84 protein-coding genes and 1 other RNA gene are annotated in these 106,483 nt (G+C 55.2%); 43 read left to right on the top strand and 42 right to left on the bottom strand.

The window, feature by feature from the left end; all coding sequences use genetic code 11:
- Positions 1-103 precede the first annotated feature (103 nt).
- Together B2T33_RS07870 and B2T33_RS07865 are read right to left on the bottom strand one after the other, a co-directional pair.
- Positions 104-742, bottom strand: coding sequence for an MlaC/ttg2D family ABC transporter substrate-binding protein (locus B2T33_RS07870; RefSeq protein WP_286791644.1), 639 nt, complete (start codon positions 740-742; stop codon positions 104-106).
- Between the two features lie 9 nt (positions 743-751).
- Entirely contained in the window at positions 752-1,537 is a 786-nt protein-coding gene (locus B2T33_RS07865) for an MlaA family lipoprotein (protein WP_232308390.1), read from the bottom strand.
- 300 nt (positions 1,538-1,837) lie between these two features.
- On the opposite strand from B2T33_RS07865, the gene B2T33_RS07860 reads away from it, so the two are divergent.
- The 4 genes from B2T33_RS07860 (at position 1,838) to metH (ending at position 7,606) form a co-directional block, all read left to right on the top strand.
- Positions 1,838-2,815 carry an ArsR/SmtB family transcription factor gene (locus tag B2T33_RS07860; RefSeq protein ID WP_286791643.1) on the top strand — a complete coding sequence of 326 codons (978 nt, stop codon included), beginning with the start codon at positions 1,838-1,840 and terminating at the stop codon, positions 2,813-2,815.
- An 89-nt stretch (positions 2,816-2,904) separates the two neighbouring features.
- A complete protein-coding gene (gene metF / locus B2T33_RS07855) occupies positions 2,905-3,798 on the top strand; it encodes a methylenetetrahydrofolate reductase (protein ID WP_008889564.1) in 894 nt (297 codons plus the stop codon).
- Between the two features lie 53 nt (positions 3,799-3,851).
- A complete protein-coding gene (locus B2T33_RS07850; RefSeq protein ID WP_040822979.1) occupies positions 3,852-4,916 on the top strand; it encodes a homocysteine S-methyltransferase family protein in 1,065 nt (354 codons plus the stop codon).
- Positions 4,917-4,954: 38 nt separating this feature from the next.
- Complete coding sequence (metH, locus tag B2T33_RS07845) at positions 4,955-7,606, top strand: methionine synthase (protein ID WP_197145625.1); 2,652 nt, start codon at positions 4,955-4,957, stop codon at positions 7,604-7,606.
- 76 nt (positions 7,607-7,682) lie between these two features.
- Here the strand turns inward: metH and B2T33_RS07840 are convergent, their stop codons facing one another.
- Complete coding sequence (locus tag B2T33_RS07840; protein WP_197145624.1) at positions 7,683-8,927, bottom strand: multidrug effflux MFS transporter; 1,245 nt, start codon at positions 8,925-8,927, stop codon at positions 7,683-7,685.
- A 296-nt stretch (positions 8,928-9,223) separates the two neighbouring features.
- Here B2T33_RS07840 and B2T33_RS07835 point away from each other — a divergent pair, with 296 nt between their 5' ends.
- Positions 9,224-11,017, top strand: a complete 1,794-nt coding sequence (locus B2T33_RS07835) for a chloride channel protein (RefSeq protein ID WP_064779615.1) — start codon at positions 9,224-9,226, stop codon at positions 11,015-11,017.
- Between the two features lie 69 nt (positions 11,018-11,086).
- On the opposite strand, the gene B2T33_RS07830 is transcribed toward B2T33_RS07835, so the two are convergent.
- Complete coding sequence (locus B2T33_RS07830) at positions 11,087-11,674, bottom strand: hypothetical protein (protein ID WP_197145623.1); 588 nt, start codon at positions 11,672-11,674, stop codon at positions 11,087-11,089.
- A gap of 314 nt (positions 11,675-11,988) precedes the next feature.
- Between B2T33_RS07830 and wecB the strand changes: the two genes are divergently transcribed.
- The 3 genes from wecB (at position 11,989) to B2T33_RS07815 (ending at position 16,535) form a co-directional block, all read left to right on the top strand.
- A complete protein-coding gene (gene wecB / locus B2T33_RS07825) occupies positions 11,989-13,095 on the top strand; it encodes a non-hydrolyzing UDP-N-acetylglucosamine 2-epimerase (RefSeq protein WP_197145622.1) in 1,107 nt (368 codons plus the stop codon).
- A 122-nt stretch (positions 13,096-13,217) separates the two neighbouring features.
- Entirely contained in the window at positions 13,218-15,578 is a 2,361-nt protein-coding gene (locus tag B2T33_RS07820; protein ID WP_286791645.1) for an ATP-dependent helicase, read from the top strand.
- 75 nt (positions 15,579-15,653) lie between these two features.
- Positions 15,654-16,535, top strand: coding sequence for a 50S ribosomal protein L11 methyltransferase (locus B2T33_RS07815; RefSeq protein WP_197145621.1), 882 nt, complete (start codon positions 15,654-15,656; stop codon positions 16,533-16,535).
- Here B2T33_RS07815 and B2T33_RS07810 read toward each other — a convergent pair.
- Complete coding sequence (locus B2T33_RS07810) at positions 16,532-17,287, bottom strand: sulfite exporter TauE/SafE family protein (RefSeq protein WP_197145620.1); 756 nt, start codon at positions 17,285-17,287, stop codon at positions 16,532-16,534. The two genes, B2T33_RS07815 and B2T33_RS07810, sit on opposite strands and share 4 nt — an antisense overlap.
- Positions 17,288-17,801: 514 nt before the next feature.
- Between B2T33_RS07810 and B2T33_RS07805 the strand changes: the two genes are divergently transcribed.
- Positions 17,802-18,887, top strand: a complete 1,086-nt coding sequence (locus tag B2T33_RS07805) for an HD domain-containing phosphohydrolase (protein ID WP_197145619.1) — start codon at positions 17,802-17,804, stop codon at positions 18,885-18,887.
- Between the two features lie 19 nt (positions 18,888-18,906).
- Entirely contained in the window at positions 18,907-22,485 is a 3,579-nt protein-coding gene (locus tag B2T33_RS07800; RefSeq protein WP_286791642.1) for a PAS domain S-box protein, read from the top strand.
- 49 nt (positions 22,486-22,534) lie between these two features.
- Here B2T33_RS07800 and B2T33_RS07795 read toward each other — a convergent pair whose 3' ends face one another.
- Entirely contained in the window at positions 22,535-23,272 is a 738-nt protein-coding gene (locus B2T33_RS07795; protein ID WP_064789440.1) for an SDR family oxidoreductase, read from the bottom strand.
- Between the two features lie 138 nt (positions 23,273-23,410).
- Here B2T33_RS07795 and B2T33_RS07790 point away from each other — a divergent pair, with 138 nt between their 5' ends.
- The 3 genes from B2T33_RS07790 (at position 23,411) to mgrA (ending at position 27,105) form a co-directional block, all read left to right on the top strand.
- Entirely contained in the window at positions 23,411-23,686 is a 276-nt protein-coding gene (locus tag B2T33_RS07790; protein ID WP_008889577.1) for a hypothetical protein, read from the top strand.
- Positions 23,687-23,918: 232 nt separating this feature from the next.
- The gene (locus tag B2T33_RS07785) at positions 23,919-25,943 is read left to right on the top strand and encodes an aminopeptidase P family protein (RefSeq protein ID WP_286791641.1); all 2,025 of its coding nucleotides are present in this window, start codon (positions 23,919-23,921) and stop codon (positions 25,941-25,943) included.
- A 109-nt stretch (positions 25,944-26,052) separates the two neighbouring features.
- Positions 26,053-27,105 (top strand): L-glyceraldehyde 3-phosphate reductase, encoded by a 1,053-nt coding sequence (gene mgrA / locus B2T33_RS07780; protein WP_286791640.1) that lies wholly within the window; start codon positions 26,053-26,055, stop codon positions 27,103-27,105.
- Positions 27,106-27,186: 81 nt separating this feature from the next.
- Here the strand turns inward: mgrA and B2T33_RS07775 are convergent, their stop codons facing one another.
- On the bottom strand, positions 27,187-28,095 hold the full coding sequence (locus tag B2T33_RS07775; RefSeq protein ID WP_008889580.1) for a LysR family transcriptional regulator: 909 nt from the start codon (positions 28,093-28,095) through the stop codon (positions 27,187-27,189).
- A gap of 140 nt (positions 28,096-28,235) precedes the next feature.
- On the opposite strand from B2T33_RS07775, the gene B2T33_RS07770 reads away from it, so the two are divergent.
- Positions 28,236-29,234: a DMT family transporter gene (locus B2T33_RS07770; RefSeq protein ID WP_286791639.1), complete on the top strand. Its 999-nt coding sequence runs from the start codon at positions 28,236-28,238 to the stop codon at positions 29,232-29,234.
- A 12-nt stretch (positions 29,235-29,246) separates the two neighbouring features.
- On the opposite strand, the gene B2T33_RS07765 is transcribed toward B2T33_RS07770, so the two are convergent.
- From B2T33_RS07765 to B2T33_RS07660, 22 genes are all read right to left on the bottom strand, one after another.
- On the bottom strand, positions 29,247-29,798 hold the full coding sequence (locus B2T33_RS07765) for a thermonuclease family protein (RefSeq protein WP_286791638.1): 552 nt from the start codon (positions 29,796-29,798) through the stop codon (positions 29,247-29,249).
- A gap of 7 nt (positions 29,799-29,805) precedes the next feature.
- Complete coding sequence (locus B2T33_RS07760) at positions 29,806-30,198, bottom strand: hypothetical protein (protein WP_286791637.1); 393 nt, start codon at positions 30,196-30,198, stop codon at positions 29,806-29,808.
- A gap of 28 nt (positions 30,199-30,226) precedes the next feature.
- Positions 30,227-32,335: an NAD-dependent DNA ligase LigA gene (gene ligA / locus B2T33_RS07755; protein ID WP_286791636.1), complete on the bottom strand. Its 2,109-nt coding sequence runs from the start codon at positions 32,333-32,335 to the stop codon at positions 30,227-30,229.
- A 49-nt stretch (positions 32,336-32,384) separates the two neighbouring features.
- Positions 32,385-34,055, bottom strand: a complete 1,671-nt coding sequence (gene recN / locus B2T33_RS07750; protein ID WP_197145610.1) for a DNA repair protein RecN — start codon at positions 34,053-34,055, stop codon at positions 32,385-32,387.
- Positions 34,056-34,315: 260 nt separating this feature from the next.
- On the bottom strand, positions 34,316-35,140 hold the full coding sequence (locus tag B2T33_RS07745; RefSeq protein WP_197145609.1) for an outer membrane protein assembly factor BamD: 825 nt from the start codon (positions 35,138-35,140) through the stop codon (positions 34,316-34,318).
- Positions 35,141-35,363: 223 nt separating this feature from the next.
- Complete coding sequence (lpxC, locus tag B2T33_RS07740) at positions 35,364-36,332, bottom strand: UDP-3-O-acyl-N-acetylglucosamine deacetylase (protein ID WP_083996922.1); 969 nt, start codon at positions 36,330-36,332, stop codon at positions 35,364-35,366.
- Positions 36,333-36,667: 335 nt separating this feature from the next.
- Positions 36,668-38,323 carry a cell division protein FtsZ gene (gene ftsZ, locus B2T33_RS07735; protein ID WP_197145608.1) on the bottom strand — a complete coding sequence of 552 codons (1,656 nt, stop codon included), beginning with the start codon at positions 38,321-38,323 and terminating at the stop codon, positions 36,668-36,670.
- A 191-nt stretch (positions 38,324-38,514) separates the two neighbouring features.
- Positions 38,515-39,726: a cell division protein FtsA gene (gene ftsA, locus B2T33_RS07730; protein ID WP_252723966.1), complete on the bottom strand. Its 1,212-nt coding sequence runs from the start codon at positions 39,724-39,726 to the stop codon at positions 38,515-38,517.
- A 272-nt stretch (positions 39,727-39,998) separates the two neighbouring features.
- Positions 39,999-40,862: a cell division protein FtsQ/DivIB gene (locus B2T33_RS07725; RefSeq protein ID WP_197145606.1), complete on the bottom strand. Its 864-nt coding sequence runs from the start codon at positions 40,860-40,862 to the stop codon at positions 39,999-40,001.
- Positions 40,850-41,764 (bottom strand): D-alanine--D-alanine ligase, encoded by a 915-nt coding sequence (locus B2T33_RS07720; protein ID WP_286791635.1) that lies wholly within the window; start codon positions 41,762-41,764, stop codon positions 40,850-40,852. The genes B2T33_RS07725 and B2T33_RS07720 overlap by 13 nt, the downstream gene beginning before the upstream one ends.
- A complete protein-coding gene (gene murB, locus B2T33_RS07715; protein WP_197145604.1) occupies positions 41,761-42,705 on the bottom strand; it encodes a UDP-N-acetylmuramate dehydrogenase in 945 nt (314 codons plus the stop codon). Before murB ends, B2T33_RS07720 begins: the two co-directional genes overlap by 4 nt.
- A gap of 7 nt (positions 42,706-42,712) precedes the next feature.
- On the bottom strand, positions 42,713-44,122 hold the full coding sequence (murC, locus tag B2T33_RS07710) for a UDP-N-acetylmuramate--L-alanine ligase (RefSeq protein WP_197145603.1): 1,410 nt from the start codon (positions 44,120-44,122) through the stop codon (positions 42,713-42,715).
- Entirely contained in the window at positions 44,119-45,318 is a 1,200-nt protein-coding gene (murG, locus tag B2T33_RS07705) for an undecaprenyldiphospho-muramoylpentapeptide beta-N-acetylglucosaminyltransferase (protein ID WP_197145602.1), read from the bottom strand. The genes murC and murG overlap by 4 nt, the downstream gene beginning before the upstream one ends.
- A gap of 154 nt (positions 45,319-45,472) precedes the next feature.
- Positions 45,473-46,612 (bottom strand): putative lipid II flippase FtsW, encoded by a 1,140-nt coding sequence (ftsW, locus tag B2T33_RS07700; RefSeq protein WP_008889595.1) that lies wholly within the window; start codon positions 46,610-46,612, stop codon positions 45,473-45,475.
- The gene (gene murD / locus B2T33_RS07695) at positions 46,609-48,015 is read right to left on the bottom strand and encodes a UDP-N-acetylmuramoyl-L-alanine--D-glutamate ligase (protein ID WP_197145601.1); all 1,407 of its coding nucleotides are present in this window, start codon (positions 48,013-48,015) and stop codon (positions 46,609-46,611) included. The genes ftsW and murD overlap by 4 nt, the downstream gene beginning before the upstream one ends.
- Before the next feature lie 12 nt (positions 48,016-48,027).
- Positions 48,028-49,116 carry a phospho-N-acetylmuramoyl-pentapeptide-transferase gene (gene mraY, locus B2T33_RS07690; protein WP_197145600.1) on the bottom strand — a complete coding sequence of 363 codons (1,089 nt, stop codon included), beginning with the start codon at positions 49,114-49,116 and terminating at the stop codon, positions 48,028-48,030.
- Between the two features lie 45 nt (positions 49,117-49,161).
- Positions 49,162-50,571: a UDP-N-acetylmuramoyl-tripeptide--D-alanyl-D-alanine ligase gene (locus tag B2T33_RS07685; protein ID WP_197145599.1), complete on the bottom strand. Its 1,410-nt coding sequence runs from the start codon at positions 50,569-50,571 to the stop codon at positions 49,162-49,164.
- Between the two features lie 59 nt (positions 50,572-50,630).
- A complete protein-coding gene (locus B2T33_RS07680; protein WP_197145598.1) occupies positions 50,631-52,091 on the bottom strand; it encodes a UDP-N-acetylmuramoyl-L-alanyl-D-glutamate--2,6-diaminopimelate ligase in 1,461 nt (486 codons plus the stop codon).
- The gene (locus B2T33_RS07675; protein WP_008889600.1) at positions 52,078-53,796 is read right to left on the bottom strand and encodes a peptidoglycan D,D-transpeptidase FtsI family protein; all 1,719 of its coding nucleotides are present in this window, start codon (positions 53,794-53,796) and stop codon (positions 52,078-52,080) included. The genes B2T33_RS07680 and B2T33_RS07675 overlap by 14 nt, the downstream gene beginning before the upstream one ends.
- Positions 53,793-54,224: a cell division protein FtsL gene (ftsL, locus tag B2T33_RS07670; protein ID WP_064779592.1), complete on the bottom strand. Its 432-nt coding sequence runs from the start codon at positions 54,222-54,224 to the stop codon at positions 53,793-53,795. Before ftsL ends, B2T33_RS07675 begins: the two co-directional genes overlap by 4 nt.
- Positions 54,221-55,207, bottom strand: coding sequence for a 16S rRNA (cytosine(1402)-N(4))-methyltransferase RsmH (gene rsmH, locus B2T33_RS07665; protein WP_197145597.1), 987 nt, complete (start codon positions 55,205-55,207; stop codon positions 54,221-54,223). Before rsmH ends, ftsL begins: the two co-directional genes overlap by 4 nt.
- Positions 55,204-55,707, bottom strand: coding sequence for a division/cell wall cluster transcriptional repressor MraZ (locus tag B2T33_RS07660; RefSeq protein ID WP_064779590.1), 504 nt, complete (start codon positions 55,705-55,707; stop codon positions 55,204-55,206). The genes rsmH and B2T33_RS07660 overlap by 4 nt, the downstream gene beginning before the upstream one ends.
- A 546-nt stretch (positions 55,708-56,253) precedes the next feature.
- Here B2T33_RS07660 and B2T33_RS07655 point away from each other — a divergent pair.
- The 4 genes from B2T33_RS07655 to B2T33_RS07640 all read left to right on the top strand — a co-directional run bounded on the left by B2T33_RS07655 (position 56,254) and on the right by B2T33_RS07640 (position 59,519).
- Complete coding sequence (locus B2T33_RS07655) at positions 56,254-57,030, top strand: EF-hand domain-containing protein (protein ID WP_286791634.1); 777 nt, start codon at positions 56,254-56,256, stop codon at positions 57,028-57,030.
- 94 nt (positions 57,031-57,124) lie between these two features.
- Positions 57,125-58,186 (top strand): magnesium/cobalt transporter CorA, encoded by a 1,062-nt coding sequence (corA, locus tag B2T33_RS07650; protein WP_197145596.1) that lies wholly within the window; start codon positions 57,125-57,127, stop codon positions 58,184-58,186.
- A 95-nt stretch (positions 58,187-58,281) separates the two neighbouring features.
- Positions 58,282-58,830: a cysteine hydrolase family protein gene (locus B2T33_RS07645; RefSeq protein ID WP_197145595.1), complete on the top strand. Its 549-nt coding sequence runs from the start codon at positions 58,282-58,284 to the stop codon at positions 58,828-58,830.
- Positions 58,831-58,898: 68 nt separating this feature from the next.
- Complete coding sequence (locus B2T33_RS07640; protein WP_197145594.1) at positions 58,899-59,519, top strand: pyridoxamine 5'-phosphate oxidase family protein; 621 nt, start codon at positions 58,899-58,901, stop codon at positions 59,517-59,519.
- 79 nt (positions 59,520-59,598) lie between these two features.
- Here B2T33_RS07640 and rnpB read toward each other — a convergent pair.
- From rnpB to B2T33_RS07615, 5 genes are all read right to left on the bottom strand, one after another.
- Positions 59,599-59,994, bottom strand: an RNA gene (gene rnpB, locus B2T33_RS07635) — RNase P RNA component class A.
- A gap of 61 nt (positions 59,995-60,055) precedes the next feature.
- On the bottom strand, positions 60,056-60,808 hold the full coding sequence (locus B2T33_RS07630) for an N-acetylmuramoyl-L-alanine amidase (RefSeq protein ID WP_286791633.1): 753 nt from the start codon (positions 60,806-60,808) through the stop codon (positions 60,056-60,058).
- Between the two features lie 5 nt (positions 60,809-60,813).
- Entirely contained in the window at positions 60,814-61,686 is an 873-nt protein-coding gene (locus tag B2T33_RS07625) for a DMT family transporter (protein ID WP_286791632.1), read from the bottom strand.
- A 179-nt stretch (positions 61,687-61,865) separates the two neighbouring features.
- Positions 61,866-63,689 (bottom strand): ATP-binding cassette domain-containing protein, encoded by a 1,824-nt coding sequence (locus B2T33_RS07620; protein ID WP_286791631.1) that lies wholly within the window; start codon positions 63,687-63,689, stop codon positions 61,866-61,868.
- Between the two features lie 123 nt (positions 63,690-63,812).
- Positions 63,813-64,550: a TerB family tellurite resistance protein gene (locus B2T33_RS07615; RefSeq protein WP_064779582.1), complete on the bottom strand. Its 738-nt coding sequence runs from the start codon at positions 64,548-64,550 to the stop codon at positions 63,813-63,815.
- A gap of 270 nt (positions 64,551-64,820) precedes the next feature.
- Here B2T33_RS07615 and B2T33_RS07610 point away from each other — a divergent pair, with 270 nt between their 5' ends.
- The 3 genes from B2T33_RS07610 (at position 64,821) to B2T33_RS07600 (ending at position 69,738) form a co-directional block, all read left to right on the top strand.
- Positions 64,821-66,818: a methyl-accepting chemotaxis protein gene (locus B2T33_RS07610; protein WP_286791630.1), complete on the top strand. Its 1,998-nt coding sequence runs from the start codon at positions 64,821-64,823 to the stop codon at positions 66,816-66,818.
- 327 nt (positions 66,819-67,145) lie between these two features.
- Positions 67,146-69,089, top strand: a complete 1,944-nt coding sequence (locus B2T33_RS07605; RefSeq protein ID WP_286791629.1) for a methyl-accepting chemotaxis protein — start codon at positions 67,146-67,148, stop codon at positions 69,087-69,089.
- Between the two features lie 139 nt (positions 69,090-69,228).
- The gene (locus B2T33_RS07600) at positions 69,229-69,738 is read left to right on the top strand and encodes a winged helix DNA-binding protein (RefSeq protein ID WP_063088853.1); all 510 of its coding nucleotides are present in this window, start codon (positions 69,229-69,231) and stop codon (positions 69,736-69,738) included.
- 66 nt (positions 69,739-69,804) lie between these two features.
- On the opposite strand, the gene B2T33_RS07595 is transcribed toward B2T33_RS07600, so the two are convergent.
- Positions 69,805-70,557, bottom strand: coding sequence for an SDR family oxidoreductase (locus B2T33_RS07595; RefSeq protein ID WP_286791628.1), 753 nt, complete (start codon positions 70,555-70,557; stop codon positions 69,805-69,807).
- A gap of 270 nt (positions 70,558-70,827) precedes the next feature.
- On the opposite strand from B2T33_RS07595, the gene B2T33_RS07590 reads away from it, so the two are divergent.
- The 6 genes from B2T33_RS07590 (at position 70,828) to B2T33_RS07565 (ending at position 79,885) form a co-directional block, all read left to right on the top strand.
- On the top strand, positions 70,828-71,802 hold the full coding sequence (locus tag B2T33_RS07590) for a TRAP transporter substrate-binding protein (RefSeq protein ID WP_008889616.1): 975 nt from the start codon (positions 70,828-70,830) through the stop codon (positions 71,800-71,802).
- 141 nt (positions 71,803-71,943) lie between these two features.
- Positions 71,944-72,456 carry a TRAP transporter small permease gene (locus B2T33_RS07585; protein ID WP_197145586.1) on the top strand — a complete coding sequence of 171 codons (513 nt, stop codon included), beginning with the start codon at positions 71,944-71,946 and terminating at the stop codon, positions 72,454-72,456.
- Between the two features lie 9 nt (positions 72,457-72,465).
- Positions 72,466-73,767 carry a TRAP transporter large permease gene (locus tag B2T33_RS07580; protein WP_197145585.1) on the top strand — a complete coding sequence of 434 codons (1,302 nt, stop codon included), beginning with the start codon at positions 72,466-72,468 and terminating at the stop codon, positions 73,765-73,767.
- A 69-nt stretch (positions 73,768-73,836) separates the two neighbouring features.
- Positions 73,837-77,478, top strand: coding sequence for a hydantoinase B/oxoprolinase family protein (locus tag B2T33_RS07575; protein ID WP_197145584.1), 3,642 nt, complete (start codon positions 73,837-73,839; stop codon positions 77,476-77,478).
- 328 nt (positions 77,479-77,806) lie between these two features.
- The gene (locus B2T33_RS07570; protein WP_008889620.1) at positions 77,807-79,483 is read left to right on the top strand and encodes an FMN-binding glutamate synthase family protein; all 1,677 of its coding nucleotides are present in this window, start codon (positions 77,807-77,809) and stop codon (positions 79,481-79,483) included.
- A gap of 48 nt (positions 79,484-79,531) precedes the next feature.
- The gene (locus B2T33_RS07565) at positions 79,532-79,885 is read left to right on the top strand and encodes a VOC family protein (RefSeq protein WP_197145583.1); all 354 of its coding nucleotides are present in this window, start codon (positions 79,532-79,534) and stop codon (positions 79,883-79,885) included.
- A gap of 33 nt (positions 79,886-79,918) precedes the next feature.
- Here the strand turns inward: B2T33_RS07565 and B2T33_RS07560 are convergent, their stop codons facing one another.
- The 3 genes from B2T33_RS07560 to B2T33_RS07550 form a co-directional block, all read right to left on the bottom strand.
- The gene (locus tag B2T33_RS07560; protein WP_197145582.1) at positions 79,919-80,176 is read right to left on the bottom strand and encodes a YjhX family toxin; all 258 of its coding nucleotides are present in this window, start codon (positions 80,174-80,176) and stop codon (positions 79,919-79,921) included.
- 233 nt (positions 80,177-80,409) lie between these two features.
- The gene (locus tag B2T33_RS07555) at positions 80,410-80,886 is read right to left on the bottom strand and encodes a GNAT family N-acetyltransferase (protein WP_197145581.1); all 477 of its coding nucleotides are present in this window, start codon (positions 80,884-80,886) and stop codon (positions 80,410-80,412) included.
- A 157-nt stretch (positions 80,887-81,043) separates the two neighbouring features.
- Complete coding sequence (locus B2T33_RS07550; RefSeq protein WP_252723964.1) at positions 81,044-82,078, bottom strand: sensor domain-containing diguanylate cyclase; 1,035 nt, start codon at positions 82,076-82,078, stop codon at positions 81,044-81,046.
- A gap of 249 nt (positions 82,079-82,327) precedes the next feature.
- Here B2T33_RS07550 and B2T33_RS07545 point away from each other — a divergent pair, with 249 nt between their 5' ends.
- Both B2T33_RS07545 and B2T33_RS07540 read left to right on the top strand, forming a co-directional pair.
- Entirely contained in the window at positions 82,328-83,035 is a 708-nt protein-coding gene (locus B2T33_RS07545; protein ID WP_063088864.1) for a TIGR00266 family protein, read from the top strand.
- A gap of 276 nt (positions 83,036-83,311) precedes the next feature.
- The gene (locus tag B2T33_RS07540; protein WP_286791627.1) at positions 83,312-84,745 is read left to right on the top strand and encodes an FAD-linked oxidase C-terminal domain-containing protein; all 1,434 of its coding nucleotides are present in this window, start codon (positions 83,312-83,314) and stop codon (positions 84,743-84,745) included.
- Between the two features lie 35 nt (positions 84,746-84,780).
- Here the strand turns inward: B2T33_RS07540 and B2T33_RS07535 are convergent, their stop codons facing one another.
- Together B2T33_RS07535 and B2T33_RS07530 are read right to left on the bottom strand one after the other, a co-directional pair.
- Entirely contained in the window at positions 84,781-85,869 is a 1,089-nt protein-coding gene (locus B2T33_RS07535; RefSeq protein ID WP_197145579.1) for a lipid A deacylase LpxR family protein, read from the bottom strand.
- Positions 85,870-86,141: 272 nt separating this feature from the next.
- On the bottom strand, positions 86,142-86,978 hold the full coding sequence (locus B2T33_RS07530) for a DUF2189 domain-containing protein (protein WP_120224508.1): 837 nt from the start codon (positions 86,976-86,978) through the stop codon (positions 86,142-86,144).
- Between the two features lie 46 nt (positions 86,979-87,024).
- Between B2T33_RS07530 and B2T33_RS07525 the strand changes: the two genes are divergently transcribed.
- The 8 genes from B2T33_RS07525 to queG all read left to right on the top strand — a co-directional run bounded on the left by B2T33_RS07525 (position 87,025) and on the right by queG (position 97,562).
- Positions 87,025-87,309: a hypothetical protein gene (locus B2T33_RS07525; RefSeq protein WP_197145577.1), complete on the top strand. Its 285-nt coding sequence runs from the start codon at positions 87,025-87,027 to the stop codon at positions 87,307-87,309.
- A gap of 135 nt (positions 87,310-87,444) precedes the next feature.
- Complete coding sequence (locus tag B2T33_RS07520; RefSeq protein WP_286791626.1) at positions 87,445-91,020, top strand: AsmA family protein; 3,576 nt, start codon at positions 87,445-87,447, stop codon at positions 91,018-91,020.
- A gap of 170 nt (positions 91,021-91,190) precedes the next feature.
- The gene (locus B2T33_RS07515; protein ID WP_040822812.1) at positions 91,191-92,717 is read left to right on the top strand and encodes an inorganic phosphate transporter; all 1,527 of its coding nucleotides are present in this window, start codon (positions 91,191-91,193) and stop codon (positions 92,715-92,717) included.
- 231 nt (positions 92,718-92,948) lie between these two features.
- Positions 92,949-93,494 carry a VUT family protein gene (locus tag B2T33_RS07510; RefSeq protein WP_064779569.1) on the top strand — a complete coding sequence of 182 codons (546 nt, stop codon included), beginning with the start codon at positions 92,949-92,951 and terminating at the stop codon, positions 93,492-93,494.
- 120 nt (positions 93,495-93,614) lie between these two features.
- Positions 93,615-94,667 carry a tRNA preQ1(34) S-adenosylmethionine ribosyltransferase-isomerase QueA gene (gene queA / locus B2T33_RS07505; protein WP_286791625.1) on the top strand — a complete coding sequence of 351 codons (1,053 nt, stop codon included), beginning with the start codon at positions 93,615-93,617 and terminating at the stop codon, positions 94,665-94,667.
- Between the two features lie 6 nt (positions 94,668-94,673).
- On the top strand, positions 94,674-95,816 hold the full coding sequence (tgt, locus tag B2T33_RS07500) for a tRNA guanosine(34) transglycosylase Tgt (protein WP_197145574.1): 1,143 nt from the start codon (positions 94,674-94,676) through the stop codon (positions 95,814-95,816).
- 3 nt (positions 95,817-95,819) lie between these two features.
- Positions 95,820-96,287, top strand: a complete 468-nt coding sequence (queF, locus tag B2T33_RS07495; protein ID WP_120224514.1) for a preQ(1) synthase — start codon at positions 95,820-95,822, stop codon at positions 96,285-96,287.
- A gap of 120 nt (positions 96,288-96,407) precedes the next feature.
- Positions 96,408-97,562, top strand: coding sequence for a tRNA epoxyqueuosine(34) reductase QueG (gene queG / locus B2T33_RS07490; protein WP_286791624.1), 1,155 nt, complete (start codon positions 96,408-96,410; stop codon positions 97,560-97,562).
- Here queG and B2T33_RS07485 read toward each other — a convergent pair whose 3' ends face one another.
- On the bottom strand, positions 97,563-98,348 hold the full coding sequence (locus B2T33_RS07485; RefSeq protein WP_286791623.1) for a phosphodiesterase: 786 nt from the start codon (positions 98,346-98,348) through the stop codon (positions 97,563-97,565).
- A gap of 75 nt (positions 98,349-98,423) precedes the next feature.
- On the opposite strand from B2T33_RS07485, the gene B2T33_RS07480 reads away from it, so the two are divergent.
- Both B2T33_RS07480 and asnB read left to right on the top strand, forming a co-directional pair.
- A complete protein-coding gene (locus B2T33_RS07480) occupies positions 98,424-98,696 on the top strand; it encodes a ribbon-helix-helix domain-containing protein (protein ID WP_197145571.1) in 273 nt (90 codons plus the stop codon).
- Between the two features lie 11 nt (positions 98,697-98,707).
- Positions 98,708-100,567, top strand: coding sequence for an asparagine synthase (glutamine-hydrolyzing) (gene asnB / locus B2T33_RS07475; protein ID WP_286791622.1), 1,860 nt, complete (start codon positions 98,708-98,710; stop codon positions 100,565-100,567).
- Here asnB and B2T33_RS07470 read toward each other — a convergent pair.
- On the bottom strand, positions 100,535-101,614 hold the full coding sequence (locus B2T33_RS07470) for a response regulator (protein ID WP_064779562.1): 1,080 nt from the start codon (positions 101,612-101,614) through the stop codon (positions 100,535-100,537). The genes asnB and B2T33_RS07470 overlap by 33 nt on opposite strands.
- 279 nt (positions 101,615-101,893) lie before the next feature.
- Between B2T33_RS07470 and B2T33_RS07465 the strand changes: the two genes are divergently transcribed.
- The 4 genes from B2T33_RS07465 to B2T33_RS07450 all read left to right on the top strand — a co-directional run bounded on the left by B2T33_RS07465 (position 101,894) and on the right by B2T33_RS07450 (position 106,194).
- On the top strand, positions 101,894-102,769 hold the full coding sequence (locus B2T33_RS07465; RefSeq protein WP_064779979.1) for a MurR/RpiR family transcriptional regulator: 876 nt from the start codon (positions 101,894-101,896) through the stop codon (positions 102,767-102,769).
- A 22-nt stretch (positions 102,770-102,791) separates the two neighbouring features.
- Positions 102,792-104,180, top strand: a complete 1,389-nt coding sequence (locus B2T33_RS07460) for an aspartate aminotransferase family protein (protein WP_286791621.1) — start codon at positions 102,792-102,794, stop codon at positions 104,178-104,180.
- Positions 104,180-105,010: a 3-keto-5-aminohexanoate cleavage protein gene (locus B2T33_RS07455; RefSeq protein ID WP_197145568.1), complete on the top strand. Its 831-nt coding sequence runs from the start codon at positions 104,180-104,182 to the stop codon at positions 105,008-105,010. The genes B2T33_RS07460 and B2T33_RS07455 overlap by 1 nt, the downstream gene beginning before the upstream one ends.
- A gap of 206 nt (positions 105,011-105,216) precedes the next feature.
- Positions 105,217-106,194, top strand: coding sequence for a TAXI family TRAP transporter solute-binding subunit (locus tag B2T33_RS07450; RefSeq protein WP_008889649.1), 978 nt, complete (start codon positions 105,217-105,219; stop codon positions 106,192-106,194).
- Positions 106,195-106,483 lie beyond the last annotated feature (289 nt).

The raw sequence follows: 106,483 nt of genomic DNA, 5'->3' as shown, positions 1-106,483 counted from the left end.
AGGCCACCTTCGGGTGGCCTTTTTTTTATGCCCGGATGCGAGATGCAAAAAAGCCACCGTCGCAAGGATGGTGGCTTTTGTATTCGGATATTAAGGCAGGCTATCAGAGGCCGGTTTTTGCCTTGAGTGCAGCGGTCAGGGCGCCGACATCGTCATTGTTCTGTTGGATGACCGATGTGAACTCATCGCGTTGGGTGATGCCCATGCTCAGACCTTCGATGGAAACATCAATGATCTTGTAGCTGTCATCAAATACCCGCATTCGCCAAACAATGTTTACCGGCGGGCCGTCCGGGCGGACGAACTGCGAATCGACAAAGGTGTCCTTGTTCTTCTGGGTCTCATCACCGACGACAAACTGTTCGCCGTTGAATTCCTTGAACTGGTTTGCGTAGTTGAGCGCCAGATAGTTCTGAAGCAGTACAGAAAACTCCTCGATCTCCGCTTCGGAAATCGAACGCCAGTAACGCCCCAGAACGAAGCGCGAAACGACATCCATTGCAAAATAGCGGTCCATCAGGGACACGAACTTTTTGCGGCGAACGTCGTCAGCAAGGCTTTGATCGGTCAGTTCATTCATGGCCTGGTCAGCCATGCTCTGGATGACATTTGCTGCGCTGGTTTCGACAGCGACTTCGGCAACAACGTTTGAAGACAAATCCGTTGCCGACGCCGGACCAGACCAAGCGGCTGCGATGGCGATCATCGCGGCGGTTGATATGGCGATTTTGCTGTTTACCATGACCGGCTCTTACTTGCTTGCCGCTTCGACAGCATCGTCGAAGTCAAAAGATGCACTTTCGTCTTCTACAGCGAATTCTGGTGACGGGCCACCGTTGCGAATCATCTTATTGCGTTGCTGACGATAGAGGCTGCGCAGGGCTGCGTAATAGTCGATAGACGACTTTTGCAGTTCGTTCAGCTGATTGATCGTCGCGTAACGATAATGCAGGGCTGTAAGGCCGACCGAGCCAAGATAAAGGGCTTCGGCGGTATCGCTATTCTGTGCGCCCCATGTCAGCGGGTTGGCGACATAGTCAACACCGATGCCGGCTGTATCACGCAGGTTGGACGGGCCAAGCAGCGGAAGCACAATGTAAGGGCCGCCGCCAATGCCGTAATGGGCAAGGGTCTGACCAAAATCTTCGCGACGGTACGGGATGCCGAAATCAGATGCGACATCATTGAAACCAAGGAAACCAAGCGTCGAGTTCATGATGAAACGCTGGAACGAGGCAGCGGCCTGGTCCGGGTCACCCTGCAGCAACGCGTTGAACGAGTTCAACGGTTCGTTGATGTTGCGCACGAAGCTCGCGACGGAGGTTTTAACAGGTTCCGGGGCAATGTCGCGGTACCACATTGCAGCAGGATACAGGACCATGAAATCGACCGCGCCGTTAACACCGTGAACCACGCGGTTCACCGGTTCAAGCGGATCATAATCACTCGTGTCCTGAGCGGGTTCTGTCGATGCGCACGCGGTCAGCAAAGACAGCGATCCTGCGGCACAAAGCGAAAGCAAAGTTCGAAACTTCATTATTTTTAGCCAACCGATGTTCGATACACAGACTTCCCCGACCCGAAACGCTTTTGATGCAGAACACCAAAAAACGTTACCGATCAATCCCCTGCTCGAAGGGCGATCATGTAACGCGCACGCCTCAGATATCCATTTGGTTAGCATAGGGTGAAATTAAACACCAGCATACAAAAAGTTGATCAGGATCAAGCAGTTTTCAGGTGTGGCATTTAGGCAACAAGTTTTCACGCGAAAATAGCGCTTGAACAAATATAAACATATCTTTATATCTTTCTTGTCAACGTGGAGGGCATTGGTATGGAACAGGTTCTGGCAAGATTGCGCGCAGCTGCTGAAGCAACGCGGCTTCGCTTGCTGGCGATCTGTGCCGAGTGCGAATTGACCGTCAGCGAAATCACCCAGATCATTGGTCAGAGCCAGCCGCGCGTCTCCCGACACCTTAAATTATTGTGCGAGGCAGGCCTGCTTGTCCGGTTCCGCGAAGGGACTTGGGTCTTTTATCGTACACCGCATTCCGGGCCGGGTGCCGACCTTGTGCAGCCTGTGCTGGATCTGCTGCCAAAAGATGACGAGACGCTTGCACTTGACCGTGCCCGTCTCGATCAGGTGAAGGCAGAACGTGAAAAGATCGCGACTGAATATTTCCGCGCCAATGCCGAAGACTGGGATCGGATTCGTTCGCTGCATGTCGACGAGGCAGTTGTTGAAAAAGCATTGCTTGAGGCGGTGGGTGATCTGACCGGTGGCCGGATTCTTGATGTTGGAACAGGCACCGGGCGTATTCTTGAGCTTCTCGGGCGCAACGCCGAAGAAGGCGTTGGCGTTGATATGTCACGCGAAATGTTGGCTGTTGCCCGTGCACGCCTGCAGCGCGCAGACCTGTCCAACTGCCTTGTTCGGCAAGCCGACATGTACCAGTTGCCTTATCCCGGCGGCATGTTTGACGTGGTGACCCTGCATCAGGTGCTGCATTTCGCTGAAAAGCCCGAGGCGGCCCTTGCCGAGGCAGCGCGCGTTTTGGCCCCCGGGGGCAAGCTTGTCATTGTCGACTTTGCCCAGCACGAACAGGAAGAGCTCCGCGAAGAACATGCGCATCGACGTCTTGGTTTTGATGATGGGTCCATCAATGACTGGTTCCGCGCCAGCGGTCTTGAGCCTGGCAGCGTTGTCAGTTTGCCGGGTAAGCCACTGACGGTTCGGATCTGGATGGCTCGCCCGATGTCGGCCCATGCAGCGGACAAAGTTCAAAGAAATTCAGAAAAGGCTGCGGAATAACGCGCAGCATGTATTGAAAATAACCAGATAGAAAGACCGACCCAAGGGCTCAGCCTGCGGGAAAGCGAAGACAGGATTGAGATATCGATATGATGACGGTTCCAGAAATCAACGCAGTACGCAAACACCTCAAGGTTTCGTTCGAATTCTTCCCACCGAAAACCGAGAAGATGGAAGAAACCATGTGGCGGTCGATCCATCGGCTTGCGCCGCTCAATCCGTCTTTTGTTTCGGTGACCTATGGGGCCGGCGGCACCACACGTGATCGCACACATGGCAGTGTCACCCGTATTCAGGGTGAAACCGGTATTCCGGCCGCCGCCCATTTGACCTGTGTCGGTCATACCAAGGAAGAGATCGATCAGATCGCGCGCAGCTACTGGAACGAGGGTATCCGGTCCATCGTTGCCCTTCGCGGGGATCTGCCGGATGCGGGCGACAAGTATGAGCCGACCCCGGGTGGCTACGCCTATGCGGTTGATCTGGTTGCCGGCCTTAAGGAAATTGCCGATTTTGATATTTCGGTCTCTGCCTATCCGGAAACGCACCCGGATGCGCCGAGTTCAGATTTCGAGATTGATTATCTCAAACGCAAGATCGATGCGGGCGCCAACCGGGCAATTACCCAGTTCTTCTTTGATAACGAAACCTATCTGCGGTTCCGTGACAAATGTGTGGCTGCGGGCATCGAGGCGCCCATCGTTCCGGGCATTTTGCCGGTGACAAACTTTGCGTCGCTCTTGAAATTTGCCGATATGTGTGGTGCTTCTGTGCCGCAGCGTTTGCATTGGCGTTTCGAAGGGCTTGATGAAGATCCCGATACCCGTCGCATGGTCGCATTCCACGAAGCCATTTCGCAGGTGGAAGGTCTGATCAGCGAAGGTGTGACCGACTTCCACTTCTATACGCTTAACCGTGCCGAACTGACATATGCCATCTGCCATGCGCTGGGCATTCGCGGAACCGAACAGGTTGCAGCCTGAAACTGGTTTTGCCCTGTAACCCGGACGCATGAAGAATTGATTGGATGAAAAAGATGAATGATCGCAAGGAACGCATTGCCCTGCTGCGCAAACGGGCCGAGGAAAAGATACTGATCCTTGATGGCGCAATGGGCACGATGATCCAGAAGCACAAGCTGACCGAGGAAGACTATCGCGGCGAACGCTTTGCTGACTGGAAGCAGGACGTCAAAGGTAACAACGACCTTTTGTCGCTGACCCAGCCGGACATCATCAAGGACATCCACCTGCAGTACATCGCGGCCGGTGCGGACCTGAACGGGACCAACACGTTTAGCGCGACGACCATTGCCCAAGCCGATTACGGCATGGAAGACTTGGCCTATGAGATCAATTTCGAAAGTGCCAAGATCGCGCGTGCCGCCTGTGATGAATGGGAAGCCGCCCATCCGGGGGATGTGCGCTTTGTAAATGGTGCCATCGGCCCGACTAACCGTACGGCATCGATTTCGCCGGATGTGAACAATCCCGGCTTCCGCGCCATCACCTTTGATCAGCTCAAAGAGGCATATAAGGAAGCCACGACCGGTTTGCTGGATGGCGGGGCGGATACGCTGCTGGTGGAAACCATCTTTGATACGCTCAATGCCAAGGCAGCTTTGTTTGCCATTGACGAGGTTCTCGACGAACGCGGTGAAGATGTTCCGGTACTGATTTCAGGTACGATCACCGATGCATCCGGTCGGACGCTTTCGGGGCAGACGACAGAGGCGTTTTATAATTCCGTGCGCCATACAAAGCCGTTTTCGATTGGTCTGAACTGCGCACTCGGTGCCGCACAGCTGCGCCCGTATGTTCAGGAACTGTCGCGCATTGCCGAATGCCGCGTTTCCGTTTACCCCAATGCAGGCCTTCCGAACGAATTTGGTGAATATGACCAGACCGATGCCGAGATGGCAGAATTGGTCAAGGAATGGGCTGATACTGGCATGGTCAATCTGCTGGGGGGCTGCTGTGGTACGACACCGCCGCACATCAAGGCGATTGCCGATGCGGTGGCAAATGCCAAGCCGCGCGTTGTGCCCAAATTTGAGCCAAGAATGCGTCTGTCCGGCCTTGAGCCGTTTGATGCTGCGTAAATCTGATATTGATAGCTGAAAAGAGATCGAAAAGACCCATGACCGACATTTCCAGATTTATCAATATTGGTGAGCGGACCAACGTCGCCGGATCGCTGAAATTCAAGAAGCTGATCGTCGAGGAAGATTACGATGCAGCCCTTGAGATCGCCCGTCAGCAGGTCGAAAACGGCGCGCAGATCATCGACATCAACATGGATGATGCGATGCTTGATGCCGAAACGGCAATGGTCAAGTTCATCAACCTGATTGCGGCCGAGCCAGATATTGCCCGCGTGCCGATCATGGTCGACAGTTCCAAATGGAACGTGATTGAAGCGGGTCTGAAGTGCCTGCAGGGCAAGGGTATTGTTAACTCGATCAGCCTGAAGGAAGGCGAAGAACCCTTCATTGAACAGGCCAAAAAGCTGCGCCGCTATGGCGCGGCAGTTGTCGTCATGGCCTTTGATGAAAAAGGTCAGGCCGATACGGTTGATCGCAAGTTTGAAATCTGCAAACGCAGCTATGACGTGCTGGTCGATAAGGTTGGCTTCCCGCCAGAAGACATCATTTTCGATCCAAACATCTTTGCCGTCGCGACCGGTATCGAAGAGCACGACAATTATGCTGTCGACTTCATCGAAGCCTGCAAGCTGATCAAAAAACACCTGCCATACGCCAAGATTTCCGGTGGTGTTTCCAACGTTTCCTTCTCGTTCCGGGGCAACAACCCGGTCCGCGAAGCGATGCACTCGGTGTTCCTGTATCACGCCATCAAGGCGGGACTGGATATGGGGATCGTCAATGCCGGTCAGTTGGTTGTGTATGAAGAAATCCCGGCAGAACTGCGTGAACGCGTCGAAGACGTCATCCTGAACCGTCGTTCGGATGCGACCGACCGTTTGCTCGAAGTTGCCGAGAAATACAAAGGCACAGGCGGGCCTGAGAAAAAGGCCGACCTTGAATGGCGTAAAAAGCCGGTCAAGGAACGTCTGGCGCATGCCCTGATCAACGGTATTGCCGAGTTCGTCGAAGAAGACACCGAGGAAGCCCGTCAACAGGCAGACAAGCCGCTGCATGTGATTGAAGGTCCGTTGATGGACGGCATGAACATCGTTGGTGACCTGTTCGGTGACGGCAAGATGTTCCTGCCGCAGGTGGTGAAATCCGCGCGTGTGATGAAAAAGGCGGTGGCCTATCTGATTCCCTTCATCGAAGAGGAAAAAGATGGCAAGCACGAAACCAACGGCAAGATCTTGCTAGCGACCGTTAAGGGCGACGTGCATGACATCGGCAAGAACATCGTTGGTGTGGTGCTGCAATGTAACAACTTCGAGGTCATCGACCTTGGCGTGATGGTGCCGACCCAGAAAATCATTGAAACCGCCAAGGCCGAAAAGGTCGACATGATCGGTTTGTCGGGCCTGATTACCCCGTCGCTTGAAGAAATGACCTATGTCGCGGCCGAAATGGAACGCGAAGGGCTGGATATTCCGCTTCTGATTGGCGGGGCGACAACGTCGAAGGTCCATACCGCGGTTAAAATCGCGCCGAACTATCTGAAATCGTCTGTGGTGTACGTCATCGACGCATCGCGTGCCGTTGGTGTTGCCAGCAATTTGCTTTCAAAAACCAATGGCGAACGCTTTGCTGAGGAAATTCGCAACGAGTATATCGCGATGGCTGAAAAGCATGCAGCACAGCAACTGCAGAAAAAGCGTTTCTCGATTGTCGACGCACGTGCCAACAAGGTTCAGCTCGATTGGGACAACTTTGAAGCACCGGTTCCGCTTAAACCCGGTATCACCCTGTTTGAAGATTTTGATCTTGAAGAACTGGTGTCGCGCTTTGACTGGAAGCCGTTCTTCGAGACCTGGGAACTTCATGGCCGTTTCCCCGACATCCTGAAGGATGAAAAGGTCGGCGAAACGGCGCGGAGCCTTTATGCGGACGCGCAGGAAATGCTTAAAAAAATCGTTGCCGAAAAATGGTTCAAACCCAAGGCGGTTGTCGGTCTGTGGCCAGCCAACTCGATAGGCGATGATATCGAAGTTACCCCGGCGCCAGAGAAGAATGAGGCGGTGATGCTCCATACCCTGCGTCAGCAGATGTATCGCGAGAACAACAAGCGTCCGAACCGCGCGTTGGCCGACTATATCGCGCCAAAAGACAGCGGCAAGACCGACTATATCGGTGCCTTCGTTGTTACCGCCGGGCCAGAAGTCGAAGAAATCTCTGCCAAGCTTGAAGCAGAGCATGATGATTACAATGCCATCCTGGTCAAGGCGCTGGGCGACCGTTTTGCCGAAGCCTTCGCCGAGCATATGCACGAGAAAGTTCGTAAGGAGCTTTGGGGCTATGCACCGGACGAGGCGCTTGGCAATGATGATCTGATTGCCGAAAAATATCGCGGTATCCGTCCGGCACCGGGTTATCCGGCCTGCCCGGAACACACTGAAAAGGGCATTCTTTGGGATCTTTTGGACGCAGAGAAGAATGTTGGTGTGTCGCTGACTGAAAGCTATGCCATGACACCAACCTCTTCAGTGAGCGGTTTTTACTTTGCCAACCCGGAAGCCAAGTATTTTGGCCTTGGTAAAATCGAACGCGATCAGGTGGAAAGCTATGCCGAGCGCAAGGGCATGACCCTGGCAGAGGCAGAACGTTGGTTGGCACCGAACCTGAATTACGATCCGCGTCAGGCGAAATAAACGCCTGTCCGGTCGCAAGGAAAAGCCCCGCAGACTGCACTCTGCGGGGCTTTTTTGTGTCCAGGAATGTCGGTGCCTAGTGGCTTGCCCGACAGAACTTGCCGCGTTCAGTGATGCCAACAATCACAATGCCAATCAGGCCAAGCACGAAGTAACCGACCAGAAGCGGGATGACAGTGCCATTGAACTGCTGCCCGATAATCCCGCCGGCAATGACGCCGATCAACGTGCTGTAAACACCGGTGATCGAGGAGGCAGTGCCGGCAATCGCCCCGACCGGCTCCATCGCAAGCGAGTTGAAGTTCGGCATGGTCAGCGAAAAACAGAACAGGATTGTTGTGAGGCCGATGCCAAAGACGAACAAGGGCGGATGCCCGTCAAACCAGAGCGCAATGAGAACATTGATCAGGCTGCTGGCGGTCAAGAAGAACAGCGCGACATGAGAAATCTTGTGCATGCCGATCTTGCGTACCAGGCGCGCATTGATAAATGACGAGAAACTCATGCAGGCGGCAATCATGCCAAATGCCAGCGGGAACCAGACACCAAGCCCGTAAACCTCGGTTTCAAAGATTTGCTGAGCCGATCCGATATAGGCCATCAGGCAGGCAAACATGACGCCCATCGCCGTGGCATAGCCGAATGTCTGACGATTGGTGACGGTGGTTTTGATGTCGCGTGCGATCCGTCGCATCGACAATTTATGCCGATATTCCGGATGCAGGGTTTCAGGCATACGCAGCAGGTACCAGCAGACAATCGCAATCGCGAGGACCAAGGTGCTGACGAAAATCATATGCCAGTTGGCCAGGGCTAAAATCAGGCTGCCTGATGCCGGGGCGAACACAGGCAGAATGATGAACACCATCATGACAAACGACATGACGCGGGCCATTTCGCGCCCTTCGAAACAATCGCGCGTGATCGCCATGGTCAAAACCCGCGGTGCAGCCGCGCCAAGACCCTGCACGAAACGTGCAATAAGAAGGTGCTCATAGCTGTCGGCAAAGATCGCCATCACGGTGCCGATGCAATAAATGCCAAGTCCTGCGATCAGGGTGGGGCGGCGACCAAAACTATCGGCAAGCGGGCCATAAACGATCTGCATCAGGCCAAACGCGATCATGAAGACATAAATCAGCATCTGCATGCGGTTGCCGTCTTCGATGCCAAAGTCTTGCGCGATTGGGCCAAAGGCCGGCAGCAGATTGTCAATCGACAGGGCAACTAGCCCGATGGTGATTGCCATCAGACAGATAAATTCAACAAGACCGGGCAGCGGCCGCGCCGCCTGTGTACCCGTTGGTCGGTGGTCATTCATTGTTTTTGGTTCCGTTGAGAACGATTGGTGGCGTTTCTGGCCCTGCTTTCACGCGAGACGGGCAGAATGCTGTATTTCGTATGATTTTGGCAATGACGGTTTTCTGAAACGGGATCGCGGCACTGGGGATGCGCTGAATCCGGGTCACTTGTTGTGGCATATCTATCCGGATCAATCAACGGGCGTCAGGAATGCGAAATTAAACATGGTGGTTCTTGTCTTTACCCTTTATTCGCAGGAAAAGCTGATCCTAAGATCATGCGCACAATCAATTCGCCAACCCCGGTATTGCTGACATGGCTGAAAAGCTTTTGAAATCGAACATCTTTTTGAACCGCATGCGTCGCATCGTCAAAAGCGAGCAGCTGGTTCTGTCGATTTTGGCAATGATTGTCGGGGCACTGGCCGGGGGCGGCGCCATCCTGTTCCGAGATGGCTTGTTGCTTGTCCAGTCGTTGTTTTTCGGGACTGGCGAAGAAGCCCTTCACCGGCATCTTAGTGAAATTCCCGTCTGGCAACTTATCCTGGCCCCGGCGGTGGGCGGTCTGATTGTCGGGATTTTCATCTACAAGTTCCTGCCGGAAAGAAGACCGCACGGGGTTGCCGATGTGATCGACGCGGCATCGTTCCATGACGCGCGGATGTCGACCCGCTGCGGGATCAAAAGTGCGATTGCCAGTGCGGTGTCGCTTGGCAGTGGGGCATCCCTTGGCCGTGAAGGACCGGTTGTCCATATGGGCGCATCATTTGGCGCGTGGCTGGCGCGCATTCTTCATTTGCGCCGTTCGGCATCCCGAACACTTTTGGGGTGTGGCGTGGCATCAGCGGTGGCGGCATCGTTCAACGCGCCGCTCGCGGGCGCCCTTTTTGCCCATGAAGTTGCCCTGGGTCATTATGCCCTGACGGCTTTCGCGCCGATTGTGCTGGCATCGGTTACCGGTACGGTCATAACGCGCATCTATTACGGCGATGAGGTCGCCTTCCTGATCCCGGGGCATGAAATCCAGTCTTTTTGGGAGTTCCCGGCTTTTGCGCTTTTGGGGATTATTGCCGGTGTGGCGGCGGTTCTGGTCGTGCGCGCCATCCCGGTCGTGCAAAAAACGGCAAATCGGACCAATGCACCGCTTTGGCTGCGTCCGGCGGTTGCCGGGCTGATTGTTGGCCTGATTGCGTTGGTCTTTCCGCAGATTGTCGGTGTCGGCTATGGGGCGATGAACGATGCGCTTAATGAAAGCTACAGCCTGACTTTCCTGATCGGCTTGTTGCTTGCCAAGGGCTTTGCCGTTTCGATCTGCATGGGGCTTGGTTTTGCGGGCGGCATGTTCAGCCCAGCACTTTTCCTTGGTGCAATGCTGGGCGGGGCATTCGGGATGATCGCAACGAGTGCCTTTCCCGAGCTATCATCTGGCTATTCGGCCTACACTCTTGTTGGCATGGGGGCTGTTGCCGCGGCCATCCTTGGTGCACCGATTTCAACGACCCTGATCATCTTTGAATTGACCGGTGACTATGCGTTGACGGTTGCGGTGATGGTGGCATCTGTCCTGGCGACCGTGGTGATGGATCAGTTCCAGGGCGGATCTTTTTTCCAGTGGCAATTGAAATGTCGTGGTTTGTCGACGCGCTGGGGTAGGGAAGTCAATTTGCTGCGCACGATCAAGGTGGACGAGATCATGAAGCGCGAATACGAAACCGTCCCGCTGACCGAGGGGCTGACAACTGTCCGTGAAAAGCTGATCAACGCACCCTATTCGGAGCTTTTTGTCATTGATGATCAGGGCAAACTGCACGGAACGATCACACTGACCGATTTGCGCCACGCTGCCTTTGACCCCAATCTTGGCGATGAAGTCACAGCCGGCGAGGTGGCCCGTTCAAAACCGCCGGTCCTTTACCGGACAGACAATATCGAAAAGGCCATCAAACTGATGGAGCAAACCGGCGAAGAACATCTGCCGGTTCTTAACAGCGCCGAAGAACGCCATATCATCGGCTTCGTCCATGAAAAGGATGCGATGATGGCCTATAACAACGCCTTGCTGGAACTGCAAAGCGAAGAACGCGGTGATGCACCGCCGAAGCTGTTCTAATCCGATCCGCAATGAAAAAGAGCAGCGCTATTTTGCGCTGCTCCGTTCAAGGTTTTTAGGCCGATGTAATCAGGCGGCCAATGCAGGTTGCTGTCGTGCTGGCGAACCAGATATGACTTGGGCTGCAACCCGGCTATCAAGACCGGCAACGTTTTCTGGAATATCCGTTGCAGCCTGCTCGGCTGCATCGTCAATTTCCTGACGTTCTTTGCGTTTCTCAATTCTAGCCTGTTCGTTACGTTCCTTGTCTTTTGTCGGTAGATTGAAACTGTCACGAGCGGCAGACTTGAACTCCTCCTCGGCATCCTGCTCTGCAAGTGCAGGATCATCTTTTGCCGGATCGGAATTCGACGAGACCGGGTCTTCAGTGGTCTTGATACCGTTTGCGCTGTCATTGGCTTTGACTGCGTCCATGGCCGCAGCAAAGCTTGATGACCCGCTTCCGATATTCTGGAATTCAAGCATGACGGCTTGAACCGCGTCCGAAAGTTGGCTTTTGGAGGAGCCACCCTCAGATCCGATTGCCGCAACGCCTGAAACAGGTGCAGCGCTACCTGCGCTAAAACTTTCGATACTTTCGTGTGCACCTGACCGTTCCGCAGAACTGGCCCGGGTTGATATCGGCAACCCGTTGCCCAATCCAAAAATAGCACTCATTTCGAGATACCTTTCTTCTGGGATGCACAAAGCACAGCTGGCACTCCCAGAAGACCTCCGGGGGCGTCAGACATGCTTACCACCGGAAATCAAAGCAATTTTCAGACCATGGATGCTGAAAGCGCGGGTGAGCAAGTCACATACAGAGACCATGAAGTAGGCCGATGATGTTATTTGGTATTTCTGATCCCCCAGCTGTGACAACCTACGGCAAAAAATACCGATACCAAAGAGGGTTATGGGAAGCCGGACTTATCTATTAGGCTACGTGAAAACGGCCAAACTTTTCCAGAAGCAGGATGTATCGATATAAGATGAAGCTTCACCTCGTTGCCGGTGCCAGACCCAACTTCATGAAGATCGCGCCGCTGTTGCGCGGATTGGCGAACCATCCGGTCATTCGTCCGTCTTTTGTCCATACGGCCCAGCATTTCGACGACGCGATGTCTTCGACTATCTGGCGAGAGCTTGGATTGCCGGACCCTGATCATGTCCTGAACTGTGAGCCATTCGAAAATGGCGATCCCATTGTCGGAATGATGCAGGCATATGAGGCACTTTGTCATGAAGACCGACCCGACATGGTTCTGGTTGTCGGGGATGTTAATTCATCCCGTGCCGCAGCCATCGTTGCAATTGAGATAAACGTGCCCCTTGTTCACCTGGAAGCAGGTCTCAGATGCTTTGATCCTGAAATGCCCGAAGAGCAAAACCGTATCGAGATAGATCACAAGGCAGATCTGTTGCTGACGCCGTCGATGGATGCAGATGAAAATTTACGGGCCGAAGGGATCACGGCCGACCGCATCAAGCGTGTAGGCAATATCATGGCTGATACGTTGGCAATCATGAAAGGAACGATTGATCAGGAAGAAAGCGCCCGCAAGCTCAATCTCGTTAAAGGTCGCTATGTCCTTGTAACCCTGCATCGGCAAAGCAATGTCGATGATCTCGGACGGCTCCATCAGATAAGCCATGCGTTGATGGCGCTCGCCACCAAAGCCGATAGCTGTTTTGTTCTTCATCCCCGGACAGAGAAGCGTCTTCGGACATCAAATTTGATGGCGGCGCTGCATAATGCCGGTGTTCGCTTGCTGCCGCCGATGGGGTATGTCGGGTTTACCAGTTTGATGCAGGACGCGGGCGTTGTCGTAACAGATTCCGGTGGTGTTCAGGAAGAAACCAGCCTGCTTGGCGTGCCATGCCTGACGCTGCGCAATTCAACCGAACGTCCAATCACGATCACGCAGGGAACCAATCAGCTTGTAGGACTTGATCAGTTGAGCCATGCGGTGATGTCCGCGCTAAGTGTTTCCGACGGTTGCAAGCGGACGCCAGCCAAACTCCCGCTGTGGGATGGTATGACGGCGTCGCGTGTTGTTCGGGAACTCGAAGCCTTTCTGCCGGGCAGAGCCGGTTGATACAAACGTTCCCGCGAAGGGCTTGGTTGACGCCCGCAATGTGGTGCAGAATGTAAAAATCGTCGGGTCAATATGGAACGACACTGGCCCCCTTCGCACAGCGTGATATATATGCGGTCATGATGGATGATCCCTTCGAAATTGATGAATTCGCCGCCAGCCCCGAAATGCGTCTGGCCGATACACCGACCCCGGCATATCTCGACAATCTGAATGCCGAGCAGCGCGATGCTGTCGAAACGCTCGACGGGCCATTGCTTGTTCTGGCAGGTGCCGGAACCGGGAAAACGCGTGTTTTGACCACGCGTCTGGCGCATCTTCTGGAAACCAAGGCGCAAACCGAACGCCTGCATCCGCAGCAGATCCTTGCCGTTACCTTTACCAACCGTGCGGCAAAGGAAATGCAGGAACGTGTCGCACAGGCGCTTGGTCGTCCGGTTGAAGGTTGGTGGCTGGGAACCTTCCACTCGCTCTCAGCGCGCTTGTTGCGCCGTCATGCCGATCTGATCGGGTTAAAGTCAAACTTCACCATCCTTGATAGCGATGATCAGGTGCGCCTGCTTAAGCAGATCATGGATGCCGAACAGATCGATCCGAAAAAATGGCCAGCCAAGCAGCTGATGGGGATCATTCAGCGCTGGAAGGACAAGGGTCTGACGCCTGAACGGGTCAATGAAAGTGTCGAGTTCGCCAACGGCGGGGCCAAGCACCTTTACAAGATTTATCAGGAACGCCTCAAAGTCCTGAACGCCTGTGACTTCGGCGACCTGTTGCTGCATTGCCTGACCCTGTTCCAGCAGCACCCGGAAGTCCTGAAACAGTATCAGAACACCTTCCGCTATATTCTGGTTGACGAGTATCAGGATACCAACGTTGCCCAGTATCTGTGGCTGCGTGCAATGGCGATGGTCCATCGTAACATTTGCTGCGTTGGTGATGATGATCAGGCGATCTATAGCTGGCGCGGGGCCGAGGTCGGCAACATCCTGCGCTTTGAGTCTGATTTCCCAGGTGCCAAGGTGGTTCGTCTTGAGCAGAACTATCGTTCCACCCCGCACATTCTGGCTGCCGCGTCCAAACTGATCACGTTTAACGATGGCCGTCTGGGCAAGGAGCTGTGGACCGAGATTGATACTGGCGACAAGGTGTTTGTCAAAGGTGTCTGGGACGGTGAAGCAGAGGCCCGCCTGATCGGTGAGGATATCGAAGCCCTGCAGCGCAAGGGCGTTGGCGCATCGCAGATTGCCGTTCTGGTGCGTGCCGGTTTCCAGACCCGCGAGTTTGAGGAGCGCCTGATCACGCTGGGTATTCCGTACCGCGTTGTCGGTGGTCCGCGCTTCTATGAACGTCAGGAAATCCGTGATGCGCTGGCCTATATCCGGCTTGTTGCGCAGCCTGATGACAGTCTGGCATTTGAGCGCATCGTCAATGTACCCAAGCGCGGGGTTGGCAAGGCAACGCTTCAGACATTGCATCAATATTCCCGTGATCAGGCGATCTCGCTTCCGGCGGCGGCGCGCGATTTGTTGGATACCGAAGAACTCAAACCCAAGATGCGCCAAAGCATCGGCGGTCTTTTGGGGGATTTCAAACGCTGGCGCGAAATGCTTGGCAACAGCAGCCATGTCGAAGTCGTTGAAACCGTTCTTGATGAAAGCGGCTATACCGATATGTGGCGGACTTCGAAGGAAATTGATGCGCCCGGCCGTCTGGAAAACCTGAAAGAACTGGTATCCGCAATTGGCGAGTTCGAGAACCTGACCAGCTTCCTCGAACATGTCTCGTTGGTGATGGAAAATGCGCAGAACGATCATGAGGAAAAAGTCACCATCATGACCCTGCACGCCGCCAAGGGACTGGAGTTCGATTATGTCTTCCTGCCCGGTTGGGAAGAGGGCGTCTTCCCGCATCAACGCGCGATGGATGAAAGCGGGGTCAAGGGCCTCGAGGAAGAGCGTCGTCTTGCCTATGTCGGGATCACCCGGGCGCGCAAACGTGCGACCATCTGTTATGCGGCCAATCGGCGCATCTATAACCAGTGGCAATCAGCCCTGCCATCGCGCTTTGTTGATGAGTTGCCGGACGAACATATCGAACGCAGCAGCGATACCGGTCTTGGCGGGCATGGTGGCAATCATTCACCAGGTGCGTGGGGTGCCGATGACTGGATGAAAATGCCAAGCTGGGCAAGCGACAGTGGCAGCACGCCGTCGCGCAATCCGGTATCGGGTGCGGGGGAGCGTAAATTCGCCTCAAGCGGTTGGCAGGATCGCGTGCGCAAGAACGTGATTGATGTGAAGCCCGACGGTGAAACCAGTTATTCCACCAGTTCCAACTCATCGAAATACAAGGTGGGTGATACGGTGCGCCATCGCAAGTTCGGGTCGGGAACCGTCCGTGCGGTCGATGGCAACAAACTGGAAATCCATTTCGAAAGTGTCGGCACCAAGAAAGTGGTCGACAGCTTCATCCTGCCGGGGTAAGCCCCGGACAACATTTTCGGATGACCGATTTAACCGGGCGGAGCACATTTGCCGCCCACACGAGCGAGAAGCGATATGACCGAACCCGTCCTTTGCTATAACTTCAAGTTCGAAGTTGATGGCGCCTATGCGCAGATGTTTGCCGACGCGCTGTTTGATTATTGCGATGCGCTTTCGCATTTCGAGCGTGATGGCAACCCTGACGGACCTTGGCGTATCGAAGGCTTTGCCGGTGAGATGTTTGACAAGGGTGCGGTTGAGACCGCGTTGTCGATCATGGCATCCGCAGTTGGCATTGATACGCCAACCGTGACCTTTGGCACCTATGAGCCAAAGGACTGGGTCAGCGAAAACCTGCGCAGCTTCAAGCCGATCTCGGTCGGGCGTTTCTTTGTCCATGGTTCGCACTGGAACGAGGAAATCCCGGTATCCAGAACAGCGCTTCAGGTCGATGCCGGTCTGGCATTCGGGTCTGGTGAACATCAAACTACCAAGGGATGTCTTGCTGCAATCGACTGGTTGGCCAAACGCGGACCGCGTCAGAATGCGCTTGATATGGGCTGTGGGTCCGGCATTTTGGGCATGGCCTGTGCCAAAACCTGGCGGTGTCCGGTGATGATGGCCGATATTGATGCCGCATCGGTTCGGGTTGCACGCGAAAATGCCAAAACCAACAAGATCGCCGATCTTGTCACGGCCATTCATTCAAACGGTTTTCAGGATGCCCGTATTCGTGATGCCGGGTATTATGACATTGTCTGTGCCAACATCCTTGCCCGCCCGCTGCGTGGCATGGCGCATGACCTGACCAGTACGCTCTCGGAAAACGGTGTTGTCATCCTCTCAGGCCTTCTTGCGCATCAGGAACAGTTTGTTCTGTCGGCCTACCGCGACGTCGGGCTTTCCCTGATCAATCGCTTCAAGGTCGAAAACTGGACAACACTTGTTGTCGGCTAAGCCATAAGGGCGAAGACAAAGCGATATATCCCCAGAAGACCAAGGCCGACGATAAGGACGCCAACCGCAATCATAAGCGGCTTTCGCGGGATGATTTTGACAAGCACGGCCGCCAATGGGGCGGCCGGCACACCGCCGATTACAAGTGCCAGTGCCGCCATCCCGAAGCTTTCCAATCCGAATGATCCGGCAAATGTAACGGTAATCGTCACGGTTACAAAAAACTCGGCCGCAGCAGACGTTCCAAGCATGCGGTGCGGTTCATTGCCGCGATAGACCAGCGTGCTTGATACAATAGGTCCCCAGCCGCCACCCCCGATTGCATCAAGAAATCCACCGATCATGCCAAGCGGGGTAAGCCCACGGATTGCCGCAGGCGGCTGAACTTTGCGAAGCGCCTTTGCAATTACAAGAACGCCAAGGGCACTAAGATACAGCGCGACAAACGGAGCCAAATAGTCCCCGATCCCCGATGATAAAAGAGCGGCCCCGGCACAGCCGCCTATTGCACCGGCAAGTGCCAGTTGACGGACCATGCGCCAATCGACATTGCGTGCAAAATGGTGGGCTGTACCGGAAACAGCGGTGGTTGCAATCTCGGCGGCGTGGACAGTCGCACTTGCCTGTGCAGGTGGTAAGCCAAGCGTGATCAAAAGGGAAGTTGAGGTCAGGCCATAGGCCATACCAAGGGCACCATCAATCAATTGGGCGATAAATCCAATCAGAACGATCCACCAGAAAAACTCATCCATCTTCGCCGCTAGCTCCAGGCATGGATACGATGCTGCAAAGTGTAGCAAGTTGGCGGCAATGCGATATTGCGTTGTGATTTTTGGGTGGCATTGCCGTTATGCATTAATGCCACGAGACTTTTGACAATTAGGTGCCCACGGATAACGGGCAATGCCTAACAGGTTCGCACCGGGACGCGGAAACGCCCATCACCAAAACCGCCTTGTCGGTCGCTATTGCATGATGACCAGGTGCACGATCCGGTTGCTTTGATCGATTTTCCGTATGCTGATTTTCTCCGATTCGCATTGCAATCGAGCCTTCGGAATAGAAATCCCTGAGATACCAGAACTTCTCCATCAAATTTCAATCAAAGGTTTTCAATTCTTTTTCCGCGAAATCCCTTGGAAACAGGGCAAAAAATAGCCTGAGAACCGATCTCACACTTTTTGCGTATGTTGCAATATACAATACCAACGGATAGGTTTTATCTATTCGCTCGTAGTATTTTGTATCTGGCATGGGGCAGAGTGATTGAGTGAGCTTGAACGTCGCATTTTGGTTGTAGATGACGAACCGCCGATCCGAAAATTGCTGGCACGTATCTTGGAGCGTGCCGGTTTTGAAGTGGTGGTTGCATCTGACGGACTTGAAGCGCTTGAGACAGTAAAATCTGACGCATCATTGCGTCTGGTTGTTTCTGATTTGCGCATGCCAAATTGCAGTGGTCTGGACTTCGTCAAACGGGCAATCAACGAATACAAACGGGATTTCGAATTCATTCTGCTGACCGGGGATGGTGACAAGAGCGATGCCGTAACGGCACTGCGTCTTGGTGTGCGGGAATTTCTTGATAAGCCGATTGAACGTGCCGATCTTGAACGCGCCGCACTTGATGCGCAGGCACGACTGCAGGAACGGGACCGCGAAGTCGAACGTGTTCGGAAACTCGAACTGGAAAATATCAGTCAGTCGAAAACTCTGGATGACATCAGCCGCAAACTTGGCGGAGCCGAACAGGAAATGATCGATCGGCTGAGCCTGATTTCCCAGTATCGGGACATCGAAACCGCGGAGCATTGTGTTCGCGTCGGTCTTTATTCCCAATTGCTGGCAGAGATGGCCGGTCTGGATCAGAATGTTCAACGGACAATCCGTCTGGCCGGCATTCTTCATGATATCGGAAAAGTCGGCGTGCCCGACGAGGTGCTTCTGAAAAATGGAAAGCTGACTGACGACGAATTCAAGGTCATGCAGCGCCACACAGAGATCGGCTTTGCGATGCTCAATTCATCAGACAACCCGGTTCTGGGGCAGGCCGCAATCATTGCGCGCTATCATCACGAACATTGGGAAGGGTCAGGCTATTGTGTGGGCCTGTCGGGTGCGGATATCCCGATGATTGCGCGGATCGTCTCACTGGCAGACGTATATGACGCCCTTCGCAGTGCGCGCCGATACAAACCGGCCTATGGCCACACGGAGGCTGTGAATATCATCACCAAAGGTGACGAGCGAACATCCCCGGAGATGTTCGATCCGAAACTTTTGGGGCTGTTTGCCGATAATCATCTGCGCTTTGAAAGCATCTATAACAGCATGCCCGACCAGTTGGTCTGAGAATGGGGTCCGATAACTCATGCCAAAAAGATTAAGCGCCAATCTGGACCGGACAAGAAACCGCATCGCAGACTTTATGCTGTTTGTGATGTCGATTGGCGGGTTGCCTGCACTGGTTTCCTCGATGTTGCGCGAAGCAAGCCAGCGTTCGATCACGGTCGAGATCATCCATCTTTTGGTTTTTCTGGCCGTTGTTGCCGGTCTTGTACTGCGCAAGCGCTTATCGACCTTTACCAAGTCGGTTGTGATTGTCGCCGCAATGACAAGCATGTCGTTGCTTTATATCGTCAGGTTTTCACCCGCAAGCGGCATGGCGATGATGATTGTATCGACGGTGATCGTGGCGCTGTTCTGGCGATTTTCCATCACCATTCGATACGCGGTGTTCTGCGTTGTCGCGATTGCAAGCGTCGGCGTGATGCGTGTTTTCAACCTCGACGGCGGCTTGATCACCGATAGCGGCACCGTTCCCCATACGTTGCCGGTTTGGGGATCTGCGCTGTTTGGGTATGTCTGGATGACCGCGTCACTTGTTGTCGGGATCGTCTGGATGCGGCAGGCACTTTTGCAAACCAGCATGGACCAGTTGCGTTCGCAGAACGAACTGATGTCGGGCAAAAAGTTTCTTGAACAAATCCGCGAAAGTGCGTCCGAAGTCGCAAACCATTTCTCGTCACTTGAGCGCATCGAAAATGCGTCTTTCCGCCCGACATTGAAGCGTTTTGCCAACCTGATGAATTGTGAACGGGCAAGTCTGTGGTTGGAAAAAGATGATGGTGACGTTGAGTGCGTCGGGCTGTTTGATGCCAATGATCCGTCGGCGAAACACGATGGCATGATTTTGAAGCGCGCGGTACTGCCGCGATATTTTGCAGCACTGGAAACCGGGCAGATCATCGATGCGGACAACGCCGTTGAAGATCCGCGTACTTCCGAACTTAAAGACGCCTATCTGATCCCGATGAATATCAAGGCAATCCTTGATGTGGCGTTGATTTCGGCGGCTGGCCGAATGGGGATATTGTGCTTTGAGTCTGTCGGGCGGACCAGAGTATGGCGCCCTGAGGAAATCGTTTTCGCCCATATGGCAGGTGGGTTGTTGGCAGCCGCCGCAGGCATGAAAAATGTCATGGAAGCCAATGACGAGCTTAGCTTCTCGCGCCGTCGCTTTGAGGCGGTTGCCAATTACACATATGGCTGGGAAAGCTGGATTGCGCCTGATGGCAAACTGATCTGGGTGAACCCGGGGATTGAACGCGTTCTGGGCTACACGGTCGATGAATGTATGGCTTGTGGTGATTATCCGCTGTCATTTGTTGCGCCCGAGGATCGTGACCGTGTGCGCCACTATATTGACGAAGGTCTTGATGGCCTGTCAGGCAGTGACCGCGAATTCACCGGTGTTCACAAGGATGGCCGCAAGGTCGGTATCGACATGTCATGGCAACCGATCGCCGATAGCGACGGTGGGAACCTCGGCATCAGGATCAGTTGCCGCGATATCACCGAACGCATCCGTTATCGCCAGGATCTTGAGGTTGCCAAAAGTGATCTGGAGGCCAACCAGCGCCGCCTGCGCGCGCACTTCAACAACGCGAAAATCGGGGTGTTTTACTGGACGCCGGACCGAACCATCATAGAGGTGAACGAAACCGCCTGCCAGCTGTTTGGCTATAATGCCGATGAGATGGTCGGCAAGAAGCTTGAACTTCTGGTGCCCGAGGAAGACCGGGCGCGGCTTGGCACTCTGATCGAACGGATCATGGAAACGCAAAACAGCGTCAATAACCGGTTCGAGAATGTCAAAAGCGACGGCAGCCGCATCATCTGCGAATGGTATGAAAGCCCGATATTTGATGCCAATGGCGAACTGGATTGTATCGCCAGTTTCGCACTGGATGTGACGGAGCGCGAACGCCATCAGGAGACACTGGAATCCATTTATCGTGGTATTCGCTATCAGGTCGGTGCCGGGTTCTTTGAAAACCTGACAAAGGTTCTGTGTGAAACACTTGATATGACCTATTGCCATATCGCCGAACTTGTCGGTGATCGGGTGAAATCAGTTGCGTTCTATTCCCCGGATGGCAGTCGTGGTGGCCTTGATTTCGCCCTGGCGGGATCTGCGGCGGAACGCGTTATCAAGGAAGGCACGTTTGTCTGCAAAGACAATTTTTCCGTTTTGATGAAGGATGTCCAAAAGGTCACTGACGTTGATGTCGTTGGATATGTCGGGGCCGCACTTTACGATAGTGAGGCACGCCCGATCGGTATTCTGGTGACCATATCGGACAAACCACTTGGTGATCCGGAACTGGCGAAATCCATTGTCGAAGTGTTCGCGTCACGGGCGTCTGCCGAACTTCAGCGTCTTCAGTCCGAACGCAAACGTGAAAAACTTGAACAGCAACTGCGTCATTCCCAACGGATGGAAACCATCGGTGTTCTTGCGGGCGGGATCGCGCATGACTTCAACAATATCTTGCAGCCAATCAGTGGCTATGCCGAACTGCTTTATTCCGATTTGCCCGAAGATTCACCGCTGCGTGAAGATGTTATGGAAATTCGCCAGGGGGCGGACCGGGCCCGTGATCTTGTCCGTCAAATTCTGGCATTCAGCCGGAATTCAGAAACCGAACGTTCTCCGATTGATGTCGGGTCGATGATTTCGGGCACGGTTCGTTTTGCCCGTGGGTCCATGCCATCAAGTGTCTCGATCAAGGTCGAACTGGGGGCGAAATCCATGACCGTGATGGGCAACGCAACACAGCTTGATCAGTGTCAGATGAACCTGATCACCAATGCCTGTCATGCCGTTGGCGAACAGGGCGAAATCCGGGTAAAGGCAAGCCGCTTCGAAGTCACCGAAGACAGTCTGGAACTACATCCGTTATTGACGGTCGGGCGCTATATCCAGATTAGCGTCGTGGATAACGGCGTCGGTATGGAGCCGGAAACAGCCAAAAGGATCTTTGATCCGTTCTTTACCACCAAGGAGCCGGGCAAGGGTACTGGTCTTGGCCTGTCTACGGTGCATGGCATCGTGACCGGTCACAAGGGCGAGATATCGGTCTATAGCCGCCTGGGGCAGGGAACCCGGTTTGCGATCCTGTTGCCGGAACATGATCGCGAAGCCACGGATGAAAAGCGCGAAACCCGCAGTCTGTCGGCAGGTGCAGGCGGGCATCTTGCGGTCGTGGATGACGAGGAAAAGAACCTCAGGCTGTGCGCGCGGATGCTGGAGCGGATCGGATATTCCGTCGATACGTTTAACGAGGCCGCCAAGGCGCTCGAAGCGCTGAGTGCACCGGATGCACATTTTGATGCGCTTCTGACTGATCAGACCATGCCGGGCATGACCGGCCAGAAACTGATCGAAAAGCTGCGAGAAGCTGGCAATGACATTCCTGTTGTCGTGATGACCGGGTATGCCTCAGACGAGGTCACCGACGCCTTCAATGCTTTGGGGGTTGCGCGCATACTGGCCAAGCCACTTGATATCATTGAATTGCATGATGGCTTGGCCGCGGTGTTTGGCGAACCAAAAGACGTGGCGATGGCGTCTGCCGATTTGCCGGGAAAGCCTGAAACCCGCTAAAAGCAACCAAATCCGGAAAGTCGTCGGGTATCAGGCTTGATCGGTCGTGCTACCGGCCGCCGGATACGTCAATGATGCTGCCTGTGACATAGGACGCGTCGCCCGAGATAAGCCAAAAGATGCTTTGGGCGACTTCCTGCGGGTCGCCGGCACGTCCCAACGGGCAATTCGGGCCGAGTTCATGGGCGCGTTCCGGGCGGCCACCACTGGCATGAATATCGGTTTCGATGATGCCCGGGCGGACAGCATTGACACGGATCCCTTTCGGGCCGAGTTCCTTGGCAAGGCCGATGGTCAGCGTGTCGATTGCCGCTTTTGATCCGGCGTAATCGATATATTCGCCAGGTGAGCCAAGCTTTGCCGCAATGGACGAAACATTGACGATGGCGGTACCGGAACGAAGGGTTCGTGCGGCTTCGCGTGCAACCAGATAGGCCCCAAGCACGTTGGTATCGAACACGGATTTCATGCGATCAATATCCATATCCGCAAGTGTGCTTTGCCGGGCGACAATGCCTGCATTATTGACCACGGCGTCAATCGCGCCAAACCGATCACGTGCGGCCTCAAACAAGGCAATAACGCTGTCTTCATCGCGGACATCGCATTTGCGGGCAATCACATTGCCGGTGAATCCGGCGCGCTCGCACATCGCACATGTTTCATCAGCACTTTCCTGATTGCCAACAAAGCTTAGCGCAACGTTCCAGCCTTTGGCAGCAAAAAGAACAGCAGTTGCGCGTCCGATACCGCGTGATCCACCGGTGATCAGAACTGTCTTGGTCATTTCCACTCCGCATCGTGATCATGATTTACTGTTCGGGGCACTATGGCGTGCTGGCCTGCGACTGGTCAAAAAGAAACGGCCCTGCTGTGGAGAAGCAGGGCCGTTTCAGAGGGAAAAGACAAAAATGCCGCAAGGATCATGAACCGTGATCCTGCGCTTCGTCTTTTGATGCAGACCAACCCGGGCGGGATTGATCCGTTATTCCGTATCCTTGGCATCTTGCGGGTCGTTTTTAGTTCGATCCGCAATGTCGTCTGCCGGATGGGCAGGGCCAGTATCAAGACCGAGCGCAGTTTTCTGACCAAGGGCCAGGCGCTCAAGGCCGTCATAGGCCGTCTGGCGACGACGGGATTGTATGACGCTCAAGGCAGTAATAGGAAAACGGATCACCGTTCATGGTCTCCAGCAAATTGACGTCCCGACGGGCCATCTTTTTGTCGCGGGACTGTCATACGTTAACCTTTGGCTAATGTGCATTGCGAAGGTTGCAACGCATTCATACGCGGGATGCATGCACCGGTGTTTCGGGCGGGTAAAAGGGCGTAGTATGTCCGAAAGTTCTTTGGTGCTTGCGCGACATCGGCACAAACCCTTACATAGGTCTTACCACCTGCCCAATGCCCCACATGTTTTAAAGAGGATCTTCATGGCCATTTCCGGTGATGCTCAACTTGCCAAACTGCTTGAAGCCGCCAATGTCGACAAGGATGTTAGCGCTGTCATCGACCTGATTGACGGTGTTCTGGCCGCAGCCCAGGGCAGCACGCGAGAAGACTGGATTGATCTGATTTGCCAATCCCCGGATGATGCCCTGCGGGCCGAATTGCTGGCCCTGCGGGATGAGCGCAAAACGCTTTTTAAAATGGCCAAGGATGATTTTGACGCCGCCCATCGACTGGATGCCTTGCGCACCTATCTGGCGGCCAAGGGCGTTGACGGCTTTATTGTGCCGCGCGCCGATGAACATCAGGGCGAAAACGTACCAGCACGGGCCGAACGTCTGGCGTGGCTGACCGGCTTTACCGGATCTGCGGGCGCAGCTGTTGTGTTGCGCAATAAGGCCGCCGTTTTTGTCGATGGCCGTTACACCATTCAGGTGCGCCAGCAAGTTAACCGTGATCTGTTCGAATACCGCCACCTGGTCGAAGAACCAGTCGTCGGCTGGTTGCATGACCACCTGAAATCGGGCGAGAAGCTTGCTTATGATCCGTGGCTGCATACCGTGCAACAGGCGACCCATCTGCGGTCTGCCTGTGAAGCCGTGGGGGCGGAACTGATCGCGATTGATACCAACCCGATTGACGCCATCTGGCATGCGCAGCCGCACCTGCCGCTTGGCCCGGTGCGGCCACATCCGATGGAATATGCTGGGAAATCCAGTTTTGAAAAGCGCACCCAGATTGCCGAAATCCTGTCGCGCATTTCGTGCGACAGCGCCATTCTTTCGGCACCGGACAGCATCGCGTGGCTTTTGAATATCCGTGGTGCCGATGTGCCGCAAACACCGCTTGCACTTGGCTATGCGATCATCAACGGCGATGCCTCGGTCGAACTTTTCATGGACGAACGCAAGATCGCGCCGGAAACGCTCAAATGGCTGTCGGGTGAGGCAACCTTGCGGGCACCGGGCGAACTCGGGGATTCCCTGAAGGCGATGGGCAATCAGGCGGTGCGTCTGGATGAAGCCACAGCAGCCGACTGGCTGCGCATGAAATTGTCTGAGGCTGGTGCCACCGTGCGTGTCGGGCGTGATCCGGTCGCCATTCCCAAGGCGTGTAAGAACGAGGTCGAACTTGAAGGTTCGCGCAAGGCTCACAAACGCGACGGCGAAAAGATCATTCTTTATTTCAAATGGCTTGATGAAACGGCGGCGAACGGTGATGTCGACGAACGCGCGGCAGCCGACATGTTGCTGTCGATGCGTGCCGAAGATCCGCTGTTCCGTGATTCAAGCTTTGAAACCATTCCGGGCAGTGGCCCGAACGGGGCGCTTTGCCATTACCGCAATACCCCGGAAACCAACCGCAATCTGACCCCGGGCGAGATTTTCCTGATTGATTCCGGCGCGCAATATCTTGATGGCACCACCGACATCACGCGCACGACCGTGATCGGGAATCCGACACAGGAACATCGCGACCGGTTCACCCGCGTGCTTAAGGGGCATATTGCGCTTGCCCGTGCCATATTCCCGGTGGGAACGACGGGCCAACAGCTTGATACGCTGGCACGCATGCCACTTTGGGAAGCCGGGCTTGATTTTGACCATGGCACCGGCCACGGCGTTGGCAGCTACCTTGGTGTGCATGAAGGTCCGCAACGCATTTCCAAGGCGCCGAACACGGTGGCCCTGAAACCGGGGATGATCCTTTCGAACGAGCCGGGCTTTTATAAGGAAGGCGAATACGGCATTCGCATTGAAAACCTGATTGCGGTAACTGAAATCGATGCGCCGATTGGGGCCGATCGCAAGATGCTTGGCTTTGAAACGCTGACTTTCTCGCCGATTGATCGCAAACTGATCGATCCGGAATTGATGACCAGGGACGAGTTGCAGTGGCTTAACGATTACCACGCACAGGTCTATGCGATGTATGCCGATGATCTCGATGATGATCATCGTGAATGGCTGCAAAACGCAACAGCGCCGATCAAAAAGAAATCAGACTGATTTCCCGCTGCGTACTTGGCGCTGACAAACAGGGTCGAATGCCCTATTAAGACTGCATTGGATCGATTCAAGAAAAGCGGTAAACCGCTTCTGAAAGCAGGAGGAATATATGGCTGAAGTCGAAGCCCAGTGGATGGCTAATCCTGATCGCTATAACGACGAAAACTGGGACCGTTGCGGGCGCAGTGGATTGCTTCTGCCGAAAATCACGCTTGGTCTGTGGCAGAATTTCGGTGGCGTGGATGTCTATGAAACCCAGCGGGCGATGATCCGTCGCGCGTTTGATCGCGGTGTGTTCCACTTTGATCTTGCCAACAACTATGGCCCGCCGCCGGGCTCGGCCGAAGAAAACTTTGGCAAGGTTCTGTCTCAGGATCTTAAAAGCCATCGCGACGAGTTGATCATTTCCACCAAGGCGGGCTATCGCATGTGGCCGGGACCGTTTGGGGAATGGGGATCGCGCAAGTATCTGATTTCCAGCCTTGATCAAAGCCTTAAGCGGATGGGGCTGGATTATGTCGATATCTTCTATTCCCACCGGGTTGATCCCAACACCCCGCTTGCCGAGACCATGGGCGTACTTGACCAGATCGTGCGGTCTGGCAAGGCGCTTTATGTCGGGATTTCGTCCTATTCGCCGGAAATGACCCGTGAAGCGCATGCGATCCTCAAGGACATGGGAACGCCATGCGTCATTCATCAGCCGTCCTATTCGATGGTCAATCGCTGGGTCGAGGATGGTCTGCTTGATACCCTTTCCGAGCTTGGTATGGGCTGCATTGCCTTCTCGCCACTTGCACAGGGTCTTTTGACCAACAAGTACCTGAATGGCGTGCCCGAGGATTCCCGTGCCGCTCTTGAAGGATCCTTCCAGAAAGGCATGCTGAGCGAGGAAAACATCAATCGCGTTCGCGCACTGAACGAGATTGCCAAACGTCGTGGTCAAAGCTTGGCCCAGATGGCGATTGCCTGGGTGCTGCGCCGCCCCGAGGTGACCTCTGCCCTGATCGGGGCGCGTCATGTTCAGCAGCTTGATAACAGCCTTGATGCGCTTAATAACCTTGAATTCAGTGCAGACGAGTTGGCCGAGATCGATAAATATGCCGGGGATGCCGGTATCAATCTTTGGCAGAAATCGTCGGACAGTCAGGCACCGGTCTGATCCAAACGGTTGATACGATGATAAAAACCCCGACCGAAAGATGCTTCGGTCGGGGTTTTGTTTATCAGAGCCCGTGTTGGCTTATTTTTGGTTGGCCATCGGGACGGTGCCGGCAAGATCACGCAATGTATCGACAACCGCCTTGCCCCCGGCACTCAGCGGGCGATCCTGTAACCATGACAGCATCACCTTGCGCGACAGTTCCGGGTTGGTGATGCGCCGTGCCTTCAGACGCCCGGTCGAAAGTTCCTGAACCAGCGAACTGCGCGGCAGGACGGTATGCCCGACATTGCGGGTCACCAGATCGACCAAAACGCGAAGGGCATCGGCCTCTACCACCGGGGTCAACGGACGTCCGGCGCGAAAGGCGGCTTCCTGCATCATGGCGCGCAGCCCGTGCTTGTTGGTCGGCATGATGAGTGGCAGGGACAAAACATCTTCATAGGCGATTTCGGTTTCCTGTTCGCCGACCTGCGACGGATGGGAAATCAGAAACAGGTCTTCGCGCCAAAGCTGTTCTGCATGCAGGCTGCGTGAAATCATGCCGTCATGAAGGATGCCGATATCAAGCCGCCCGGACAGTAACCCTTCCTGCACATCGCCGGTCAGGTCTTCGGCGACCGTAATGTTAAGGTCAGGATACCGATCACGCAGAGTTTCAATCAGCGCCCCAGTAATCACGATCCCGGCGCTGGGCGGAACGCCGACATGCACATGGCCTGTCACCTGACTGCTGCGGGCCGAAAGATCCGCTTCAAGACGCGCAAGATCGGTCAGGATCACACGGGCCCGTTCGGCAAGCATCTGGCCCGCCTCGGTCAATTTCACGCCGCGTCCGGTGCGTTCCAGCAGTTTGGTATCAAGGGCCTCTTCGAGAAGGTTAAGCTGCCGACTAAGTGCGGGCTGCGACAAATTAAGTCGCTCTGCCGCGCGTGACAGGCTGCCGAGTTCGGCAATATGTACAAAGCTTCGAAGTTGTTTGATATCCATCGGACGTGATCCTGAGCAGCTTTGCGCATCCATGCGCCTGCTAGATATAGCCAAAGCTGATATCTGATAGCAATTAATTCGAATTGAATAATGGCAGTTCACGGGTAACTATGGCAACCGATAGAGGATCGGAGAAACCCATGACGCCACCACCGTCACCTTCTGAGCCCGGGCAACAGGTTGTTACGCCTGTCGTGTCGCCTGCGGGTTCCGCGCTGACCATTGTATTGCTTGCGACAGCCGCCTTGGCCATGAAAGGCCTTCTGGCAAAATTTGTTTATGCTACGGGCATGACAGTGGATGGCTTGTTGCTGTTGCGGTTTCTGATTGCCATGCCGCTCTTCTGGCTTGGGGTGGTTTTGTTTGGCAAGAACCGGCCGGGCGACCGCAAGATGAAGCCGGTCGATCTTGCCTGGGGCGGGCTTTATGGCGGGCTGTTTTTCCTTGCTGCCTTGTTTGATTTTACCGCCGTTTCGTTGATTGAAGTCACCGTTTCAAGGATCGTGCTGTTTACGTTCCCGGCCGTCGTGATGATCCTTGAGGTGCTCCATAAACGGCGCTTTCCGCCATTTCGCCAGATTGTCTGCTTTGTCATAACCTATGTCGGGCTTGTTCTGGTCCTGGCACCGGGCGGGTTTGGCGAAGTATCGCAGGAGTTGTGGTACGGGGCGGCTTGGGCGTTCGGTTCTGCTGTGACCTATGCGATTTATCTCTATTTCGGGCAACGGATGATTACCGTTATCGGGTCGATGCATTTTGCAGCCCTGATCAACACCATGGCCGGTATTTGCATGGTGATTTACCAACTGATCGTGCAAAACCCACTGAACCTGAACGTGGCCGGCATCATGTGGACGGCAGGCATTTCGATATTTTGCACCGTTATTCCGTTCTTCCTGCTGTACGAGGGCATTCGAAGGGTCGGTGCGACACAGGCATCGTTGATATCTCTTTCGGGGCCAGCCATGACCTTCTTCGCCGCCTGGCTGTTCTTGGGCGAGGTGCTCACAGTGCCACAATTGGTTGGGTTTGTGGTGGTCACACTCGGTGTGGCGTCACTTAAAAACAGCTTTACGCTGGCGGGGCTGGGACGGTTGCTGGCACGGCCATTCGCATCGGGCGGGACGTCGCAACGCTAATTGGGTTTGACGTTATTCGTCACGCTGCCAGCGGCGAACTTCAATTTCATGTTCGGGTAAGCGCTCGCCGCGCCGCCATTTCAGCGGATCAATGAATTCCCCCGCCCAGACGCCGGTGCGTGCCTGTCGCGCCTGATTTTCATAGGCTTCGTATTCCGGCATCTGATCGGGGCGGGCAACCGCCATGCCGCGAACAATCAGGCTTTGTCCGATATCAACCCCGTTGGCATTACGACACACGGCCATGTTGCGATGATACCGGTTTTTCCCGCGCACTTCGCACGTGATCGGGGTGGCGACCAAAAGGTTGGTGGTCACCTGCCATGCCTCTGCACCGCAGGCTGTGCTTTGGCCGTTAACCAGACATTCCTGAAAACGGTTCATGGCATCCGCCCCCCAAAGATCAACACGTTTGAAGCCGAACTCAAGCGTATCAGCATCAATCGCACGTGCCGGGCCCGACAGGGTATCAAAGTCCGGGTCGGCCTTTGACACTGCTGGAACGCATCCCAGCATCAGGGCAAAACCAAGTGTGATCAGGCGGTGGGGAAGGGTGGGCACCATGCGGGCCTCAATACAGGTCGCTGTATCTGATTTCATCAAGCTGGGCAAAGATGACTTTCCACTTTTCATCCTGCTTGAGCAGCGCGAAGGCATAGTCGCAATCAAAGATCAGGTTGTTTTCCGAATTGCCAAAGCGGAACGAAACAATTGCACGCGCCCCGCCGGGAAGGGCGGAATGCTGTTCAATCACCATGGACTTTGCCATGGCAAGATCAGCATTTTTCAGTTCATCAAAGAATGAGTGATGGTATTTGTGCAGATCGTCTGAACTGGCAATGGCCTGTACGCCGGACAGATCATTGATCAGGCACGGGAAGTGGAAGAAATCATCAAGTGCGTTTTCTTCAAGCTTCAGATGCGCATCGACATAACGGCGAAAAAAACTTCCAAGGTCTTCCATCAGCACATACTCCCCGGTTAGATCATTTTTATTCCGTGGCAATCAGATCAAGCCATCCCTGTTCATCAAGCACTGTAACACCTAATTCTTCTGCTTTCTTTAATTTGGAGCCCGCACCCGGTCCTGCAACCAGATAATCGGTTTTTGCCGATACGGATCCGGCGACCTTTGCACCAAGACTTTCAGCTTTGACCTTGGCCTCGTTGCGTGAAAACAGCTCCAACTTGCCGGTAAAGACAACGGTTTTGCCATTGACCGGATTGTCGCTGACCTGCGGGGCTTCGACATCGGTAATGGTCAAAAGCCCTTGCAGATCATCAAGAACCTCGCGGTTATGATCTTCGGCCATGAATTCGATCAGGTCCTTGGCAACGCCGGGGCCGATCTGATCAATATTGATCAGTTCGCGAAGGGCTTCGCTGTCGGCTTCATTGGCGGCAACCATGGCGCTGCGCCATTCGGTAAGCGATCCATAATGGCGCGCCAGAAGCTTTGCGGTTGCCTGACCGATCTGGCGAATGCCAAGTGCATAGATAAACTTGTCGAGCCCGATGGTGCGCCGTTCATTGATGCCATCAAACAGCTTGGTTGCGGATTTTTCGCCCCAACCTTCAAGCTTGCGGATGGCATCGCCGTGATCGCTTTCAAGGCGGAAAATATCGCCAGGCGACTTCAGCCAACCCAGTTCAAAGAACGCCTCGACGTTCTTTGCGCCCAGGCCATCGATATCAAAGGCGGTGCGCGATACGAAATGTTTCAGGCGTTCAACCGCCTGCGCCGGACAGATCAAGCCGCCGGTGCACCGGGTGACGGCTTCGCCTTCTTCGCGCATGGCGTGGCTGCCGCATTTCGGGCACTCGGTGGGAAATTCGTAAGGTGTTGCATCATTCGGATGATTGCCATCCTCGTCCAGAATGACCTCAACGACTTGGGGAATAACGTCACCGGCACGTTGCACAACCACAAGATCGCCAACCCAAACGCCCAAGCGGTCAATCTCATCTCGGTTATGAAGGGTGGCGTTGGATACCACGACACCGCCAACCGTAACCGGCTCCAGCCGAGCGACCGGGGTCAGGGCACCTGTTCGACCAACTTGAATGTCGATGGCCTTGATCCGAGTGCGAGCCTTCTCGGCCGGGAATTTGTGCGCAATCGCCCAGCGCGGTGACCGGCTCACAAAGCCAAGGCGAAGCTGCAGTTCAAAGTCATTGACCTTATAGACGATGCCATCAATGTCGTAATCAAGGTCCGGGCGCTGGGTTGCCAGTTCGTCATAGAACGCCATGATGTCATCGGCATTATGAAGCAACCGTGTCAGCGGATTGGTGACGAAGCCCCATCCTTCGACCTTTTGCAGGAAATTCCACTGCGTCTGGGCCAGGCTTTCGGACAGTTCACCAAAGCTATAGGCAAAGAAACGAAGCGGGCGTTTGGCACTGATTGATGGATCAAGCTGGCGAAGCGATCCTGCCGCTGCGTTGCGCGGATTGGCAAAGGTCTTGCCGCCTGTTTCGGCCTGTGTCGCGTTCAGTTTTTGGAACGCAGAGCGCGCCATATAAACCTCGCCCCGGATTTCGACCACATCGGGCGCATCATCGGGAAGCGTCTTGGGTATGTCGTCAATATGGGCGACATTGGCGGTAACGTCTTCGCCCTCCGATCCATCGCCACGAGTGGCAGCCGTGACCAGTTCGCGGTTTTCGTAACGCAGGGACAGCGAAAGACCATCGATCTTGGGTTCGCCCACCACTTCGACCGGGCTGTGCGCCTTCAGGTTCAGGAAGCGACGAATACGGGCAAGAAAATCGACAATGTCTTCGCGCGAAAACGCGTTGCCAAGTGACAGCATCGGGCGGGCATGCTTGACCTTGGCAAAGCCTTCGGCCGGGGCGGCACCGACTTCCTGTGTCGGGCTGTTTTTCTTAAGGGTCGGATAGTGCGATTCAAGTTCTATCAGGCGATTGAACAGCGCATCATATGTCGCATCCGAAACCAGCGGGTCGTCATTAACGTGATAGGCCTCGTTATAAGACCGGATACGTTCAGAAATTTCGGCATGCTGTTTGCGCGCCTCCGTGCTCGAAGACGGCAATTCGGGAAGTTCGGACATGTTTGACGCGTGTTCGGCGCTCATATTCTTTTTGTTCCGTATTCAAGGTTGGGCCGACGTGTTGGCGCCGGGATCAATTGGGTTGTTCAAGCAGGCTGTCGGCGGCGGCACGCGCCTCGGCCGTCACGGAATGACCGGCTAGCATGCGGGCGATTTCTTCGCGCCGCGCACCATCGACAAGGGCATCGACACGGGTCACCATGGTGCCTTCTGCCTCGCGCTTGGCAATATAGAAATGCGTGCGACCGCGGGCGGCGACCTGTGGGCTGTGGGTGATGACAAGGATCTGGCGTTCCTGTGCCAGAAGATGCAGGCGCTGACCAATGGCCGCTGCTGTTGCGCCACCGACACCACTGTCGACCTCGTCAAAGACCAAACTGGGTACGGCAGAAACACGTGCCAGAACGACCTTGAGCGCCAGCAGGAAACGCGAAAGCTCCCCGCCCGATGCGATTTTGTTAAGTGCCCCAGGCGGGCTGCCGGGGTTGGTGGCAACCGTGAACTGCACCCGGTCGATGCCATCCTGGCCCCATTCGGGTTCTTCAAGTTCGGCAATGTCGGTAACAAAGCGCGCCTTTTCCATGCGAAGCGGCGGCAATTCGGCATTGATCGCGCCATCAAGCTTGGCGGCGGCTTCCTTGCGCGCGGCATGAAGCTTCTCGCCTGCTTCGATATAGGCTTTGCGATATTCGCTTACGGCAGCGGTCAGTCGGCTCAGCTCCTTCTCGCCGAATTCAAGCTGATCGATCTGGGATCGGAAATCCTTCATCAGCGCATTCAGCCCATCGACCGGAACATTGTATTTGCGAGCGGCTGCGCGTAGGGCAAACAGGCGTTCCTCGACATTTTCCTGATGACCGGTATCAAGATTAAGATCGGCCAAGGTGGCCGAGATCGCCCGGTTGGCTTCTTCAAGCTCGATCGCGGCACGATCAAGGGCCTCGATAATCGGTTCAAACCGGCCATCGGCCTTTTCAAGTTCACGCTCAAGGCACCGCTGGGCACTGCGAAGGGCACTTTCCGCACCCTTGCCACGCGAAAGTTCTGTACCGGCATCATTCAGGGCCGCAACCAGCTTTTCACCATGCATCAGGAACTGGCGTTCCTCGGCAAGGCGTTCTTCTTCGCCTTCTTCGGGGGAGAGCTTTTCAAGCTCATCGACGGCGTGGCGCAGCCATTCCTCTTCCTCGCGCGCCTTGTCAATTCGGGCGCGGGCGGCATTGAGTTCCTTTTGGGTTTCACGCCAGGCGCGCCAATGGTCGCGCACGGTCATGGCAAGGTTGCCAAGATTGCCGTGGGCATCAAGTGTCGCGCGGTGGGTGGTGGGATCAAGAAGGCCGTGCTGATCAAACTGGCCCTGAATTTCGACGCAGTAATCACCAACATCACGCAGCAGCCCGACCGAGACGGACTGGTCATTCACATAGGCGCGCGACCGGCCATCTGACGTTACCACCCGTCGGACAACAAGGTCTTCGCCCTCAAGATCAATATCCTGATCTGACAGCAGTCCGAAAACCGGGTGGCCCTGCGGCAGATTGAAGGTTGCGGTGACACTGCACTTATCGCAGCCATGGCGGACAAGGCCGCTATCGGCGCGCGCACCCAGGGCGAGGCCAAGGGAGTCAAGCAGGATCGATTTACCGGCACCCGTTTCACCTGTGAGCACGCTGAGCCCGTCGTGAAAATCGAGATCCAGTTTGTCGATAAGGACTACATTCCGAATGCTGAGGCGTCGAAGCATTGCTGGGTACTGATGTTGTTAACGGAGCAGCAGACAGGTACAGCCAAACTTGTTTGTGAATGTGCAGAGTGCCCAATCCCGCCCTGCCTTGCAAGCCTTGCGAAGGCGAAACGACATTCAATCATGTCGTCCCAAGGGCGTTTGATCAAAACGCAGTGATATCAGACATTAACCGCAAGTTGTTCTTTTTTTGTTCTATCTTGTCGCAAGGCGGATTGTCAAGCAAACCCTTGGCCTTGCGAGGGTTTGCTTGATTGAAATCAGAACAGGCTGGATATGGCGTTGGTCGTGTCATCCCACCAACTGCTGTCTTCGCGCTCCGGTGCGTCTTCACCAAGCATGAGACTATAGGACTCGCTGTAATATTCACTGCCCGGGAAGTTGTGACCAAGCACGGCCGCGGTCCGTTTGGCTTCGCCTTCAAGACCAAGCGCGAGATAGCATTCGGTCAGGCGTGCAAGGGCTTCTGGCACGTGGGTGGTGGTCTGATAATTTTCGATCACCGATTTGAAACGGTTGATTGCCGCCAGATATTCGCTGCGGTCCTGATAATAGCGCCCGACATCCATTTCCTTGCCCGCAAGGTGATCGACCGTCAGGTCCTTTTTCAGCTTGGCATCGCGAGCATATTTGCTGTCAGGGAAGCGGCGAATGACGTCGTCAAGCGCATCCATCGCGTGCTGGGTCATCTGCTGATCGCGGCCGACGTCGGAAATCTGTTCGTAATAGGACAGCGCCTTGAGGTAATAGGCATATGGCACATCCGGGTTGGCCGGATGCAACGAGATAAAGCGATCCAGTGCGTTGATCGCATCATCGTATTTGTTGTCCTGGTAATAGGCATAAGCCGACATCAGGGTCGCCTTGGTCGCCCAGACCGAATAGGGGTGCTGACGTTCGACTTCGTCAAATGCCTCGGCCGCCTGTTGGTATTCCTTGGCGTCAAGCAGATCCTGCGCGCCGTTATACAGTTCGGAAACCGGACGTTCTACATATTCCGGCGCATCATTGCTTGAACATGCCGCAAGCATCAGCGACAGGCCGAGAGTTGCAATGACGTGTTTGGCGCGAACGGTACTTAGCACTGTGACGTATCCTCGAAATTTTTGACGCACTCACCGTAAAATCCGCCGGACTATATCATGCGAAGGGCGTGCTTGGGCAAGTAGTTGTGTCGTCAAATGCCGACTTTTATTCCATGTTAAATGCTGTGACACGGATCAGAACACTGAAAACCAACGCCGAAAACAAAAAAGGCGACCACGCGGGCCGCCATTTTCATAATTTGGATACCAGTGACGCCTGATTTCAGGCGGTGGCAAGCATTGGCTCGGAAACGCCGCGCAAGGCCGCCTTGGTCAGCGGAACAACACGATAAGCGTCTTCGTCGGCCAGCAACGCCTGCAGCAGCAGATTGTTGACATGGTGACCAGATTTGTACGCGGTGACCTTGCCCTGCAACTGGTTGCCGGCGGTATAAAGATCGCCCAGCGCATCAAGGATCTTGTGGCGGACGAATTCGTCTTCGTAACGCAGGCCTTCCTCGTTCATGACTTCGTCACCGGAAAGAACAACCGCGTTATCAAGCGAACCACCACGGGCAAGACCGGCAGAACGCATGGCTTCAACTTCATGCAGGAAGCCAAAGGTGCGCGCACGTGCGATGTCGGCCACAAACACACCGTCATCGAACTTTACGGACATGCGCTGGTTGGCAATGGCCTTGCTGGCGAAATCGATTTCGAAATCGATCTCGAACCCGTTGGCCGGTTCAACGCGTGCGGTGCAGCCGTTATATTCGACTTCAACCGGTTTCAGGACTTCAATGACCTGACGCGGGGCATCAAGTTCTTCGATGCCAACGCAATCAATCAGGAAGTTAAACGGGGCGGAACTGCCATCCATGACCGGAACTTCGTCGGCATCGATATCGATGAGCACGTTATCAATGCGCGTACCGGCAAGGGCGGCCATCAGATGTTCGATGGTCCCGATCTTGATGCCCCGGGCTGCATCACCAAGGCAGGTGCAAAGACGGGTATCGATCACGCCATCGTAACGTGCCGGAAACAGCGGCTGGTCATCCAGGTCCGTGCGGCGGAATACAATGCCATGATCGGCAGGGGCAGGGTGAAGGGTAATGCGAATCTTCTGACCGGAATGCAGACCAACACCGGCACAGCCGATAGAGGCTTTGAGCGTGCGCTGGAGCACATAACCGTCGCCGGAAAAGCCAGTCTGCGTGATAGCAGAACCAAGATCGGCAATATTGTTCACAGGAACCCCCAAATCAGGTCAGTCAGTTTGTCATCAATCAACGTCAAAGCATGTTCAAAGCCACCTTCAAATTGGTTGGCCCCTGCTTTGTTAGTTTGGAACACTACTGTTGATCGAACAATCACTCAAATCACTCTTTGTTACGCTTTGTAAACTTCATAGTACTTTGAAATTAATAAATAAAATGCATTTCTGCTGGGTATTTTGAGCCGGTTGTAACCGTTTGGCTTACGGGCTTTGGTCACAATTGCCGAATTACAGCGTCATCCAAGCTGGTGCGTCCAAAAAAAAGGGGAAGGCATTAAGCCTTCCCCATCTTCGCGCGGAGATCGTCGTCAGTTGGCCTGACGACGAAGGAAGGCCGGAATTTCAAGAAGGTCGTCAGACGCGCCTTGCGCCTTGCCCCGGGAAGCAGGCTCCTTCTTCATGACATGTTCGCTGTCCTCGCCAAGCGGCATCTCGGTCTGGCGTGGCGCAGGAGCCTGCGGCTGCGAGACTTTCGGCTCCGCATAGCTATGCGGTTCCTTGGCGGTCTTGTTCTTGCCAAACAGGCTGCTCAGAACAGAACGCGGCGAGGTTGCATTCTGGGCATCAGCTGCCTCGAATACGTCCGGGCTGTGCTGAGCATGCTCGGCTTCGCTTGGCGTTACAGCACGCGGCGGAATGAAAGCCATGTCGCCGTTGCTGGTGGGTTTCTGGACCGGCTTGTCTGCACGCAGAACGGGTTTCGGTTTCAGGACCGTCTGGCCCATTTCAATCGACCCGGTTTCCTGTGCTTCGGCCTGATGGCTGATTTCCGGCTGCTGTGCGCTACCGGTTGCAGCAAAGCGATCAGCAGGAATGTGATCAACCGACGCACCACCCGCATAGTCACCAGCACCCGTGTTGTGGGCAGCAGCGGCTGCTGCGTTGCCTGCGCCATGTTGTGCGAAGGACGGTGCCGCGGCAGGCTGTTCTGCCGGTTTCTGGGAAACAGGCTGTGCAACAGAAACAGTGGTCGGTTGCGGACGGCGAACTTCTTCGGCGTCTATACCGGTTGCAACAACAGAAACGCGAAGCGCACCTTCGATGGTCGGATCGAAGGTCGAACCGAAGATGATGTTGGCTTCGGATGCAACTTCCTCGCGGATGCGGTTGGCGGCTTCGTCAACTTCATACAGCGCCATATCCATGCCGCCGGTGATGTTGATAAGAACCGCACGGGCACCCTTCATCGAGGCATCTTCAAGAAGCGGATTGGCTATTGCAGCCTCGGCAGCCTCAAGTGCACGTTTTTCACCCGATGCTTCACCGGTGCCCATCATGGCTTTGCCCATCTCGCTCATGACAGTGCGGATATCGGCAAAGTCAAGGTTCACAAGACCCGGGACCATCATAAGGTCGGTAATCGAACGGACACCGTTGCGCAGAACGTCATCAGCCATCTGGAAGGCATCTGCGAAGGTTGTTTTTTCATTCGCGACCCGGAACAGGTTCTGGTTCGGAATGATAATCAGGGTGTCGACATACTGCTGAAGCTGTTCGATACCCTGTTCGGCGGTGCGCATGCGGCGCGTGCCTTCGAAATGGAACGGCTTGGTAACAACACCAACGGTCAGAATGCCGGCTTCTTTGGCCGCACGTGCAATGACCGGGGCTGCACCGGTACCCGTACCACCGCCCATACCGGCGGTGATGAATACCATGTGGCTGCCTTCAAGCTGCGCCTGAATTTCTTCAATGGATTCTTCGGCGGCGGCACTACCCGCATCCGGACGTGCGCCTGCACCCAGCCCCTGGGTAATCTTGCGACCAAGCTGCATCTTGCGTGTTGCTTTTGCTTGGGTCAGGGCCTGAGAATCGGTGTTGGCAACAACAAAGTCACATCCTTCAAGTTCGGATGCGATCATGTTGTTAACGGCGTTGCCGCCGGCACCACCGACACCGATAACGGTGATCTTTGGTTTTAGGTTTTCTTCCGTTTCAGGAACGGAAAAACTGATTGTACTCATTGTTTGCTCTTCCTCTCCGCGCTTTAGAGCTGAGGGTCCTACACAAGCCTTCCCTTTGCCTGTGCGTGCCAGAAATACTTCGGGCACAAAGACCTCCGAGTCCGTTTTAGCTGGCAAAGAGTTATTGCCTTCTTAATGCGGCTAAAAGTTTTCGGGAAAATGGATAAAAAAAGTGCGTTTGGGGGTGCGAACTAGAAGTTCTCTTTGAACCAGGCACCCAAACGGCCCCAACGCCCACCCGATTGACGGATTTGCGCCATGGCTTCGCTCAGGGGGTCGTTCTGTTGTGCAACAGCGCGCAACAGCAGCCCCGAACAGGCCGAAAAAGCAGGTCCGGCGGTGGCTTCGGCATGGCCCGAAACACCGTGCGGCAGGGCAATCGTGGCCGGACGTTCAAACATCTGACTGGCCAGATCGGCAATCGCGTTCAATTGGCTGGCACCACCGGTCAGAACGATGCTGCGACCACCGATTTGCGACAAGCCGTGTTCTTCCAACTGATCGCGGATCAATTCGAACGTTTCTTCAAGTCTCGGCTTGATGATGTTGATCAGCATCGAGCGCGGCACATGATTGAAATTGTTTTCGTCTTCATCGCCGATGGTCGGAACCGCGAGGATTTCCTGATCATCGGACGGCGAGGTCAAAGCACTGCCATGCAGGGTTTTCATGCGTTCGGCATGATTAAGCGACGTATTGAGCCCATAGGCGATATCGCGCGTGACATGAGCACCACCGACCGGGATCGAGGTGGTGTAGACCACCTGACCGGCATTAAAGACCGCCACACTTGTGGTGCCTGCGCCCATATCAATCACGGTCGCGCCCAGATCGCGCTGATCGGCTGTCAGGGCCGACAGACCCGATGCCAGCGGGGTGACGACCGTTTCCTCAATCGCAAGGTGGCAACGCGCCAGAAGGGTGCCAAGATTGCGCAAGGGTGCGGTTTGCGTTCGTACAAAATGCAGATCAAGACCAAGGGTCGATCCATACATGCCGCGCGGATCATTCATGGTGTTGGCACCGTCAAGGCGGAACCCCAATGGGACAGTATGGATCAGCTCATCACCGGCCTGACGCAGAAGGGCTTCCTTCTGATCATTGAGTTTTCGGATCTCAAGATTGCCAATCGGGCGGGAGCCAAGCGGAAGCTCAACCGTGTGGGTTTCGGATTCCGGTCGACCGCCAGACAGATTGACAATGACTGAGTCGATGGTCTGACCCGCCATTTTTTCAGCGGCGTTGACCGCGGCAAGCACGACTTCCTGTGCGGCATCAAGATTGGAAATTGATCCACTTTGCAGGCCCTTGGACATGTTGTGACCAATGCCGATGATTTTCGGCGGTTGGTCCTTTTCACGTCGTGCAATAAAGCAGCAGACCTTGGACGTTCCAATGTCCAATGCCGCAATCAATCCTGATCTGGTTTTGCCGCGTGCCAATTGAATGCTCTGAATTTTTATGGGTTATGTGGTCGGACTTTTTTTGACCGTACCTTATTAAGCCTGTTTTCGACCAAAAGCGGTTGCAATTTGGTTAAGGCAGACCGTCGCATAACGCATCTTCATGCGAAACTACGCAAAGAAGGTGGAAAAACAATCATGATATTGCGCAAGTCAGTGCTTTATGCGTCTGAAACGGGGCGCAGGATGGGGAGGGTATCGGGGCGGTCAGTTCAGACCGCGCCCTCCTTCTTTGGCGGATTACGCCTTTGTTCTGCGGCACCGGGTGTGAGGCGGACAAATGTGCGGTCGGGCAGGCGCAAATCAACAATCAGAACATCGCGATCAAGGATGCTGTGTTCGCGATCAAGGACTTCGAGGCGCTGCCATGCCTTTTCCATGTTTTCCTCAGGCAGGCGAATGAACATGCCGTTGGCAAGCTGGATGTTCCAGCGACGATGCCCGATGCGCTGGGCACCGGTGATCTGTTCATAAAGGTGCGGAATGGATTGCAGGGTGGTCAGCATTTCCGCCGCACTTTTCGGTGCATCGTCACCGACAAGAACTGGCAGATCAAGGTAATCACCAAGTTCGTAATTCTGAAGTTGCTCGCCATCGCCATCGATCAACACATGGTCGCGGCCCTCGGTTTGCCAGATCGCCAGTGGTTTGCGTTCAACAACCGAGACGATGAGGGTGTCGGGCAACTGGCGTTCGACGGTAGCACTTCGGATCCATGAAAGCTCTTCGATGCGTTCGCGGGCGGCGTCGACATCAAATGTAATGATCGGCGTGCCCGGTTTCTGTCCGATGGCCGCCAAAAGGGCATTCGGGTCGGTTTTTTCGCGACCTGAAACTTCGATATTCTTGACCGTCATGCCAAACGCGGCAGAAAGCCGAACACTTTCCTGCGTCGCCAGTCTCATCCATTTATCGGCCTTGCCGGTATAAACAAGGGCTGTCGGAACAATCACGATGGCACCAATGAAGCCGGTCCACCACATGACCCGCGCGATCTTTTTGACGTTGGTGCCAACGCTATGTTGTTTATCAAGCTTCTCGCGCCGTTCGCGGGCCTGTTCTTCTAGCGTTCGCACGATGCATCCTCCACCATCCATGCAACGATGTCGGCAAAGCTCATGCCGTCATGGCGTGCGGCATCCGGGACCAGTGATGTCGGCGTCATGCCCGGTTGGGTGTTAATCTCAAGGATTACCAAACGGTCGTTTTCCGGGTCATAGCGGAAATCGGCGCGTGCCACACCCCGGCAGCCAAGCGCCTTATAAGCTTCTTCGGCGTGACGTTGCAGACGATCGCGCAAATCGCCTTCGATGTCGGCAGGAACGATATGTTCTGAGCCGCCCTGGGCATATTTGGATTCAAAGTCATAAAATGCGTGATTGCCGGTCAGGATTTCGATGACTTCCATCGCCTCGCCGTCCTTGACGGCAACGGTCATTTCGCGCCCGGGAATGAATTCTTCCTGCATGACGCCTTCACCATGGACCCAATCACGGGCCAGCATGTTTTGTTCTTCCTCGACCGTCAGGATGATTTCAACCCCGACCGAGGATCCCTCGTTATTGGGTTTCAAAACATAGGGCGGCGGCAATGCCTTGCCAGATGCGATGTCTTGGCGCGTGACCCAGACATGACGGGCGCAGGGAATTTCGTATTCGGCAAACATCGCCTTGGCGGACATCTTGTCCATAGCAATTGCCGATGCCCGAACACCGGAATGGGTATAGGGGATGTTCATGATTTCAAGCAGGCCCTGAACCGCGCCATCTTCGCCCCAGCGGCCATGCAGGGCATTGAAAATCACGTCCGGTTTGGGATCAAGGGCCGCCAATTGATGGGCGAGATCACGGTTTGCGTCGATTTCGGTGACTTTATAGCCCTTCTCGCGCAACGCCTTGGCGCATTCGCGCCCCGAGGACAGGGAAACTTCCCGTTCTGCTGACCAACCGCCCAGAATGACAGCGACATGTTTGTTCATGCGTCTTTTCCTATGATCGAGTGGCCAAGGCGTTCGCCAATGCGCCGGATTTCCCAGCGCAGCTCAACGCCGCTGTGTTCTTTGACCCGCCTGCGGACCTCTTCGCCCAACTGTTCAAGATCAAGGGCGGAGGCATCGCCCTTATTGATCATGAAGTTGCAATGCTGTTCGGACATCTGCGCGCCACCGATGGTAAGTCCCCGGCATCCGGCGGCATCAATCAATTCCCAGGCGCGATCAGGCACCGGATTGGCAAAGGTCGATCCACCGGTGCGTGATTTGATCGGTTGCGATTCCGCGCGCGCCTTCTGGATTTCATCCATGCGTTTGGCGATGTCTTCGGGATCACCGGACGATGCGCGCAAGATTGCGGATGTGAAAATCCAGTCTTCCGGAAGCCCGCAGTGGCGATAGGTCATATTCATTTCATCTGGCGTGACGGTGTGAATGTTGCCGCTGCCGTCAATTGCGGTTGCCGATACAAGGACATCCTTGATCTCGGTGCCATAGGCCCCGGCATTCATGCGTAAGGCCCCACCGATGGTGCCGGGAATTCCAGACAGAAATTCCAGACCGGCAATGCCGTTCATCTGTGCGGTTTGCGCAACATTGAGGTCAAGCGCGCCGGCACCGGCGTGAACCGCGCCATCTTCAACCACCACGTCGGTAAACGGGCGACCAAGGCGGATGACAACCCCACGAATGCCGCCATCGCGCACCAAAAGGTTCGAGCCAACGCCGATCACGGTTACTGGCATATCCGCCGGTTTGCCTTTCAGGAAGGCGGCAAGGTCGGCTTCGTCTTCTGGGCGAAACATCACGTCTGCCGGGCCACCAACCTGAAACCAGGTGACTTTGGCAAGTTGTGCGCCTTCGCGCAGCTTGCCACGCACCTTGGGCAGGAGGTCGATCAGGGGCGTATGGTGTTTCGGCGTGCTCATATCTGCCTCAGTTCTTGATCGCTTCAAGTTGGGCGGGCAGGGCATTTGCCCATGCGCTGATGGAACCAGCACCAAGGCAAACAACAAGATCGCCCGGCTTTGCTTCGGCTTTGATGACTTCGGCCAGTTTTTCCGGCCCTGCAAGTGCGCTGACATGGCGATGGCCACGGTTGCGCAGGCCTTCAACAAGGGCATCACGCGATGCGCCTTCAATCGGGCTTTCACCGGCTTCGTAAACGTCGGCAACAATCACACTGTCAGCATCGTTAAAGCAGGTGCAGAAATCTTCAAACAGGTCATGCAGGCGCGAATAACGGTGCGGCTGAACCACAGCAATCACGTTGTTCTGGGTTGCCTGACGGGCGGCCTTCAGCACCGCCTTGATTTCAACCGGGTGGTGACCATAATCGTCGATAATGGTGACACCATCGACTTCACCGGTTTTGGTGAAGCGACGTTTAACGCCGGTAAAGCCATCAAAGGCGGATACGATTTTCTCATCCGGGATGCCAAGTTCAAGCGCGACCGTGATCGCCGCCAACGAGTTCGAAACGTTATGATCGCCTACCATCGGTAAACGGACATCCTTGATCACGCGTTCTTCGCTATCGACGCGTTCGCGGATCACGACATCAAATACGGTGTCGCCGATATTGGTGCGCACATTAACCGCACGGACATCGGCCTGCGGCGAAAAGCCGAACGTGAAAATGCGGCGATCCGTGACGCGCCCGATAAGGGCCTGGACTTCGGGATGGTCGATGCACAGAACGGCAAAGCCATAGAACGGGATGTTCTGAACGAAGTTCTTGAAGGCTTCGCGCAGTTGATCGAAATCTTTCCAGTGATCCAGATGTTCCGGGTCAATGTTGGTCACGACTGAAATCGTCGACGGTACTTTGACAAAGGTACCATCAGACTCATCGGCCTCAACCACCATCCAGTCGCCTTCGCCAAGGCGGGCATTGGTGCCGTATGAATTAATGATCCCGCCATTGATCACTGTAGGATCAAGGCCAGCCGCATCCAGCATGGTCGCAACCAGCGATGTGGTCGTGGTTTTGCCGTGCGTGCCGCCAATCGCAATGGCGGCCTTAAGACGCATCAATTCGGCCAGCATTTCAGCACGACGCACGACCGGGATCATCGCGGCACGCGCGGCAACGACTTCGGGGTTGGTCGGCTTGACGGCGGTTGAAATCACAACAACCTTGGCGTCTTCGACGTTTTCTTCCTTGTGGCCGACAAAGACCTTGATGCCAAGGGCGCGCAGGCGCTGCACATTGGCATTGTCTGAAATGTCCGACCCCTGAACGGAATAGCCGAGGTTATTGAGGATTTCGGCAATACCGGACATGCCGATGCCACCAATACCGACAAAGTGGATGGTGCCGATGTTGAGCGGCAGGGTGTTCATTGAGAGTCTCCTCGGTCTTGCGTCATGTTTTTGTTATCCGGGCTTCCTGCCGGGTTCAGGCCCAGCATATCAAGCACCATGTCAGCCAAACGCTCTGCGGCATTGGCGCGCCCACTGCTTTTGGCGGCTTTTGCCGCACGGGTAAGCGCCGCGGAGTTGGTTAAAAGTTTTGCCAGGCGATCTGTGACGGCCTCACTGCTAAAACGTTCTTGTGGCATCAGCCACGCACCACCAGAATCTTCGATCTGCTGGGCATTGTAACGCTGATGATCATCAATGGCATGGGGCAGGGGTACGAGAAAACCAGGACGTCCAGCCGCGGTCAGTTCCGCCACAGTCGACGCCCCCGAACGGGCAATTACCAGATGGCAATCGCGCAGGCGTTCGGGGATATCACTGATGAAGGATGCCAGGGTCACGTCGATTTGCGATCCGTCATAGGTCTTGCGTACCGTATCGATATCTTCTTCTCGCGCCTGTTGGGTAACAATCAGGCGTTTGCGGATGGCCTCCGGCAGGTTGACCAGTGCGGTTGGCAGAACTTCCGACAGGATGCGTGCGCCTTGTGATCCGCCCGTGATCAGAAGGCGGATCGGACCGTCGCTGGTCGGGGCCTCGTACTCGGTTGCGGCAAGGGCTGCGACCTCGGCACGGACAGGATTGCCCGTCCAGATCACTTTGGCCTCGTCACTTGATGCAATCATCGTGACCTTGGCAAAGGATGTCGCGATGCGCTGTGCGTTGCTGGCAACAAGACGGTTAGCACGGCCCAAAACCGCGTTTTGTTCATGAATGGCATAGGGAATGCCAAGCCACTTGGCCGACATGGTCGCCGGGATAGAGGCATAACCACCAAAGCCGATCACGGCCGCGGGTTTGGTCTTTTTGATCCGTTTGCGGGCCTTGAGCGTGCCAAGGCCAAGCCGGGCGGCCCCGATCAGGCGGCCTTTGATGCCTTTGCCGGCAATGCCGCCGGCCGGCAGGATGACGGTTTCGACGCCGTCAACGCCCTCGGTATAGCGTGCGGCACGGGCATCGGTGAAAAACAGGACCTTTGCACCACGACGCACCAGCGATTTGGACAAGGCAACAGCCGGAAACATATGCCCGCCAGTGCCACCGGATGTTACGGCGATCACCTGACCTGCGAGCGGTGTCTCGACGGCAGAAAGTTCTGGGTTAGCGAAGTCAGTCATCTTGTCCACATCTAAAACGACGGCAGTGCGGGGAGGGTCCCCGACAGTTACCCCCATCAGAACCCGACAAAGGTTAATATCCCTTCAAACCGGGCGTGGAATAACACCTGATTTTGTCGTTTTGATGCAGAAAGTTTTAAAGGGGTGATGGCAATTATTCGCCGGGTCGTTTTCGCGTTAGTGCCAGAACAAATCCCATGCCAATCGCAATCCCGATCGTGGCCGACCCGCCATAGGAAACAAACGGCAACGTCATGCCCTTTGGCGGGACCAACTGCAGGGTGGAAGCCATGTTGATCACGGCCTGCAAGCCGAACTGAACCAGAATGCCGGTGACGGCCAGAACGACAAACAGGTTGCGTTCCCCCATCAGGCGCGAAAGACCGCGCATGATGATGAAGGTAAAGACACCGACAACCAGCACACAGAACAGAAGACCGAATTCCTCGCCAGCGACGGCAAAGATGAAGTCGGAATGGGCATCCGGGATGGAGTTCTTGACCCAGCCTTCTCCCGGGCCACGGCCCATGATGCCACCACTCATGAAGGCTTCCATGGATCGTTCGATCTGATAGCTGTCACCAGATGCCGGATCAAGGAAGCGGTCCACACGCGACTGAACGTGCGGCAAGATCAGATAGGCCGTAACGGCCAGTCCAACGGCGCCAAGCCCAAGACAGAACACCAGAATGATCGGAAGTCCGGCAAGGAAGATCTGCACCGACCAGATCGAGGTGATGACAACGGTCTGACCAAAGTCCGGCTGGATCATCAGAAGGAAGATACAAACAGCCAGCATCAGGCTTGAAACGATATAGCCCGGGAAATTGGGGTTGAGACGCCCTTCGGCAAACATCCAGGCAATGACAACCGCAAAGGCCGGTTTGAGGAATTCGGACGGTTGCAGGTTGATCCCGGCAACGTTGATCCAGCGTACTGCACCCTTGATGTCTGATCCGATGAACGGGGTGATGATCAGCAAAAAGAGCACACCCAGAAACATGAAGGACGCCAGACGCCGCACCCATTTCACCGGCAACAGCGAAATGGCAAACATGCAGACTGTCGCCATGCCAAGGAAAACGAACTGGCGGGTGACAAAGTGGAAACTGTCAACATTGATGCGATCAGCAACCGGCGGACTTGCCGACATCACCAGAAGCGCGCCAATCCCCATCAGAAGGATGATGGCCGCCAGCAACCAGCGATCGACCGTCCACCACCAGATCCCCAGAACCGAGGTATCGGCACGCGAAAAGGCGATATTCGTGTTATGACCAAACAGGGACTTCATGCGTTTGCCTTCCCGGTCATGTCACCACTCGCCAATGCGTTGTACAGATCGCGGAAGGCATCGCCGCGCGCCTCAAAGCTTTTAAACTGATCAAACGATGCGCAGGCCGGGGTGAGCATCACCACCGGTTTGTGATCACCGCTGGACTTGGCGTCGGCAAAGGCCATTTTGGTTGCGACATCAAGGGTTTCGCATTTCTCCCATGGCAGATCATCACCAAGGGTTTCGGCAAATTCGTTGGTCGCGGCACCGATCAGATAGGCTTTCTTGATGTGGGGATAGAATTCCTGCAATCCCTCAATTCCGCCTTCCTTGGGTTTACCACCGGCAATCCAGTAGATGTTGTGATAGGCCGAAAGCGCCTTTTCTGATGCCTCGGCATTGGTGGCCTTGCTGTCATTGATAAACACCACGCCATCAATGGTGCCGAGCAATTCCTGTCGATGTGCCAGACCCGGGAAGGACATGATCCCGTCAATGATCCGGGTGGCATCCACACCGCGCGCACGGCAGAGCCCATATGCAAAGGCAATGTTTTGCCAGTTGTGGCGTCCGGGCATCTGGTTGACGGTCGCAAGGTCCAGAATACGGGTTTGCGCGCCGGTCATGTCATCAATCAGCCAGCCATCCGCATCAACATAGATGCCGTGATCGACCGGTTGCTTGACGGAAACCTCGATGATGTGCCGACCGCCTTCACGGGCCAGTTCAACCGCCATTTTGGTACACGGCTCGTCATCAATGGAAATGATCGCCCATTTCGGCCCCTTTGCACGGGCAAAGATCAGGTGCTTGGCGCCGATATAGCCATCCAGTCCGCCATGACGATCCAGATGATCCGGCGTGATGTTCAAAAGCGCACAGGCATCAAAGGCCGCATGTTCCAGCAGTTCAAGCTGATAGGATGACAGTTCAAGAACCAGACAATCATCGGCGGTGGAGGGTTCAAGCCCTAGGGCCGCATTGCCAAGGTTGCCGCCCGCCTGCGTCTTGATCCCGGCCTGCCCGATGATGTGGGCGGTCAGTGCTGTGGTGGTTGATTTGCCGTTGGTGCCGGTGATGGCAAGTGTGGGCACATCAGGCTGCGCCACACAAAGCAACTCGACGTCGCAAATGATCGGTTTGCCCGCACGGCGTGCCTTTTCAGCCGCCGGATGCGGGGTCGGGAAGGTGGACGGAATACCCGGGCTGATCACCAGCATGTCGGGTTCTGTCCAGTCACATTCCGCCAGATTAATCGGGGCAAGGCCAAGCGGTTCAAGCTGTTCACGTGATGATGCGTTGTCATCCCACGCCCAGACGATGGCACCTGCATTGATCAATGCCTTCACACTGGCAAGTCCGGATTTCCCAAGACCCAGAACCGTGATGGTTTTGCCGCGCAGATGTGAAAGATCAATCAATTCAGTATGTCCTTAACGAAGCTTCAGGGTTGCAAGTCCAACCAGGGCAAGGATCACAGCAATGATCCAGAACCGGATCACGATGGTCGGTTCCTGCCAGCCCTTTTTCTCGAAATGGTGATGAAGCGGGGCCATGCGGAACACGCGTTTGCCAGTCAGTTTGTAGGACCCGACCTGAATGATTACCGACAGGGTTTCCAGAACAAACAGGCCACCAATGATCGCCAGAACCAGTTCGTGCTTGGTGACAACCGAAACCGCACCCAAAGCACCACCAAGGGCAAGGGATCCGGTATCCCCCATGAATACCATCGCAGGCGGCGCGTTGTACCAAAGGAATCCAAGGCCGGCACCAACCAGGGCGCCAAGGAAAATGGTCAACTCACCAGAACCGGCAACGTAATGGACCTGCAGGTATTCGGCGAACTGAACGTTACCGATCAGATAGGTAATCAGCGCGAAGCTGGCCGCGGCAATCATCACCGGCACAATCGCCAGACCATCAAGGCCATCCGTCAGGTTCACCGAGTTCGAAGCACCGACCATGACAAACATGGCAAACGGCACAAAGAACCAGCCCAGATCCAAAAGGAAATTCTTCAAGAACGGGAAGGCAAGTGCGGTCGAAAGCGGATCGGCGGTGTTATACGAAATCCACCATGCGGCAAGGGCCGCGATGGAAAACTGCCCAAGAAGTTTGAGCTTACCCGGAAGGCCTTTGGTGTTGCGCTTGGAAACTTTCAGGAAGTCATCAAGGAAACCAAGGAAGCCATAGCCGATGGTGACCAGCAAAACCGCCCAGACATAAGGGTTGGTGAGGTCGGCCCAAAGCAGGGTGGCAATCGATGTTGACAGCAACAACAAAAGCCCGCCCATGGTCGGCGTGCCTTTTTTGGTCAAAAGGTGGCTTTCAGGGCCGTCTTCGCGGATCGGTTGGCCTTCGCTTTGTTTGGAACGCAACCAGTTGATCAGGTGCGGGCCGATCACAAAGGCAAGCACAAGCGACGTGATGATCGCACCACCCGTACGGAAGGTGATATACCGAAACAGGTTCAGTACCGGCATCTGATCAGCAAATTGATAAAGCAGATTATAGAGCATTGCTCTGGTCGTTCCTTTTGCGACTTATCCTGTTGCGGTTGTGGATTATTCCACCACGCCACAGGATTTTAAGGCCGATACAATTTTCGAAACGTAAATGCCAAGCGATCCTTTGACCAAAACCACATCGCCATCGCGCAAATCGGCCTTTATTGGCTCAATTGCGTCTTCGGCTGTGTCAAAATGGCCAGCATTTCGTTCGGAAGGCAGGGTTTTATCGAGTTCAGCCATCATCGGCCCAACCGAGTAAACCCGATCAATTTCAAGTGCGGTCAGCGGTTGATGCAAATCGGCATGCATTTTGGGTGCGATATCGCCGAGTTCGCGCATTTCGCCCAGAACGGCAATCCTGCGTCCGCCGTCACCCGGTTTGGTCTGTGACAGGACCTTAATCCCCGCCATCATCGAGGTCGGATTGGCGTTATAGGCATCATCAATCAGGGTAAAGGTTCCATCGCCGGAGGGCAGCTTGACCGTGTGTGTTTCACCACGACCGGCAGGCGGTGTAACATCCGCCAGATCCTGCGCGGCACGTACCGGGTCAGCGCCAATCGCGTCAACACATCCGAGCACCGCAAGCGAATTCAGAACCCAGTGTTCACCGGGGCAGCCGATGAAATATTCAAGGTCGCGTCCACCGACACGTGCGCGGACGGCACTGCCATCGGTGACGATGTTGGCTTCAAACAGGCGATAGTTCGCCATGGCATCGGTGCCAAAGCACTTGATGTTGCCAAGGCCAAGTTCCTTGGCACGCCGGGCAAGGGCGAAGTAATGCATGTTGTCGCGGTTCAGAATGACCGTGCCATCCTGATCAAGGCCATCGAAAATCTCGGCCTTGGCCATGGCAATTTCGGCTTCGTCCTTGAAAAATTCGGTGTGGGCGCCGACCACCGTTGTGATCACGGCTACACTTGGCTTGACCATTTTGACAAGCTTGCTGATTTCGCCCGGATGGTTCATGCCGATTTCAAAAACACCAAAGTCGGCATCGGCGGGCAGGGTTGCCAGAGTAATCGGCACGCCCCAATGATTGTTGAAGCTGGCCGGGCTGGCATGGGTTTTCCCCTGCTGGGACAGAACGTATTTCAGGGCTTCCTTGGTGCCGGTTTTGCCGACACTGCCGGTGATGGCAACGATTTTGGCTTTGCTGCGCGCTCGTCCGGCAAGGCCAAGGCGCTCAAGGGCTGCCATCGTGTCATCAACCAGCAGAACCTTGTCGGTATCGGTGATGCCTTTGGCATCCGAGACCATGACGGCATGTGCGCCGGCATCAAGGGCGGCCTGGGCGAATTTGTGACCGTCGAAATTCGGGCCTTTAAGGGCGATGAAAAGATCGCCTTCGCTGACTTTGCGGCTGTCAATCGAGATGCCGGTTACCGTCCAGTCCCCTGTGGTTTTGCCACCGGTTGCACTCGCGGCATCCTGTGCGGTCCATAAAACAGCCTGCGTCATAACGTCACTTTCTTTTCGCTCAGACCATCACGGCCAAAGCGCCGTAACGGGAATTAAGGTCAGTTGCCACCCGCAAGAATGCTGCGGGCAACGGATGCATCATCGAATGGAAGGACCGTATCACCGACAACCTGGCCTCTTTCATGGCCTTTTCCAGCAATAATCAGCACATCGTTGCGCTGAAGAATGCCAATGCCGCGTTTGATCGCTTCGGCGCGATCACCGATCTCGACGGCACCTTCGCACTTGACCTTGATCGCCGCCCGAATGGTGGCCGGATCTTCGCTGCGCGGGTTGTCATCGGTGATGATGGCAATATCGGCAAAGTCGTGGGCAACCTGTCCCATCAACGGGCGTTTGCCGACGTCACGGTCTCCACCGGCCCCGAATACACAAACAAGGCGGCCTTTGCAATGCGGACGGACGGCCTTGATCACGGTTTCAAGCGCATCTGGCGTATGGGCATAATCAACAAAGACCGGTGCGCCAAAGCTGGTTTTGCCAACCAGCTCAAGACGACCACGCACACCTTCAAGCTTTTCAAGCGCAAGGACTGCCTGATCAAGGTCAGCACCCGATGCCACCACGATGGAAAGGGCGGCCAGTGCATTCATCACCTGGAAGCTGCCCATCAGCGGCAGGTGGATGTTGTATTCGCCCTTGTTGGCAGCAAGGCTGATCTGGGTGCCGGTGCTGTCAGGGGTTGCCTTGATCAGTTTGATGTCATCGGCATTCTGGCCATAGGACATCACATTGATGCCGCGCTTGGCGCAAAGTTCTTTCAGAAGGCCGAACTGTTCGACATCGGCATTAAGCACTGCCGTGCCGTCTGCGACCAGAAGGTCCGAGAACAGGCGGGCCTTGGCGGCAAAGTATTTTTCAAACGTGCCATGATAGTCCAGATGATCACGCGACAGGTTGGTAAAGGCGGCCACCGTGACCTTCACGCCATCGAGGCGGTATTGATCCAGCCCGTGCGAGCTTGCCTCCATCGCGACATGTGTAACACCAATGCCACACATTTCATCAAGGCTTTGGTGCAGGGCAACCGGATCGGGCGTGGTCAGCGATCCGGGGATCTTTGCCCCAGCGGCCCGAATGCCAAGCGTTCCGATCGATCCCGACATGTTGCCAAGGATCGTCCAGAGCTGCTCGGTAAAGATCGCCGTGGATGTTTTGCCGTTGGTACCCGTGATCGCCGCGATGTTTGCCGGCTGCTTGCCATAGAAACGGGCGGCAAGCTGGGCATAACGTTTGCGCGGGTTTTCCACCGGGATCAGCGGAACCGTGGGGGCTGCCGGTCTTGGCGTTCCATCCTTTGCAAGGATGGCCGCGGCACCAAGCTTGATCGCATCGGCGATATACTTGGAACCGTCATCGCGTGCACCGGACAGGGCGGCAAACATATAGCCATCCTTCACGGTGCGTGAGTCTGCTGTCAGGCCCGTGATATCCGGGTCCTGTCCTTCGGCATGTTTCAATGCCGCTTGATCACCTGCCATGAGCTCAGAAAGACGCAAGTTTGCGTTCCCCCTTGCGAAGTTCGATCTGCAGCGCTTGCTCAATCTCCGGCGCCTTCGCATTCGCCGGTTCAATGCCCAAAAGGGGAGCAATACGTGTCACAACCTTGCCAACTGCAGGGGCGGACACCCAACCTGCTGTGGCAAATCCATAAGTTTCTTTAGTGCCTTTGGGCTCGTCCAACGTCACCAGAACCACATATTTCGGGTCCTGCATCGGGAAGGCGGCGACAAAGGTCGACATGCGGGCGTTCTTGACATAGCGCCCGTTCACGAGTTTTTCCGAAGTCCCGGTCTTCCCGCCAAGGAAGTAACCCGCCACTTCGGCGTTCTTGCCAGAACCGTCGGTTACGACCAGTCGCATCAGGCGACGCAGCAGTTCCGACGTTTTCTGGGAAAATACACGTTCGCCTGCCGGTGCGCCGTCCTGTTTGAGGATGGTCGCAGGGCGGCGAATACCACCATTCACAAGGGTGGAAATGCCACTGACAACCTGAAGCGGGGTCACGGCCAGACCATGACCGAATGAAATCGTCATGGTGTTGATGTCGCGCCACGGATTGGGCACAAGCGGTCCGCCAACTTCAGGAAGCTCGATCTGCGGTTTGTCGAGCATGCCAAGCTTTTTAAGGTATTTTTGCTGGGTCTCGCCGCCAAATGCCATTGCCATGCGGGCTGACCCGATGTTCGAGCTGTGAACAAGGATTTCCGGCAGGGTCAGCCAGCGATTCTCGCCGTGATAGTCACGAATGCGGAACCCGCCAATTGCCAGCGGTTCAGTCGCGTCATAGACCGAATTCAGCGTCGATGTGCCGGTTTCAAGCGCGATGGCCGTGTTAAACAGCTTGAACACCGAACCCATTTCGTAAACGCCAAGCGTGGATCGGTTAAAGCGTGCATCGGCTGGTGCCTGGCCCGGGCGATGGGGGTCAAAGTTCGGAAGCGATGTCATCGCAACGACTTCGCCGGTATAGACATCCATCACAAGGCCTGCCGCACCAACCGCGCTGTAGGTTTCCATCGCGTTTTCGACTTCTTCGGCAAGCGCGTATTGCACGCGGGTATCAAGCGAAAGTTCCAGTGGGCCGTTATTGATGCGCAATTCGTTGTCAAATTCGCGCTCAGCCCCGGCGATGCCGTTATTGTCGATGTCGGTGAAGCCCAGAACATGTGACAGAAGACGCCCATGCGGATAAACGCGGCGTTCTTCACGCTGGAAATTCAATCCCGGAATGCCAAGCGAGTTGACGTCATATTGCTGTTCCGGCGTCAGGTTACGGCGCAGCCATACGAATGCCTTGCGCGAACTCAGATGACGGATCAGTGAATCGCGGTCCAGATCAGGCAATACGGTCAACAAAAGGTCGGCGGACTCAACCGGGTCCTTGACGACACGGGCATCGGCATAAAGCGAATTGGTCGGAAGGTCGGTCGCCAGCAACATACCGTTGCGATCAACGATATCGGCGCGCTCGGTCTTGAGTTCACGGGTATCGGTTCCGGATGCGACAGCCGGTTCATTGCCCTGACGCAGAACCGATGCATCAATCAGGCCATAGGTGATCCAGCAAAAACCGATGATGAACATCGCGCCGGTGATAAAGATACGGTTGCGCGCGGTTTCAAGCGCAAGACGTTCGCGCTGATCCGGGCCCAGTTCCGGACGGTCGCCACGCAGCCAGTATGAAAAACGGGTCAGGCTCATTGTGCGCCTCCCGTTTCGGTCGCGACGGACGGGGCATCAATGATCATGGTATCAGCCGCCTCGTCATACATCAGATCACCCGGACGGGCGCGCGGGACGGGCATGAAGGCAACCGCCTCGCCAAACTTGTTGATGCGATACTGATGCAGATCGGCGTCTTCGGGCAGATCGTCGATGCTTGCCATCTGAAGCACGTCAATCTGGGCAAGGCTCAGATACTGTCTGGACAGGCGTTCGATACGTTCCGGATTGTTCAGATAGCTCCATTCGGCCTGAAGAACATGGATGCTTTCCTGTTCGGCCAGAATGTCGGACTGAATATCTGCATAACGTTTTTCAAGACGTTCGACCTGATGGCTGACCCAATAGGTGCCGGTGCCGATCAGGATGGTCAAAACAAGGCCAATGATGGTTACCGCACGGGTCATTTGCGACCTCCCTGCGATGTAGCCGGTTGGTCGTTGCGCGCAACAGCGCGCAGTTTTGCCGAACGTGCGCGCGGGTTGGCGCGAATTTCATCTTTCTGACCGGTGACGGCCTTGCGTGTAATTGTCGTAAAGGTCGGAATGGCGACTTCCGGTTCACCGGGCAGGCGACGTGACATCTTGTTTGGATCGCCAGAGCGTTCCTTCATGAATGTTTTGACCTGCCGGTCTTCAAGCGAATGGAAAGTCACAACCACCAGACGGCCACCCGGTTTCAGCAGCGTTTCAGCGGCATCCATGGCGCGTTCAAGTTCGCCAAGCTCATCATTGACGTAAATACGCAGCGCCTGGAACGTCCGTGTGGCGGGATCAATGCCGTCCTTGGATTTGCGCACCACAGAACGCACGGCACGGGCGAGCTGGGATGTGGTGGTAAAGGGTTCCTCTGCGCGCATTTCGATAATCTTGCGCGCGACCTTGCGCGATGCGCGTTCCTCGCCATAGCGGTAAACGACGTTGGCGATGTCTTCTTCTTCGGCGGTATTGACGAAATCGGCCGCCGTCGGTCCAGACATCGACATGCGCATATCAAGCGGACCGTCTTCGCGGAACGAAAATCCGCGATCGGCCTGATCAAGCTGCATCGACGAAACGCCGATATCAAGAACGATACCATCGACCTGCTGCGCACCTGCCGCCGGGACAAGTTTGGCCATATCGCCAAAGCAGCCCTCGACCATGTGGAAGCGGCCGTCATATTCGGCTTCAAGCTTTTTGCCGGTGGCAACAGCGGTCGGGTCGCGGTCGATGCCGTAAAGTTCGCAGTTGGCAGAGTCAAGAATGGCGCGGGAGTAACCGCCTGCGCCAAAGGTACCGTCAACCATGATCTCGCCGTCACGCGGTGCAAGGGCTTCTAGGACCTCGCGGAGCAGGACCGGCTTGTGCGGACGATCTTCAGTGGCAAAGCTTAGGTCATTGCTGCTCATGATGCGTCCTCCTCCGTTGCGGTGCCGGGACGTGCACCTCTGGGGAGTTCAGTCATCGGTTTGAGCTTCAATGTCGCACCACGGTTAAGCGTGCGGGTCCGGCTGGCTTCTTGCAGGGGCTTGAAGATGTCAGGGTTCCACAGGCGGAAGGTGCGACCACGGCCGACAAAGGCGACCTGATCTTCGATGCGGGCGAACTCGATCAATTCTGCGGGCAGAATGATGCGGCCTTCGCCGTCGTAAGGAAGCATATGCGAGGAGCCAAGGATGGTGTCTGCCAGATCGTCGGCCTCGTCAGAAAACATGTCGAGTTCATCAAGCGATGCGGCAATGCGCTCCATATGGCTGTGGCTGCAGCCTTCAAGTGCGCTTTCCTTGTGGGATTGATACAGGTAGATGCCGGCGAATTCTTCGGTATCGAGGGCCGCACGGAACCGTTTGGGGACGGATACGCGTCCCTTCCGGTCCAGCTTGTGAATGTGCGTCCCTGTGAACAGCACTTCGCCATTCCCCTGATCAAAAAACCGATCTCAGAACACTGGCCCTCATGGGCTGTCTTGCGACTGTCGTGTGTCTGAAATGGATATGCCCCGCGTGGCACGGAATTTGTGCCTCTTTATGGGGTACCATGGGAAATCATGGGGGTCAATGGGATTTGATGGGCAAGAATGTGACGTTTTGGCACTTCCCGAGGGTTTCCGCGGTATATGCAGAAAGGCTGAAATCGGCCAAAAATGCGAGAAAACCGGCGGCGATCCATCTTCTGCCCATAAAATCCCAATTCCGTTCCATGGGGACCCATGGGAAGACCATCGAAAAACCGGATTTTGGGTTTTGATGGACCAGTTCAAGAATTGGATCTGAATGGGGTTGTCGAAGACAATTTGCGATTTGATGGCCAATCGGGTTTGATGCGCGGGCAAACTCCTGCAAAATGTCGAAATGATCTCTGATGGTTTTGATCGGCCATCACGAATGAAAATGTCCCCGAATGGGGCGTGGTCCTCTGGCGCGGGGCAGCGTCAGTGAAACGAAGGAAGCGATTGTTGCGGATAAAAGCTGCCATTCTATTAATGGGTTGTGCATTTTCCTGGACCGTTTTGGTTCCCGGGCTGAACACCGTTACGGGTGGGGTGGCCACGGCACAGGGGCTCAGTCTTGACCCGGCCGGTGGCGGATCAAATTCGCCCGAAGTTTCATCACCACAGATGCGTGAATTGCTGCCCTTGATCATGCAACAACTGCAAAACAATCCGGAACTGATGTCGCAGTTTGGACTGGGCGGGCTTTCGGGGCTAAATGGCCTGAATGGGGATGGTTCTGGTGCAGGTGCCAGCGTTCCCAGTATGACAGGCGACGGTGTGTCGAACATCCCCGGATTGAATGAGGCCATCGCAAAGGCGCTAGCCCAGCAAAATGGGGGCGCGGGCGTCGCCCCATCGGGCATTCCAGAACAGGTCAAAGTCTATCGCGAACAATACCACCCGGTTGATATCGACCAGGATGGTCGTATCAGCGCGGATGAGGCTGCCGCATATGCCAGCTGGATGTTCCGGCGGCGCGATATCACTGGCGATAATGTTTTGGTGGCGCGCGAATTTGCCGCGGTTGAAAAATTGCCGGGTTCTTCGGATGCCAATCGACAAAGATTGCGCACCGAAAGCCGCCGACTTGAATTGCTGTTTCCGGAATTTGATGCCGATGGCGACAAGATGATCAGCAAGGAAGAATTCATGGCGCAGGTGCATGCGACCTATGATGAAAAGCGCGGAGCGGAAGCGGATATTGATCCGTTTTCGTTCCAGACGGTTTTGCCATTCTAGGGCTGCGTTACTTGGAAACGCATTCATCACATGACAAGCATTCAATAAACTGGCATCCGTAACCATCGGCAAGCCGGAAGAGACGGAGAGGCTCATGGACACCAACGAATTCTTTGCCCCGGTGCGCGCAAACACCGACAGCGGCAATACCGCCAGTCCGGCTGCTTCTGATAGCGCCGTCGGTGACAGCGGGCAGGCAGCCGAGGCCGCAAACACGCCTTCTGAACAATCTGCCGCCAAACCGGCTGCTGCCAAGGCCGAACGTCTTCCGGTTTGGGTCGATTTGCATGCCCCGACGCCCGATGAAATTCACGAGATCGAAGAACGTTTTGGCATTGAAATACCGACGCGCGAAGAAATGCAGGAAATCGAACTTTCATCGCGCTTGTATGACGAAGACGGTGCGTTGTTCATGACGGTTTCGGTTCTGACCAAGGCAACCACCGATGCGCCGCAAACCACGGCGGTGACATTTATTCTGGTCAAGAAAACCCTGATCACTGTGCGTTATGCCGATCCAGTACCGTTCAAGACCTTCATCCGTCGTGTGAAACGCAGCCCGTCGCTTGCCAATAGCGCCGAGGCCGTTCTGTTTGGTCTGCTTGAACAGATTGTTGATCGACTTGCCGACCTGATGGAGCAAACGGCGACCGATCTTGAAGGCCTGTCCAATCAGGTCTTTATCAGCCCCGACGAGAATAGCTCGGATGCGGATCACCGCGAAACCCTGCGTCAGATCGGGCGTACCGGTAACCTGTCGGGCAAGGCCAAGGACAGCCTTTTGAACCTGCATCGCCTGGGATTGTTCCTCTCAACGCAGGCGCGGCTTAAAAAGGATGCCAAGGCGCGGCTCAAGATCCTGTCACGTGACATTGTCTCGATTACCGAGCACGCCAATTTTATCGCCAACAAGGTGACCTTCCTGCTTGATGCGACACTTGGCATGATCAGCCTTGAGCAGAACAACATCATCAAGATCTTCTCGGTCGCCGCCGCCGCCTTCCTGCCGCCGACCCTGATTGCCAGCATCTATGGCATGAACTTCGAATTCATGCCGGAACTGGGGTGGGAGTTCGGCTATCCGGTCGCAATCGGCCTGATGGTGCTGTCAGCCGTCCTGCCGCTGCTGTATTTCAAGCGCAAAGGATGGCTTTGAGCCAAATGGCGAAATGCGTGGGGCTTCTGTCCTTTTAGACAGTCTTTGCGCTGCTAGATTGGCCAGCACATTCACCAACCATCGGAGCCCCACAAATGAGCAAGACCGCCCTGATCCTGATTGATTGGCAGAAGGGATTTGATGACCCTGAATATTGGGGTAATCGCAATAACCCCGACGCCGAAGCCAACGGCGAAAAACTGCTCGCACACTGGCGCGCCAAAGGTTGGCCTGTGTTTCATGCCAAGCATAATTCCACAGAGCCGCAATCGCGCCTGCATCCCGACCATCCCGGTAACGCTTTCAAGCCGGGTTTTGCGCCCAAGGATGATGAGCCGGTCTATGGCAAGAACGTCAATTCTGCCTTGATCGGCACGGACCTTGAGGCCGATCTGCGTGCGCAAGGCATTTCGAAACTGGTTCTGTGCGGGATAACCACGGATCATTGCGTGAACACGACCACCCGCATGGCGGCCAATCTTGGATTTGATGCCACCATTGCGGCGGATGCCTGTGCGACCTTTGATCGCAGCTTGCCAGACGGGCGGGTTTTCCCGGCCCAGATGGTTCACGATGTTGCACTCGCCAGCCTGAATGGCGAGTTTGCAGCGGTGAAAACAGTCGCGGAAATTATTGCGGACTAATCGGCAATTGACTTGCGTTCGCAACTAAAGCAGTTTCTGCCCTCGTTTCTCGCCAAAGGTAATCTGCAATGACCAAAATCGATACTCAGGAAAAGCTCCGCGCCATATACGGAGAGCCGCTTGGACTTGCTGTCAGCAAATGTTTGCCGGCACTTGATCCGCACTGCAAGCACTTCATATCGCTTGCGCCCTTTGCGGTCATTTCCTCGTCAGATACCAATGGCAATGCAGATGTCAGCCCGCGTGGTGATGGCCCGGGTTTCATCAAGGTTGTTGATGACAAAACGCTGGTCATGCCGGATCGTCCGGGCAACAACCGGGTCGATACCCTGTCAAACATCGTCGACAACCCGAAAGTCGGGATGCTGTTTTTCGTGCCGGGCGTGAACGAAACGCTGCGCATCAATGGTGTTGCTGAAATCAGCACCGACCCGACTTTGTTGGGGCTGTTTGCCGATACGCCCAAGGCACCGATTGCCGCGATCAAGGTCACGGTTGAGGAAGCCTTCCTGCATTGCGCAAAGGCGCTGATGCGTTCCAAGCTGTGGGATCCGGAAACCCGGATCGAACGCAAAACGCTTCCGACCTTAGGCAAGATGATCAAGGATCAGACAGCGTCCGATATCCCCGAAAGCACGCAGGAAGAAGTAGACAAGTATTTCGCGCAATCCATTGCCGAGCGCGGCTGATCTGCTGTTCATGGTTTGAACGCATTTGGTCCGGGCGATGACGGGAAACTGTCATCGCCTTTTTTCTGTCTGAAAAGATAATACCAGATGGCCTGTAAGCCGGGTTCTGTCCATGCGGCGAACCGCACTGGATGACTATTCATCTGGGACGTCCGTCGCCGAACGCCTCCTGCAACCAACCCGAATGGTGGTGCGAAAACTCACCTGCCGACAATGCCGAAGCATCCGGCCGACCATTCCTATTAGGTTTTGCTCCCGGTGGGGTTTACCATGCGTCCCGCATTGCTGAAGGACCGGTGCGCTCTTACCGCACCCTTTCACCCTTACCGGATGGCTTGCGCGATCCGGCGGTATCCTCTCTGTGGCACTTTCCCTAGGGTCGCCCCCGCCAGACGTTATCTGGCACCGTGTTTCCGTGGAGCCCGGACTTTCCTCCCCGATTGCGAACAATCAGGGCAGCCATCCGGCCATCTGGTGATCGGGATGTAGGTCACATCCATGGTGGCGTCAAGAAAAAGCAGTGCAGGCAGGGATGCCTAGCGGGTGATCGCGCTGGCAAGCACCTTGGCAATGGCAACGCATTCGCCGTCGACTTGACCGGAAATGTCGTTTTGCCGCCAATGACGCTGGAACGCGATGGTGCGTTTGGCTTTATCTTCGTCGTTGTCTGCCGCGCCATAACCAATCGTCTCAAGCAGGCGATAGAACTCATCCGGGCTGGCAGCTGTGCCGGAAATACCGGAACTGATTTCAGCAACGCCATGGCATCCGGGCCATAGACCGATGCCGTGTTCGGCCAGCTGTTGCCACGGGAACAGTTCGCCCGGGTCTTCCTTGCGGTACGGGGCCATATCGGAATGAGCGATAATGCGGCTGGCGGGTATCTCATGGCGTTTGAGGATGTCTTGCGTCAGATCTATAACGGATTTGATCTGGATTTCCGGAAACGGGCGATAGCCATATTCATGTCCCGGATTGACGATTTCGATCCCGATGGAGTGGGAATTCACATCGCTACAATCTTGCCAAATGCCAAGCCCTGCGTGCCAGGCGCGTTTGTCTTCATCAACCAACTGAAAGATGCGGCCATCTTCCTCGATCAGGTAATGACTTGATACTGAGCTTTCCGGATCACACAGGCGTTCAAGTGCGTCGGCACCTGATTGCATGCCGGTGTAATGCAGGACGAGAGTATCAATAGGGCATCCATCCGGACGATCACCGAAATTGGGGGAGGGGTGGGAAATGATGTTTCCCGCTGATCGCGTTTTGGTGATCTTTTCCCCCATGCGGATCAATCCATTCCCTGTGCTTTGCGTTGAACCGGCTTGCGCAGCATGATGACCGCCACACCGCACAGAACGACTATGCCACCAATGATTTTAAGCAGCGAGAACGGCTCGTCAAATACAAGGAACGAACCCATCACACTGATCACCGGTGCCAACAGGGTCCAGGGCACAACAACATTTACATCCTGCGTCTTCAGCAAATGATACCAGAAGCCATACGCAACAATCGATGACATCACGACCGTAAAGGCAAGGTTTGCATATGCCACCCAGCTTGCGTTCATCACCGCTTCAAACCCGTTCGGCTCAAAAATCAGGGACATGATCAGCAATTGCGGGGCCGCCATCAGCGCCATCCAGCCATTCAGTTGGAAGGTATCAATGTCACCAAGCTTCTTGATCATGACATTGGCAACCGCCCACATGAAGGATGCAAACACCACGAGTAGCAGTGGTAATTGCAGTTCGGTCATGGTCGGGTCCCAGAACATGATGGTGACACCGATAAACGCCAGCGCCATACCCGAAAGCCGTTTCCAGCCCAGCCGGTCATTAAAGAAATAGGTCGCAAGCATCGACGAAAACGGCACGCCCAAAAGAATGATGATGGCGACCGGTCCGGCATCAATCATTGAAAGGGCATAGAACAGAACCCCGAAATGCAAACCGCCAAAGGTCACCGAGATCAGCGCAAGTTTGCCAAAACGTCCGCGCGGAACTTGCGTGAACGGGATCAACAGGATCGCCACAGCCGCAAAACGCATCGCTGTCAGGATGAAAGGCGGGATTTCACCAACCGCCCCTTTGACGGTCAGCATGTTCACGCCCCAAATGACGGCGACGGAAAAGGCCATAATTACGGCTTTGATCGGCATGACGGGGCCTTTCGGCAATAAGGGGCATTATAATGACCCCAAGAATATCAGATAGATACGCAACCCCGCCCAAGTTTTTTAGACGGGTTCCAGTCCCTTGATCCGATGTTTCAGCCCAAAGCACAAATGAGTTGTTTTCAACTCATGCCTAAACTGTCTTGAAATTCGCGTAAGCTTGGTCAGCCCTGACCAAGTTCCTCGCGCAGCATTTCAAGTTCCAGCCAGCGTTCTTCGGATGCTTCAAGTTCTGAGCGCGCAGCATCCAGTCGATCCACCTTTTTCTGGAAACCGTTCGGGTCCTTGGTGAACAGGCTGCTGTCAGAAAGCGCGTCCTCAAGGGTGGCGATTTCGGCTTCCAGTTTGGCCATCGCAGCAGGCAGATTGTCGTATTCGCGCTGATCCTTATAGCTCAGCTTGCCCGTCGGTTTTGATTTCGGTGCAGATGCCTGTGCGGCTTTTTTGACCTGTTTGGCCGCGGCCTTTTCTTCCTTGGCGGCCTCGGCGCGCGAAAGTCTGCGTTGGGCAATGTAATCGGAATAACCACCGGCATATTCAATGGCAGTCCCATCGCCTTCCATGACGATGGATGATGTCACAACGCGATCAAGGAAGTCACGATCGTGGCTGACCAAAAGAAGCGTGCCTTCATAGTCGCTCAGCATTTCCTGAAGCAGATCCAGTGTATCCATATCAAGATCGTTGGTCGGCTCATCCATGATCAGAAGGTTGGTCGGCTTGGCCAATTGTTTGGCCAGCAACAGCCGATTGCGTTCACCGCCTGAAAGCGCGCCGACCGGGCTTCTGGCCTGTTTTTCATCAAACAGGAAATCACGCAGATAGCTGACAACATGGCGCGGATTGCCGCGCACCATGACCTGATCGCCACCAACATCACACAGCGTATCCCAAAGGGTCTTGCTGTCATCAAGGGCGGCGCGTTTCTGATCGAAATAGCTTGGATTAAGGTTGGTGCCGATCTTGATCGTGCCGCTGTCAGGTTCGATCTGACCGGTCAGCATTTTCAAAAGCGTGGTTTTACCAGCCCCGTTCGGGCCGATAATGCCAACCTTGTCGCCACGTAAAATACGGGTCGAGAAATCAGCGATGATCTGACGGTCGCCAAATGATTTGGCGATATCGGTCGCTTCGATCACGACCTTGCCGGATGTCTCACCGGCATCGGCCGCAAGCGACACGTTGCCGATGCGGTCAACCTGTTGGGAACGCTGGGCGCGCATGTCATAAAGACGGCGCAGACGGCCCTGGTTCCGTTTGCGGCGGGCTGAAATACCCTGCACCGACCAGACGGTTTCCTGCGCAATCAGTTTATCAAGCTTGGCGCGTTCCTCGGCTTCCTTGCGATAGATTTCCTCGGACCATTCCTCGAACTGGGAAAAGTTGATCGCACCCTGATGCATCACACCACGATCAAGCCACAGCACACCATTCGATACGGCATTCAGGAATGCACGGTCGTGCGAGATCACCACAACAGCACCGCGGAAATTCTTGATTTCGCCCTCAAGCCATTCAATCGTCGGCAAATCAAGGTGGTTGGTGGGCTCGTCAAGCAACAGAACCTGCGGATCGGCAATCAGTGCACGCGCAATCGCGGCCCGGCGGCCTTCACCACCTGAAAGCTGTTTGGGGTCCGACTTCGGATCAATATCAACCGATGCCAGCAACATGTCGGATCGATAGGCATAATCCTGTTCATGGTCATCAAGGGCCGAAAGCACAAAATCCTCGACCGTGTCATAGCCGTCGAATTTCGGTTCCTGATTAAGGTAGGCCACCTTGCAGCCTGGCTGAACAAAGCGTTCGCCGCCATCGGGTTCGATTTCACCAGCGATGATTTTCAAAAGAGTCGATTTGCCACCACCATTGCGCCCGACAAGGCACAGGCGATCACGGTCGCCAATGGCAAATGACACATCAGAAAACAGATCATTCCCGCCAAAGGTCAGGTGAATGTCATTAATATTGATCAGCGGTGGCGCCATGGAAAAACCGACAAGTTTGAAAACAAAACAGGGTCACAGTGACCGGCCCCCTGCAAACAGCAATTCGCGCACCGTTGCAAGGGAAATCAACTTTGACAGAGATAATCGCGAAGATCGAACGCGCTAGCGGATACCGCGCTCTTTGCGGATTTGATCCCAGGCCGCATTGATCCGCGCCATCTTTTCGTTGGCCTGTTCGATGAATTCCGGCGGCATGCCCTTGGCCATCAGGGTGTCAGGATGGTTTTCGCGCGACAATTTCCGATGGGCCGATTTCAGGTCATCGTCACTGGCATCACGCGTCAGGCCAAGCTGCTCATAGGGATCCGGGCCGTCTGACGCGGTGAAGGCATGATGAACCCGTTCAAAGTCGACCTCGGCAAAGCCAAAGATATTGGCGACCTTTTTAAGGTAATCCTGTTCGGCCGGGTGCAGTTCGCCGTCGGCCATGGCGATTTGATAAAGCGCCTCGAGTACACCTTCAAGGATGGCACGTTCACCGCGAAACATGGTGGCTATCTGATGGGCATAAACCTCAAACCCGTCTGACGACGACCGCGCCATGTCAAAGATGCGACCGACATTCTTTTCTTCGCCCGGCGGGATATGGAACACGCGTTTGAAGGCGTTGACTTCATCGCGGCTGACATGCCCGTCAACCTTCGCCATCTTGGCGGCCAGCACGACCACACCGGTTGCAAAGGCGATCTGGCGGGGATCATGCCCGCCAATTTGCGGCCCGCGTGCATTGCTTTTGATCTTGTCAACGACATGACCGGCCGCCGCGCCGAGAATTGCACCCAATGGTCCGCCCAGGGCAAAGCCTGCAGTTCCGCCAATAATTTTGCCCCAGATGCTCATGGGTGATCTTCATCCTGTTTGTTGTAATCCGGCGCGGTCGATTGGCTGAATGGATAGGTGATTAATCGGTACCAATACCCGCGCAAAGCACAAACATAGTGCGCAGATGATGAAAAGAAATGACCTAATTTGCGGGAATTTTCGCCAAAGGTAGAGGGAATTAGTAATTAGTCTATACTTTAGTCTTTATATATCTACTGATGGTAGAATGTTTTATGGTTCTGAAAAACAAAATATAAAACCAAGAACCGGAAAATGAGGGGTGGAAGCATGTCTTTCTTGTCGCGAATGAAGCTGGTTTACCAGATCTCGCTGCTGAGCATCGTTGCTCTGGTGATTTTCGCTATTGTCGGGATCACACAATTCGTCGCCGATCAACAGCGCCAATCCGCGCAACTTCTTGCCAAGGCCGCGAGTGAAGACTCCCGGACTGTAAGTACCGTATCGCGCGCATTCCTTGATGCGCGTAGGCACGAGAAAGACTTTGTTATTCGACGAAGCGAGGAATATGTCACTGCCCACGCCGAAGCCGCCGCACAAATCCGGGCCGGTCTGGAAAAGCTTTCCGCGCGTGAAGAACTTGGTGACCTTCTTGAGCAGGTCGAGCAGGTCCAGACAGCCGTCAATAATTATGTGTCGGAATTCGCCACTGTCGTTGAACTGCAGCGCAAGGTTGGTCTAGACGAGAGTTCGGGCTTGCTTGGCGAAATGCGCAGTGCTGCTTCCGAAGTCGAAACTGCTTTGGCAGAAGTGGCCAAGCTTGAGGCGATGCTGGGACTGAGTGGCACCAAGGACCTGTCGATTGCCGTTTTACAGATGCGTCGCGATGAAAAGGATTTTCTCGCCCGTCTGGATCCGGCCTACGTCGAAAGTGTCGAAGCAACTTCCAAGCAGTTCTCGGCTGCGCTTGAGCGCGCCGGCAGCATTCAGGATGAAAAGAAACAGCAGCTTGGCAAGCTGATGGATTCATATCTGGCGGATTTCAAAACCCTTGCCGATGCCGTTCTTGAACGTGAAGAATCCCTGGAACGCCTCAGTGCATATTACGCTGCCGTCGAGCCGGTTCTGGAAACATTGGGCAATGAAGTCCGGACCGTTGCCGAAAACATGCAACAACGTGCCGAACAAATCGCGCATAGAGGGGTTCAGGTTACCTTTGCGATCTTTATCGCTGGTGCGATCATCATGATCCTGATGTCGATGGTACTTGCGCGTGCCATCGTGCGGGCTATCACCGGGTTGACCGACAAGATGGCCCGTTTGGCCAAGAACGATTTTGACGTCAAACTGGATGAAGCCGACCGCAAGGATGAGATCGGCGAAATGGGCCGGTCTGTGGTTGTCTTCCGCGAAAACGGTCTGGAGCGGCAAAAGCTTGAAGCCCAGCAACGCGAACTTGACGAAAAACAGCGCCAGCGCATTGAAAAGCAGGAGCAGCACATTCGCGAATTTGACGATGATGTCGTCGCAATGATGAGCGAAGTGGGGACTGCCGTTCAACAGCTGCATTCCGTCTCCGAAGTTCTGCGCAACAGTGCGGCCACAGCCAATGAACAGTCGACAACTGTTTCTGCGGGCAGCGAAGAAGCATCGTCAAACGTGCAACTTGTTGCAACGGCGGCGACGGAGCTTTCGGCGTCTATCCACGAAATTGCCGGTCAGATCAGCGATACTTCGAAAATGGCGGCGACGGCGAGTGATCGTGCCCAGACAACCAACGATGACATTCAGGGCCTGAATGCGGCCGCAGTCCGCATTGGCGAGGTCATCAATCTGATCAGCGATATCGCCGAACAAACCAACCTTCTGGCGTTGAACGCCACGATCGAAGCCGCCCGTGCCGGTGATGCTGGCAAGGGCTTTGCCGTGGTTGCCAGCGAGGTCAAAAACCTTGCCAATCAGACCGCCAAGGCGACCGAGGACATTTCAAGCCAGATCAATGATATCCAGCAAGCCACACAGTCGGCCGTCGATGCAATTGATAGCATCGTTCAGATGATCAAGGATATCAGCGAACGGGCATCTGCGGTGGCCGCGGCCGTCGAACAACAGACCGTTGCGACCAGCGAGATTTCCCAGAATGTCGAACAGGCCGCATCGGCAACCACCGAAATCTCAAACGCGATGCAGGGGGTTTCGTCGGCGGTGGCAGAAACCACCGAGGCTGCCGATGATGTGCGTGGTTCGGCCGATAACCTGGGTCGTCAAAGTGATGGTCTGAGTGAACGTATCGATAACTTCCTTGCAAGGATGCGCTCGATTTCATAGGCCGTCTGCAACAAGCATCATTTCACGTCTGCAACTGGAACAAGAGGAAAGAGCAATCTTTCCTCTTGTTTTGTTGTGCCTCACACCAAATGTGATTCAGTTGAGTAAGAAACAGGCACCGGGCAAGCATCAATTATGTCTTGCCACGGCTTAGAGGCCGAAATGGTTTCCCGACATATGGGGCAAGGTTCCCCGATTTGATCTGGCGGGCGCAATAGGTGTCTTCATTTCGTTGTTGAATAGAAACCTGCGCTGATGCCAGCGGGAGAACAGCTGTGGCAAAGGCGAGGCAACTGCTTGGGGGCCAAGATGAACTTTCTTTCCCGAATGAGACTTCTCTATCAAATATCGCTGATCGGCGGGGTGGCACTTTTGATCTTTATCGTCGTTGGTGCTGTGCAATTCATTGCCGAGCAACAAAGACGGGCCGCCGAAGAGGTTGCCGAGAGTGCGCTGGAGAACAAACTGGTTGCTGACGCTGTTTCGCGTGAATTCCTGAATGCACGTCGGCGGGAAAAGGACTTCCTGCTGCGCATGGATGAAAAATATGTTTCCCAGCATGCCAGTGTCGTCCAAGACGTCAATGCAGGCCTTGAGCAGCTTGAACAGGCGCCGGAACTGAGCGCGTTTGATGCGCAGCTCCAGGAAATCGTGACAGCCTTTGCCAACTATGACGCGAAGTTCGCAGTGGTTGTCGGTTTGCAGCGAGAAATCGGGTTGAACGAGGAAGAAGGGCTTCTGGGACGGTTACGTTCCTCGGTGCACAATGTCGAAGAGGCGCTCAAGAAATATAACGCCGACAATCTTACCGTAATCATGTTGATGATGCGCCGCCACGAGAAGGACTTTTTGGCACGCCTTGATCCAAAGTATGTCGGTCGGATCGATGACCGCCTTGCCGAGTTCGGACCGGCATTGGCCGCCTCAAACATTCCCGCCGACGAGCAGGATAAAATCACCGACTTGATGAAGTCATATGTTGCGGACTTCAAGGCCCTGTCTGAAAAGATCCTGCAACGCGAAGCAGAGCTCGGCTTTTTGTCCGACTATTATGCCGAGGCTGAGCCGATCCTTAATGAGCTCAGTCAGTCGATTGGCGAAATCGCACAGACCCAAAAGCAAAGAGCTGACAGCATTGCAGAAACCAGTCTGACAGTTTCGGTCATTATGTATTCAATCGGCGTTCTGGCGTTAATGGGGCTCTCGTTCTTGTTGGCACGCGCCATTGTCAGCGCGATCAGCGGTTTGACCAACAAAATGACTCGACTGGCTGAAAACGACTTTGATGTCGATATCAACGAAGTGAAGCGGGCGGACGAAATCGGCGAGATGGGGCGTGCGGTTCTGGTGTTCCGCGAAAACGGTATCGAACGCATCAAGCTTGAAGCAGCGCAAAAGGCAGAGGACGAGAAACGCCGCAAACGCATGGAGACTCAGGAACGCTATATTCAGGAATTTGATCAGGCGGTGGTTGCCGTCATGGCCGATGTCGGAATAGCGGTGGAGCAACTCCATCAGGTGTCGAACGTATTACGTAACAGTGCTGAGACAGCAACCAACCAGTCGATGGCAGTGTCTTCCGGTGCCGAAGAAGCCTCTTCGAATGTGCAGTTGGTTGCCACGGCCGCAACCGAACTTTCGGCATCTATCAACGAGATTTCCGGTCAGGTCACGGAAACGTCAACCATGGCACAGTCCGCAACCGAGCGGGCCCGCAATACCAACGACAATATACAGGGGCTTAATGATTCTGCGATCAAGATTGGCGAAGTCATCAGCCTGATCAGTGATATCGCCGAACAAACCAACTTGCTGGCGCTTAATGCAACGATTGAGGCCGCCCGGGCGGGGGACGCAGGCAAGGGCTTTGCCGTCGTCGCAAGCGAGGTGAAAAACCTTGCCAATCAGACGGGCAAGGCAACCGAGGAAATTACATCCCAGATCAACGATATCCAGCAGGCGACAAGCCTTGCCGTTGATGCAATCGACGAGATTGTCAAAATGATCTCCGACATCAGCGAACGTGCAGCTGCGGTGGCGGCCGCGGTCGAACAGCAAACCGTCGCCACCAGCGAGATTTCGCAGAACGTGGAGCAAGCCGCCGCCGGGACAGAGGAAATCTCGGCTGCCATGCAAGGAGTGTCTGCAGCTGTCAATGAAACCAACGAAGCGGCTGGTAACGTCAATGTTTCGGCCAACAACCTTGGTCAACAAAGCGGTGACTTGCGGTCGCAGATTGATGGTTTTCTCGAACGGATGCGCACACTTTAACGGTGAATTGCCGATAAGTATAAGGCGGCAGGGGCTTTACCTTGTCGCCTTTATCGCGATAAAATGCCGACAAACTTCCAATGAACCTGGTCGGAACCTATCTTGGTGACCGGGAATACTGCATTACAGGGAACGTCGGATGGCTGATAAAACACGTATCGTCTCATCGTCACATCTTGTCTCGGAACGCGCAGCCGAACTGTCGGAACTTGAATTTGCGTTGATCCTGTCAGGTAACGCATTTAACCGCTGGATGGTGCGGTGCATGCGTGCGGCGGGTATGCCCGATGTGTCGGTTCTCGATATTCTGGTGCTGCACAATGTCAATTCCCGTGAGCGGGAAAAAAGTCTGTCTGAAGTCTGCTTTGTCCTGAATGTCGAGGACAGCCATCTTGTGAACTATTCCCTTAAAAAGCTCCGCAAGCTTGGACTTGTCGAGGGTGTCAAACGCGGCAAGGAAGTGCATTACGCGACCACCAAGGACGGCCGTGAAATGTGCGAAAAATACCGTCAGGTCCGCGAGGATTGCCTGATTGAGACTTTCCAGCGGCTTGGCGTCAACAGCGAGGAAGTCGGGGATGTCGCCAAGACCCTTCGCGCAATTTCCGGCGTCTATGACCAGGCATCACGTGCCGCAAGTGCGATGTAAACCGCGCTGCTGCTGGTACTGGCGCTAAGGCTTGTCCTTCGCATCCCCGATGTCTGGGAGCAACACCTAGGGCTGAATTGGCAGCAGGGTGCGATTGTAGGTCGGGGACATCACGATTTCGTTGAAGCAAACCCGCATGGGTGCCCCGACGACATAAGTCACGATTTCTGCAAGATCGCTTGGCTTTAAAAGACGATCAAGCTCTTCCTGTTCTATCGGTACCGGTCGTTGCTGAAGGATCGGGGTGGCAACTTCGCCCGGTGAAATGCAGCAACAGCGGATGTTGTTGTGCAGTTCTTCCTGATTGATGCTGTGCGAAAGATCGACGACACCGCGTTTGGATGCAATATAGGCCGGGCCTGCGACCGGGAATTCATGCTTTGCGGCCCAAGACGCAATATTGATGATCAGTCCGTCTTGTTGATCGCGCATCAAGGGCAGGGTCGCGCAAACGGTGTTGGCAACACCGTTCAGATTGACGGCGACGATACGCTGCCAGTCTTTGATATCAAGATCGCGCCAATGCCGTTTCGGGGTGTTCACACCAGCACAGTTGATCAGCACATCAATTTTGCCCATCGCGCTTTTGATTTTCGCGACCGTTTCAAAAACCTTGTCGCTGTCACTGATGTCGAGCGGGTAAATTTCAACTTTTCCCCCGCTTGCCGCAATGTCATCTGCAACTTGCCGAAGTGTCTCTTCGCGCCGCGCCGAAAGGGCAACGTGCGCCCCGCCAGCCGCCAGAGATTTGGCAATTGCTTCACCGATGCCGCTACCGGCACCTGTAATCCAGACAGACTTCCCCGAAAGATCCGGCATTGGATTTTCCCCGCTTGTTATTTATTTGATCGCTAGTTGAATGCCCCCGGCAGCCAACAATAACAACAAAAATATCAGACGAACGGTCGGTTTTTGCGGGTTCACGCAGGTGGGGTTCTACGGTGTTGTTTCCCGGATTTCGCATATCTGCTATGAATTAAAGTTGACAATTTGTCGGCAAAATGTGATCAATGTGTCGGGAGGCTACTTTGGAGTCTCGATACGCGATAACGTGTATCGGCTTGCATCACACACAGGGAGACTTGAAAAATGTTGAAAAAAGCACTTTCGACTGTCGCAGTCGCAGCGATCACCATGTCAGCCGGCTTTGCATCCGCTGAAGAAACCTGGGACATGGCAACGCCTTATCCTGACGCGACTTTCCACACCCAGAACATCATCGAATTTGCCAAGGATGTGAATGAAGCATCTGGCGGTGAGCTGAGCATCACGGTTCATTCCGGTGGTTCGCTGTTCAAGCATGCTGATATCAAACGTTCGGTTCAGCGCGGCCTGGTGCCGATCGGCGAAACCCTGATTTCGCTGCTGGCCAACGAAAACCCGATCTACACCGTTGACGCGATCCCGTTCCTTGCAACGTCTTACGAAGACGCCAAGAAACTTTGGGAAGTATCGCGCGAAGGCATCGAAGCAGCCCTCGCAAAAGATGGTCTTAAAGTTCTTTATGCTGTTCCGTGGCCGGCTCAGGGCCTTTACACCGCAAACGAAGTTAACAGCGTTGCTGACCTCGATGGTGTCAAGTTCCGCGCCTATAACGCCACCACGTCCGAACTGGCATCTCTGACCGGCATGGTCGCGACCCAGGTTGAAGTTCCGGAAATCCCGACCGCCTTTGCAACCGGCATTGTCGAAGCAATGATCACCTCGCCGTCGACCGGTGCCAACTCCAAGGCATGGGACTTTGTTTCGAACTTCTATGACGTTCAGGCATGGCTTCCGAAAAACATGGTTATCGTAAGCGAAAGCGCATTCGATGGCCTGTCTGCTGACGTTCAGGCTGCTGTTCTTGAAGCCGCTGCCAAAGCCGAAACCCGCGGTTGGGAAATGAGCATGGCAGAAGCCGAAGAGAAAAAGAAAATTCTCTCTGAAAACGGCATGAACGTTGCTGCACCGAGTGCAGAACTCAAAGACGGTCTCGCAGCAGCTGGTGACAAAATGGTCGCTGGTTGGCTGGAAAAAACCGGAGATGAAGGCCAGGCCATCATCGACGCGTTCAAGAACTAAGCACCGGTTCTTGCCAATTGTCGGGGCCGGACGGCTGTCGTCCTCCGTTCGGTCCCGGACAATCCGCACATTTTAATGTTACTGTCCGTTAGGTACGATACGTCGCTTTGGGGATGATCGTTGGCGGAAAGGGGGACTGCTGTGCGCAGACTGCTAGATTATTTATTCAAATTCAGTGCCGTTTTGGCGGCCGCGTTCCTGGTAATCATTGCGCTGCTGATCCTCGCCCAGTCCTTGGGGCGTCTTGTCGGGATCGCCGTTCACGATGCCAATGAACTGGCCGGGTTCTCGCTTGCTGCCGGTACGTTCCTTGCCCTTGGTCCGGCGCTGCGCGCTGGCACCCACATCCGGGTCATGATTGTCCTTTCGCACCTCAAAGGTCGTGTCCGCCGGACAATGGAAGCGATCACGCTGTTGGCTGCGATTTATCTTGCCGGTTACTTCGCCTGGTGGATGGCGGTTCTGGCCGAGGAAAGCTTTTCGTATGGCGATAGCTCGCCCGGCGTTCTGGCCTTCCCGCTGTGGATCCCGCAAACCGCCATGGCCTTTGGACTGGTTGTCTTTACCATCGCCCTGCTCGAAGCATTTGTTGATCTTCTGGCTGGCCGCGAACCCGCTTTTGTCGGCGGCGAAGCGAACGATCTGAACGAGTAGGGGGCGGTCATGGACGTACTTCAAATCGGTCTTATCCTGATGGGCCTGCTGTTCCTGTTTCTGGGCGCTGGTCTGTGGGTTGCACTTGCACTTTTTGCCATTGGCGTCTTTGCCATTGATGTTTTCACCAGTGCGCAAACCGGTCCGATCATCGCGACCACAGCATGGTCAAGCCTTGCAACCTGGTCACTGGCACCGCTGCCACTGTTTATCTGGATGGGTGAAATCCTTTTCCGGTCCCGCCTTTCCGAAGACATGTTCACCGGGCTTGCGCCTTGGCTGAACAAACTTCCGGGTCGGTTGTTGCATGTAAACATTCTGGGCTGCGGTATTTTTGCTGCTGTCTCCGGGTCTTCGGCTGCGACAGCGGCCACCATCGGGCGCATGTCGATCCCCGAACTTCGTAAACAGGGCTATGCCGATAGCCTGATCCTCGGAACCCTTGCTGGGTCCGGTACGCTGGGTCTTCTGATCCCGCCGTCGATCATCCTGATTGTTTATGGTGTCTCGGCCGAGCTTTCGATTGCCCGTCTTTTCATTGCCGGTGTGATCCCCGGTGTCATGCTGATCATCATGTTCATGAGCTTCGTTGGCATCTGGGCCACGATCAACAAGGACAAGATGCCCGAAGCTGCCCCCAGCATTCCGTTTGCTGAAAAGATCCGTGCATCGGGTCGCCTGATCCCGGTCATCGTTCTGATTGCTGCTGTGATCGGCTCGATCTATGGCGGGGTCGCAACCCCGACAGAGGCCGCGGCGTTCGGTGTGGTCGGTGCATTGATCCTCTCAGGGCTCAGCGGGTCGCTTTCCAAGGAAAGCCTGCTTGATGGCATCATGGGTGCCACCCGCACGTCCTGCATGATCTGCTTTATCCTTGCAGGTGCGGCGGTGCTGACGGTTGCAATGGGCTTTACCGGTGTGCCGCGTGAATTGGCCGCATGGATCGCCCAGATGGAGCTGTCGCCTTATGCGCTGCTTGGTGCGCTGACGATCTTCTTTATCGTTCTGGGATGTTTTCTTGACGGTATTTCGGTGGTGGTTCTGACAACCTCTGTGATCCTGCCGATGGTGCAGGCCGCTGGCATCGACCTGTTGTGGTTCGGCATCTATGTCGTGCTGGTGGTCGAAATGTCACAGATCACGCCACCGGTCGGCTTTAACCTTTTCGTTCTGCAAGGCCTGACAGGCAAGAACCTGTTCAAGATTGCAGTTGCTGCCTTGCCATTCTTCTTCCTGCTGTTGTTTGCCGCCCTTCTGATCACCGTATTTCCGGGGATCGTTACCTGGCTGCCAACGCAAATGAGTGGCTAACAGTTCATGATTTGAACTGACCAAAATACTCGAATTTTCTGACTACAGATGCCTGAAGGAGTGAGCATCATGGCCCCGCTCGACCAAAATTCGCCCGCCTCGCAGACCACCGGACAGCCGAAATGGCAGTTCTGGATCGATCGCGGCGGCACATTTACCGATATCGTTGCCCGCAAACCCAATGGCGCGCTTGTCACCCACAAACTGCTGTCGGAAAACCCCGAACGGTATAAGGACGCCGCCATTCAGGGCATCCGCGAACTGCTTGAAGTTGCCGACGGCGAGAAAATCCCGGCCGAGAAAATCGAAGCCGTCAAAATGGGCACCACGGTTGCGACCAACGCCCTGCTCGAACGCAAAGGCGACCGCACAGTCCTGGTCACCAACAAGGGCTTCCGCGATGCGCTGCGTCTGGCCTATCAGAACCGCCCTCGTCTGTTTGATCGCAACATCATTCTGCCCGAAACGCTTTATGAAACCGTGATCGAAACCGCTGGCCGTTTTGACGCACAGGGTCATGAACTCGAAGGGATGGACCTCGATACCCTGCGGGCCGACCTGCAAAAGGTCTATGACAGCGGCATTCGTGCCTGTGCCATCGTTTTCATGCACGGTTATCGTTACACCGCGCATGAACTGGCCGCCGAAAAGGTTGCCCGTGACATCGGCTTTACCCAGGTTTCTGTCAGCCATCAGGTCAGCCCGTTGATGAAGCTGGTATCGCGCGGCGACACCACGGTGGTTGATGCCTATCTGTCGCCGATCCTGCGTCGTTATGTTGATCAGGTCGCCTCCGAACTGGGCGGCGTGAAATTGATGTTCATGCAATCCAATGGCGGTCTGACCGATGCGGTCAAGTTCCAGGGCAAGGATGCGATCTTGTCCGGTCCGGCTGGCGGTGTGGTTGGCATGGTGCGTACGGCTGAGATGGATGGCTTCAAACAGGTCATCGGTTTCGATATGGGCGGCACATCAACCGACGTTTCGCACTATGACGGCGAATACGAACGTGATTTCGAAACCCAGGTCGCTGGTGTGCGCATGCGCGCGCCGATGATGAAAATCCACACGGTTGCGGCCGGTGGTGGGTCGATCCTGCATTTCGACGGTGCGCGTTTCCGTGTTGGTCCGGACAGTGCCGGTGCAAATCCGGGGCCTGCGGCCTATCGTCGCGGTGGTCCGCTGGCGGTGACTGATATCAACGTCATGCTGGGTAAGGTCCAGCCGGACTTCTTCCCGAATGTCTTTGGCCCCGAAGGCGACGAGCCACTTAATGCCGATGCGGTTCGCAAGGGCTTTGAGGAAATGGCCGCTGACATCGAAAAGAACACCGGCCAGATCCGTACCCCCGAAGAAGTCGCCGAAGGCTTCCTGCGCATTGCGGTTGAAAACATGGCAAACGCCATCAAGCAGATCTCGGTCCAGCGCGGCTATGACGTCAGCGACTATATCCTGCAATGCTTCGGCGGTGCCGGTGGTCAGCATGCCTGTCAGGTTGCCGATACCCTTGGCATGACCAAGGTATTTGTTCATCCGTTCGCCGGTGTTCTGTCGGCATACGGTATGGGCCTTGCCGATATCCGTGCGATGCGTGAACAGGCGGTCGAGGGCAAACTTGCCGCTGAAGGCCTTGCAGATCTGGATAAGCAGCTTGATGCCTTGGCGGTTGATGCGCTCGCGGAACTGAAAGAACAGGGCATTTCGGATGACAAGATCAGCCTGCTGAAACGCCTGCATCTGCGTTATGACGGTACCGACACCCCGCTGATCGTTGATTTCGGCGATGTTGATGCCATCACGGCCCAGTTCGAAGAACAGCATAAACAGCGTTATGGCTTTGTCATGACCGGCAAGCCACTGGTGGTCGAGGCCGTCGCAGTTGAGGCGATTGGCGAAACCCAAAGCCTTCCGGCGTCGTCGGCTGAGCTTGATGGTGCGGAAGTTATGCTCAAGCCGCTTGCGACCCGTCCGGTCGTCTTTGATGGCAAAACCGAAGATACTCCGTTCTACAAACGTGAAAACCTGAAACCAGGTGCGACGGTCCGTGGTCCGGCGGTGATTGTGGAGCCGGTCGGCACCACCGTGATCGATCCGGGCTGGGAAGCCAAGGTGAATGGCCAGGATCATCTGATCCTGAACCGTGTTGTGCCGATGAAACGTTCCGAGGCGATTGGCACCCAGGCCGATCCGGTGATGCTTGAAGTGTTCAACAACCTGTTCATGAACATCGCCGAACAAATGGGTGTGACGCTTGCCAACACCTCATACTCGGTTAACATCAAGGAACGTCTGGACTTCTCATGTGCGGTGTTTGATCAGGAAGGCCTTCTGATCGCCAACGCCCCGCATATGCCCGTCCACCTTGGCTCGATGGGTGAGTCCGTTCAGGCGGTGATTAAAAACAACGACGGCAAAATGAAGCCGGGCGATGTTTATATGCTGAACGACCCGTATAACGGCGGCACGCACCTGCCTGACATCACACTGATCACCCCGGTGTTTGGCGATGATGGCAAGGAAGTGCTGTTCTATGTCGCATCGCGTGGTCACCATGCCGATGTTGGCGGTATTACGCCGGGCTCAATGGCGCCAAACTCGCGTGTTCTTGAAGAAGAAGGCGTTCTGATCAACAACTTCAAACTGGTTGATCAGGGCACGTTCGATGAAAAGGGCCTGACCGACCTTCTTGAAGGTGCCAAATATCCGGCACGTAATCCCTATCAAAATATCGCCGATCTGCGTGCACAGATCGCGGCCAATGAAAAGGGTGTGCAGGAACTGCGCAAGATGGTCGATCACTTTGGCCTTGATGTCGTGCATGCCTATATGCAGCACGTTCAGGACAACGCCGAAGAAAGCGTACGTCGCGTAATCGATGTTCTGAAAGACGGCGAATACACCTATGAAATGGACAATGGTGCGGTTGTCCGCGTCAAGGTCACCATCGATAAGGCAACCCGTTCGGCGACGGTCGATTTCACCGGCACGTCCGATCAGCTTGATAACAACTTCAACGCCCCGTCGGCTGTGACCCGCGCGGCTGTGTTGTATGTCTTCAGAACGCTTGTTGATGATGACATTCCGCTCAATGCCGGTTGCCTGAAGCCGGTCAATCTGATCGTGCCCGAAGGATCGATGCTTAACCCGCGTTATCCGGCCGCCGTGGTTGCCGGTAACGTTGAAACCAGCATGCATGTCACCGATACGCTGTATGCCGCCCTTGGCGTGCTGTCTGGTGGTCAGGGCACGATGAACAACTTCACCTGGGGCAATGATACGCACCAGTATTACGAAACCATCTGTGGCGGTACCGGTGCCGGTCCCGACTTTGATGGTACGGCAGCTGTTCATTCGCACATGACCAACTCGCGCCTGACCGATCCGGAAGTTCTTGAATGGCGTTTCCCGGTCCTGCTCGAAAGCTTTGAAATCCGCAAAGGATCAGGTGGTAAAGGCAAACACAAGGGTGGCGATGGTGCGATCCGTCGTGTGCGCTTCCTTGAAGACATGACAGCATCGATCCTGTCCAACCACCGTCGCGTGCCGGTTCAGGCCTGTGCGGGCGGGGAGCCCGGTCAGCTTGGCCGCAATGCTGTCGAACGCATCGATGGCACTGTGATCGAGCTTAAGGGCACCGATGGTGCGGAAATGCATCGGGGGGATGTCTTTGTCATCGAAACCCCGGGTGGCGGGGGCTACGGCAAGGCCTGATCGGCCCCTGCATCACCAGATGTCGCGGACCGGGAACGTGTTCCCCCCTTAAACACCTGTTTGTTTCCGGTCCCCAAAGCCGCCTTGCTTCCCTGTTGCAAGGCGGCTTTTTCTTGATGTTGGTTCAAACGTTCCCACATTCAGATCAAATGGGGGGCAATTAGGGTTTAGACCCTGAAATCAACGACATTGCCATTGAGGCCCGTGATCAAATCAACGATGATCATGGATGTTGCTGCTATCTCGGATACGAAGGGTCAGATGCCTCCCCGCACAAGGCGGCTTTTCGTGGATCAGATCGGCCTGAACAGGACAGGAAGAGAGCACCGTGAAATTCTTCATTTTGAACCAGCGCTACTTCGTGATGACGGGTGTTGTGGTTTTGGCTTTGGCCTCTGTGATCTTGGCGAGTGCCGTTGATGTCTGGTTCTGGGTGCCTGCGGTCATTTTCGGGTTGCTGGTGCTGGTTGGTATTCACGACCTGTATCAGAACAAGCATTCCATCCTGCGCAACTATCCGATCAGTGCGCATATCCGCTTCATCCTCGAAAGCTTCCGTCCGGAAATCCGCCAGTACCTTCTTGAAAGCGATCAGGACGAAATCCCGTTCAGCCGCCAGGCACGCGGTCTTGTCTATCAGCGCGCCAAGGGTGTCGAAGACAAACGCCCGTTTGGCACGATCGAAGAAGTCTATAAATCCGGCTATTCGTGGATTACCCATTCCGTCGCGCCCAAGCACATCACCGATACCGATTTTCGGGTGCGCGTTGGCGGCCCGCATTGCAAGCAGCCCTATGATTGCAGCCTGTATAATATCTCTGCCATGAGCTTCGGGGCGCTGTCGGGCAACGCAATTCTGGCGCTTAACAAGGGCGCCAAGAAGGGCGGCTTTGCCCATGATACCGGCGAAGGCAGCATTTCGCGCTATCACCGCGAAGGCGGTGGTGATCTGATTTATCAGGTGGCGTCGGGTTATTTCGGGGCGCGCAACGAAGATGGCAGTTTTTCCGAGGAAAAATTTGCCATAACCGCCGCCGACCCGCAGGTCAAAATGATCGAGGTAAAGCTTAGCCAAGGCGCAAAACCCGGCCATGGCGGCATGTTGCCATCGGCCAAAATCACCGCCGAAATTGCCGAAGCCCGCGGTATCCCGATGGGGCAGGATTGCGTGTCGCCCGCGGCACACAGTGTTTTCTCAACCCCGATTGGGCTGATGGAATTCATTGGCCGCCTGCGTGACCTTTCGGGTGGCAAGCCGGTCGGGTTCAAGCTCTGCATCGGGCATCGCCGCGAATTCATGTCGATCATAAAGGCGATGCTGAAAACCGGTATCACGCCCGATTTCATCGTCGTCGATGGCAAGGAAGGTGGCACTGGTGCCGCCCCGGTCGAATTTGCCAACCGGGTTGGCATGCCGATGCAAGAAGGCCTGACCTTTGTCCATAATGCGCTGCGGGGTGCTGGTGTTCGCGATCAGATCAAAATCGGCGCGGCGGGCAAAATCGTCTCGGCCTTTGATATTGCTCGAACGCTGGCGTTGGGGGCGGACTGGTGTAATGCCGCGCGCGGTTTCATGTTTGCACTTGGCTGTATTCAGGCCCAAAGCTGCCATACCAACTGCTGCCCGGTCGGGATCGCGACACAGGATAAAATCCGCCAACGCGCCCTTGATCCGGGTGACAAAAGCGAACGTGTCGCGCGCTTCCATAAAAATACCATGCATGCGCTGGCTGAAATCACCGGGGCGGCTGGTCTGACCGACCCGCGCAACTTCATGCCTTATCACTTCATGGTGCGCCAGAAGGACAACGAGTTTGTTGATGGCAACGAAGCCTATCCCTACCTGCCCGAAGGCTTCCTGTTGCAAGATACCGAACTTCCGGAACTCCATGAATGGCATTCCCGTTGGGAACGTGCCTCAGCTGAAACCTTCGATCCCAAGGAAATTCCGTTCGGCCCCTATAAACGGGCACAGGCGATTGCAGGGGAAAAAGCCGCGCAGTAGCATGGTTGCGAACCACGCCACCCAAACGGAGAGGACCAGATAGCACCAATGGTTGTTAAACGGATTGTCTCAAACTTTGCTGTGGATGATATCGCCAAGGCAGTTGCCTTCTACGAGGGCATTTTAGGCCTTGATACCGTAATGGATCATGGCTGGATCAGGACTTTTGCGGCAGCAGACCAAACCATGACCACACAGGTCAGTTTCGCCACCGAAGGTGGATCGGGGACACCCGTTCCCGACATGTCTATCGAGGTCGATAACCTTGATGATGTCCTTGGTAAAATGAAGGATGCCGGGATCGCAATCGAATATGGCCCGGCAGAAGAACCATGGGGTGTCAGGCGGTTTTACGTCCGCGACCCGTTTGGCAAGCTGGTCAATATTCTTGAGCACAAATGATCAAAACCCGGCTTTTGGGGCCGGGCTTTGCTACTAGCGTTGACATAGTTCTGCGCGAACCGCGAGCAATCCTTCACGGGTAATGCGGTAAGGTCCGCCGCGTTGTGATCGGATCAGTCGGCGTTTGCGCAGCTTCTTGAAGACTTCAAGCGTACAGGCGGTCAGAAACCAGCCGTCGCGGGTAATGCAATCTGCTTCAAGAACATGGTTTTTGCCGTCCTTGATCACTTTGATCAGGCCGCCTTGTGCGAGTGCATGCAACACGCGCTGTTCGTTCTTTGAAATATTCATCGGTCAGAGTCCGAAAACCAGTTGGGAAAACGGTTTTCGATCGGGACGGGCACAACAGTACCGGTCACGCGCACCCGGTTTAAGGTCGGGCAGGCGGTCCGATCTGCTGATCAGCGGTCTGGAAGCAGGAAAGACGCAAGGCTGTCAAACCGCGATCAGCGGCTGTGCCGGGACTCTGACATAAAATCTCCGATTAAGGTTCGGACGAAAAATTGTCCGATTGCGCGCATTTGTCAAGCGGCACGCTGCATTTCAATCATCGGGACTTTCTGGTCATTGATCGGGCCGGTGACCATAAAGCCGAACTTGCGGTAAAACGCCTTGGCGCGTTCATTGGCCGCCGGGACGGTCAGGCGCACATTGCTGCGCACACCGCGTTCGGCCAGGGCATCAAGGGCGGCAATCATCAATGCCTTGCCCGCACCAGTGCCTTGTGCTGCGGGATCAACAACGATCCAGCGGATTTCAGGGGCATCATGGATGGCAATGACATAGCCCAGAAGATTATCGTCGCGGGCGGCGACATAGACCGAGTGATTGTCAGACTGCACACTGGCGGAAAAGGCATCAACCGCCAATTCAATCACACTGCGGGCATGGATGCTGGTTGTCTCATCAAGGTCTTCGACCAGACAGCCGAGCTCTATCGTGCGTTCGGAAATCGCACGTATTTCAGGCAGGTCGTCTGCGGTGCCTTTGCGTATTTGCATGTCGTGCGCTCTAAGTCATTGTTCTTTCGGGTCAGACCCTTTGAGATCAGTTTCACTTAAAAACAATACCGGGAGGTTAATGACATACTGCCTTCAAGGGTGGGGATGACAGTTCGGATATGCGCAGGCAGTCGCTGGGCCAAGCGTTGGTGGGCGATTATTTGCGGCGGCTTTTTTTGTCGCGATACATCTCGAGATCGGCAATCGCCATCATGTCCTCAAGGCTTTTATCAAGCGGCTCGAAGAAGACCGACGCACCGGAACTGATTTGCGGTGTTTCGCGGATCGGGGATTTGGCGGTCGGCACGGTAAGTTTGACGTGATCAAGGGCGTTGCGCACACGGGTGACAATGGTCGTCAGATCGCCGCGATTGCGCACATAGCCGAGAACAGCGAATTCATCCCCGCCGATGCGCCCGCAAATATCAACCTCGCGGATGCTGTCTGTGATCGCCTTGCCAACGGCACGAAGGGCAGCATCCCCGGCGGCATGGCCGTAATCATCGTTCCAGTGTTTCATGTCATCAAGATCGATAAAGATGATCCCGATATTGTGGTGATAGCGTTTGGCGATGCGGATTTTCTGATGGGCCAGCATCTCAAACCCGGCGCGGTTGTTCATGCCGGTCAGCGGATCGGTCATCGAGAGGTTGCGCATGATTTCGTATTGCTCGTACAGGCGCAAATCGGCTTCGATCAGGTCGCGAAAGACCTCCATCAATTCCTGCAACGGGTTTTCATACTGCGTGGCTTTGGTGTCAAACACGCAAAGGGTCCCGAAAACCAGGCCATTTGGCCACAAAAGCGGCACCCCGAAATAGGAAATATAGCCTTCCTCGACGACTTCGGGATTGTCGGCCCATTCGGGCTTGTTGCTGGCGTCGGGTTCGTAAAAGGCTGACTTTGTGGCAACCACCCGGCGGCAATACAAATTGGCGTCAAGCGATTGCGGTTTTCCCGAAACTTCGGGAAACGGATTTTCCGGGTTCTTGCTTGTCAGGGCGGCGCGAAAACCGATCTTGTCATTATATTCGACAACATATCCGGCCGTGGCACCAAGAAGCTGCGTCATCAGGTCGACGACACGTTGCCACTTATCAAGCGACGCCTTCATCACCTCGTCCTGAGTGATCCAGTCGAATTTCCTAAGCAAGACCATCGCAAGTGCCTTTGTCCGAAGCCGATCAATCATCCTGATCGCCGTAATATACATTATAGCATGGTATTATTAGGACTATACGAAACCTCTTAACAAAATGCTTTCGCTTCAACATCTTGACGAGGGTGTTTCAGTCTCACGTATAGTTCTGCAAAATTGATGGTCTTTGGTGACTTTGGGGGCGCTTGTCGTGTTTTTGCCCCTTTTTCTTGCGATTGAAACCGCGAGGTTCCAAACTTGGCCGTAAAGCACGGTTAGTTCAGAAAAGCAGGAGACGCCCAGATGGCAGACGTGATCGATTATACGATCCATGGCGAAGAGATGCAGCTGGTTGAAATCGAACTCGATCCGGGCGAGGGCGTCCGGGCAGAAGCTGGCGCCATGATGTATATGAGCGATGGCATCGCCATGCAGACCGGTACCGGTGGCGGGCTGTTTTCCGGCTTCAAGCGCATGCTGACGGGCGAGGGATTCTTTATCACAAGCTTTGTCCATGAAGGATCGGGCAAGGGGCATGTCGCCTTTGCCGCCCCCTATCCGGGCAAGGTGGTGCCGCTTGATCTGGGTGAACATGGTGGTGAGATTATCTGTCAGAAGGATGCGTTTCTGTGCGCGGCATCGGGCATAGATATTGATATCGCCTTTTCCAAAAAACTCGGCGCAGGTCTTTTCGGTGGGGAGGGCTTTATCCTTCAACGGCTGAGCGGCGATGGCCTGGCCTTCATGCATGCGGGCGGCACGATTATTCGCAAGGATCTTAAGCCGGGCCAGACGCTTCGGGTGGATACCGGTGCGTTGGTCGCGATGACGCCATCGGTTGATTATTCGATCAAGTTTGTTGGCGGGTTTACCAACGCGCTGTTCGGCGGCGAAGGCCTGTTCGTCACGACCCTGGAAGGGCCGGGGACAGTTTGGCTGCAAAGCCTGCCATTCGCGCGTCTGGCAGACCGGATTGCCGCCGCCCTGCCACAGGATCGCAACAAGGGCTAGGGCATCGGGCCCTGCGTAATCCGATGCCGTTTCATGGTGTCAAAAACGGGTGGAGATATCGCCAGAACTTGGGCTTGCGCGATATCTCCACATCCTTTTCAGATCCCGACCGTAAGAATTTTTTGCAAGGTTTGGGCAAAAGGTAATACCAATTTCGGGCATCTCGGCGTAGGGTGTTTGCCAAATTTCTATCCGGTGCTGTCTTCCCCACAGATTTGAGGCGCACCGGGAAGCGACAGCCGCCATCAGGACCACACAGGCCGAAAGAGTAAAATCATGTCAGTTCGTGAATATGAACGTATCGAAACCCCGGAAAGTCTGATCAACGCCTTGCGCGAGATGCTTGGTGATCGGCTTTCGACGGCCGCATCCGTGCTTGAACAGCATGGCAAGGACGAAAGCTGGCATGAAGCATCGCCACCGGATGCTGTGGTCTTTGCCCACTCGACCGAGGAAGTGGCCGAGGTGGTCAAGCTGTGTGCTGCGCACGAAGTTCCGATTGTGCCGTTTGGTACCGGTTCGTCGCTTGAAGGGCATGTCGCCGCCCTGCGTGGGGGTATCTGCATTGACGTTTCACAGATGAACAACATCCTTGAGGTTAATAACGAGGATCTTGATTGCCGCGTTCAGGCCGGTGTGACCCGTGAACAGCTGAATGATCATCTGCGCGATACCGGGTTGTTCTTCCCGATTGATCCGGGTGCCAATGCCTCCATCGGCGGGATGACGGCGACCCGTGCGTCAGGTACCAATGCGGTGCGATATGGCACGATGCGTGAAAACGTCCTTAGCCTGACCGTGGTGACCCCGGATGGCAAAATCATCAAAACGGCCAACCGCGCGCGTAAATCATCAGCCGGTTATGACCTGACCCGTCTGTTTGTCGGTTCCGAAGGAACGCTGGGTGTTATCACCGAAATCGGCCTGAAGCTGTATGGTATCCCCGAGGCGATGTCGGCCGCCGTCTGCGCCTTCCCGACGGTGGAAGATGCGGTTAACACCGTCATCCTGACCATCCAGGCTGGCATTCCTGTCGCCCGTATCGAGTTCCTTGATCCGTTGCAGGTCCGTGCAGTGAATAACTATTCCAAGCTGGACCACAAGGAAGCCCCGACCCTGTTCTTCGAATTCCATGGCACCGAAGCCGGGGTGAAGGAACAGGCAGAATTCGTCCAATCGGTTGCCGAGGAATTCGGTGCCGAGGAATTCCAGTGGGCCACCCGCCAGGAAGACCGCAACAAGCTTTGGGCCGCACGTCACAAGGCCTATTACGCGTCGCTTCAGCTTGAACCGGGCAAGGCCGGCATGCCGACCGATGTCTGTGTGCCGATTTCCAAACTGGCCGAGGCAATTTCTGAAACCCGTGCTGATTGCGATGCCAGCCCGCTGACCTGCACGATCATCGGTCATGTCGGCGATGGCAACTTCCACACCCTGATCCTGCTGGATCCCGAGGATCCGGCCCAGATGGAAGAAGCCAACCGTCTGCACAAGCGCATGGTCGAACGGGCGCTTAAACTTGGCGGCACCTGCACCGGCGAACATGGCATTGGCTATGGCAAGCTTGATTTCATGGTGACAGAGCATGGCGAAGACACCATTGCCGTCATGCGGGCGATCAAAAACGCCCTTGATCCCAAAGGTCTGATGAATCCGGGCAAGCTGATCCCGGGTCTTGATATCATCAGACCAATAGGGATATCTCATTGAAAACGGGGCCATTTGGCCCCGTTTTTGTTTTCGGATCAGAACCGGAAGGAAAGCGAAAGCGACCCGAACTGGTCCGCCCCGCTTTGGGCGGTGAATTCCGGGGTGCGATAAACATGGGTGTAGGTCAGGCGCGCCTGACCGATGATCACGGCAAGACCGATCTGCAAATCACCAACCCATGGTTCCTTATCGACCGAAGCACTGTCAGCAAAGGTGTTGCCATCAAGGGTGATGTCACGCGCCACATAACGCCCGGCAAAACCGGCAAAGACATAACCGCTCAGCGGGAAGCCTTCGGTGTCGGGAACAAAGAAATCCGATCCCGGCAGGCTGGGGCGGATGCGCGGCGGGCCATAATCAGCCGGCAGGTCAAAGCCCATCCGGAACATCGTGCCCAGTTCCGCATTGGTAAAGGCGTTGCCCAGCGTCACGGCCCCGTGCGGGGTGGCGTCAAATTCAACACCCAACAGATCGGCTTCGAACCAGCCACGATATTTCCGTTCATAGGTCAGGCCAATTATCGGTTCGTTCTTGATCTGATTGTCCCAGCCTTCGGGGTGGGGGCTATTGATTTGCTTATGCACAAACGACTGCGTTTCATCGGCAAGCGATGCCGGACCAACCACGCCAAGGGTCAGTTCCAGCGTATCAATGCGCGAATAGTTACTATCCGATCCATTTTTCTGCAGACCAGTATCCGACAAAAGCCCCGCCGTGCCATACAGCATCCCGGCCCATGGGCGGTCATTGGGCTGATTTTCAGCAACCGTGATGTCGTCGGGCGTGTACATGGTCTGGCCCAAAGAATAGCTGGTGCGAATGCGCCCCTCGGATGCGAAAAACGGGATTTGCTTGGCAACGTTCAGAAAGCTCGCCGGGGCATTATCCTCTGGCGAGATAAAGGCAAGCCGCACACCGTTGGTGTAATGCTGATCACTGTTTGTCGGCGTGAACAGATCGTTTTCAACCGAAAGCGATACACCCCATTTGTCATCCGGGGTCCGGGTAGATTGCGGGCCATCGGCTGTATTGGTTTGTGCAAAAGCCCCTTGGGTACCCGCAAGCAGCGCGAACAGGGATGCGGAAACGGCGATAACGTGGCGGAGCGCACGGGCTTGATGCATGATCAAAAATAACTCGTAAATGCAGATGGTTGCCAGATGCTGATCTGTTGCCGACTGATCTTGGACAATTTATGGCAACGACGCCAGTGAAGTTTGCGGGTGCGTGATCGATATCTCGCTGCCTTATACGCAGGTCAATCGCCACAAAGCTTAAACTGCTGGTCGAGATATTTGTTCCCATGCATGCGTCGGTTCTGCGCAAATAATTTGCGCAACAAAAAACGCCGCCCTTGGAATGGGCGGCGTTTACAGATCAGTTAGCAGAAAGATGCTTACGGAACCTGACGGCGCAGGCGGGCGACTTCAGCCTGACTTTCATCGATGATCCCGCGATAGGCATGCCAGCTTGAAAAGCCCAGAAGCGGCATGGTGATGGCAAGCCCGAACAGGAAGACGACCATCCCGCAAGCAGACAGGATGGCAATCACGGCCCCCCATCCAATCAAAACCTTCCAGTTTTTGCGAAACGCCGAAACGCTGATGATAACGGCGGTAATCACATCGACATCGCGATCAACCAGAAGCGGGATCGATACCACCGATACCGCAAAGGCAATCACCGCCAACACCCCACCCAGCAAACCGCCGGTAATCAGGAAGGTGATTGCATCGCGCGAGAAGAAGGTTTGCCAGACCAGCACATCAAGCGATGGCATGGTGCCGTTGTAAAACAGGGCAAAAAGCAACATCGCAATGCGTGTCCACGCCAAAAAGAACAACATCAGCAAAACACCGATGGCGCCGATCTGGCCGGGATTGCGACGAAAACCATTCAGGCTGTGCCACAGGGTAACGTTTTCGCCCATCTCAAGACGGCGACTGGTTTCATAAAGTCCAACCGCAAGCACAGGTGCCAACAGCATAAAGCCCGCCGCAAGTGGCAAGGTCAGATAAGGTTCACCAGAACGGAAAATGCTGAGCACGATCAGCCAACCGGCAATGGTGCAAAACGCCCCATAGGTCAGGCCGATGGCCGGGGTTCGTTTGAAATCGCGCCAGCCTGCTTGCAGCCAGGCGCCTGATTGGTCGGTGGTGATGGTGCGTACAACGATTCCGCGTTGACCGGCGTCGACCGCTTTTTCCGGCGTTTCGATTATTGTATCGGTCATTTTAATCCTCCCTGTCGCGATTGCGTACAACGATCATCCGGGTGGAATGAAAGTCAGGATTGAATTCTTTTTCTGTTTTATAAAATGTATCATTTCGGAGGCCGATTTCCACCATCCAATTGATTTTAAACTACGTATTTCGCCGTTTGGTAAATTCGCAAATGGCGTTAAAGGTTTTCTTTCCGGGTATTCCGGTTCTATTTTTAATTTTTCAAAACAGTGCAATATCTGCCCGATGCTTGATCAAAGCCCTGCTTTGACACACATGAAGATGGTGCCGATGGAACTCATCGCACGATCCCGGCGTTACGGATGGATCAAGCTTGCCTGAAATTAGCTTTAATCTTTGGCCATTTTCTGTTGCGAGAGTCATCACGAGCCTTATGCTTTCGAACAAGAAATCAAACCTTTGTGGGTCGCGGCCTTTTTGGGCGGGGCGACCATGCGATCTAGCGGAGCCTGACTGTTGAAAAAAATCCTTGTCGCAATTGGTGCACTTCTCGTGGTTCTTGTCGCCGCGTTGCTGATCATTCCGTCATTGATTGACTGGAATGGCTATAAGGCCGAGGTCAGCCAGGCTGTTCGCGAGGCGACCGGACGTGAGCTTGATCTTGCGGGCGATCTGTCGATGTCGCTGATCCCGTCACCATCCCTGTCGGCAACGGATGTCAGCCTTGGCAATGTACCGGGCGCACAGGATGCCGAAATGGTGTCGATTGACGAGGTCCGGGTTTCCGTTGCGCTGATGCCGCTTTTGACCGGCAATGTGCAGGTGACCGAAGTCAGCCTGATCAATCCGGTGATCGCGATTGAGACCTTTGAAGATGGTTCGAACAATCTGGTATTTGACCCAGCGCAGGCCGCACGTTCCGGCCCGGACGCGGGAACGATCAGCACGCCGGGTACAGGTACTGAAACCACCCCGGCACCAGCCGAGAGCGCCGAGGGCAAGGCTGATGCTACGGACAGCACCGACAGTGATTTCGCCAGCACCATTCAGGTCGACCGTCTGGAAATTGAAAACGCGACCATCATCTATCGCGCGCCGGGCTCCGAAGAACGGATCGAGGGGCTTACCCTTGGTATATCGGCAGAGACCCTGAATGGCCCGATGGAGGGTGAAGGGTATGTTTTCTATCGCGGTATTCCGCTAACATTTGCGATGAATGTCGGGCAGATCAGCCAGACTGCACCGTTCCCGGTTAGCCTGAAACTGGGCATTGACGAGGTCGATGGTGGTGTCACCGTTGCCGGACGTGTCGATCTTTCAACGGATAATCCCGGTTTCGACGGCGAGATTGATGGCAATTTCGATGACCTGCGCGAAGCCGCCCTTCGGATTGCCGGCGACGATGCCGACATTCCCGATATAGCGGCCAAGCCGTTTGATCTTGGCGGGCACATCACGGCCAATGCCAAATCGGTAACGCTCAATGATCTTTCGATCCGGTTTGGTGAAACCCGCGGATCTGGCGCGATTGCCATCGATCAGGAACCGAGCCTCAATGCCGATGTTGCGCTTCGCTTCAATCAGCTTGATCTTGATAGCATCCTTGTTCTGGCCGATATGGGCAATACAGGCGCATCGCCTGCGTCCAGTGACGCCAACAGCGCGCCGGAAGCATCAAGCGACGCGGCAGGTGGCGCACAATCGATCCCGTCGCAAAGCTCGGTCAAGAAAAACGGTGCTGCCAATGCACCGGCGATCCCGGCGGATTTGAAGGCGTCGATCGATTTTGAAGTCGAAACCCTGATCTACAACCAGACGCCGGTCCATAATGCGCGGATCAACGCCGCAATTGCCAATAGCAAGATCACGCTGAACGAAGTCTCTGCCGGTCTTCCCGGCGGGACAGATGTATCTGTCTTTGGCAGCATTTCGGGTAATACGCCGGACTTGAGTGCCGCACTTAGCTATGAAGTGGCATCCGAAAACATTCGTGCGGTCATGCGTTGGTTGGGTGTTGATGTCGACGGCATTCGTGCTGATCGTCTTCGCCGGTTCTCCTTGACCGGCGGGATCAAGGGCACATCCGAACAACTCAATATTTCCGATCTTGATCTGCGGGTCGATGATACCGCCATTCGCGGGGCCGTTGTTGCCAATCTCGGCGGATCGGGCCTGCCTGCCTTGGGCATTGGTCTGAAGCTCGACCGGATCAACCTTGATCAGTATATCGCAGCTGCGCCGGATGCGGACGTTTCCGTCTCTACGACTTCTGAGGCGGGCGGCAATACATCGACCGGTGCTGCATCTTCATCGGATGCGGGCAATGCGTCTGCTGCCAAGCAGGATATGGTCAAGATCATCAAGGATGCGCTGGCACCGCTTGAGGGCATGGCCGCAAATTACCGACTGGCCGCTGACGAGATCATCTCCTCTGGCGTGTCGGTACGTGGCATTTCAATTGATGGCAGCCTCAATGGTCCGAATATTACCCTGACCAATTTTGCGGTTGCCGATGCAGCAGGCCTTGCCGCCAGTGCAAAGGGCGCATTCAACGGTTCGGCCGATGTGCCGGCATTTGATAATTTGTCCGTGCGTATCACGGCCAAAACGCTGGAGCCGCTGGCGAAGCTGACGGGTATTACCCTCCCGGCACCGGCAAGCAGTTACAAGAGTGTTCAGGCAAATCTGGACCTGAATGGCCCGGTCACCGGGCCGAGGGTTGCGCTTGATGTGTCCAACCCGCTTTTGCAGGTTGCTCTTGATGGCGTAGTTTCCGAGATGCTCGGCAGTAATCCCGGCATTGATGGCAAGCTTGCCGTTCAGGCATCCAGCCTGAACCGTGCGCTGGAGCTTTTGGCACCAACCTACACGCCATCGGGCAATCTCGGCCGACTGGCAGTTTCCGGCACTGTGAAGGGCAATGCGCAGAATGTCGCGGTCGATGGGCTGAAGCTTATCCTCGGCGCATTTGAAACGTCGGGCAACGTGCGCTTTGATGCTTCACAGGCACAGCCCAAGCTTTCTGTCGCACTTTCCGGTGGCAAGCTTGTGGTGGATCCGTTCCTGCCAGCAGAAAAGCGTGCAAGCCTGATGCCCGGTATGGGCAGCGGCCCGCGCAAGGCAGCGTTCAATCTGCCGAAAACCACGATGGTTACGCGCGTTGATGCCCGCGACGGCACGCCGTGGGATGACACCGTGATTGATGTCTCGGCCCTTCGTTCGATTGATGCTGATATTGCGGTTGCCCTGGATCAGCTTGATTTCGATACCTACAGCCTGATCAATCCGGATCTGAAGGCAACGTTGGTTAACGGGCTTCTCAGCATTCCGAGCTTTACCGGGCTTCTGGGGCAGGGGGATCTTGCGATTAACGGCACCTTTGATGCGCGCAACACTGATGTGCCCAAACTGGCCCTTGCCGGTCGTTTGGACAGTGCGCGGATCGAAAGTCTGGTGCCGATCCGGGTGGCAAGTGACACCATCCTTGGCGGACTGGGACTGACATTTGATGCCAATGCGCAGGGCAATACATCCCGCCGTCTGGTGTCGGCCCTGAACGGTACAGCCAATCTGGTTCTGAACAATGTGCGGTTCAGTAATGCCGATAAACGGCCGCCGGATCCGCGCCTGAATATCGAAGCACTTCTGCGTCAGGGCCCGCAGGCCATGGTGGTTGAAGGTGTTGGCAACAACGATCTCATGCAATCGCTTGAAGCCGACATGACCATCACTAACGGCATTGCCAAAACCACCCGTGTCGAAGCACTGTCGCGGGTCGGCACAGCGGATGCGGATGCGACCCTTGATTTGCCGCGCTGGGTGATGGATACGCAGGCTGATTTCGATTTCTCCGAAAAGATCGAAGAATTGCCGCCGTTCAGCGTCTATGCCAAAGGCAAGATCGATGATCCGGTCATCACCGGACGCATGGACAAGGTTGCCGTTCGGGTTCTCGACAACCTGATCGACAAGGCACTGGGCGGCAGCGGATCAAGCAATGATTCATCGGGAACGGGTGGCTCTGGTGGCGGCTCTGCCGAGGATGCGGCCAAAGGCCTGCTGAAGGGGCTTTTGAACCAGTTCGGTCGCTGATATCAAATCCCTTGAAAATGTTGGAAAACGGCCCCGTTTTGTGGGGCCGTTTTTCTTTATCCTCAAAGACTTATCCGAAGGTCGTCATAAAACAGCAAAAAAACCTTAACAAAGAGGTCCGGCTTCGACATGATCCGCCCGTCGATTCCCTTTGATGGTAACGGTTGATTATGTCGGTAAAGAAAACTGCTCTGGATAAGGATCTCAAGTGGCAAAAACGCATGGATGCGGGGCTGGGTGAAACAGCATCGATCAGTGCGAAGCTTGGTCTGGCACTTGTCTTCCTGCTTGCCTGTAGTGCGTTTGTCGCCTTTCACATGGGCGGACTGCCGCAAAGTGGCTTCCTGATCGCCGCCGCCGTTATCGGTGGTTATATGGCGCTGAATATCGGGGCCAACGACGTTGCCAACAATGTTGGTCCGGCTGTGGGTTCCAAGGCGCTGACCATGGTTGGTGCCCTTTTGATTGCGGCCATATTCGAGGCCGCCGGTGCGATCATTGCCGGTGGCGATGTTGTCGGCACGATCAAGAACGGCATTATTGATCCCACCCAAATGCCCGATGCCCAAACCTTTGTCTGGGCGATGATGGCAGCCCTTCTGGCCGCGGCCCTTTGGCTGAACCTGGCGACCTGGTTTGGCGCGCCGGTCTCAACCACGCATTCGATTGTTGGTGGTGTCATGGGGGCTGGTATGGCCGCCGTTGGCATTGGGGCGGTAAACTGGCCGACCATGGGCACAATCGCCGCAAGTTGGGTGATCTCGCCGGTTCTGGGTGGTTTGATTGCTGCCGGGTTCCTGGCCTTTATCAAATTCCGCATTCTTTACACCGAAGACCGCGTGACCGCTGCACGCAAATGGGTTCCGATCTTGGTCGGCGTTATGGTCTCGGCCTTCACGATGTATCTGATGATGAAGGGTGTGAAGAAAATCTGGAAGGCCGAAACACCGGTTGTGATCGCCATTGGTGTTGCCGCGTTCTTCCTGACCGTGATCCCGGTTCGCAAGGCCGTCTTCCGTGCTTCGGCCAGCATGACCGGCCGTCGCAAGGAAATCGCATCGCTGTTTCGCATTCCGCTTGTCGTCTCAGCAGCCTTGCTGTCCTTTGCGCATGGCTCGAACGATGTTGCCAACGCGATTGGTCCGCTGGCCGCCATTGTTTCCGGTGTTGATAGCGGTCAGATCGTGACCTCGGCCCCGATCCCGATCTGGGTGATGGTCATCGGCGCGCTTGGTATTTCTGCCGGTCTGATCCTGTTTGGTCCGAAACTGATCAAGACGGTTGGATCAAAGATCACCAAGCTTGATCCGATCCGTGCCTATACCGTGGCATTGTCGGCGGCCCTTACGGTGATTGTCGCATCTGCACTGGGTCTTCCCGTCAGTTCGACCCACATTGCGGTTGGTGCTGTGTTCGGGGTTGGTTTCCTGCGTGAAAGCCTGTCGCATCGCCGTCGTAAGGTCGCATCGCCGATGTTGGTGGACCGTCCGGAAAACGAACAGGGCGATGAACATATCGAAGCGCTTCGTCAGATTGACCCGAGTGAGGCCGAAAAGGCCGAGAAGAAAATGCGCAAGCGTCTTCTGGTGCGTCGTCGCTATGCGGTGACGATTGCAACCGCGTGGGTGGTGACGGTTCCGGCCGGTGCCTTCCTCGGCGCGCTTCTGTTCTTCACCATTCGTGGCATCATGCTGTAACTTAAAACGAATATGGTTTCGCGGCGCGGCGCCCCATTTTCCCCGGGGCGACTTGCAGCGATCTGCAGCGGCGATCAGGTTTTCCTGATCGCCGTTTTTCCTTGACCGGACCTTGGTCTGCGCGTAAACAGCCGCACCAAAGTTACACAGAATCCGTTCGTGATCGTCGCCCAGTATGGTGGGCCGCGAGTTTTGTTATGCGTGGGTTCATTTGATGAGAAGGGCTAACAGATGAAAGCGATCATTTTCGGTGTCCTCGCCATGGCGGTGACCGTTGTTGCATCGAACATTCTGGTCGAATACCCGCTGCCCGGCGTTCTGGCGGACTGGCTGACCTATGGTGCCTTTACCTATCCGGTCGCTTTCCTTGTTACGGACCTGACCAACCGTGCCCGCGGTGCGGCGGCGGCACGGGTTGTCGTGCTGGCCGGTTTTGCGCTGGCGGTTGTTCTGTCCCTGATCGTTGCGGATACGCGCATTGCCATCGCATCGGGTTCGGCGTTTCTGATTGCCCAGATGCTTGATGTGACCGTGTTTGACAAACTGCGCCGTGCAAGCTGGTGGAAAGCACCGCTGGTGTCTTCCGGCATCGGGTCGGCGGTTGATACCGCCTTGTTCTTCTCGATCGCGTTTGCCGGTACGGGTCTTCCGTGGGATACCTGGGCGATGGGTGATTTCGCTGCCAAGATGATCATGGCGCTTACCTGTCTGGCGCCGTTCCGTCTTTTGATGACGGTGATTACACCGCGCACTGATGCGGAACCGGCCCGCGGCTGATATCGGTTTGGACCCTAAGGCGTATCAGATATGCCGTCCGTGACCTTGTGATTTCTTCTGAAGGGGCGCATAACACGCCCCTTCATTTGTTTTTTTAATTGAGCGGAATTTCCCTGATCCATGAAAGTCGATCTGTTCGATTTTGAATTGCCGCGCGAACGCATTGCCGAACATCCGGCCAATCCGCGTGATGCTGCCCGTATGCTTGATTTGTCAGGCGAAGGAATGCAGGACCGCATCGTGCGCGAATTGCCCGATATTTTGCGTTCCGGTGATCTGCTGATTTCAAATGATACGCGTGTGATCCCGGCCCGCCTGTTTGGCAAACGTGGGGATGCCAAGGTTGAGGTTACCCTGCATAAACAGGAAGGCCTTGGCACCTGGGTGGCCTTCGCCAAACCGGCCAAGAAGCTGCGCATCGGGGAAACCTTCAAGGTCAATGACGAATTCGAAGCCGAAGTTCTTGCCAAGAAGGACGGCGGCGAAGTGACCCTGCGCTTTAACAAATCCGGTGCTGACCTGATTGCGGCACTCGAAAAATACGGCGTGATGCCGCTGCCGCCCTATATCCGGCGTGACGCCGGTGGCGATGATCAGGATAAATCAGATTATCAGACCATCTTTGCCCAAAAGGATGGCGCGGTGGCAGCCCCGACGGCGGGTTTGCATTTTACCCCGGAACTTCTGGCCAATCTGGATGCGCGCGGGATCAATCGCCGGACGATTACGCTTCATGTCGGGGCGGGTACCTTCCTGCCGGTCAAGGTCGATGATACCGATGATCACAAGATGCATGCCGAATGGGGTTCGATCAGCAAGGAAATCGCCGATCTGATCAACGAGACGCACGCCAATGGCGGGCGTGTGGTTGCGGTCGGGACCACGTCTCTGCGTCTGCTCGAAAGTGCGGCGCGCGAGGACGGGGTGGTTGAACCGTTCGAGGCAGAGACCGACATCTTTATCACGCCCGGTTATAAATTCCGCGCAGTGGATATGTTGCTGACCAATTTCCACCTGCCGCGTTCGACCCTGTTTATGCTGGTGTCGGCCTTTGCCGGGTTTGAGCGGATGAAGGCGGCCTATCAGCACGCTATCGACAACGAATACCGTTTTTATTCCTATGGCGATTGCAGCCTGCTTGAATGCGCCAACAAAATTGATGCACGGACATAAGAACCGATGACCGAATTTCGCTATGAATTGCTTGCCCAGGATGGCAAGGCCCGTCTGGGGCGCATCCACACCGCGCACGGCGTGATTGATACGCCGACTTTCATGCCGGTGGGGACGGCCGCCACGGTGAAGGGCATGCTGCCGGAAAACGTTGCCGACACGGGTGCGCAGATCCTTTTGGGCAATACGTACCACCTGATGCTGCGTCCGGGTGCAGAACGCATCGCACGTCTGGGGGGCCTGCACAAATTCATGAACTGGGACAAGCCGATCCTGACCGATAGCGGTGGGTATCAGGTGATGTCACTGGCGAAGCTGCGCAAGATCACCGAAGAAGGTGTGACGTTTAAAAGCCATATCGACGGGCGCAAGTTCAACCTGACACCCGAACGCTCGATGGAAATCCAGCATCTTTTGGGATCGACCATCACCATGGCGTTTGATGAATGCACCCCGTTCCCGGCAACCGAACAGCAAGCGCGCGAAAGCATGCAGATGTCGATGCGCTGGGCAAAGAGGTCGAAGGATGCGTTTGTTAACCGCGAGGGCTATGCGCTTTATGGCATTCAGCAGGGCAGCGTTTTTGAAAACCTGCGGCGTGAAAGCTCCGAAAAGCTGGCTGAGCTCGACCTGCCGGGCCACTCGGTTGGTGGTCTTGCGGTGGGCGAAGGCCAGCAGATCATGTTTGATACGCTTGATTTCTGCGTTGATATGCTGCCTGCCAACAAGCCGCGCTATCTGATGGGGGTTGGCAAGCCGTCCGATCTTGTCGGTGGGGTGATGCGCGGGATCGATCAGTTTGACTGTGTGCTGCCGACCCGGTCCGGGCGCAATGCACAGGCCTTTACCCATCGCGGGACGCTGAACCTTAAAAACGGCCGCCATCGCGATGATGATCGTCCGCTGGATGATCAGTGCGGCTGCCCGGCCTGCACGAAATATTCGCGTGCCTATCTGCATCACCTGATCAAGGCGGGGGAAATCCTCGGTGCGGTTCTGCTGACCTGGCATAACCTTGCTTATTATCAGGACTTGATGCGTGGCATGCGCGAAGCGATTGCCGACGGACGCATGGACGCCTTCGCGCGCGATTTCCATGCCGGACAGGAAGGCGGGGACATCGATCCCATGCCGATTATCGAGGACTAAGCCATGGCTGATCAAACCATCTACGACAACCTGACCATGCTGGGCGGTGACACCCAACAGCCGGCATCGCCAGACGAAGCGGTTCTGGAACGCGTACAAAACCCTCAGGCCGGAACCGATTATTGCGTGCGGTTTGTCGCACCTGAATTCACATCCCTTTGCCCGATCACCGGCCAGCCGGATTTCGCCCATCTGGTGATTGATTATGTGCCCGGTGACTGGCTGGTTGAAAGCAAGTCGCTGAAGCTTTTCCTGACGTCGTTCCGCAACCATGGATCTTTCCATGAAGATTGCACGATCAAGGTCGGCAAGCGGATTGTCGAAACCCTTGATCCGAAGTGGCTGCGTATCGGGGGGTATTGGTATCCGCGCGGCGGGATTCCGATCGACGTGTTCTACCAGACCGGACCGGCACCCGAAGGTGTCTGGATCCCCGAACAGGGCGTGGCCCCGTATCGCGGGCGGGGCTAGAGCCTGCGTTTATGAGTTTGTTAAAAAGGCCGCAGCATCATGTTGCGGCCTTTTGCGTTATGATTGGAAGGCGATATAACGCGCCAAAGAATAAACAGGCCGGATGATTGAACGGATGCCATGACCACCAGGACGCGCCAAAATATCACGTTTGAACTGCTTCAGGCCAAAGCCCGTGAAATCGGCTTTGATGTCTGTGGTGTGGCGCGTCCGAAAATTGATGCGCGTAATCAGCAACGTCTTGATGAATTTGTCGCGGGTGGTGAATACGGTTCGATGGCGTGGATGAATGATCCTGAACGCCTGCCGCGCCGGCGCGACCCGGAAATGCTGTGGCCCGATGTCAAATCAGTGATTGTCCTTGGTAGTAATTATGGCCCGGCGGAAAATCCGATGGCACTGCTGGATCATCCCGACCGGGCGATGATTTCGGTTTATGCCAAGAACAAGGACTATCACGACCTGATCAAAAAGCGCCTGAAGCAGTTGGCACGCTGGGTTATTGAACAGTCGGGCGGGGCGGAACAGGTCAAGGTTTTCGTCGATACTGCGCCGGTTCTCGAAAAGCCGTTGGGGCAGGCATCCGGGATCGGGTGGCAGGGAAAGCACACCAACCTTGTGTCGCGCGAATTTGGCAGTTGGCTGTTTCTGGGCGAGATTTTTACGACCCTTGATCTGCCGGAAGCCGAACCGGAAGTCGATCATTGCGGGTCGTGCACCAAATGCCTGTCGGCCTGTCCGACCGATGCCTTTCCGGCCCCCTATAAGCTTGATGCGCGCAGGTGCATTTCGTATCTGACGATTGAACATGACGGGCCGATCCCGCGGGAATTCCGCAAACCGATGGGCAATCGCATTTATGGCTGTGATGATTGTCTGGCCGTGTGCCCGTGGAACAAGTTTGCCAGCCGGACCGAAGAACTGGCCTTTATCCCGCGCGTCGAACTGACGGCACCAAGGTTGGCCGATTTCCTTGATCTGGATGACGCCGGGTTTCGGGCGTTCTTTACCGGATCGCCGATCAAGCGCATCGGTCGGGCGAACTTCCTGCGCAATGTTCTGATTGCAGCCGGCAATAGCAAGGCGCCGCGCCTGATCCCGCGCATTGAAAATCTGCTATCAGATGAAAGTGCCCTGATCCGTGCCAGTGCGGTCTGGGCCCTGTCGCAACTGATGAGTGCTGCTGAATTTGCCAGTCTCAAGGACATTCACGCTAAAATCGAAAGTGACCCGGTTGTTCTGGCGGAATGGGATCAGGCCAGTAACGCCGACTGATCACAATTGCATATCGAACTTCACGAAATTGAAGTGATAACGAAGCCCGCCCTTGGCATCGGCAAAGGCAATGCCATAGCCCGGCCCAAGCGGGTTGGGGTCCTGAAGCTCTTCTTCTTTTTCATGGCGGAAATCAAGCGGTTCACCCGACTGGGTGCTGTTGCCCAAAACAAACGGGACGCCCAGCCAGGTACCTGTTGCCGGGCGATGCAGATGGCCAAAGAACAGATGTTTGATTTGCGGGTTGCTTGATACGATTTCACCAAGTGCGTCTTCGGCATCCAGGCGAATGGTATCCATAAATGGCAGGCCCATTGCCATCGGCGGATGATGCATGAACAGGAAGGTTGGCGTGTCCCGATGTGCCGTTAGTTCGTCGCGCAGCCAGTCAAGGCGTTGCGCACAAAGCGTGCCGTGATGATGGCCGGGCACGATGCTATCCATCATGACAAAACGCACGCCGTTGAAGGTTTGCCCGAAATTGACAAAGCCATGGGTGTCGGTTTCCGTTGTCGGGAAGGCATCACAAAATGCTTCGCGGATGTCGTGATTGCCCGGAATAATCAGATAGGGAATGGCAAGATCAGATAAAATATCGACAGCATTTTCATACTGTTCCGGCGTCCCTCGGTGGGTGATGTCGCCGGTGATGATGCAGATTTCCGCGTCGCTGTGATAGGTGTTTACCTCGTCAATGACCTTGCGGAGTGTCGCGGCCGCATCAGGCAAGCGCGACACATCATTTCGCGCCAGAATATGAAGGTCGGAAAGATGTATGAATTTCATGTCGATGCCCTATCATGGCGGAAAGCTTTTGAAATCATGGTCGTTTTTGCGCCGGAATTAAAGATTTAAACACCGATGGAAGATGCCGTTCGTAAAAGATCAGTGACAATTGCCGGCCACCGGACGAGTTTTTCGCTTGAAGATGCCTTCTGGGAAGAACTGGTCGGCATTGCACAGCGTCGCGCCATGACATTGGCCGAACTGGTTGTCGAAATTGATACCGACCGCGAAGGCAACTTGTCGAGTGCATTGCGGCTGTTTGTCCTGCGCGACCTGCAAAATCGGTTGGCAGGTGGCGCGGGCGAAGTTGAACGGTCCGATCCTGAAAGCCTCAGCGACCGGAATTAAGCAGGGCATCCATGTGTGGCATCTCGGGCTCAACCCAACCAGAAAATCACAGTGCCGTGGATGCGATGCTCCAACGTCTTGCCCATCGGGGGCCGGACGGTTCGGGTGTCTGGTCTGACCCAAATGGAAAGATCGCCCTTGGCTGCGTACGCCTTGCCACCACCGATCTGACGGGGCAGGCCAACCAACCGCTTATCAGCACGGACGGGCGATTTGTTCTGGTTTTCAACGGCTATATCGGGGGACATCGGTGCAGGATACAGGCGGCAACCCGCGACGGCCTGGCATTCCAAACCCGGAATGATGCGGAACTTGTTCTGCAGTTGATGTCCGGCGCAATCCGGCAGGGAAATGATCCTGCACAGGTACTCCAAACCTTGTCGGGGCAATATGCGCTTGCATTGTGGGATGTGGCGCAATCCTGCCTGTGGCTGGCGCGTGACCCGCTGGGCATCAAGCCGCTCTATGTTTTGAGCCGTCCAGACGGTCATATTGCCTTTGCATCAGAGATATCGGCGTTTTCTGCAATTTCTCCGCTGGTGCGTGATGAGAGAGTCAAATCGACATATCTTGCCCATCTGTTTGTGCCTGCACCGAACACCGGGAAAGAGGCCATAAAACTTCTTCCGCCCGGCACGCTCATGCGCTGGCAGGCGGGCGAGGTTTCCACAGGCCACATCGCGCACCCGGCATATCGGGCCGACAAGGCTTTGCAGATGCCGACGGCGGGCGGTTTGTTGTCTGCTGTTCGTCATTCGGTTGCCGACGCGATGGATGCGGATTGCGAATTGGGATGTCTGGTTTCGGGGGGGCTGGATAGTGCGGGTGTCGCGGCATTGGCGTGCGATATTGCGCGCGAACGCGGACAGAGTATTCCCAAGGCATTCGTGATGGGGTTTGATGATCCGGCCATTGATGAAACGGAGGCTGCGCAAAAACTCTGTCGGCATCTCGGCCAAGAACTGCATGTCGTTGCAGCCCCGACGCAGCCAGAGGACATCTATCAGGAGCTTGTGGCGGCCTTGCGCAGTGTTGGTGGGCCGTTTGCCAATCCGTCGATTGTTCTGATGCGATGCCTTGCAAAAGCGGTGAGCAGGGATGTCAAAGTATGTCTGTCAGGCGATGGCGGGGATGAGCTGTTTGGTGGTTATCCGCGATATCGGGCCGCACAGCTTTACGAGACATATTGGCGCCATGTGCCAAGACCGATTAGGCGACTGACGGCAAAGCTGTATGGCGCGGACAGTCGACGAGAATTTCATCGCTTTCTTGCTGGTGGATCAGGGGCGCGCAATCATGCCTTCGCCTTCTGGAACAACCGGTGTGTGATGCCCGAATGCGACGCCAGAATTGCGCAGCATCCTGATATAGGTGGCAGCCTGACAGACGCGATGATGCATTTTGATCGCGATGTGACGCTTCCGGGCAATCAGCTTTTGATGTCGGATCGTTGCGGGATGGCCCATGGGCTTGAATATCGCTTGCCGCTTTTGGGGCACGATGTTGTGCGCATCGCCGCGGCAGTGCCAGCCAAGCAACACCTTAAATACGGTCCCAAACCCCTGTGGCGTCAGGCAATCACCCCCTATCTGCCAGCGGGGCATGTTCAACACCACAAAATCGGGTTTAATCCGCCCGTCGCGACGTGGCTTTTGGGTGTTGCCCGATATCTGTGGGGGGATGAGAACCGAATTCTTGAGGCGATCTTCGCCGATGTCGCCATTACGCAGGGTCACAAGACGGCGTATTGGAAGCGTGCTGTTTCGGGCAAAGATCTGGATATGGCGCTTAGTGTCTGGGCGCTGATGGTCTGGCAAATCTGGCTTGAAGTGGATGGATCAGATATGTGGCGCGCTGCTGATACTGCGTGATCTGCGATACAGATTGAGTGCAGTCAGGGCCGTCGGGGCCAGTTGCACCACTTGGCGCGAGAGTGACAGCAGGCGGTCTTCATCCGGGTCATTGTCTTCGAATACGGATTGGGTGGTTTCGCAAAGTTCGGAAAGCTGGCGCAATCCAAAGGTGCCGGATGTGCTTTTAAGCGCATGAACTTCGTTGCGCACCGTGGTCATGTCATCCTCTGACAGGGCCTTATCGATCTTGACCAGACGGGATTCCGTTTCATTGATGAAAATCTCGATGCCGCATCCCGCACCTTCATCCCCGGCATCGGTGTAAAGCTGTTCAAGAATACGCACATCAAGAACCGGACTGGTCAGGGATTCTGGGCGATACGGACGACCGATCCGTGCGCCCTTGCTGCGTTTTTGGGCTGCGTTCGGATCGCCTGTGGTGCCGCTGCGCCGGGTGATCAGTTCCTGCATGGTTTTGATCAGTTTTTGCCGCTGGATGGGCTTGTTGATGAAATCATCAACACCCGACTGGCGGGCAATAACATTCCAGTCACGCGACTGATGGGCGGATAATGCAATGATCGGCGTGCGCGAAACCGGACCACTCATATGGCGGATGCGGCGGGTGGTGTGCAGCCCGTCCATATCGGGCATTTCGACATCCATCAGGATCAGGTCGGCATTCACCCCGCGCTTGAGCATGTTCAGCACCGTCTGGCCATTGCTGGCCTCGACAATGCCATATCCCTCGGCCTGCAGAATGCGGCGTGCCACCATGCGGTTGCTTTCGCTGTCATCGGCAATGATGACGGTGCCGATTTTGGCATCATTGGCAGAGCTGGCCGCTTCAAGACGTTCGGACTGAGGGACTTGCGGCTTGACGAAGCACACTGAAAGCATGCCGCCATCGGCAAGTTCGGTCTCATTGAAGATCAGGTCTTCCTCGGCAATTCCGGAGATCAATTGTTCCCAAGCCGGATTGGCAAAGACAATCCGTTCGTCTGCATCAAACAGCGCAATGCCTGTCTGTGCCTGATTAAGGGCCTCGATGATCTTCGTTTCCATTGGACATCGACCGATTCGGCGCCCCGGTTTCCATCAAAGGGCGCATTTGAATTTTCCGTATGAAACGCAAAGGTTTCATTTGTGAGTCCAGTTATTTTTACAGTTTTTTCTAATAAGTCCATGTTTTTTAGGCGTCACACCTAATGTCCCGGTCCCAAAGATGAAACAGAGATGCGAAACATATGTTTCGTACGTTTTATTTTTTGAAACATCTGTTGTGTGTGGCGGCAGCCTGTGGCGTAATCTTGGTCTTCCTGACAGGGCATGGATATTCGGGTGATGGGTTTGCAAACTGATCTGCGTGAAAAGCTTATTTCGGATTACGCAAAGCTTAGTCCGCAAATGCAAAAGGCTGCGCGCTATATCCTGGATCATCCAAATGATGTCGCCTTGCGTTCCATGCGGGCACTGGCCCGTGCGGCAAATGTGCCGCCAAGTACGGTCACCCGGTTGATGACTGCGATTGGCGTCGAAACCTGGCAGGACTTCCGGGATCATTATCAAAGCCGGTTGCTTGATCAGCCCGCAAGCTACGCCCGGCGCGCGCGCGAAACGCAAAAGACCGACAATGATGTCGACCGGGACCAGCATCTTCTTGAAAGCATTTGCCGCACCGAAATCGACAATATCAGCGACGCTTACGCGCCGGATCTTGTGTCACGCATGATTGCCACCTGCGAGGCGATTGAAAACGCCCGGCAGGTCTTCATCGTCGGGCGGGGTGCGGCATACCCGGCTGCCTTCCAGTTTGCCTATGCCTACCGGCTGTTTTGCGACAATGGCGTCCTGGTCGATGGCCATTCCGGTACTTTTGGCGATGAACTGCGCGGTATCGGGCGACGTGACATCATGATTGCTGTCGGGGCAAAACCCTATATCCGCGATACGGTGCGTGCGGTTGAGTTTGCCCGCTCCCAACACTGCCCGGTCATCGCAGTGACAGACTCTGATGTTTCACCGATTGCGATGGATGCGCATTGCAAACTTGTGGTGCGCGACACCTCGCAGTCCTTCTTCCAAAGTTTTACCGCCGCCCTTTCCGTGATGCAGGCCCTTGTTGCCCTGCTGGTTGCGCGGGGTGGCCCCAAGGCCCTGCAACGGATTGCCGCTGCAGAAGAACAACTCGCTGTCTTTGATACATATCTCGAAGACTAGTCACTTCACGGAACGCCCGATCATGACCAACGCGTCAAACTCTGCCCAATCCTCTGCCCCGGTCCCGAATGCCGGAACCCGTGTTCTGCACCGCACGAGCACATCCATTCCGCCGCGCGCCGTCAGGGGCGAGGGGATCTATATTTTTGACCAGAACGGAAAGAGTTATCTTGATGCTTGCGGTGGGGCGGCTGTGTCATGCCTTGGTCATTCTGACCCGGATGTCCGTGCTGCCATGCATGCGCAGATTGATCAGATTGCCTATGCCCATTCCGGGTTCTTTTCATCCGATGCGATGGAAGAACTGGCCGATGAACTGGTCGCATCGGCGCCCGAAGGCATCGACAAAGTCTATTTTGTTTCTGGCGGGTCGGAGGCCACTGAGGCCGCGCTTAAAATGGCGCGCCAGTATTTTCTCGAAATCGGGCAGCCGGACCGTAAATACGTCATTGCCCGTCGCCAATCCTATCACGGCAATACACTTGGCGCGTTGTCGGTTGGAGGCAATATGTGGCGGCGCAAACAGTTTGAGCCACTTTTGATCACCGCAAGTCACATCGCACCTGTTTATCAGTATCGCGATCAGCGTGACGATGAAACGCCAGAGGCCTATGGCCTGCGTGTTGCCAATGAACTGGAAACCGCGATCCTTGAACTTGGGGCGGAAAGCGTGGCGGCATTCGTGGCCGAACCGGTTGTCGGGGCAACGGCAGGGGCACTGGCACCGGTGCCGGGCTACTTCAAGCGCGTTCGCGAAATTTGTGATCAGTATGGTGTGTTGCTGATCCTTGATGAGGTCATGTGCGGCATGGGACGCACCGGCACCCTGCATGCGATTGAGCAGGAAGGCATTTCTGGCGATCTACAAACCATCGCCAAGGGACTTGGGGCAGGTTACCAGCCGATTGGTGCCGTGCTTGTGTCAAAGAAAATCAACGATGCCATTGCCAATGGATCGGGTTTCTTCCAGCACGGTCACACGTATCAGGGGCATGCAACAGCATGTGCGGCTGCGCTTGCGACCCAACGCGCCATCAAGGAACGCAACCTTCTGACCAATGTCGTCAAACAGGGGGAAAACCTTGTCGCGGCACTTGAGGCAAAACTCGGCCAGCATCCGTTTGTTGGTGATATCCGTGGACGCGGCCTGTTTCGCGGGGTGGAGCTTGTCGCGGACCGTGAAACCAAGGACCCGTTTGATCCTACCCTTAAAATCAATGCCAAGATCAAGAAGGCGGCCTTTGCACGCGGTCTGATGGCCTATCCGATGGGCGGCACGATTGATGGCGTTCGCGGTGACCATGTGTTGTTTGCCCCGGCCTTCATCATTGATGAAAACGATGTCGCCAAGATTGTCGATCTGTTTGCAGCTGCGCTTGATGATGTCTTTAAGGCCGAGGGAATGGTGTGATGGGATATGGTGACAAACCGTTTCTGATTGCCTCGGCCCCAAATGGTGCGCGCAAGACAAAGGCCGATTTGCCAAACATTCCGATCACGCCGGCCGAAGTCGCAAGGACGGCTTTGGAATGCAAGGCCGCCGGTGCATCGATGATGCATCTGCATGTCCGCGATGAGGATCAAAAACACAGTCTGGATGTTGGTCGTTATCGCGAAATGCTGACCGAGGTCAGATCATCGGTTGGTGACGATATGCTGTTGCAGGTCACGACCGAGGCGGTTGGCATCTACACAGCCCAGCAGCAGATGGAAATGATCAGAAACCTGCGGCCAGAGGCGGTATCAATCGCTGTGCGTGAAATTGCACCCGTTGATGCTGACCTCAATGCGGTCAAATCGTTTTTCGAGTTCATGCGCGAAGCCAAAATCGCACCGCAACTGATCCTGTATGCCCCCGAAGATATTTCGCGCTTTAACCAGCTTGTTGAAATCGGCGTTCTGCCCGGCGACAAATTCCCGGTCTTGTTCGTGCTGGGGCGCTACACCGAAGGGCAGGTGTCGCAACCCTTTGAACTTTTGCCGTTTATCGGGGCCAGTTCATATGTCTCGGAATGGATGTTGTGTGCGTTTGGGCCTTATGAAAACGCCTGCATTCTGACGGGCGCTGGACTGGGTGGTCATGCGCGTATCGGATTTGAAAATAATCACCTTAGGGTTGACGGATCGCCTGCTTCGAACAATGCTGATCTTATTGCCCAGGCACATGATGGTTCGATCCTGATGGGGCGGAAGATCGCGACAGGTGAACAGGCCCGCCAGATTATGCAACCCATGTGGTAGGAGGGGCAAAAAGAACCGGACAATACGCACAAATACTGAATTTCGTCAGGAGGTTTCGGGGTTATAGGGTTTTATTCCGCCAAGTCGGACACTATAATCCCCATCGTCGAAACATCTGATTTTTCTGATGTTTCCGTTTGATTCAGTTGTTCGATGTCGAACATTTGAATGCCTGATAATAGGGTGTAAAAAGGGAGCGAATCCTAATGAAAAAACTTATCGCTGTAGCGGGTGCAGTCGCTGCGATTGCTGGCGCCTCGCTGTTTGCCGGTCAGGCCTCGGCACAGGAAAACCGTTTCATCACCATCGGTACCGGTGGTGTGACTGGTGTGTACTATCCGACCGGTGGCGCGATCTGCCGTCTGGTCAACAAGGATCGCAAAGAGCACGGCATTCGTTGCTCGGTCGAATCCACGGGTGGTTCGGTCTACAACATCAACACCATTCGTACCGGCGAGCTGGACATGGGTGTTGCCCAGTCTGACTGGCAGTACCATGCCTATAACGGGACTTCGAAATTCGAAGACCAGGGTCCGTTCGAAGACCTGCGCGCTGTATTCTCCGTCCATCCGGAGCCGTTCACCGTTGTTGCCCGTGCAGATGCCGGCATCAAGACCTTTGACGACCTCAAAGGCAAGCGCGTGAACATCGGTAACCCGGGTTCCGGTCAGCGCGGCACCATGGACATCGTTCTTGCTGCCAAAGGCTGGACCCTTGATGACTTCTCGCTGGCATCCGAACTGAAGCCGGCTGAGCAGTCCCAGGCGCTTTGCGACAACAAGATCGACGCGATGATCTACACCGTTGGTCACCCGTCCGGCTCGATCCAGGAAGCAACCACTGCCTGTGATTCGGTTCTGGTTGAAGTTGCTGGCCCTGAAATTGAAAAGCTGATCGCTGACAACCCTTACTACCGTGCAGCCACCATCCCGGGCGGCATGTATCGTGGTAACCCGGATGACGTTGTGACCTTTGGTGTCGGTGCGACCTTTGTGTCCTCGACCAACACCGATGCCGACATCGTCTACAACGTTGTCAAAGCAGTCTTTGAAAACTTCGACGACTTCAAAAAGCTGCATCCGGCATTTGAAGTCCTGAAAAAAGAAGAAATGATCAAGGACGGCCTGTCGGCTCCGCTGCATGACGGCGCAGCTCAGTACTACAAAGAAGCTGGCCTGATGTAATCAGGCTTGGGACGGAGGGCGTTTGTCGCCCTCCGTTTTTCTTTTGCGCCCGACGGGTTTGCTCACAAAAATTGAATAAAATGAACACCGCCATTTAGGTGTTGGAGTACTCCGTAGGGGACCGGGTGTGTGTCGACGGAGGCTTTTTGTTTCTGGACCCCCAGTTCAAATGGCTTTCGTAGTGACCGGGAGTTTGTGATGACTGACGACAAGAATACGGAAAATGTGTCCGTCGATCAGGGGCTGCAGGACCTGATTGCGGAAAATGATACAGGGGCCCGTCAGCCGA

The sequence above is a fragment of the Thalassospira sp. UBA4513 genome, assembly GCF_002388495.1.
GTDB lineage: Bacteria > Pseudomonadota > Alphaproteobacteria > Rhodospirillales > Thalassospiraceae > Thalassospira > Thalassospira tepidiphila.
This window is presented reverse-complemented; position numbering and strand designations above follow the sequence as displayed.

Bases quoted from the DNA above. Each gene is read 5' to 3' on its own strand.
- queF (WP_120224514.1), top strand. From the start codon at position 95,820: ATGGCTGATCAAACCATCTACGACAACCTGACCATGCTGGGCGGTGAC.
- B2T33_RS07590 (WP_008889616.1), top strand. From the start codon at position 70,828: ATGTTGAAAAAAGCACTTTCGACTGTCGCAGTCGCAGCGATCACCATG.
- rsmH (WP_197145597.1), bottom strand. From the start codon at position 55,207: ATGAGCAGCAATGACCTAAGCTTTGCCACTGAAGATCGTCCGCACAAG.
- B2T33_RS07850 (WP_040822979.1), top strand. From the start codon at position 3,852: ATGAATGATCGCAAGGAACGCATTGCCCTGCTGCGCAAACGGGCCGAG.
- B2T33_RS07615 (WP_064779582.1), bottom strand. From the start codon at position 64,550: ATGAGCATCTGGGGCAAAATTATTGGCGGAACTGCAGGCTTTGCCCTG.
- queG (WP_286791624.1), top strand. From the start codon at position 96,408: ATGACCACCAGGACGCGCCAAAATATCACGTTTGAACTGCTTCAGGCC.
- metF (WP_008889564.1), top strand. From the start codon at position 2,905: ATGATGACGGTTCCAGAAATCAACGCAGTACGCAAACACCTCAAGGTT.
- B2T33_RS07595 (WP_286791628.1), bottom strand. From the start codon at position 70,557: ATGCCGGATCTTTCGGGGAAGTCTGTCTGGATTACAGGTGCCGGTAGC.
- B2T33_RS07640 (WP_197145594.1), top strand. From the start codon at position 58,899: ATGACCAAAATCGATACTCAGGAAAAGCTCCGCGCCATATACGGAGAG.
- B2T33_RS07600 (WP_063088853.1), top strand. From the start codon at position 69,229: ATGGCTGATAAAACACGTATCGTCTCATCGTCACATCTTGTCTCGGAA.
- B2T33_RS07525 (WP_197145577.1), top strand. From the start codon at position 87,025: ATGAAAGTCAGGATTGAATTCTTTTTCTGTTTTATAAAATGTATCATT.
- B2T33_RS07530 (WP_120224508.1), bottom strand. From the start codon at position 86,978: ATGACCGATACAATAATCGAAACGCCGGAAAAAGCGGTCGACGCCGGT.
- B2T33_RS07790 (WP_008889577.1), top strand. From the start codon at position 23,411: ATGAACCGTGATCCTGCGCTTCGTCTTTTGATGCAGACCAACCCGGGC.
- B2T33_RS07580 (WP_197145585.1), top strand. From the start codon at position 72,466: ATGGACGTACTTCAAATCGGTCTTATCCTGATGGGCCTGCTGTTCCTG.
- B2T33_RS07550 (WP_252723964.1), bottom strand. From the start codon at position 82,078: ATGATTGATCGGCTTCGGACAAAGGCACTTGCGATGGTCTTGCTTAGG.
- B2T33_RS07645 (WP_197145595.1), top strand. From the start codon at position 58,282: ATGAGCAAGACCGCCCTGATCCTGATTGATTGGCAGAAGGGATTTGAT.
- B2T33_RS07760 (WP_286791637.1), bottom strand. From the start codon at position 30,198: ATGGAAGACCTTGGAAGTTTTTTTCGCCGTTATGTCGATGCGCATCTG.
- B2T33_RS07565 (WP_197145583.1), top strand. From the start codon at position 79,532: ATGGTTGTTAAACGGATTGTCTCAAACTTTGCTGTGGATGATATCGCC.
- corA (WP_197145596.1), top strand. From the start codon at position 57,125: ATGGACACCAACGAATTCTTTGCCCCGGTGCGCGCAAACACCGACAGC.
- B2T33_RS07860 (WP_286791643.1), top strand. From the start codon at position 1,838: ATGGAACAGGTTCTGGCAAGATTGCGCGCAGCTGCTGAAGCAACGCGG.
- ftsZ (WP_197145608.1), bottom strand. From the start codon at position 38,323: ATGAGTACAATCAGTTTTTCCGTTCCTGAAACGGAAGAAAACCTAAAA.
- B2T33_RS07605 (WP_286791629.1), top strand. From the start codon at position 67,146: ATGAGACTTCTCTATCAAATATCGCTGATCGGCGGGGTGGCACTTTTG.
- B2T33_RS07765 (WP_286791638.1), bottom strand. From the start codon at position 29,798: ATGGTGCCCACCCTTCCCCACCGCCTGATCACACTTGGTTTTGCCCTG.
- B2T33_RS07560 (WP_197145582.1), bottom strand. From the start codon at position 80,176: ATGAATATTTCAAAGAACGAACAGCGCGTGTTGCATGCACTCGCACAA.
- B2T33_RS07535 (WP_197145579.1), bottom strand. From the start codon at position 85,869: ATGCATCAAGCCCGTGCGCTCCGCCACGTTATCGCCGTTTCCGCATCC.
- B2T33_RS07480 (WP_197145571.1), top strand. From the start codon at position 98,424: ATGGAAGATGCCGTTCGTAAAAGATCAGTGACAATTGCCGGCCACCGG.
- B2T33_RS07515 (WP_040822812.1), top strand. From the start codon at position 91,191: ATGTCGGTAAAGAAAACTGCTCTGGATAAGGATCTCAAGTGGCAAAAA.
- mgrA (WP_286791640.1), top strand. From the start codon at position 26,053: ATGGCTGAAGTCGAAGCCCAGTGGATGGCTAATCCTGATCGCTATAAC.
- asnB (WP_286791622.1), top strand. From the start codon at position 98,708: ATGTGTGGCATCTCGGGCTCAACCCAACCAGAAAATCACAGTGCCGTG.
- B2T33_RS07555 (WP_197145581.1), bottom strand. From the start codon at position 80,886: ATGCAAATACGCAAAGGCACCGCAGACGACCTGCCTGAAATACGTGCG.
- murC (WP_197145603.1), bottom strand. From the start codon at position 44,122: ATGAACACCCTGCCGCTCAACATCGGCACCATCCACTTTGTCGGTATT.
- recN (WP_197145610.1), bottom strand. From the start codon at position 34,055: ATGCTTCGACGCCTCAGCATTCGGAATGTAGTCCTTATCGACAAACTG.
- B2T33_RS07545 (WP_063088864.1), top strand. From the start codon at position 82,328: ATGGCAGACGTGATCGATTATACGATCCATGGCGAAGAGATGCAGCTG.
- B2T33_RS07835 (WP_064779615.1), top strand. From the start codon at position 9,224: ATGGCTGAAAAGCTTTTGAAATCGAACATCTTTTTGAACCGCATGCGT.
- wecB (WP_197145622.1), top strand. From the start codon at position 11,989: ATGAAGCTTCACCTCGTTGCCGGTGCCAGACCCAACTTCATGAAGATC.
- B2T33_RS07830 (WP_197145623.1), bottom strand. From the start codon at position 11,674: ATGAGTGCTATTTTTGGATTGGGCAACGGGTTGCCGATATCAACCCGG.
- B2T33_RS07455 (WP_197145568.1), top strand. From the start codon at position 104,180: ATGGGATATGGTGACAAACCGTTTCTGATTGCCTCGGCCCCAAATGGT.
- B2T33_RS07620 (WP_286791631.1), bottom strand. From the start codon at position 63,689: ATGGCGCCACCGCTGATCAATATTAATGACATTCACCTGACCTTTGGC.
- ligA (WP_286791636.1), bottom strand. From the start codon at position 32,335: ATGAGCGCCGAACACGCGTCAAACATGTCCGAACTTCCCGAATTGCCG.
- B2T33_RS07450 (WP_008889649.1), top strand. From the start codon at position 105,217: ATGAAAAAACTTATCGCTGTAGCGGGTGCAGTCGCTGCGATTGCTGGC.
- B2T33_RS07865 (WP_232308390.1), bottom strand. From the start codon at position 1,537: ATGAAGTTTCGAACTTTGCTTTCGCTTTGTGCCGCAGGATCGCTGTCT.
- B2T33_RS07465 (WP_064779979.1), top strand. From the start codon at position 101,894: ATGGGTTTGCAAACTGATCTGCGTGAAAAGCTTATTTCGGATTACGCA.
- murB (WP_197145604.1), bottom strand. From the start codon at position 42,705: ATGAGCACGCCGAAACACCATACGCCCCTGATCGACCTCCTGCCCAAG.
- B2T33_RS07795 (WP_064789440.1), bottom strand. From the start codon at position 23,272: ATGACCAAGACAGTTCTGATCACCGGTGGATCACGCGGTATCGGACGC.
- B2T33_RS07630 (WP_286791633.1), bottom strand. From the start codon at position 60,808: ATGGGGGAAAAGATCACCAAAACGCGATCAGCGGGAAACATCATTTCC.
- B2T33_RS07510 (WP_064779569.1), top strand. From the start codon at position 92,949: ATGAAAGCGATCATTTTCGGTGTCCTCGCCATGGCGGTGACCGTTGTT.
- B2T33_RS07800 (WP_286791642.1), top strand. From the start codon at position 18,907: ATGCCAAAAAGATTAAGCGCCAATCTGGACCGGACAAGAAACCGCATC.
- metH (WP_197145625.1), top strand. From the start codon at position 4,955: ATGACCGACATTTCCAGATTTATCAATATTGGTGAGCGGACCAACGTC.
- B2T33_RS07625 (WP_286791632.1), bottom strand. From the start codon at position 61,686: ATGCCGATCAAAGCCGTAATTATGGCCTTTTCCGTCGCCGTCATTTGG.
- queA (WP_286791625.1), top strand. From the start codon at position 93,615: ATGAAAGTCGATCTGTTCGATTTTGAATTGCCGCGCGAACGCATTGCC.
- B2T33_RS07685 (WP_197145599.1), bottom strand. From the start codon at position 50,571: ATGACGCAGGCTGTTTTATGGACCGCACAGGATGCCGCGAGTGCAACC.
- B2T33_RS07785 (WP_286791641.1), top strand. From the start codon at position 23,919: ATGGCCATTTCCGGTGATGCTCAACTTGCCAAACTGCTTGAAGCCGCC.
- ftsL (WP_064779592.1), bottom strand. From the start codon at position 54,224: ATGACCCGTGCGGTAACCATCATTGGCCTTGTTTTGACCATCCTGATC.
- B2T33_RS07815 (WP_197145621.1), top strand. From the start codon at position 15,654: ATGACCGAACCCGTCCTTTGCTATAACTTCAAGTTCGAAGTTGATGGC.
- B2T33_RS07540 (WP_286791627.1), top strand. From the start codon at position 83,312: ATGTCAGTTCGTGAATATGAACGTATCGAAACCCCGGAAAGTCTGATC.
- B2T33_RS07840 (WP_197145624.1), bottom strand. From the start codon at position 8,927: ATGAATGACCACCGACCAACGGGTACACAGGCGGCGCGGCCGCTGCCC.
- B2T33_RS07720 (WP_286791635.1), bottom strand. From the start codon at position 41,764: ATGAACAAACATGTCGCTGTCATTCTGGGCGGTTGGTCAGCAGAACGG.
- tgt (WP_197145574.1), top strand. From the start codon at position 94,674: ATGACCGAATTTCGCTATGAATTGCTTGCCCAGGATGGCAAGGCCCGT.
- B2T33_RS07675 (WP_008889600.1), bottom strand. From the start codon at position 53,796: ATGAGCCTGACCCGTTTTTCATACTGGCTGCGTGGCGACCGTCCGGAA.
- B2T33_RS07610 (WP_286791630.1), top strand. From the start codon at position 64,821: ATGTCTTTCTTGTCGCGAATGAAGCTGGTTTACCAGATCTCGCTGCTG.
- mraY (WP_197145600.1), bottom strand. From the start codon at position 49,116: ATGCTCTATAATCTGCTTTATCAATTTGCTGATCAGATGCCGGTACTG.
- B2T33_RS07870 (WP_286791644.1), bottom strand. From the start codon at position 742: ATGGTAAACAGCAAAATCGCCATATCAACCGCCGCGATGATCGCCATC.
- B2T33_RS07460 (WP_286791621.1), top strand. From the start codon at position 102,792: ATGACCAACGCGTCAAACTCTGCCCAATCCTCTGCCCCGGTCCCGAAT.
- B2T33_RS07775 (WP_008889580.1), bottom strand. From the start codon at position 28,095: ATGGATATCAAACAACTTCGAAGCTTTGTACATATTGCCGAACTCGGC.
- B2T33_RS07470 (WP_064779562.1), bottom strand. From the start codon at position 101,614: ATGGAAACGAAGATCATCGAGGCCCTTAATCAGGCACAGACAGGCATT.
- B2T33_RS07810 (WP_197145620.1), bottom strand. From the start codon at position 17,287: ATGGATGAGTTTTTCTGGTGGATCGTTCTGATTGGATTTATCGCCCAA.
- ftsW (WP_008889595.1), bottom strand. From the start codon at position 46,612: ATGAAGTCCCTGTTTGGTCATAACACGAATATCGCCTTTTCGCGTGCC.
- murG (WP_197145602.1), bottom strand. From the start codon at position 45,318: ATGACTGACTTCGCTAACCCAGAACTTTCTGCCGTCGAGACACCGCTC.
- B2T33_RS07485 (WP_286791623.1), bottom strand. From the start codon at position 98,348: ATGAAATTCATACATCTTTCCGACCTTCATATTCTGGCGCGAAATGAT.
- B2T33_RS07770 (WP_286791639.1), top strand. From the start codon at position 28,236: ATGACGCCACCACCGTCACCTTCTGAGCCCGGGCAACAGGTTGTTACG.
- B2T33_RS07820 (WP_286791645.1), top strand. From the start codon at position 13,218: ATGGATGATCCCTTCGAAATTGATGAATTCGCCGCCAGCCCCGAAATG.
- B2T33_RS07575 (WP_197145584.1), top strand. From the start codon at position 73,837: ATGGCCCCGCTCGACCAAAATTCGCCCGCCTCGCAGACCACCGGACAG.